This window comes from Denitrobacterium sp., from assembly GCF_056180635.1.
In genome coordinates, this window is sequence record NZ_JAZZJS010000030.1 from 1 (window position 1) to 95,198 (window position 95,198).

The 95,198-nt window shown below is 58.9% G+C and carries 37 protein-coding genes; 11 read left to right on the forward strand and 26 right to left on the reverse strand.

Annotation, left to right across the window (positions count from 1 at the left end; all coding sequences use genetic code 11):
• Window positions 1–821 precede the first annotated feature (821 nt).
• The 7 genes from rplW to rpsL are packed head-to-tail and all read right to left on the reverse strand — an operon-like array spanning window position 822 to window position 5,737.
• Entirely contained in the window at window positions 822–1,106 is a 285-nt protein-coding gene (rplW, locus tag AC04P6_RS02565; protein WP_475565026.1) for a 50S ribosomal protein L23, read from the reverse strand.
• A complete protein-coding gene (gene rplD, locus AC04P6_RS02570) occupies window positions 1,106–1,729 on the reverse strand; it encodes a 50S ribosomal protein L4 (protein WP_475565027.1) in 624 nt (207 codons plus the stop codon). The genes rplW and rplD overlap by 1 nt, the downstream gene beginning before the upstream one ends.
• A gap of 20 nt (window positions 1,730–1,749) precedes the next feature.
• Window positions 1,750–2,370, reverse strand: a complete 621-nt coding sequence (gene rplC, locus AC04P6_RS02575) for a 50S ribosomal protein L3 (protein ID WP_475565028.1) — start codon at window positions 2,368–2,370, stop codon at window positions 1,750–1,752.
• Window positions 2,371–2,384: 14 nt separating this feature from the next.
• Window positions 2,385–2,693 carry a 30S ribosomal protein S10 gene (gene rpsJ / locus AC04P6_RS02580; protein ID WP_066663296.1) on the reverse strand — a complete coding sequence of 103 codons (309 nt, stop codon included), beginning with the start codon at window positions 2,691–2,693 and terminating at the stop codon, window positions 2,385–2,387.
• A gap of 43 nt (window positions 2,694–2,736) precedes the next feature.
• Window positions 2,737–4,839 (reverse strand): elongation factor G, encoded by a 2,103-nt coding sequence (gene fusA / locus AC04P6_RS02585; RefSeq protein ID WP_475565029.1) that lies wholly within the window; start codon window positions 4,837–4,839, stop codon window positions 2,737–2,739.
• Window positions 4,840–4,850: 11 nt separating this feature from the next.
• Entirely contained in the window at window positions 4,851–5,321 is a 471-nt protein-coding gene (rpsG, locus tag AC04P6_RS02590; RefSeq protein ID WP_066663301.1) for a 30S ribosomal protein S7, read from the reverse strand.
• A 41-nt stretch (window positions 5,322–5,362) separates the two neighbouring features.
• The gene (gene rpsL, locus AC04P6_RS02595; RefSeq protein WP_066663304.1) at window positions 5,363–5,737 is read right to left on the reverse strand and encodes a 30S ribosomal protein S12; all 375 of its coding nucleotides are present in this window, start codon (window positions 5,735–5,737) and stop codon (window positions 5,363–5,365) included.
• A gap of 490 nt (window positions 5,738–6,227) precedes the next feature.
• Here rpsL and AC04P6_RS02600 point away from each other — a divergent pair, with 490 nt between their 5' ends.
• Window positions 6,228–6,665, forward strand: a complete 438-nt coding sequence (locus AC04P6_RS02600; protein WP_475565030.1) for a universal stress protein — start codon at window positions 6,228–6,230, stop codon at window positions 6,663–6,665.
• A gap of 94 nt (window positions 6,666–6,759) precedes the next feature.
• Here the strand turns inward: AC04P6_RS02600 and AC04P6_RS02605 are convergent, their stop codons facing one another.
• From AC04P6_RS02605 to AC04P6_RS02625, 5 genes are all read right to left on the reverse strand, one after another.
• Window positions 6,760–8,211, reverse strand: a complete 1,452-nt coding sequence (locus AC04P6_RS02605; RefSeq protein ID WP_475565031.1) for a DHA2 family efflux MFS transporter permease subunit — start codon at window positions 8,209–8,211, stop codon at window positions 6,760–6,762.
• Between the two features lie 198 nt (window positions 8,212–8,409).
• Window positions 8,410–10,083, reverse strand: a complete 1,674-nt coding sequence (locus AC04P6_RS02610) for an AMP-binding protein (RefSeq protein WP_475565032.1) — start codon at window positions 10,081–10,083, stop codon at window positions 8,410–8,412.
• Window positions 10,084–10,106: 23 nt separating this feature from the next.
• Window positions 10,107–10,658, reverse strand: coding sequence for a helix-turn-helix domain-containing protein (locus AC04P6_RS02615; RefSeq protein ID WP_475565033.1), 552 nt, complete (start codon window positions 10,656–10,658; stop codon window positions 10,107–10,109).
• A gap of 215 nt (window positions 10,659–10,873) precedes the next feature.
• Complete coding sequence (locus AC04P6_RS02620; protein WP_475565034.1) at window positions 10,874–11,809, reverse strand: manganese-dependent inorganic pyrophosphatase; 936 nt, start codon at window positions 11,807–11,809, stop codon at window positions 10,874–10,876.
• Between the two features lie 36 nt (window positions 11,810–11,845).
• Window positions 11,846–14,182: an ATP-dependent helicase gene (locus AC04P6_RS02625; RefSeq protein WP_475565035.1), complete on the reverse strand. Its 2,337-nt coding sequence runs from the start codon at window positions 14,180–14,182 to the stop codon at window positions 11,846–11,848.
• Window positions 14,183–14,373: 191 nt separating this feature from the next.
• Between AC04P6_RS02625 and AC04P6_RS02630 the strand changes: the two genes are divergently transcribed.
• Window positions 14,374–15,501 (forward strand): 5-methyltetrahydropteroyltriglutamate--homocysteine S-methyltransferase, encoded by a 1,128-nt coding sequence (locus tag AC04P6_RS02630; RefSeq protein ID WP_475565036.1) that lies wholly within the window; start codon window positions 14,374–14,376, stop codon window positions 15,499–15,501.
• Window positions 15,502–15,592: 91 nt separating this feature from the next.
• On the opposite strand, the gene AC04P6_RS02635 is transcribed toward AC04P6_RS02630, so the two are convergent.
• From AC04P6_RS02635 to AC04P6_RS02645, 3 genes are read right to left on the reverse strand one after another with little or no spacing between them, the layout of a single operon-like run.
• The gene (locus AC04P6_RS02635; RefSeq protein WP_475565037.1) at window positions 15,593–16,363 is read right to left on the reverse strand and encodes an energy-coupling factor transporter transmembrane component T family protein; all 771 of its coding nucleotides are present in this window, start codon (window positions 16,361–16,363) and stop codon (window positions 15,593–15,595) included.
• A complete protein-coding gene (locus AC04P6_RS02640) occupies window positions 16,360–18,123 on the reverse strand; it encodes an ABC transporter ATP-binding protein (protein WP_475565038.1) in 1,764 nt (587 codons plus the stop codon). The genes AC04P6_RS02635 and AC04P6_RS02640 overlap by 4 nt, the downstream gene beginning before the upstream one ends.
• 42 nt (window positions 18,124–18,165) lie before the next feature.
• Window positions 18,166–18,768 carry a tryptophan transporter gene (locus tag AC04P6_RS02645; RefSeq protein WP_475565039.1) on the reverse strand — a complete coding sequence of 201 codons (603 nt, stop codon included), beginning with the start codon at window positions 18,766–18,768 and terminating at the stop codon, window positions 18,166–18,168.
• Window positions 18,769–19,392: 624 nt separating this feature from the next.
• Between AC04P6_RS02645 and AC04P6_RS02650 the strand changes: the two genes are divergently transcribed.
• On the forward strand, window positions 19,393–20,343 hold the full coding sequence (locus AC04P6_RS02650) for a LysR family transcriptional regulator (protein ID WP_475565040.1): 951 nt from the start codon (window positions 19,393–19,395) through the stop codon (window positions 20,341–20,343).
• 20 nt (window positions 20,344–20,363) lie between these two features.
• Here the strand turns inward: AC04P6_RS02650 and AC04P6_RS02655 are convergent, their stop codons facing one another.
• From AC04P6_RS02655 to AC04P6_RS02665, 3 genes are all read right to left on the reverse strand, one after another.
• Complete coding sequence (locus AC04P6_RS02655; protein WP_475565041.1) at window positions 20,364–23,054, reverse strand: S8 family serine peptidase; 2,691 nt, start codon at window positions 23,052–23,054, stop codon at window positions 20,364–20,366.
• Between the two features lie 111 nt (window positions 23,055–23,165).
• A complete protein-coding gene (locus AC04P6_RS02660) occupies window positions 23,166–23,411 on the reverse strand; it encodes a hypothetical protein (RefSeq protein ID WP_475565042.1) in 246 nt (81 codons plus the stop codon).
• 37 nt (window positions 23,412–23,448) lie between these two features.
• Window positions 23,449–24,624, reverse strand: a complete 1,176-nt coding sequence (locus tag AC04P6_RS02665; protein WP_475565043.1) for a MalY/PatB family protein — start codon at window positions 24,622–24,624, stop codon at window positions 23,449–23,451.
• A gap of 152 nt (window positions 24,625–24,776) precedes the next feature.
• On the opposite strand from AC04P6_RS02665, the gene AC04P6_RS02670 reads away from it, so the two are divergent.
• From AC04P6_RS02670 to AC04P6_RS02680, 3 genes are all read left to right on the forward strand, one after another.
• The gene (locus tag AC04P6_RS02670) at window positions 24,777–25,682 is read left to right on the forward strand and encodes a LysR family transcriptional regulator (RefSeq protein WP_475565044.1); all 906 of its coding nucleotides are present in this window, start codon (window positions 24,777–24,779) and stop codon (window positions 25,680–25,682) included.
• Between the two features lie 117 nt (window positions 25,683–25,799).
• Entirely contained in the window at window positions 25,800–28,025 is a 2,226-nt protein-coding gene (locus tag AC04P6_RS02675) for an oxidoreductase (RefSeq protein WP_475565045.1), read from the forward strand.
• Between the two features lie 168 nt (window positions 28,026–28,193).
• Entirely contained in the window at window positions 28,194–29,975 is a 1,782-nt protein-coding gene (locus AC04P6_RS02680; RefSeq protein WP_475565046.1) for a sensor domain-containing diguanylate cyclase, read from the forward strand.
• Between the two features lie 17 nt (window positions 29,976–29,992).
• On the opposite strand, the gene AC04P6_RS02685 is transcribed toward AC04P6_RS02680, so the two are convergent.
• Genes AC04P6_RS02685 through AC04P6_RS02695 form a run of 3 tightly spaced genes read right to left on the reverse strand, consistent with a single transcriptional unit; the run spans window position 29,993 to window position 32,880 of the window.
• Window positions 29,993–30,205, reverse strand: coding sequence for a hypothetical protein (locus AC04P6_RS02685; RefSeq protein ID WP_475565047.1), 213 nt, complete (start codon window positions 30,203–30,205; stop codon window positions 29,993–29,995).
• A complete protein-coding gene (locus AC04P6_RS02690) occupies window positions 30,202–31,728 on the reverse strand; it encodes a Y-family DNA polymerase (protein ID WP_475565048.1) in 1,527 nt (508 codons plus the stop codon). The genes AC04P6_RS02685 and AC04P6_RS02690 overlap by 4 nt, the downstream gene beginning before the upstream one ends.
• A gap of 12 nt (window positions 31,729–31,740) precedes the next feature.
• The gene (locus AC04P6_RS02695) at window positions 31,741–32,880 is read right to left on the reverse strand and encodes a cation diffusion facilitator family transporter (protein ID WP_475565049.1); all 1,140 of its coding nucleotides are present in this window, start codon (window positions 32,878–32,880) and stop codon (window positions 31,741–31,743) included.
• 175 nt (window positions 32,881–33,055) lie between these two features.
• Between AC04P6_RS02695 and AC04P6_RS02700 the strand changes: the two genes are divergently transcribed.
• From AC04P6_RS02700 to AC04P6_RS02715, 4 genes are all read left to right on the forward strand, one after another.
• On the forward strand, window positions 33,056–34,285 hold the full coding sequence (locus AC04P6_RS02700) for a cation diffusion facilitator family transporter (protein WP_475565050.1): 1,230 nt from the start codon (window positions 33,056–33,058) through the stop codon (window positions 34,283–34,285).
• 130 nt (window positions 34,286–34,415) lie between these two features.
• On the forward strand, window positions 34,416–35,183 hold the full coding sequence (nadE, locus tag AC04P6_RS02705; RefSeq protein ID WP_475565051.1) for an NAD(+) synthase: 768 nt from the start codon (window positions 34,416–34,418) through the stop codon (window positions 35,181–35,183).
• 122 nt (window positions 35,184–35,305) lie between these two features.
• On the forward strand, window positions 35,306–37,018 hold the full coding sequence (locus AC04P6_RS02710; RefSeq protein ID WP_475565052.1) for an aminotransferase class I/II-fold pyridoxal phosphate-dependent enzyme: 1,713 nt from the start codon (window positions 35,306–35,308) through the stop codon (window positions 37,016–37,018).
• Window positions 37,019–37,108: 90 nt separating this feature from the next.
• On the forward strand, window positions 37,109–37,756 hold the full coding sequence (locus AC04P6_RS02715) for a class I SAM-dependent methyltransferase (RefSeq protein ID WP_475565053.1): 648 nt from the start codon (window positions 37,109–37,111) through the stop codon (window positions 37,754–37,756).
• A 104-nt stretch (window positions 37,757–37,860) separates the two neighbouring features.
• Here AC04P6_RS02715 and dtd read toward each other — a convergent pair whose 3' ends face one another.
• From dtd to AC04P6_RS02730, 3 genes are all read right to left on the reverse strand, one after another.
• The gene (gene dtd, locus AC04P6_RS02720; RefSeq protein WP_475565054.1) at window positions 37,861–38,343 is read right to left on the reverse strand and encodes a D-aminoacyl-tRNA deacylase; all 483 of its coding nucleotides are present in this window, start codon (window positions 38,341–38,343) and stop codon (window positions 37,861–37,863) included.
• A 3-nt stretch (window positions 38,344–38,346) separates the two neighbouring features.
• Window positions 38,347–39,555 (reverse strand): CDP-glycerol glycerophosphotransferase family protein, encoded by a 1,209-nt coding sequence (locus AC04P6_RS02725; RefSeq protein WP_475565055.1) that lies wholly within the window; start codon window positions 39,553–39,555, stop codon window positions 38,347–38,349.
• Window positions 39,556–39,678: 123 nt separating this feature from the next.
• Window positions 39,679–40,767, reverse strand: coding sequence for an acyltransferase family protein (locus AC04P6_RS02730; RefSeq protein WP_475565056.1), 1,089 nt, complete (start codon window positions 40,765–40,767; stop codon window positions 39,679–39,681).
• Window positions 40,768–41,762: 995 nt separating this feature from the next.
• Here AC04P6_RS02730 and AC04P6_RS02735 point away from each other — a divergent pair.
• Complete coding sequence (locus tag AC04P6_RS02735) at window positions 41,763–42,422, forward strand: hypothetical protein (RefSeq protein WP_475565057.1); 660 nt, start codon at window positions 41,763–41,765, stop codon at window positions 42,420–42,422.
• A gap of 334 nt (window positions 42,423–42,756) precedes the next feature.
• Here AC04P6_RS02735 and AC04P6_RS02740 read toward each other — a convergent pair whose 3' ends face one another.
• Both AC04P6_RS02740 and AC04P6_RS02745 read right to left on the reverse strand, forming a co-directional pair.
• The gene (locus AC04P6_RS02740; RefSeq protein ID WP_475565058.1) at window positions 42,757–75,360 is read right to left on the reverse strand and encodes a BspA family leucine-rich repeat surface protein; all 32,604 of its coding nucleotides are present in this window, start codon (window positions 75,358–75,360) and stop codon (window positions 42,757–42,759) included.
• A 902-nt stretch (window positions 75,361–76,262) separates the two neighbouring features.
• The gene (locus AC04P6_RS02745) at window positions 76,263–95,168 is read right to left on the reverse strand and encodes an LPXTG cell wall anchor domain-containing protein (protein ID WP_475565059.1); all 18,906 of its coding nucleotides are present in this window, start codon (window positions 95,166–95,168) and stop codon (window positions 76,263–76,265) included.
• Window positions 95,169–95,198 lie beyond the last annotated feature (30 nt).

A 95,198-nucleotide genomic window follows, 5' to 3' on the forward strand; every position in this document is an offset into this window, starting at 1 on the left:
GCTTCCCGCCCTCTACGCCGCACCCCCGAGCATAGCGCTTTATTTTTTTGCTTTCACAGTGTCCCTCCGGGGCCATGCGGCCGCCCGACCTACCGTTTCGAATTACTGCCGCTCGCGAGTTGACGTTACCCGACCACACGCTGCGCATGCGACAAAGGAAAACTAGAAGCCTCGTTTAAATCGTTTTAATCAATCCGATTGCACCCAACCGCAACGCGGCAACTATCCCACTCGATGTTGGCCTATGGCCTGCAGCATCGCTGGCATTGCAGGCCGAACCATACAGAGCGGTCACGCGCTGGAAACGGGAGCAAGCTAGGGAATGCATGACAGCAACAGCTTCAGTTTCTGAACGCTTTTAGGCGATTCCAGCCAGCGAGCTGTTCTCCGCCCGGGAACAGGCCATCCCCCAGCAAGAAGAGCGAGCGAAGCGATGCTCCCCGCTGGTGGCATCGATTGTCGTGCCGTTGCTTGAGCTTCCCTCAACCCGCAACACGGGACGTGTCCCGCAGCCTCTCGGGTGCACTGTGAAAGCCATATATATAGCGCTGTTTAGCGTATTGGATTCGCGAGGAGGCAGCAAGGCAAAGCCGAAGCTGCATCATCGTGAATCCAATACGCGGCAGCGCCAAGTAAACGCATGAACCAGCGAGCGCACGAGCGTAGGTTTCGGCCCGTGCGGGGCCGAAACCACGCGAGCAGCGGAGCGGGTGTGCCCGAGGGGTTGCGGGGCACGCCCCTCCCCCAGGTTGAACCCCATGCAACAAAAAGAGCACCCAGCATAAGCCAGGTGCTCTTCAATACTAGCGGATAAGCTAGATTTAGGCGGTGAACAGCTCGATGCTGTCGCCCTCGGCCAGGGTAACCATAGCCTTCTTCCAAGTGCGGGTGCGACCCATGGTGTAACGGACGCGCTTCGGCTTGGACTTCACGTTGAGCGTGTTGACCTTCTTCACCTTGACATCAAAGATTTCCTCGATAGCCTTGGCGATTTCGATCTTGTTAGCGCTCTTGGCAACTTCGAACGTGTAAACGTTGTTCTCCATCATGTCGTAGCTATGCTCAGAAATGACGGGACGGATGATCACTTCGCGGGGATCCTTCATTATGCAAGCACCTCCTCGATGCGATTCAGAGCCTCGGCGCTCATGACGAGAGCCTTGTTGTTCACCAGGTCGTAGGTGTTCATCTCGCACACGGGGATGACCTCGACGAGGGGAAGATTGCGGAAGCTGAGGTACGCGTTCACGTCTTCGTCGCCCACAACGATGGTGATACGACCGGAAACGTTCAGAGCGTCCAGGATAGCCTTTGCGTCCTTGGTCTTGGGAGCTTCGAAACCGAAGGAATCGATAACGAACAGCTCTTCGTCGGCCAGCTTAGCGGACAGAGCGGAACGCAGAGCAAGCTTGACTTCCTTGTTGTTCACGCGGAAAGCGTAGGAACGGGGATGCGGACCGAAGACCGTACCGCCGCCAGCCCACTGAGGAGCGCGGATCGTACCCTGACGAGCACGACCGGTGCCCTTCTGGCGCCAAGGCTTCTTGCCGCCGCCGCGAACCTGGCCGCGCGTCTTGGTGTCATGCGTACCCTGACGCCAGGAAGCACGCTGAGCACGCACAACCTGATGCATCACGGGGATGTTCGGCTCGATGCCGAACACCGCAGCGTTCAGGTCGCGTACTTCGACCTTCTTGCCGCTCGTGTTCTTAACTTCAATGTTTGCCATAATGTGTTAACTCCTTGGGTTTAGGCCAGGCGCACGCGGACCATGGCGTTCTTGCCGCCGGGCACCGCACCCTTGACCAGAATCAGGTTCTGCTCTTCGTTGATCGAAACGACCTCGAGGTTCTTCACCGTAACCGTGTCGCAGCCCATGTGACCAGGCAGACGCAGGCCCTTCAGAACGCGGGAGGGCGTGGCGCACATGCCCACAGAACCGGGAGCACGATGGAAGTGAGCACCATGTCCACCAGGACCACCGGCGAAGCCGTAGCGCTTCATAACGCCAGCGAAGCCCTTACCCTTGGACGTACCGGTAACGTCGACATGCTTAGCCTCGGAGAAGTTAGCAACCGTCACCGTGTCGCCCACCTTGTACTCGGACGCGTTCTCGACGCGAACCTCGCGAAGGTGACGAACGGGCTGGGCGCCCTGCTTGGCGAAATGGCCAGCCATGGGCTTGTTAACCTTCTTTTCCTTGATGGAGCCGAAGCCCAGCTGCACAGCATCGTAACCGTCGGTCTCGGCGGTCTTCACCTGGCAGATGGTGTTCGGATCGGCCTGGATGACCGTTACGGGAACAACCGTGTCATCCTCGGCGAAGATCTGGGTCATGCCCAGCTTAGTACCGTAGATAGCGTTAATCATTCTCTGCAAACCTCCTACAGCTTGATCTCGATGTCAACGCCAGCAGGAAGATCGAGGCGCATCAGGGAGTCGACCGTGTTGGCCGTGGGCTCCAGGATGTCGATCAGGCGCTTGTGCGTACGCATTTCGAACTGTTCGCGGGAGTCCTTGTTCACGTGCGGGCCCTTCACGACGCAATACATGTTGCGCTCGGTGGGCAGCGGAATAGGACCGGATACCTTGGCACCAGTCTTCTGGGCGGTGTCGACGATGAGCTTGGTGGACTGGTCCACAATCTCATGGTCATAGCCCTTCAGGCGGATGCGAATCTTTTGATTAGCCACTTTGTATAACCTCCGTTATGAAGCGAAACGCAAGCCTTCGGGCTTAAGCGTTACCGCCAGCCTTGCTGATGATTTCTTCTGCCACGTTCTTCGGCACCTGGTCGTAGCTATCGAACTGCATGGTGTACGAAGCGCGGCCCTGCGTACCACTGCGCAGGTCGGTTGCATAGCCGAACATCTCGCTCAGAGGCACCTTGGCGTTGATGACCTTGGCGTTTCCGCGGTCGCCCATGCCCTGAATCTGGCCACGACGGCTGGACAGGTTGCCCATAACGTCGCCCATGTACTCTTCCGGCGTTTCGACTTCGACGCTCATCATCGGCTCGAGGATGACCGGGTTGGCCTTCTTCAGAGCGTTCTTGATGGCCATGGAGCCTGCAACCTTGAAGGCAGCTTCGGAGGAGTCGACTTCGTGGTAAGAACCGTCGACCAGCTCGACCTTGACGTCGACAACCGGGTAACCGGCCAGAACGCCATTGTTGAGAGCTTCCTGGATGCCCTTGTCAACAGAGGGGATGTACTCTTTGGGAATAGCACCGCCCACGATGTTGTTGATAAACTCGTAGCCTGCACCCTGCTCCTGCGGGATGAGGTTGATGACAGCGTCGCCGTACTGGCCGCGACCACCGGACTGGCGGACGAACTTGCCCTGGACGTTGTCGGCACGCGTGGTAGCCGTTTCGCGGTAGGCAACCTGGGGCTTACCCACGTTAGCCTCGACCTTGAATTCGCGCAGAAGACGGTCGACGATGATTTCCAGATGCAGCTCGCCCATGCCGGCGATGATGGTCTGGCCGGTTTCCTCGTTGGTGGAAACGCGGAACGTCGGGTCTTCCTCGGCGAGCTTCTGAAGAGCAACGCTCATCTTATCCTGCTCGGCCTTCGTCTTCGGCTCGACGGCAACGTCGATAACCGGATCGGGGAATTCCATGGACTCGAGCACAACGGGAGCGCCCTCGTCGCACAGCGTGTCGCCCGTGGTGGTGTTCTTCAGACCAACAACGGCCACGATGTCGCCAGCGGCGCAGGTGTCGAGGTCGATACGCTGGTTGGAGTTCATCTGCAGCAGACGGCCGATGCGCTCTTTCTTGTCCTTCGTGGCGTTGACCACGTAGGAGCCAGCCTCGAGCTTACCGGAGTAAACACGCAGGTAGGTGAGCTTACCAACGAACGGGTCGGGCATGATCTTGAATGCCAGAGCGGAGAAGGGAGCCTTCATATCGCTGGGGCGCTCGTCTTCCTCGCCCGTTTCGGGGTTCGTACCCTTGATGGCGGGGACGTCAACGGGGCTGGGCAGGTAGTCGACAACGGCGTCGAGCAGTTCCTGAACACCCTTGTTCTTGTAGGCGGAGCCCACGAAGACGGGGTTGATCATGTTGCCGATAACGCCCTTGCGCAGAGCAGCCTTGAGTTCCTCGACCGTGATCTCTTCCTCCATGAGGACCTTCTCCATGAGGGAGTCGTCGCAGTCGGCGGCAGCCTCGAGCAGTTCCTGGTGGTAGAGCTCAGCCTGCTCCTTGAACTCGTCGGGGATGGCATCCATGGCCTCGGGGTAGGTCATGCCCTTTTCGTCGGCCTTGAAGTCCCAAGCGGTCATGGTAACCAGGTCGATGACGCCCCAGAAGTTGTCTTCGGCGCCCATGGGAACCTGAGCGGCAACTGCCTTGGCACCCAGACGATCACGCATGGTGTCGATGGCATGGAAGAAATCGGCGCCAACGCGGTCGTACTTGTTGATGAAGGCGATACGGGGTACACCGTAGCGCACAGCCTGACGCCAAACGGTCTCAGACTGGGGCTGAACGCCGGCAACGGCGTCGAACACGGCGACGGCACCGTCGAGGACGCGCAGGGAGCGCTCAACCTCGGCCGTGAAGTCTACGTGGCCCGGGGTGTCGATGATCTGGATGGGGTAGTCCTTGCCGTCCTTCTTGCAGAAGCACGTGGTAGCAGCGGACGTGATCGTTACGCCGCGCTCCTGCTCCTGAACGATCCAGTCCATCGTCGCGGCGCCATCGTGCACCTCGCCGATCTTGTGGGTCTTGCCCGTGTAGTACAGGATACGTTCCGTCGTGGTGGTCTTACCGGCATCGATGTGAGCCATGATACCGATATTACGAGTATCCTGAAGCGTATTCTTAGCCATGCTAGATCCCCCTAGAAGCGATAGTGCGAGAAGGCGCGGTTAGATTCAGCCATCTTGTAGAGGTCTTCGCGACGCTTAACGGAAGCGCCCTGGTTTTCGGCGGCATCCATGATTTCAGCGGCGAGGCGCTGCTTCATCGTGTGTTCCTTGCGCTTGCGGCTGAAATCGACGATCCAGCGGATGGCAAGCGTGGTGGCACGACGGGAGTTGACCTCCATGGGCACCTGGTAGGTAGCGCCACCAACACGCTTGGGCTTGACTTCCAGCGTGGGGCGGACGTTGTCCATAGCCTTCTTGAACACGGAGAGGGCGTCTTCGCCCGTCTTCTCGGCAACGATGTCGAATGCACCGTAGACGATACCCTCGGCGGTGGACTTCTTACCGTCGAGAAGAACCTTGTTGATCAGCTGAGTGACCAGCCGATTGTTATAAACTGCATCCGCCTTGACTTCGCGGCGGGATGCTGCTGCACGACGCGGCATAAAGCTTCCTTTCGTTACTTACTACTAGTATCTTGCTTCGCTTATTTCTTCGGCTTCTTGGCGCCGTAGCGGCTGCGAGCCTGCTTGCGATCGGAAACCGCAGCGCAGTCGAGAGCAGCGCGGATGATCTTGTAGCGAACACCGGGGAGGTCCTTAACACGACCGCCGCGGATGAGCACCATGGAGTGCTCCTGCAGGTTGTGACCCTCGCCGGGGATGTAAGCGGTAACTTCCATGCCGTTTACGAGGCGCACACGGGCGACCTTACGCAGTGCCGAGTTCGGCTTCTTCGGCGTGGTGGTGTACACGCGCGTGCACACGCCGCGCTTCTGGGGGTTGCCCTTCAGCGCAGGGGTCTTCTTCTTGACGACCTGGTCGTGGCGGCCCTTGCGGACCAGCTGGTTAATAGTAGGCAAAGCGATTACTCCTTCTGTATCCTGGTCGCTTGAGGTTTGCGCCTCAAGCACCTTGCCCTTCTTTCTCTACTTGCGGGTGCGTTCAGCTGTTACGCACACGAAAGTAAACGCCCCAATGGGACGCGATGTGGTACTTTACTATCCGATATAGGGCCTGTCAAACGCCACGCGCCCGGGCGTATCCATACCCCGATAATCACGTAAGCGCAGGTGAAAGACGGTGTCGAAAGACGCACTCCCCTATTTATGTGCCTGCGTTCGCATAATCTTCAAGATTTGTGTTGACAGCGCATCGCAAAGAGGGTTCAGCAGGATACAGCCCCTAGGCGAAGCACGCGCGAACCCACCTATATATATGTAGGGCACGTTTCCGGCCTGCGCGCGGAATATGGAAGATATTAACAATAGCGTATATTATCCGCCTCTTTATCCACCCCCAGCCAAAAGCGGTACAATAGAACTGTCAATTAGTCTTCGAGAAAGGATCACCATGCCAGCTGGATATCAGCGCATCTTCTGCGCACTCGACGGATCGTCCACGCAGGCTGCAGTAGCACGCAAGGCTGTTGCCATGGCATCCGACAATAAAGCCGCCCTCCGATTCGGCCACGTTGTCGACGCCGTCCCGAGCGAGGCGAGCGCCATTAACTTCCAAGACCTCTGCGAGCAGGCGAAAGCCGAAGCCGAGCGTCAAATCGCCGACATCCTGGAAGAAGCCAAGGCCGACGCGAACATCCCAAGCGTCGAAGTGGTGGTCGAAGCGGGTTCCATCAACGACACGCTCGATAACCTTCTCATCGCCCCATTCGAGCCCGATTTGGTAGTCTGCGGCGCACGCGGCCTTTCCAGCATCAAGTACGCGTTCGTGGGAAGCGTGAGCACGCACCTTATCCGCACTCAGGAATGCGACGTGCTCGTCGTGAAATAAGCCCGCGTTACACATACGCGAACAAAAAAGCGGCTCGGGGAATCCCGAGCCGCTTTCGTATGCCCGCATGCAGCGAACTATGAAGCGCATATGATTATGCAGCCTGCGCGGCTACGGAACCCTCCGCTTCACGCGCCTTGCGGCGATTGTCGCCGATGCGCAGCGACACGACGAGGCCAAACACCGCAAGGGCGAGCACGAACACGAACACCCAATGCGCACCATCGGAAAACGCGAAGGAGGCCTCGGCGGCAGCCGAAACGCCCTGCCCCGCTACGAGCAGGCTCGTGGCCACAGCCGTGCAGATGGCACCGCCAACCTGCTGCAGCGTATTCTGAACCGTAGTGCCGTCGGTGGAAAGGCGTCCGGGCAGCGCGGCCAGGCCATGCGTCTGAACCGGCGACATCGCCAGAGGCACGCCAATCATCATGACGATATGGGCCGCCACGACGAACGCGAGCGGCGTCGTGGGAGAAACGGATAGGAACATAACCGCGGAAACGATGGATAGCGCAAAGCCTACCAGGGCGGGAATGCGAGCACCCACACGGTCGAACAGGCGACCAGCCACCATGCTCACCAGGGCATTAACCACGCCACCAGGCAAGAGAAGCATGCCGGTAAGCGCAACGGGAACCATCATGGCGTTCTGGTAGAACTGAGGCAGGATGTACATCGCCGCAAGAGTAATGCCGAAGTTCACGATCATGAGCAGCGTGCCAATGCGGAAGCCTCGAACCTTGAACACGTCCATGTTGATGATGGGGCTCGACGAAGCCATCTGACGACGCGCGTACAGGGCCAGGCAGCACGCACCCACAATGAGCGAAACGAGCACGGGAGCGGAAAGCCATCCGAAGCCCGAAGCGATGCCTGCACCAAAAACGACCAGGCCAAAGCCAGCGCAAGAGAGAAGCGCGGAGAGCGCATCGATGCGCGGACGCGTGATTTCGAACGCGTTCACCTCGAAGATGAGGGCGAAGACGAAGCCGACAGCCAGGAACACCACAAAGCTGAAGAAGATCCAGCGCCATGAAAGCGCACCCATGATAATGCCCGAAAGCGTGGGGCCAATTGCAGGGGCGAACATGATCACCAGCGCGGTGATGCCCATGGCGGCACCAAGCTTATGGGGCGGAATAACCTGCATGACCATGCTGAACATAAGCGGCAGCACGATGCCGGTACCAATGCCCTGAATGCAGCGGCCTGCCAGGGCCATCGCAAAATCGCCCGCGAAGCCGCTGATGAGCGAGCCAACGATAAACGCGCCAAGCGCGAAGAGCGTGAGCTTGCGTGCGCTGAACCATTTCGTGAGCAAGCTGGAAAAGGGCATGCACAGCCCGATGACCAGCATATAGCCAACAACCATCCACTGCGTGAGCGAGCTGTCGACGCCAAATGCCTGGGAAAGCTGGGGCAGCGCGATGTTAAGCGCGGTCTCGCTGTACATGCCAGTGAAGCCACCCAGGTATAACCCCATAAGCGCAAGATACGGATGCGCGACCTGGACACGTGCCTTCGGCATTTCCTTGTTCTGATCCATGAAGAACCAGTTCCTCCTTTCCGATGCAGCGGAGCGCAAAACAAAAAGGCGGATACCGTAACCTAGCTCGTTACGGTATCCGCCTTCGCGAATTCATGCCCTCACTGCGCTATATGAAATAACAGGTGCTTACTCTAGCCATTTTGAAAAATCCTCGTAAGCGCCGCCACACAAGCTCCATCTTTGCGCTGATGGGGCCTAATCCACGATGCCGTCGTTCGTGCGAATGAGCTTGCGCTTGATCTTGCCGCCAACCGTTTTGGGAAGCTCGTCGACGTATTCCACGATACGCGGGTACTTATACGGTGCCGTGGTCTTCTTCACGTGATTCTGGAGCTCCTTGGTAAGCTCGGGCGTTCCATCGTATCCACGTGCAAGCACGATGGTGGCCTTCACGACCTTGCCGCGAATGGGGTCGGGAGCTGCGGTAACCGCGCACTCCACAACGGCAGGGTGCGCCACGAGCGCGCTTTCGACCTCGAACGGCCCAATGCGATAGCCCGAGCACTTGATGACGTCATCGTTGCGTCCCACGAAGGAAAGGTAGCCATCGGGGTCGCGCCACGCCATGTCGTGCAAGTTGTAAAACGAGCCTCCCAGCGCTTCCTTGGTGCGCTCGGGGTCGCCGAAATAGCCCACGAACAGGCCCGGGGGATACGCATCCTTCAAGTGCGTAACGCAAATGGCACCCTCTTCGCCATCGGGTACGAAGTTGCCATCGTCGTCGAGCAGGCGGATGTTCAGAAGCGGGCTGGGCTTCCCCATGGAACCGGGACGAGGCTCGACCCAGGGGAACGTCGCAACGAGCACGGGCCCTTCGGACTGGCCGAACCCCTCGCGGATCTTCTTTCCGGTGAAACGCTCCCACGCAACCGTAACCTCGGCGTTCAGCGGCTCGCCCGCCGTGGCGAAGTTCTGGATGGAGGAAAGGTCGTAGCTGGCCACGTCTTCCTGCAGCATGAAGCGGTACATGGTGGGAGGCGCGCAGAACGTGGTGAGCTTGTAATCCTGCATGACCTGAAGAAGCTTCGCGGGAACGAACTTCAGCATGTCATAGCAGAACACGCATGCACCGGCCATCCACTGGCCATACAGCTTGCCCCAGCCAAACTTAGCCCAGCCACTATCGGTTACGCTCATATGCAGCTTGTTCTCCTGAACCTGCTGCCAGTACTTCGCCGTGATGATATGGCCGAACGGATGCTTGAACGAATGCTCCACCGCCTTGGCGTTGCCCGTGGTGCCGCTCGTAAAGTACATGAGCATGATGTCGTCGAGCTTCGTGGCGTCTTCGCCCTGGGGGCGTTCCCACTCGGCGCTTGCGCCCTCGATGAGCTCGTCGAACGACATCCAACCGTCGCGCGTGCCGCCACAGACGATCTTCCCCTGAACGCTGGGGGCGTCCTGCATGGCAAGCTCGGTCTGCTCGCACACGTAGTCGTCGTTCACGCAAACCATCATCTTCACGCCGGCAAGGTTACAGCGATATGCGATATCCTTGCGCGTGAGCTGGATGGTTGCGGGAACCACGGTGGCGCCAATCTTGCAGAGCGCCATCGCGCACACCCAGTATTCCCAACGGCGACGCAGAATCATGAGCACGACATCGCCCTTGCCGATGCCCTGCTGGCTGAACACGTTCGCCATCTGGTTCGACATGCGAGAAATATCGGAAAACGTGAACTCGCGCGCATCGTCATTATCGTCAACCCACGCGAGTGCCTTCTTTTCGGGCTCGACGCGCGCCCATTCGTCGACGACGTCGTACGCGAAATTGAAGTTCTCGGGAATGTCGATGGTGAAGTTCTCGAAAAAGTCCTCGTAGGAATCGAATTCGATACGCGGACAATATTTGTTCAAAATGTAATCCACAATGACTCCTGGCTACGCGGCGGTTATTCGGCGATGAACGTGAGGAACTTGGCGGGGACGCTGCCTCCGCAACGCTGCCCATGCGGGCGCATCGGGTCGAAATAAACCGAATCGCCCTCTTCAAGCTGGTATTCGCGGCCATCATAGGAAAGAATCACGGAGCCCTGAACCACGTAATTGAACTCCTGGCCACCATGGGTGACGAGTTCCGCGGGATCGTCGGACGGATCGAGCGTAACCATGAGCGGCTGCATGATTTTATGCGAGAAACGCCAGGCCAGATCTTCGAAATGATACCCGGGAAGACGGTTCACCTCGCGGCCCGCGCCCGCCTTCACCACCTGGATGGTGGAAAGGCGCGTTTCGCCACCGGTGAGGATTTCGGTGAACTCGACACCGAACTTGTTGGCCATGTGGTAAATCGCGGAAATGGGTACGTCTGCGCCCGTCTCTTCCCATTCGGTATACGTGTCGACATCTACGCCAAGCTCGGCAGCCATGGAATGGCGGGATACTTCGCAGGCCTCTCGGAGACCCTTGATACGTTCGCCCAGCTCGCGGAAATCGTTTGACATAGCCTTACCCCCTTGGGAAATAACGGGAACAACGAGCATCAGTGTAGCGCACTTTAGCGCGCGAAAGTGAAAGGGCGCGTAAATCGACACATGAGCGACGCATTAGACAATGCGAACGACGGAATCGCATCGCCCAAGCCGAGACAGCAAAAAGCCCGCCCCGGCGAAACACCGAGACGGGCGAACACGCAACTGCAGCACGGAATTACATGCGCTTAGTTGGCAGCAAGGATGGGAGCGGCGACCTGCTTCTTGCGGGACAGAATGCCGTCGATCCAAACGGTCTTCGAGCTATCGATGCCGAACACGCTGTCGACAACGGCGTGATTACCCTCTACCAGGAAGTTGCTGCCCTCGGCGAGGATGTCGGTAACGAGCACGAGCACGAAGTCGTAGCCCTTTTCCTCCTGAAGCTTGCGCATATAGGCACGAGCCTCTTCCTCGCGCTCCATGGCGCCTTCCAGGTCGACCGTTTCGTGCTGGGCGATGAGCACCGTGGTGGAACCCACTTCGAATTCCTTGGCGTCGGCGCCCACGTACTTCTCGATGGGCAGGTCGGCCTCGCCGCCGCGGCACTTGAAGAGCTGCTGGCCAAACTCGACGTACTGCTTGCCCGTGATGCCCTCGAGGAACGAGATCTGCTCTTCGTCAACCTTGGTGGCCGTGGGGGACTTCAGGATAACGGTATCGGTGAGGATGGCGGAAAGGAGCACGTTGGCGATGGAGACGGGAATCTCGATGTCGTGCTGGCGGAACATGTCAGCGAGCACCGTGCAGGTGGAACCCCAGGGGCGCACCGTCATGTAGATGGGAGCGGCAGTGGCTACATCGCCAATGCGATGATGGTCGACGATGCCCACGACCTCGGCATCGGCCAGGCCATCGACGGCCTGCTTCAGCTCGTTATGGTCGACGAGCATAACCTGCTGGCCGGCTTCCACGTGATCGATCTGACGCGGAGCCTCGATGCCGTTCTGCTCGAGATTCCAAGCAGTCTCGGGAGGAAGGGGGCCGAGGCAGACGGCCTCGTACACGTCGTCGCGACCCTCGCGACGAGCCAGCTCGTTCTCGAAGTACGCCAGACCAATAGCCGACGAGATAGCGTCGTTGTCCGGGTTCTTGTGCCCCACGATAATGATGGGTTCTGCCATGGGTTTTCCTTCCTTTACGGCTTTCAGGCTTTTGGGTTACTTTCCGATTTTGACAATTGGAGCGTAGTCTTTCAACAGTTTTTTGGTGGAACCGCTCTTCGAGAAGCGAATCGAGAGCGTGTCGCCATCGACTTTCACAACGCGTCCACGGCCGAATACCTTGTGGTCGACGATGTCGCCCAGGGCAAACGTGGCACCTGCTGCGGCGCTCTTGCGCGGCGCAGTGGGCGCCGGCGCGCTGCGCCTCGACGTTCCACGGGCGCTCGAAGTACCGAACACGCGGCCCTGCCCCGCTTCCGAGCCACTGCCGGAAATGCCGCGGCGACTGCCGCGCTTTTCCCAGCCCGTGCCCGAAAAGCCCGAGGAGCCAAGGCCCGTGGTGGAAAGAAGCTCGGCAGGAATCTCGTTCAGGAAGCGAGAACGCGGGTTCGCCTGCGTCTGGCCGAACAGCTTGCGCTGCCCCGCGCACGTGAGGTAGAGCCTCTTGCGCGCACGCGTGATGGCAACGTAGGCCAGCCTTCGCTCCTCTTCCACGCCAGCACCATCGTTCATGCTGCTCATATGGGGGAAAATGGTTTCTTCCATGCCGGCGGTGAACACGTAATCGAACTCGAGGCCCTTGGCGGCATGCACCGTCATGAGCGTTACGGCGGTGCCATCTTCGGTCATGGTGTCGAGGTCGGTACGAAGCGTGACCCATTCGATGAAGTCGGAAAGGGAGTTTCCGGAAAGGACGCGCACGGGTTCCTCGCCAGGCTCGTCCTGCCCTGCCCCACCAGCAACGGGCGCAGCGAACTGGGCGTCGGATTCATCATGCGTAGCAGCGAATTCGTCGACTACGCCCAAGAATTCCTTGATGTTCTCGGCTCGTCCGCGCGATTCGTCGGTATTTTCCTCTTCCAGGGAACGAACCAGGCGGCTCTTGTCGATAACCATTTCCACAAGCTTGCGCAGCTCGCCTTCCCAGAACGACGTCTCGAGGATGAGCTGGGTGAACTCGCCCAGGGAACGGCGCGTGGCGGCGCGGATGGATTCGTCGGCACACGCCAGCTGGCACGCCTCGAGGAACGTGCAGCCGTTCTCGATGGCCAGGGCATCGATATGGTCGATGGTGGTTTTGCCAATGCCGCGGCGCGGAACGTTGATGATGCGCTTGGCCGCCATGTCGTCGGCGGGATTCACTGCAAGCGTGAGGTACGCCATGACATCGCGAATTTCGGCGCGGTCGAAGAATCGCGTGCCGCCCACGATGCGATAGGGCACGCCCGCGCGCAAGAGCATATCTTCAAGCGTACGGCTCTGCGCGTTCGTGCGGTAGAACAGCGCAAACTGGTTGTAGCTCACGCCCTTGCCGTGCTGACGCTCGATTTCGCCAGCGATCCAGCGTCCCTCGTCGCGTTCGTCGCTGGCTAGGTACACCTGCACCTTTTCGCCCTCGTCGCCCGTGGAGATGAGCTTCTTGCTCTTGCGATGCACGTTATTCGCGATAACCGCGTTTGCGGCGTTCAGGATGGTAGCCGTGGAGCGGTAGTTCTTTTCCAGCTTCACCGTGTGCGCGTTGGGGTAATCCTTCTCGAAGTCGAGGATGTTGCGGATGTCGGCACCACGCCAACTGTAAATGGACTGGTCGTCGTCGCCCACCACCATGATGTTGCGATGCTTCGCGGCCAGAAGCTGGCAGATGGCGTACTGGGCGTGGTTCGTATCCTGATACTCGTCGACCATGATGTAGCGGAAGCGGTCCTGATACGCCTCGAGCACCTCGGGGTGGTTCTTCAGAAGAAGCCACGTGAACACGAGCAGGTCGTCGAAGTCGAACGCGTTCGCCTGGCGCAGGCGCTTCTGCAGCTCTTCGTACACGCTCGCGGCAACTTTCGAAATAGGGTCGCTGGCCTGCGCCTCGAATGCGGCGGGCAGCATGAGCTCGTTCTTCGCCGAGGAAATGCGATTACGCAGTGCATTCACGGGATAGCGCTTCGGATCGATGTTCAGCTGCGACATGATGTCCTTCACCAGGCGCTTGCTGTCGTCGTCGGCATAGATGGTGAAGCTATTCGAGAAGCCCAGGGCCTCGGCATTAGCGCGCAAGATGCGCACGCACATACTGTGGAACGTGGAAACCCACATGCCACGGGCGGCAGGACCCACGATGCCATCCAAGCGCTCGCGCATCTCGTTGGCGGCCTTGTTGGTGAAGGTAATGGCCAGAATCTGCCACGGCGGCACGGAGAGGTCTTCCACCATATGCGCGATGCGATACGTAAGAACGCGCGTCTTGCCACTGCCGGCGCCCGCCAGAACGAGCAGCGGGCCTTCGGTGCACTCCACTGCTTCACGCTGTTCGGCGTTGAGCGATTCCAAGTCGATTGCCATGTACATCCCTATCCACTAATTGAATTCGGCCACTTACTTTACTTTATGGCCCCGCGCGCACGACGGGTTGGCACAAAGTAAGCAGAGGAATAACGAAGTCGCCGGCTATCGCAAACGATGATGACGCTTGGAGTACGCAGGCGGGTATACTGGCATGTAACGCACTGTGACGTTAAGGAAAGGATGCCGCCATGCCCATTGCCTACGATAAGAAAACGCCGCACCGATTCGACGTCGTCGGAAGCTTCCTGCGCCCGCCCGCGCTGCGCGAGGCACGTGCGAAATTCACCGCGGGAGCCATTTCCCAGGAAGAGCTCACGGCAGTGGAAGACGAAGCCATTCGCGACTTGGTGAAGAAGCAGCAGGCGGCCGGCCTCTCCACCATCACCGATGGCGAATTCCGCCGTTCCACCTGGCATCTCGATTTCATGTGGGGATTCGAAGGCATCGGGCATGCTCCCACCGAAACGGGCCTGCCATTTCACGATGAGGCGGCCATGCTCGACGACACGTTCGTGACGGGCAAGATTCGCCTCGAGGGCGAGCACCCGTTCATCGCGCATTACCGCTTCGTACGCGACCTGGAAGACGAAAACACCGTCGCGAAACTCACCATCCCCGCACCTGCGCAGTTCCTGGAACAGCTCATCATGCCCTTCAACCTGGAACGCACGCGCGCGTTCTACGAAACCGATGACGAAGTGGCCGACGACCTGGTTGCCGCCTACGGCGCCTTCATCGAGCAGCTCTACGATGCGGGCTGCAGGAACCTGCAGTTCGACGACTGCTCATGGGGCATGCTCTGCGACAAGCGCGCTCCCCTCTTCTTCGGGACCGACGACGCGGGCGTGGAAGCCGTGAAGGAGCAGCTGCTGAACCTGAACAACCGCGTGATCGACGCGCGCCCCGAAGGACTCACCATCAACACGCATGTCTGCCGCGGCAACTTCCATTCCACCTACGCGAACGAAGGCGGCTACGAAGCCGTCGCGTCGACGCTCTTCGCGCGCGAGCACGTCGACGCGTTCTTCCTGGAATTCGACGACGAGCGTTCGGGCGGATTCGAGCCACTGGCGAACGTCGCCGAAGGCAAGCAGGTGGTATTGGGTCTCATCACTTCGAAGCGCCCCGAATTGGAAGACAAAGAGCAGATCATCGCTCGCATCCACGAAGCTGCGAAGTACGTTCCGCTCGATCGGCTCTGCCTCTCTCCCCAATGCGGATTCGCAAGCTGCGAAATCGGCAACAAGCTCACCGAAGACGAGCAGTGGGCCAAGATCGCCCTCGTGCGCGACATCGCCGAGGAGGTTTGGGGGTAGAAGAAAATCGTCCCCGCACCATACGCACATCGTACGGGGACGTTCTCCTCGCAAGGCGAAGGCCCCTTTCCCACCGGAGAGGGGCCTTCGCTTACAGAAGGACAGCCAAGATGATGGAGGCCGCCAGCAGCGCCAGCACGAGCGCGAAGGCGGCGATATCCGCCCCGGTCATGGGATACTGGCGATATCCCGAAGCGCGCGTGCGCAAATTGAACCCTCGTACCTCGGCGGCGATAGCCGCGCTATTGGTCTTGCGCACGGAACTCACCAGCAGCGGCACGCACAGGGGCACCATGAGGCGAACCTTGTTCACGATTCCGCCCGCGTCGAACTCAACGCCACGCGCGGTCTGCGCCTCCATGATGTCGCGCATATCGTTCAAGAACACGGGAATGAAATGCACCGTGGAAGAGAAGGTGAACGCATAGCGATACGGCACGTGCAGCACCTTCACCGCAGCATTGGTGAGGTCGGTGATCTTCGTCACGTAGAAGGTCAGGAACAAGGGGATCGCTGCAGCTTCCAAGCGCAGGACGGTCGTAGCCGCCGCGCGAGCACCCTCCGAGCCAACGCTGCCCCACGGTAGCGGCAGCAGATCGATGCCACCAGGCACGGTAAGCAACTGAATGACGGCCAGAATGGCGGAAAAGACGAGCACCGCCTTCATGAGCCCCGTCGTGGGCTTCAGCATGCCGCAACTTGCAGCCATCGCCAAGCCGGCCGCTAGCATAGCCACGAGGAAGGGCAGGTTCGACGTGCAGAAGCAAGCTACGGCGAAGACGATCGCTCCCAGGAACTTGGTTACGGGATTGAGCCTGTGCAGCAGCGAATCGCCGGGCACGTATTCCAGAAATCCCCTCATCGTGCGCTCCTTTCGCCATCGAGCGTACATGCGGGCACGCTCCTAGCGCCCTCCCGCAGCATGCCCGCAAGCACGCCGGTCATGTCATCGAGCGTATTGGCATGGGCAATGCGCGTTTGCGCCAGGTCGTCGCGCCTGGAGGAAAGCTCCAGCGAAAGCTCGACGATTTGCGGCGGTACCATGCTCGCCTGGTGCATAACGTCCGTTGCACGCAGCATCGAAAACGTCGGCCCCTCGCCCACCACGCGTCCTTCGTGCATGACGATTACGCGGTCGGCGAAATCGGCCACCACTTCCATGTCGTGACACACCATGATGACGGTGGTTCCCGCCTGATGCAGGCGTCGGATGATGCCCATGACCTTTTCGCATTCGCGCCAATCGAGACCGGTTGTAGGCTCATCCAGGATAATCACGGGCACCTCGAGCACCACGATGGAAGCAAGCGCGAGCAGCTGCCTTGTCCCGCGATTCAGGAGGAACGGGTCGTCGTTGGGGTTGAAGCCGAATTCCTCGATGATGGCATCCACGCGAGCAGCCGCGTCCGCCGCGTCCATCTTCAGAGCGCGAAACCCGAACAGCAGCTCCTCGCGCACCGTGGGGCAGCAGATTTGCCGGTCGGGGTTCTGGAAGAGGAAACCCACGCGACGCGCGAGCTCGCTCGTTCGCAATTGCGTCGTGGAAACGCCTTCGATGAGCACCTCGCCCCTATCAGGCTTCAGCAGGCCATTCGCCAAGCGCATCGTGGTCGACTTGCCCGCCCCGTTCGTGCCGGCAAACGCCACGAACTCGCCCTCGTGCACGGCGAAATCGACACCGCGCAGGATGGGGACGCCCGCATCATACGACGCGTGAACGTCCCTGAATTCCAGAATCGCACGACCAGGCTCCTTCGCCTCGTGCACTTCCTCCAGCACAACCGCCGATTCCGGCCCCTGCTGCGGCACCGCCCCGACAAGTGCGTCGCACGCCTCGGGCACGTTGCGGCACACCGGGAACCCCAAGCGCCCCATGAGCGTAGTGGCACGCGGACAATTAACGCCCAGTTCCAGCAGCTCTTCGGCATGCTCGAGCACACGTTCGGGAGCATCAGCGCAAACCACGTGCCCCGATTCCATGATCACCAGCAAGTCGGCAAACTGCGAAAGGAGCGCAATCTTCTGCTCTACCACGATAACGGTTGTGCCATGCTCGCGCGCATAGCGCTCCAGCAACTCGAAGACCTGCAGCGAGCTGGCGGGGTCGAGCTCGGCAGTGGGCTCGTCGAGCACGAGCACGCGCGGCTTGAGCGCGAGAATCGAGGCAATGGCCACCTTCTGCTTCTGGCCACCCGAAAGGCTCGCGATGCTACGGTCGCGCAAGTCGGAAATACCCATATCGGCAAGCGCTTCCGTTACGCGCTCCTCGATCTCGTCGTGCGAAACGCCAAAGTTCTCGAGGCCATAGAGAATCTCGTCCTCGACGATGGAAGACACCATCTGCGAATCGATGTCCTGGCACACGCTTCCCACCACGCGGGAAATGTCGGTAAGAGAGGCTTCGCACGTATCCAAGCCCTCCACCTGCACCGACCCATAGAAATCACCGGGATAGCAGTGCGGAATGATGCCGTTGAGCGCATACGTGAGCGTGCTTTTGCCGCAGCCCGCCGGGCCGGTGATGCCCACGAAAGCGCCGGTGGGAATGCGCAGGTTCACGCCGCTAACCGTAGGCTCACTGCCCTCGCGATACACGAACGAGAAATCGCTGATCTGAATCATGGGGTAATCCTCTCGTGGGGCTAGATGCAACCCATCGGCTGGCTATTTCTTCAGCACCTTGCGCATGATGGGAACGAGCACCTGGTTCAGAATCGCGTTGAACGTTGCCGTGCCCAGCACGATGACCGCATACGCCCCAACGGCAGCGGCAAACGTGGTCGTGCTGCTGGGATTGTTCACCACGTTGATGTAGATGGCCATAAGGGCGAAGGCGCCACCCGATACGACCGTGGAGAGGAACGTGTTCACGATGGGGTTAACGTCGAGCTTGCCACCGATGCGCATGGGAACCTTGATGAGCAGGCCGCATACCAACGCGCCCAGCACCTCGGAAACGATGTTCAGGCCCGGGGTGGCGTTGAGCATGGGCAGCTGGCAGATCAGGCCCGCGATAAGGCCGATTACCACAGCCTGCCCCACCTTGGGGCGCGTAAGAATGATTGCCAGGCAATACATGGCGATGATGAAATTCGGCTTCATGCCGAACGAGGCAAGCATCGAGCCAACGGTGAGCTTGAGCACGGCGCCAGCCGCCAGCAACACGGCGATGAGGATAAGGTCCTGCGTGCCCAGCCCCCTCTTCGCCTGGGCTTCAACGGCTACGGTGCGCTTCTGGCCTGCGGGAGTTGCGTTTACTTCGGACATGATCGTTCCTTTCTTCTATGGCCATGCGTACCATGGCCGGTAACCGGTTCGAACGTCTCGAAGTCGTTTTCGCGCAAATTAAAATGGCCTGCCCTTCAAAGCTCCGGCTGGAGCCTCAAAGGGCAGGCCATTCAACCTGCGGTGCCACCTTTGTTTGGTTTCCCAGGGAAACCCACTCGTGAACATGCCATCACATGCTCTGCCTCTAACGCGGGCTCACGGTCCAGATACTCGGCCCATGCAGGCCTTTCCCCTTTCCCTCGGCGATCCATTTACCAGCTGGCGTACTGCGGGGATTCCAGCATCCCCCGCTCTCTGTGAGTGCCCGGTTGGCTTGATCTTCGCCTCAACGGTTTCGAGCTATTCGATTGAAACGAAGTGTATCCGCGCCCCATAGAAGATGTCAAGACGTTTTTTAGGGTAATCCGCTTAACGGATTTTGAGAGACATTTGCGAGCCATTCCACCCGTATTTCGGGCAATACGTAGCTTTCGAATGGGCATAGCGCTATGATGCCACGCAGTGGTGATTCCATTGCGGAATGAAACATCGAGGCACAAGAGGGAGATGCCGCTGATGCGCCACGCATATTCGGGCAAGGGAGGCCCGAATGGGAGGGAAAGTATGAGAATTGAATATCTGAGGGAATACGTCGAGTTATGCAATCGACTCAACTTCAATAGCACGGCCGATGCGCTGCATATAAGCCAATCGGCGCTCAGCAAACACATAAAGGCACTCGAAAGCGACGTGGGAGCATCGTTATTCGAGCGCGACAAGCACCACGTCTGGCTTACCGCGGAAGGGGAAATCTTCCTCGCGCCTGCGAAGAACATCGTCGACCTGTACGGAAACGCGCAGCAATTTTTCGCGAGCGAACGCCAGAACAGCAAACGGCTCCTCATTGGGGGCACCATCGATTCTGCCGGCCTATACACCTGGATTGCCGGCATCTGCAGCGAACTGCATCGCGGACACCCCGACTTCAAACCCCACTTCATCCCCACCGAGGCAACCTCGCCCGTCATGCAGGTCGCAAACGGCGAGGTAGATTGTGCGGTCATGCATTACGACCCGCGCCACTACAACGAGGAAGTCGCCGACACCCTCGCGTCGCGCCACCTGTTCAACACGCCCATAATGGCCGTCGTCGACGAGAGCAACCCTCTCGCGCGAAAAGAGGCGCTCACGGCAAACGATTTGCAGAACAGCTCGATCATCCACATGGTGGGCGCACGCACGAACTCTGGCTGGAACGGAATACGCAAGATGCTTGGCGTAAACGGCGTGAAATACACCACACGCGACGTGCAGGTCTATTCGTCGTTCGACATCGGTGGCATTCGCATCGATTCGAGCGTGCTCCTTCTGCCCGAGCACGAAATCGACCGCCACATGATGGCGAACCCGCATGTTGCCGTCGTACCGCTGCAACTCGAGCACGCCGTGATGTCAACCGACCTAGTCTATCGCGCCGACAATCCCAGCAAGATGCTCACCCTGCTCATTGAGCATATGCTGCAAACGCCCTTCCGGTACATCAGCACGGAAAGACGCAGCCTAGCCTTCGCGTAACGCGTACAGCGCACGCGATGCTAGCCAGCCGCAAGCGCGTACCAGGCAATGCCCTCGGCGCTCCAGCCCACGCGTACGAGCGCATTGTTCTCGCTGAGGCTCGTAGTGAAATTATGCGCGCCCGCAAGGGCATTGGGATTGTATTGCCTGTACACGGGCACGTCGCCCTCATCGGCGCCATACCAGCCAATGCCCTCGTAGTTCCATCCCTCGCGCACGAGCATATCGCGCTCGCTAGCGGTTGTCGTGTAATGATGGTCGCCGGCGTTCGGGTTGTACAAACGATACACCGGCGTGGGAGACAGCGCGGGGGCTACCCACCCCACGCCTTCATAGGTCCAGCCCGCCTTCACCACATCGTTGCGCTCGGAGATGCTCTCCGTATAGAAGTGCTCGCCCGAATTGGGATTGTACAGGCGATACATCGCCGCCTGGGCATATGCCACGGTTAGCGTTCCGTACGTGGTGGTTATGCGATACCCCGACTCGGGCGTGCCATCGTTCAGCTCATAGGTGAACGCGTTTTCACATGAGCCAACCTCGGTCTGCGAGGCGCTGAACGAATACGATGCGCCGTCGCCGTCGGCCCACCCATCGCCCGACACCGTTATCGTCTGGGAGGAAAGGGGCGCGCCATCATACGTTTTGCGCGCGCTCGCGCTGGTGAGCGCAAGGATACGCGGAGCCACCGCAAAGGAAATGGTAACGGGAGACGCTTCGTAATCGGAATCATCGGCATAGGACACAACGACATCGACCGTGCCGCCACCCGTAGGCACAACCATGCCATCATCCCCCACCGTGGCAACCGATTCATCCGAGCTCGCATACGCCACCGAAGCATCATCGGGCATGTTCGAAAGCACGAGCGAGGCGCCGCCCTCACCATACTTGAGCTGCGTCGTGCTCGCTTCCACCGTGATGGGATACGCAGCCTTCGTAATCTGGAATTCAAGGGACTGCGTTCCGCCATACGCTCCCTTGCCCGACACGACAACCGTCGCCGTACCAGCATGCACATTGGAGGCATACGAAAGCTCGTAGTCGACGCCTTGCTGCAGCACGGTACCGTCGACCGCCGTAACCACAACAGACGGCTCGCACGCGCTTCCAGAATAGGCAACGCTCGCATACTCAAGGGTGGCTTCGCAGTACGCCACGTCCTTTTCCAGCAAGGCCAACGCCGCAACCGCATCCACCATGCCGTACCCGTATTCGCGATCCCAGCCATCATCGCCCAAGTCGTACGCCGACGCCTCTAGCAGGTATTCCACATCGTCGGGCGTAAGCGAAGGGTCCTTAGCGAAAAGCAGGGCGGCGATACCCGCCACCAAGGGCGAAGCTTGCGACGTACCCGAAAGGTTTCCGTACGTACCATTCTTTTTCGTGCTGTAGATATTCGACCCAGGCGCAGCAAGGTCCTTCGTGCGATTCGAAGACTCCTGCGTGACGCCCTCCTCGTTATAGTTGGACGATGCGCTCCGGGGAAACGCGGTCTCCTCCGTATTCGTTGCCGCAACGCCCGGATACAGCGCCGCGTTCGTAACGTTGATAACGCTCAGGCAATCATCGTAATCACCTGGGTATTCGGCGCAGGGAACATGCAGCCCGTTCCCCTCGTTTCCTGCCGCGCATACCGTGAGGATGCCCTCGTCGCGTGCAGCCGACACAGCCTGGCAAAATGCATCGTTCGACCAATCGTAATCCGCGCTAACCGCCATGCCGACGCTGAAATTCATGACGCGTATATCGAATTCCACGCGATGGTCCATGATGTAGTCCATGGCGCGCGTAAGCGATTCGGCGGTCGCTTTATTGGCGGAGTCGAAAATCCGTATAGCCACGATTCCCACATTGTACGAAGCGCCCGCGATGCCAGTCGCGTTGTTCGCAACGCCCGACACGATGCCCGCCACGTGCGTTCCGTGACTGACCGAGCTCACATCGCTCGCCGCGCCCTCGGTATCGCTGGAAGCATCGTATACAGCGACGATGTTTGCAGCAAGGTCCTCGTGATCCGCCTCGATGCCCGTATCCAGAATCGCAACGCTCACATGCTCATCGGCAACGCTGTCGTTGCTATTGTCGCAACGCGCAATATCCCACGCTTCGGGGAGATTGACGGCGTCGAGAGCCCACTGCCTGCCCACCTCCGAATCGTTAACTTGGGTAGACTGCGCTTCCAACGACCCACCGGGTTGCGCAAAAAGGCCAGCGCTATCTGAATCAACGACGCCTTCGTCATCGGGCATCTGAAACACCCAGTTGGGCTGCGCCGAAACGACGCGCTCATCGTTTTCCAGCTCGGCGATAGCCTGGGCAACCGTTATGCCATCCTCCACGCGCAGCGTAACCACCGGGTCGACGCTATGCTCGCACGAAAGCGTGGCATCGTCGAGCGACCCCATCACGACATCGTCGCTGGCAAGCGCAGCGTCTTTCAACGTCGAAGCCGCATCGACAACAGCTTCGACGTCTGCTTGGGAAATACCATTCTTGAATTGGACGAGTACTTCGCCCGCCTCGTATGCATCGCCTTCGTCTCCGGCGCTCAGCCCCGTAGCGTCCTCGGCGGCCTGCACCGAAAGGACGTTCCCCAACACCGTATCGCCATCGGGTGCAGCGGATACGGTTACAACCCCAAACGCGGAAGCGGGAATGCATGCCAGGGATAAAACAGCGGCGAAAAACGCCGACGCACAAGCCCTCATGACAGCTCCTGCATCCTAATTTGTATACAACCTGGGATTATTGTAGCAAATGGGAGTGAAGAAGATTTCCGCTTGGTTCGTCGGGAGACAAAATAACCGGCTCGCCCCACGCTAGCAGGAAGCGCTCGCGGGCAACTTCGACCAGCGAAGGACGCACGACGGCGAGCGCATGCGCGCCCCCTCGGGCAGCAGCACGTTGTCGATCCCCTGCTTATCAAAGCCATCAGGCGTGCGGACCCAGATGCCAGGGGCGATGACGCCCGCCGCGGGTACGCCATTTTCACGCAAGTACGCAAGCTCCGACTCGAGCCAACGAGTCTTTCCCGACTGGAAATCCGCCGTGAGAATAAACAGCATTACAGCTCCTAACGAATCATTCGGGGTGGGGCCCCACCTACGACTTAGCAACCGCATCGGTAAGCTGCGAAAGCGCACGTTGCACCGTTGCGCGTTGCGTAGCCAGATTCAGGCGAATGAATCCGTCGCCCTCGGGACCGAACATATCACCCAAATCAAGCCAGAGGCCGGCATCCTCCTCGACGAACTTGCGCAGCCCTTCGCCACGCAACCCCAACGCATTGCAATCGACCCACGCGAGATACGTGCTTTCGGCGGGAACAAGATGCAGGTTAGGGGCATGAGCATGCAGATGCTCTTCCACGAGCGTCCAATTGCCCTCGAGGTAGGCCTTCAATTGACCGAGCCAGACCGCCTCATGGCGATAACATGCCTCGGCGGCAACGAGGCCGAGCACATTGGGTCGATACGTTCCCGCGGCATGCATGGCACGGACGAAGCGAAGTCGCAGGTCGGGGTTAGGGATGATGATATTGGACGCTTCCAGCCCCGCGAGGTTGAAGGTCTTGCTGGGCGCGGTGCAAACCACGCAGCGCTCCGCAACCTCTTCGCCAAGCGTGGCGAAAACGGTATGCACATACCCGGGACGGAAGAAATCCATGTGGATCTCGTCAGACACGACAATCATGTCGTGACGCAGCGCAATTTCTGCAATGCGTTCCAACTCGGCACGCGTCCACAAGCGCCCTGCAGGGTTATGGGGATTGCACAGCAGAAAAAGCTTCGCGCCGCTTTCTTGCACGACCTCCTCGAAGGCGTCGAAGTCGATGCGGTACGCACCTTGCTCGTACAGGAGAGGCGCATTCGCCACGCGACGCCCGTTCTTCTCGACAACCGACGTGAAGGGATAGTACACGGGACGCTGGATGAGCACGGCATCACCAGGCTGCGTAAACGCGCATACAGCTGTGGCCAGGGAATACACAACACCGGGCACAGTAACGACCCACTTGGGCAACACGCGCCAATCGTAGCGGGCCATCCACTGCGTCACCGCTTCGAAATAGCCATCCCATGGGTCGGTATACCCGAACACGCCATGCTCCACGCGCTCATGCAGCGCCTGCACCGCAGCAGGCGGCGCCTTGAAGTCCATATCGGCCACCCACATGGGCAGAAGGCCCTCGCGCTTGCCGAACCGCTTCGCCGCATCATACTTCAGCGAATGCGTTCCCACGCGATTAACCGGCGCATCGAAGTCATACCGTTCCATGGCTACCTCCAAAGCAAGCATTTCTTGCTTTTGTACAGCATAAACGGGTTACGTGCATGCGAGTGTGCCCATCACCTCCGAAACGGCACGAATGCCGCAGCCAGAGGAAGCGGGGCCCATGGTACAATCCCCCGCGTGAGAGAGGGAGTCTTATGAACAGCAACCAGCTTCAATGGTTTTGCAAGGCATACGAAACGAAGTCCTTCGCCAAGGCGGCCGAGGCCACCTTCGTATCGCGCCAAGCATTCGGAAAAGCCATCAAGAGCATGGAAGAGGAACTGGGATGCGCGCTTTTTCAGCGCAACGAGCATGGCGTAGTGCCCACGGAAGCGGCAAAGCGCATCTACCCTATCGCCCTAAGCTGCATCGGGGACATCGAGAGCATTCGCACCATCTGCGATGAGCACGCGCTCTGCACCCGCACCCCCATCCGCATCGCCATCGCCGACGGCGTCGTGGAATCGATGGACGATGGCTTCTTCGACGAGCTGGAACGCAAGAATCCCGCCTGCGAGATTTCCATCGAGAAGCACTTCTACACCCGTTGCATCGAGTACCTGCGCGACGGGAAGGCCGACTTCGCCATCGCGCCCGGCCCGCTGCAATCGGAGCAGTTCGACTCCATCCCGCTCGCCCGCGAGCAGGTGTACGTGGCCGCCACGCCAGAAACCGTCCGCTTCCCCATCAGCGAGGCCACGCTCGAGAACCTGGCAACGCTCCCCTACTTCTCGGTGGGCAACGGAGAACGCGCGATGCTGGGTCTCGACAGGGTATTCGAGGAACACGGGCTTGCCATCAAGCGCGTCGACCAATACACGGAATTCGGCATCGTGATGCAAAAGGCGCACACGGGAGCCGCCGCAGCGCTCGTGCCCGAAAGCATGCTGGCGCGCCTGGGAAACGGCATGACGCTCATACCCATCCCCACATCGATCACTGCCTGGGAGCTGCACTGCTTCTGGCCGCAGCACGCTTCGTCAAGCGCGCGCAAGGGCATCGTAAGCTTCATGCAAGCCTACTCAGCTTTGCACGTTTCCCCAGATGCTAAGGCAGTGTAAACCATCGGTTTCACCCCTGCATAGAACCTGTTCTTCTCCATCTGCGCACTCCTTTGGTTGAATGATGCGCAACGGGACCCCAATGGGAGGTGGGTCCGCTTTCGCAAGGAGGAGCATATGGGAACTCAGGGTATCTCTCGCCGCGGATTCTTCAAGGGCGCCATGGTGAGCGCCATTGGAGCGGGCGTCGCAGGCGCAAGCCTGGCAGGCTGCAGCAGCCCCAAGCAGGCATCGACGGCCCCCTCCGCCGGCACCGCTGGCGCAGGCGCCGCGAGCGACGTTATCGCCGCAGCCCAGCTGAACCCGCAGGATTACAACTATCGCGATAACACCACCGACTTCAAGACACTGTTCAGCAGCTGGAAGCTCGGTTCCGTCGAAATCGGCAACCGCATGTGCAAGTCGGCCGCCGGTTCGGCAACCTACCTGGCTGGCTACACCGAGGAGCTGTACCAGTACTACGTCAATTTCGCCAAGGGCGGCGTGGAGATGATCTGGGTCGAAGGCGAAGCCATCACCCTCCCCAAAGATGGCAGCCCCATTTCGGCGGAAGTGACCGACTTTTTCAAGAAACTCTCGGCGGAATGCGCTAACTACGGCGCTCATCTGGGATTCCAGTGGGCTCCCATGGGCATGGACATCACCGATATGCCCGTCGAGACCATTCAGGCCATCGAGGATAGCGGCGCAGCGCTGGCCAAGCAGCTGAAGGACATGGGCTTCGTGGCCATCGAGATCAACACCGCTGGCTTCAACCAGGGCCATCGCTTCCTCTCGCGCTTCTACAACAAGCGCACCGACCAGTATGGCGCCAGCAGCATCGAGAACCGTGCACGCTTTGACGCGGAGTGCATCCAGAAGATCCATGCCGCCGCGGGCGACGACTTCGCCGTGCAGATCCTGATGGAATGCGTAGAGGAAAACGACAACCTCACGAACGACTGCACGCTCATGACGCTGGACAACGCCGTCACCGAGCCGCACAACTCCGCAACCACCATCGAAGAGGGCATTGCGCTGGCCAAGGCCCTGGAAGCGGCAGGCGCCGACTCGTTCCACCTGCGCCTGGGCCCGCTGGGCAACCATCCCTGCCAGTTCGGCAGCGACCTGTACTTCCTGTTGAACGGCGTAGAAGGCGCCACGGGCTACGGCACGCAGTGGGATTTCAGCAAGCACTGGGGCGGAAAGCTCATCGGCAACCACAGTGGCGCGGGCATGCTGATTGACATCGCCGCCATGTACAAGAAGGAGCTGAAGGCTCCCGTGGGCTGCGTAACCTACATGGACCCCGCCCATGCGCCCAACTTCTTCGAAGAGGCGCTGGCCGACGGCAAGCTCGACTTCTACATGATGAACCGACCCCTCACGGTGGACACCGAATACGTGAACAAGCTGCGCGAAGGCCGCGTTGACGAAATCGCCCCCTGCACGCGCTGCCTGCACTGCCATTCCGGCAGCAACGAAATGAACGCCATGATGAGCTACTGCCGCGTGAACGCCCTCACCCAGCGCGTCATGCGCGCAGGCGGCCCCTCCACCTACGAGCTGCCCGAAGCCGGCAGCAAGAAGAAGGTCATGGTCGTGGGCGCCGGCCCTGCCGGCATGGAAGCCGCTCGCGTCGCAGCGCTGCGCGGTCACGATGTAACGTTGTTCGAAAAGAAGAGCGCCATGGGCGGCTCCCTCCAGTTCGCCCACAACGTCAAGGGCGAACACGAGAACCTGGAAGACCTCATCGCCTACCTGAAGCGCCAGTGCGAAATCGCGGGCGTGACGGTGAAGACCGGCGTAGAAGTCACCTCCGACACCATCGGCCAGGAAAGCCCCGACGCCCTTATCATCGCCACGGGCGGCGTACGCCCCTCGCTCGACGTGGCTGGCGCCACCGTCATCGAGCTGGAAGACTTCCTTTCCGCCGACATGGGCGATAACGTGGTGGTGTACGGTTCCAGCGCGCAGGCGTTCGACACGGCGCTGTGGCTCACCGTTCACAAGAAGAAGGTCAACATCGTTACGCCGAACGGCAACGACGCGCTCGACATGCAGCAGAGCCAGCATGCCCATCGCTTCATGACCACGGCGCTGTACAGCCTGGGCGTGAAAGCCTGGCCCGAAAGCACCATCAAGGGCGCTGCCGACGGCAAGCTCACCATTTCCTCCGCCATCGCCGGCGTTGACGTAGAGCTCGACTGCGACGCGATCATCAACGTGAGCGACATGGCCCCCAACGAGGACATTTCCGCGGGGACGGGCGTTTCCGAGGTGTACACCGTGGGCGATGCAGCCGCCCCGTTCAACATCGCGAAAGCCATTCAGGCCGGTAACGACGCAGGACGCGCCATCTAGCCTCCCCTCCCCTTTGCGCGACGGGTGGTCCACCCCTCGCCACTCGTCGCATCTAATCGCCGCTATGCTATTTTGCCCTCGCACTATTGGCATAGCGGCGATTATAATTACCATGATGCGCTACGACGGCGCAGACGCACCAGTGGTTTTGAAAGGATGCGTTGCGCATTGAAGCTTTACCAATTCATCTACCAAGACGATGAAACGCTTCGAAACGACCTCGAGGCTCTCCGAGCAGACAAGGACGCCATTCCCGGCTCCACTGTGTTCTTCAACATCTGCTCGTGCGCGACCGATTTCTCGCATCTCACGCATGTGGCGGAAGCGATCAAAAGCGAATTCCCCGACGCTCCCTACGTGGGCGCCTCCACCAATAGCAACATCGTGGACGGCGAAAACGTTCCCAACAGCACCACCATCGGCTGCTACTTGTTCGAAGACGAGCGCTCGTACGTGAGCGTGGGCCAGCTTTCCTTCGACGATTCGAACGGAAGCGAAGTGGGCGAAGCCATCGTGAAAGCCGTTTCAGACTTCACATACGTGCGCACCATAGAGCTTTTCACCACGCTCGAGCTAAGCTCGCTTACGAAGCTCTGCGATAAGCTGAGCGAGCTGAGCCCCTCGATTCACCTAGTGGGCGGCGGCGCGTTCTTCCCCATGATCAACAAGGCCGATGCGCGGGTCATCTCTTCCGAAGGGCCCTGCTCCGACGGGGCAATCGCCTACGCCATCATCGGCGGGCCACGCGTGCACGTAACGTCGCTCTTCATTTCCGGCTGGAAGCCGCTGGGGCGCGAACTGCAGGTTACCAAGTCGCACGAGAACGTCTTGCACGAACTCGATGGCAAGCCCGCAGTCGAGGCATACCATCATTACCTGCACGCCGAAAACGACGAGCACTTCCTCACCAACATCCGGGCGTTCCCGTTGGCGTTCCAACGCGACGGCGTGTACATCACGCGCGAGCCCGTGTTCACCACGCCCGATGGCTCGCTCATTCTCACCTGCGACATCAGCCATGCGCGTACCATGCGCATCGCCTACGGCGACCCCGAGGCCATCCTGCGCGACGCACGCGAGGCGGCCACGGTTATCAGGAAATTCAAACCCGAGGCCATCCTGGCCGTATCATGCGCATCGCGCCACGTCTTCTGGGGCGACGAAATCGCCTTGGAAACGCGCCCCTTCCAGGAAGTGGCGCCTACGTTCGGCATGTATTCCGCTTCGGAATTCATCCGTACGGGCACGACGGTCAACCAGAACAACGTATCGCTCGTCATCCTGGCCATACGCGAGGGCAAGGCAACCGACCATGTTCCCTACGCCAACCAGGTAGGCGATTCGCAGATTCGCATGGGCAACACGCCCACGTTGCGCCTGGCCACGTTTATCCAGGCGGTTACCGACGAACTGGAAGAGGCAAATCGCAAGCTCGACATCATGGCGCGCATCGACTCGCTCACGGGCCTCTACAATCGCGGCGAGATCGAACGACGCATCGAGGTGGCCGTTCAGGGCCTGCCCGCCGTGGGCGGATTCTCCAGAGCCGATACGTTCGACACCTCGCTCATCATGCTCGACATCGACGATTTCAAGATCGCAAACGACACATATGGACACAAGGCGGGCGATAGCATCCTGAAGGAACTGGGAAACACCCTGCGCAGGCTTTCGCGCGCCTACCCACTCGAAGGCGTTGCCGGACGCTGGGGCGGCGAGGAGTTCATGCTCCTGCTGGGCGATTGCAACGCCGACGCAGCCGCACGCGTAGCCGAGGTCATCCGCCAGAAGTTCAGCGAAATCGATGTCGAAGGCGTTTCGTCGCAGAGCATCAGCCTGGGCGTGACGCAGGTACGTCGCGGCGAAAGCACCGACGACGTGCTACGCCGCGTGGATAACGCCCTCTACGCCGCAAAGGCGCAGGGTAAGAATCGCATAGTGGTGTTCTAGGGGGGCATTGCGTAACGCTAATGCGCCTGAGACGTTTCCTCGATTATCTCGGTGAAGCCGGAAAGGGCCGCAAACGGCGCGAACTGCGCACCCCTCTCTTCGCGCGGCATGGGCTTGCGCGCGCGCGAAACGGGGCGAGGCGCATTGATGATATCGCCATAGAGCGCCATGGCGGACATTTCGTCCATGACGGCTTGCACCTGCTCGTTGCTTAGGTTGCGATCGCTCATGCGCGGTGACCCCCAATCTGCTGATTGCGCTGGATGGTAGTGGCGCCCTCTTTCAGATCCATGCCCTTGAGCACGGCATTCTTCCCAAAACGACGACGGGCGGCCAGAATGGCCTTCTGCATGCGATGCTCCTGCGCGAGCTTCGCGCTTTCGCGTTCCGCGCGCTCGCGCTGCACCGCCGGGTCCTCCAAGAGCGACAGCTGCTCCCCCGCTTCGTTTTCCCGCTCGCGGAGCGCATGCAGCTCGCGAGGAAGCACGTTGCAAGCCGTTACGTTTAGACGGCGCACGAGCAGGCTGCGGTCGACGATTTCCTCGAAGAGGCGCATGACGGCCCCCACGATAAGGCGCGACGAAGACGTGCTGCGCGGAAGCGCCGCCGTGCCATGCGCATGACGCGGCACGCTGCGACCATACCAATCGACGGACGCATCGAGGTGCGCGGCACTCCCTTCGGGCGACGTGATATTCGAAACGTCGTAGCCGACGGTAATGGTGAGCTGGCTGCACACCAGGCCCGAATCAACGAGGTCAAGCGAGAGCTGATCGGCCATTTCGCGCATGACCAAACGCGCTTCGGCCCATTCATAGGGCCTGTTCAGCACCTGACCAGAACCAAGGCTGTTCGCCTTTGGACGATACGACTTGATGTCGGCCATCGTGCAGGGCTCGTAACCCCATGCGTGGTCGATAAGCAATTCCGCGTTCTTGCCGAAAAGCTTGTAGAGCAAATCCTCATTGCGTCGCTGCTGCGGCGAGCCCAGGGAACAGCGGGCGATATCGCCCATGGTATGCATGCCATTCGCGGCGAGCTTGCTCGCATAGCCACGCCCCACGCGCCAGAAATCGGTGATGGGCTTATGCGCCCACAACCTGCGACGATAGCTATCCTCGTCGAGTTGGGCAATGCGCGCGCCATGCTCGTTGGGCTGCGCATGCTTGGCCACGATATCCATGGCCACCTTGGCAAGGTACAAGTTCGACCCAATGCCGCACGTTGCCGTGATGCCCGTTTCCTCGAGCACTTCGGCAAGGAGCGTCTCGGCAAACGCGCGCGGCGTAGCATGGCGCGTTCGCAAATAGCCCGTGATATCGATGAACACCTCGTCGATGGAGTACACGTGCACGTCTTCGGGGGAAACATGGCGCAGGTAGATATCGTAGATTTCCGCAGATCGCTTCAAGTAGAGCGCCATCTGCGGCGTTGCAGCCACGAAATCGACCTCGAGCGCAGGATTATTTCGAAGTTCGGACGCATAAATGGACGAGCCTTCCAGCATACCGCCCGCCGCATGACGACGCATCGCGTTCACCTGGCGCAAGCGCTCCTTCACTTCGAACAGACGCGCACGGCCCGAAATGCCCAGCGCTTTCAGGGAAGGCGAAACGGCCAGGCAGATGGTTTTGTCGGTGCGCTCCACATCGGCCACCACCAAGTTCGCGTTGAGCGGGTCGAGCCCGCGTTGCGCGCATTCCACGCTGGCGTAGAACGACTTGAGGTCGATGGCTAAATAGGTGCGCTCCATAGGCAAAGCCCGTTAATCGCTGATATCGGAATCGAGCGTGGCGTTGAATTCGTATTCGGGGAACTGGCGGTGAAGCTCGCGGCATACGCCATCGACGACTGCGGCGCGGTCGGGGGCATCGAAGCCCACCACGACATCGAACTGAACGGTTTTGCGTTCTTCGTTCACGTAGAAGCCGTGCGTTTGCAGAATATTGCGGTCGTTGTTGGCCAGGCGCATAAGCGCGAGGAAGATATCGGCCTGCTCGCCCGAACGCTGGGTATTCGTAGAGTAAATGCCCACGGTATGGAGCATGACATCGCACTGCTCCATAACGGCATCTTGGATCTTGCGCGTCATGGCGTCGATCTGCACGGCGGTGAGCGTGTCATCGACTTCGACATGCACGCTGCCGAAGTAGCGGTTGGGGCCGTAATCGTTCAAGACAAGGTCGTACGCACCATGCACGCCGGGCACCGTCATGACGGCAGCACGAACGTTCTGGGCGAGGCTGGCGTCGATGCGGCCACCCAGGATTTTGGCGATGGCCTCGCGGAGGATATCGACACCCGCTTTGATGATGAAACCGGCGATGATAAGGCCGAGCCACGCTTCAAGTGCGATGCCGAAGAAGATGTAGATGACCGCCGCCACGAGCGTGGAGGCGGAAATGATGGCGTCCATAAGGGCGTCGGTGCCGCTTGCGCGCAAGGAACCCGAGTTCAGGGCCTTGCCGCGGGCAATTACGTACCTGCCAAGCACGAGCTTGGCCACCACGGCCACGGAAACCACGATGAGCGTGATGGCCTCGTAAGTGGCTTCTTCGGGGTTGATGATGCGCCAGAGCGATTCGCGCGCGGCTTCCACGCCGGCAAACGCCACAACGATGCCGATGGCGATGGTGGTGAGGTATTCGCCACGCCCATGCCCGAACGGATGCGAGGCATCGGCGGGGCGCGATGCGAGCTTGGTGCCCACGATGGTGACCACGGAGGAAAAGGCATCGGAGAGGTTGTTCACGGCGTCGAGCGTGATGGCGATGGAGTTAGAGAGCGCACCCACGGCGGCCTTGAAGGCGGCGAGCAGGATGTTCGCAACGATTCCTACGATGCTGACGCGAACGATGCCCGCATCGCGCTCCTGCATGCTGAGCGCCTGATTTTCTTCGGGCATACCCCCTCCTTTCCGTGCACACGGCGAAGTATACACGAACATTTGTACTATGTGAAGCGCCAAGCGCTGCGTATCGGTTTTCAAAAGATAAACGATATGAGCAGGCTTTCGCACGCAAATCGGCACCTGCGCATTCATCTGCTATTCTAGAGCAAACATCGAGATGGAGATACGCATGAACGCAAAGCAACCTTCGGAAGGCGATCGAATACACACGGCCAGCGCGCTGGGAAACACGCCCGAACACTGGGTGAGCACCGCCGCGGCCGAAACCGCCCACACCTCCGCAAGGGAGGAACCCGAAGAGGAAGAGCAAGTTTACATTCACGGCGACCTCGACGAGGAAGACGACAGCATCGACGACAACGTTGCCGACACCGACTCCATCGCCATGCGCCGCCATCGCGCGCGCAAGAGGGCGAAGCCCCTCTCCCCCGCCGAACAGCTAAAACGCAATCGCACCGTTATCTCCGCCGTGGCCGCGGGCGTAATCGTGTCCATCATCAAGTTCGTTACCGCAGCCTTCACTGGCTCGGTGGCCATGTTTTCCGAAGGCGTGCATTCTCTCGTAGACGCCGCGAACGACTCGCTCATGCTCGTGGGCGCGCGCGGCTCGAAACGCGAACCCGACCTGGAGCATCCGTTCGGATACGGGCGTGTCCTGTACTTCTACACGTTCATCGTGTCGGTGGTCATTCTGCTCTTCGGCGGCGGCTTCACCATCATGCAGGGCATCGCCGCGCTGCAGTCGCCCGAAACGGGCGTGGAAAACCCCATCGTGGCCATCGTCGTGCTCCTGGTGGGCACCGCCATCGAAAGCGTGTCGCTCTCCATCGCATTTCGCGAGGTGAACCAAGCACGTGGTGACGACACCCTGCTGGAGTACATCCGCGCGTCGAAGGCGCCCACCAGCTTCACCGTGCTGCTGGAAGACACTGCCGCCGTGCTGGGCATGCTGTTCGCGCTCGCTGGCATCGTGGCAACCATGCTCACGGGCAACGGCGCATACGACGCCATCGCGTCCATCATGATTGGCGCCCTTATGGCCATCTTCGCCGTCGTGCTCGTGCGCGAAACGTCAAGCCTGCTCATCGGCGAAGGCCTCGACCGCGACGAGATCGAGGACATCGTGTTCATCGTCGAGGAAGACCCCGCCGTCATCAAATGCGGCCGCGTGCTTTCCATGTACATGGGCCCGAAGGACATGGTGCTGAACCTGGACGTGACGTTCGACGACGAGCTCGACGAAGGCGACATCCTACAGGCCATCGACCGCGTGGAAGCCGAAATCGTAGACGACTACCCGCAGTGCTCCGCCATCTTCATCGAAGTGGAATCGCTGAACCAGGTGTACCGCCAACGCGCCGACCGCGCCCTCGCCTTCCAGGAAGCCGAAGAAGACTAGCCCCGCCGGCGGTCTCAGCGCGCATCCCTTCGGGGCACCGCCCCATCTGGGGATAATTACGAACGCGTAAACAATCGCGACGCGCCTTGCGCGAGCCCTATACTGGTACGAGGCGACAGAAAGGACCCGCATGCTGAACGACCCCAACGCAACGCTCGAAGCCCTCACCAGCTGGATTAGCGATTACTTCGCCGAAAACGGCCCCTCCGCGCACGCCGTGGTGGGCATCTCCGGCGGAAAGGATTCGAGCGTCGTGGCAGCACTGTGCGCACGCGCCCTGGGCCCCGAACGCGTTGTGGGCGTGCTCATGCCCAATGGCGAGCAAGCCGATATCGACGACGCGCGCGAACTCGTTCAGCATCTGGGCATCCGCCACATCTGCGTGGACATCTCGGGCGCCACCGCCGCACTCTCGAGCGCGCTCATCGCGGCCGAGGGCTTCGCGGAGGCAACGCACGAAAACGCCGGCCTTTCGCGCGACACACGCATCAACCTACCCGCGCGCATACGCATGACGACGCTCTACGCCGTGGCGCAAAGTCTGCCAGAGGGCGGGCGCGTGGCGAACACCTGCAACCGCAGCGAAGACTTCGTGGGCTACTCCACGAAGTACGGCGACGCCGCCGGCGACTTCAGCCCACTCGCCAACATCCTCGTGGAAGAGGTTCGACAGCTAGGCCACAAGCTCAAGCTCCCCGATCATCTCATTCAGAAAGCTCCAAGCGATGGGCTTTCCGGTCAAACCGACGAGGACAAGCTTGGCTTCACGTATGCCACGCTCGACCGCTACATCACCACGGGCACATGCGACAGCCCGGAAACGAAGGCGCGCATCGACCAGCTGCACGCCATGAACTTGCACAAGCTGCGGCCCATGCCCGCCTTCCCGCTGCAATAGGTTCCACGCAAGGCCCCGTAACCGCACGGGGCCTTTATTGAACTATTTTGAACTCGTTGCTTTCATGCAGGCCAGGGCGGTGGTAAGCTTTGGATATTGAACTTCCGGAGCTAGGAGGCACCATGGGAAAGCAAACGTTCGCGGATCGGTTGGTGCTGGCGATGGACCAGCGCGGCCTCAAGCAGATCGATTTGGTTCATATCGCGGGAAAACGCGGAGTTAAACTCGGAAAAAGCCAGGTGAGCCAGTACATTAGCGGCAAAACGATACCGCGCGTCGGCGTTATGGAGTTCCTTGCCGACACATTGGGCGTCTCGAAGGAATGGCTCGCTGATGGAACGCCCATCCCCGTAGCCAAAACCGTTGAACCCGCAGCTCCAAGCGCCGCTCCGAAAGTTGAACCAGTAGCGCAGAACACCCATTTCTCCAGCTCCACCGCCCAAGCGTCGGCAGCGCCCTCGGTTGCAGCCGAAAATGCACCGGTTGCACGACCCGCCGCAGCGCCCGCCGCGCCTGCGCAGCCTGGGTTCTCCGCCGCCGCAACGGCAGCAGCCGCCCGCGCCGCAGCACCCCACACCGCACCCCAGCCCGCAATCGCCACTCCCCTGGAGGCCCGACCCATGCGCACCTTCGCCAAATCTTCCAAGCTCGACCACGTTCTGTATGACGTGCGTGGCCCCGTAGTCGACGAGGCTAACCGCATGGAAGACGCGGGCACGCAGGTTCTGAAGCTCAACATCGGCAACCCGGCTACCTTCGGCTTCCGCACCCCCGACGAAGTCATCTACGACATGCGTCGCCAACTTACCGACTGCGAAGGCTACTCCGCCAGCCGCGGCCTCTTCAGCGCGCGCAAGGCCATCATGCAGTACTCGCAAATCAAAGGCCTGCCTAACGTGACGATGGACGACATCTACACGGGCAACGGCGTAAGCGAGCTCATCAACATCTGCATGTCGGCGCTGCTCGATTCCGGCGACGAGATTCTCATCCCCTCGCCCGACTACCCGCTGTGGACGGCCTGCGCCACGCTGGCCGGCGGCACGCCCGTGCACTACGTGTGCGACGAGCAGGCCGAGTGGTACCCCGACATGGACGACATCCGCTCGAAGATCACGAGCCGCACGAAGGCCATCGTCATCATCAACCCGAACAACCCCACCGGCGCGCTCTACCCGCGCGAGGTGCTGCAGGAAATCGTCGACATCGCGCGCGAGCATCAGCTCATCATCTTCAGCGACGAGATCTACGACCGCCTGGTCATGGATGGCGAAGAGCACATCTCCATCGCCAGCATGGCGCCCGACCTCTTCTGCGTCACCTTCAGCGGCCTTTCCAAATCGCACATGATTGCGGGCTTCCGCATCGGCTGGATGGTGCTTTCCGGCAACAAGCGCATCGCACGCGACTACATCCTGGGCCTGAACATGCTCTCGAACATGCGCCTATGCAGCAACGTGCCCGCGCAGTCCATCGTGCAGACGGCACTCTGGGGCCACCAAAGCGTGCAGGATTACATCGTTCCCGGCGGCCGCATCTGGGAGCAGCGCGAATTCGTGTACAACGCCCTGAAGGACATCCCCGGTATTTCCGTAGTAAAGCCCAAGGCGGCCTTCTACATCTTCCCGAAGATCGACACCGCGCGCTTCAACATCACCGACGACGTGCAGTTCGCGCTCGACCTGCTGCGCGAGAAGAAGATCCTCATCGTGCAGGGCACTGGCTTCAATTGGGAACAGCCCGACCACTTCCGCATCGTGTATTTGCCGCGCGTGGAAGTTTTGGGCGACGCCATGGAGAAACTCGCCGACTTCCTGATGTACTATCGCCAGTAGGAAATTACGCGAGCGTCGCGAAGGGCGCACCCGCGCATCGAACGCGAAGGCCGGACTGCACGGCACGTCCGGCACGGAAAGGATGTTGCCATGAAGAAGAGCGCATCGAATGTACCCGCCGATGCGAAAGCAGGAAACCCCGGCCACCCCGAAGGCGAAGCCGGCCGCGCCATGCTACAGCGCATGAACGAAAGCCATGGCGAACTCACGAACTGGGCTCTCGGGTTCCTGGAATTCCAGAATGGATACGAAGTGCTCGACGTGGGCTGCGGAGGCGGCGCCACGATGCAGCGCCTGGCGCGCCGTTTCGCGGGCGGTCACGTGCATGGCATCGACCATTCCCGGGAAGCCGTTGCCCTGGCGCGCGAAACGAACGCTAAGACCATCGAGGCGGGGCGCATGAGCGTGCAGCGTGCGTCGGTCGAGCGCCTGCCGTTCGACGGCAACTCCATCGACGTCGCGGTAAGCGTGGAAAGCCTGTACTTCTGGCCCAGGCCCGATGAGGGGCTAGGAGAAATCTGCCGCGTGCTGCGCCACGGCGGACAGCTACTCATCGCGCTCGAAGCGTACGAGAACGGCGACCTTCCGGAATCGGTGCAGCGCAATGCCGAGGCATTCAACCTGTTCCTGCCCACGCTTGGCGAGCTGCGCTGCCTCCTACGCGAAGCCGGGTTCGACAGTGTCGACATCTGCACGCTTCCCGACACGCTCTGGCTCGCGGCGATCGCCACGAAATAGCACCGCGCACAACGCACCATGAAGCCCACCCCGCATCGCCGCGAGGTGGGCTTTTCGACAGTCGTAGACGTACGGTGCCGCAGCGCCGCACACCAGCTAAGACGCTAGAGTTCGTCGGTATCGAGCCAGATGGTGAACGGGCCGCTGTTCTCGATGGACACGTGCATATCGGCGCCGAATTCACCCACCGCGATGGAGCCCAGGTCGTTCAACGCAAGCTGGCAGAACCGGCGGTAGAGCTCGCGCGCTTCCTGCGGCTTGCCGGCGTCGGTGAAGCTGGGGCGGTTGCCGCGCTTGCAATTCGCGTACAGCGTGAACTGCGAGACGACGAGCACTTCCCCACTCACGTCGGCCAACGAGAGGTTGGTCTTGCCTGCTTCGTCGTCGAAGATGCGCAGGCGGGAAATCTTGCGCCACAGACGCTCGGCCTCTTCGATGCCATCGTTCGCCCCAACGCCCAGAAACACCACCAGGCCACGGGATATCGTGCGATTGGGACTTCCCTCTATAATGCCCTCAAACGTGCCCTCAGAGCCGTCCTGAATGGCCACAGAGGCGCTCGTAACGCGTTGAATAAGCGCTCGCATACGCTATTCCTCCTTCTCGACGTTTCCGCTGCCGAACACGGCTCGCACGATGCGTTCGGTAGCATGGCCATCGCAGGCCGACATGAATTTCTGGCGAAACGCGTCGATGCGCGCGGGATCGAATGACCGCTCGCTTTCCACAAGCCATTGCACGATCTCGTCGGTCGTCGTGCATACCGGGCCAGGCGTGAGCTCATCGTAGTCGTAGTAGAAGCCGCGCCAATCGTCGTAGTCGGCCTTATCGTATGCGAAGAAGGCAAGTGGGCGGCGCAGAAGCGAATACTCGAACACGAGCGACGAGTAATCGGACACGCAGGCTGCCGAGGCAACCATGAGCTCGTCGATGGCCAGGTTGCCATGCGTTACGTCGAACGCGAAGTCGCGGCAGTCATCGGGAATCGCAGGCGGTTCCTTCACGAAGGGGTGATGCTTGATCACGAGCGCCCACCGGTCGCCGAACGCGCGCTTCAGCGCGGGAATGTCCAGCTGATCGGGGCCTTCCGCACTTGCCACGCGTCCGCGGAACGTGGGCGCGTACAACAGGATCTTGCGCCCCGCGATGCCCGGCAGCGCCTCTTCCACGCGAGCACGCGAACGCTCGAGGAAATCGCGCTGGAAGAAGATGTCGGTGCGGCTCACGCCCAGGGCGCGCACGATTTCCGGAGTGCGCTCCAGGTGCATAGCCTCGATATATGCCCAGTTCACTTCAGGGCTGCTGGTGGTAACGAGCGAGAGGTTCTCGTAGAACGGATGCTTGAGCTTCTGCTTGCGCGAGCCGCCGAACTTCAGGTCGGCAGTGCTCATGCCCCATTTCTTGAACGCGCCGCAGCCATGCCAGAGCTGCACCACCTGCGAGCCCTCGCGCAGGGGCACGCAGCTCACAACGTTCGAGGCGTCGTTCAGAAAGACATAGGGCGCGGTGGCGATTTCGCGCAGCATGGCCAGGCAATTGCGATGATACAACGCATAGCGCACGCGCGATTCGCCTAGGAACATAACGCTCACCTGCAAGGACGCATCCTCTTCCAGACGCGCGTGCACGAACTTGAAGCTGTCGGACAGCTTGGGCTCGCGCACCTCCACAAACACGACCTTGCCCGGCCGCAAAGGCCGGCGCGCAGCCTTGCGATAGACGTGCGGATACCATACGGATAGGCAGAAACCGCGCATCAGGCGCTTCGCGAATCGAAGCGGAATCGTATAGAAAGCCATCGTTCTCCTGTTCGGATGCATGCTTGTCGCAAGAAAGGATACACCAGTCGGCATGCATGGCGGCACCGGCGACGCCAGCAAGCACCAACGCGCCTAACCAGCAGCAGCAATCACGCAGGTGGGCTATTGGGGCTGGGCGGGACTCGATGGCTTCGTCGCATGCGCGTGCAACTTGCCTCCCAGCCAATCGAAGGGCCGGCTGAACGGCGGCAACGACAAAACCACGGTGATGACCAGGCCCAACCCGATGCACACAATGGGCCAGGAAACCCCATGCGCCATAAGGAAGGCGTAGGCGTCGCAGCCGCTCAGAATATACAGCACCGCAAAATGCAACATGTAGACAGCCAGCGTACGCGCGCCGAACTCCGAGATGAACGGGGTTGCTCGCCGGGGCATAACGGCAAGCACGCTCGCGCACATGGCAAAGGAGATGAGATACGCTACGCCGCGGTGCATCCACGAGCAGCCCACCAAGCCAGCCTTGATGGCGTTCTCGAAGGAATTGCGCCCCGTGAACAGCGGACGGAAGGCATAGACCTCGCCAATGCAAGCGATGCACAACGCAGCAAACGCCACAATGACAACAGCTCCCGCCACGCGTAGCCACGGACGCGCCAACGCTCGCTCAACCCGAGTAGCATCCAGCATATGACCCAGCCAGAAGAACGGCAGGAACACCACGATACGCGACAGGTACAAAAAGTCGCCCACGTTCGAGTCGTAGCCCACAAGCAGGCCCAACGCCAGCGAGCCCGCAAGAACGACCCAGGCACTTGCACGGCGCAGCAACCAGGCGAGCGTATAAAACGCGGCAAGCGCGAACATGAACCACGCAATTCCGCCATCGCCGAGCAGCGTGAACTTCACGGAACCCGTATCGCCTCCCGAAATAGCGGCAATCGCGTATAACGTCGCGAAATTGACGATCTTCAGCAGGAAGCCCAACGCGCAGAACTGCACCACCCTATCGAGCGTCTTCCCCGCCGTGAGCTTGTCGCGCTTCACGAACAGACCCGACACGAACAGGAAGAGCGGCATGTGGAACGAATAGATAAACAGGAAGAGACTCTTCGCACCGGGGTGCTTGATAGCGCCCATGTCGATAATGTGGCCAATGACCACCAATGCGATCAGCGCGAACTTCACGTTGTCGTAATACGCAATGCGCTTACGCGATTGCGCGGCCACATCCTCCATGGGCGCTCCCATTCCTCTGCACTTCTCACCGCTTTCCAGCAACCAAGCATCATGGTTGCGCAGTTGCCCATTGTAGCTGCATGCGCAGGGAAACGGGCGAGCTCCCGGCCGGGCGCAGCGCAAAAACGGGGCGCGGACGGAGAAACACGCAGGGTGCCTTTTCTGAAAAAGGCAGGCATTCGAGGAGCATTCGCGCAAAGTCCCCGCCTTCGAGAGGACGCGACCTGGGCTTTCGAAATGAGAGCTCGCATAATCCATTACCTTTTTCAGAAAAGGCAATCGCATGACCCGCAGAATGCCTTCATAGAATGATGCGCCATAGTCGCGAAATCGTCGCAAAACGGTCGCACGGAAATCACCTATCGATAGCACGCCAGATGATAAAAACCATCAGGTAACCTGGTGAAACAAAGCCGCCACTAACGTTCGTTCATGACGTAAACTTGCAGGGCGTTCGCATGGCCAAGCACCACGCAAATCATCGGCAGAGCGACCGCGCGGCAAAACGCTTGCCCGCAGCAGCGCCAGATTCGGCATTCGCCTACCCCATAACATGCACCCGCCCGACAGGTGCCGCGCCATGCAGACCAAACCAACAAGCGCATGCAACAAACAATCACGCCCTATCACCTTCCACTCGGGGAGAAGACATGACCACATTCATACTTGGATACCGTTCTGCATTGGCTTACTGGAGTTCGCCCATTACGAATAAGGGAGCGATACCCTTATCGCCATTGGAAGAGCGGGGCATCCTAGCCCAAGCGACGACGCCAACTCAACATCAAGCTGGGAAGATTATCGAGGTGGGCATGCAAGCGGGGATTCAAGCTCCCATTGACGTAATCACCCCCAAACCAGGCACATCCAGAACGACAGCACGCATGCGAGCGCACGTGCAAACCACCGCCCTTCCACCTGGTTCACTCGCCTGTCTCACGACGATTTCCCACGACGGAGAGCCTTTAACGCTATGCATCGCGTCGCCTGAGCTATGTCTCGTGCAAATGGGATGCCTCACGAACAGACTTGAGCTCACGGAACTGGCGTTCGAGCTCTGTGGCGATTACGCCATACGCCCCAACAGCGGCAACGAAACGGAAGCAGTCCAGCGAGCTCACGTTACGACGGCACAGCAAGTACGCGCATTCGTCGAGCAAGCGGATGGCATACGCGGCATACGCCGCGCCCGGTATGCGGCCGAATTCGTTTTCGACGGTTCCCGGTCGCCACGCGAATCTCAAATCGCGATCGAAATGACCCTTTCGCACAGGCTGGGAGGATACGGAATGCCACGTCCCAAGCTTAACGAATCCCTCACTCCAGCGGGCCCGGCGCGCCGCGCCGCGGGAAGCAAAACGATTATCCCCGACTTCTACTGGCCCGATGCCAAAGTAGTGCTCGAGTACGACAGCAACGCCTTTCACTCCGAACAGCGCGAACGGGAACACGACCTAGGCAAGCGCAATGCATATGAGATGATGGGGCTGCACGTGCCATCCCTGTCGCACCGCCAATTCGTCGACCAACTGCAATTTACCTGCATCATGGACGAGCTGGGCAAAAAGCTCGGATTCGAAACGCGTCGCCTGACCAACGTCCAACAACGGAAGCGTAACCAACTTCACGGCTTCCTAACCCATGGCGACCGCCTCCCGCGTCGATAGGGACAGGCCAAGCACCCCACACGCCCCCTCCACCAAGTTCCTTTTTCAGAAAAGGCACGCCCTCGCAGCCCATCAACACGAAAGAAAGCAGCGTGAATCAACGCGACCAGGCATTTCTCAATGTGATTGCCGCTGCATCATTGCCTTTTTCAGAAAAGGCAATCGCCGCTGGAAAATGATGTCGCCCTAAAAATGCCTGCGCTGGCGGGCGGAGGTATCGCCTGCCAGCGCAGATAGCTGTAACGGAGGAGCCCGACCTGGGCCTTGATCGCGCTCCCCCGCTCTATCCATGACCCGCGCCCCACATGAGGAACGCGCGCCTTAGATAACGAGGTTACGCAACCAGGCCCTGGGCGGCGCCAGTTGAGTACGCCGCCTGGAGAGCATCCTGGTTGATGACAGCTGCGAGAGAGCTTGCGCCCGTCTCGAGCTGACAAATCGCTGCCGCAAGCCCATCAGAGCCTACCGCAGATAATACGGCATCATCCTCCAACGCTTGGGGTGGGTACCCCCCAGCGGAATCCGGATCGCTACTCAAGGCAACGAGGCCAAAGCCAGAGGCATCGCCGATTCCGTTTTCGACCAAAACGGAATCGCCCGCATTGGCATCCGAAAGAGCCATCTCGTTGGTGCCATCAGCCGCGCTGATAACAGCGGCGGCATCAGAAGCCACACCCAGCAACGCGATAGAAGCATCATCGCTTGCGGTGGCCATCTGACCAATCGCAGATGCGGAAGCACCTGCAGCGGCATCGGCACCCATCGAAGAATCAGTCGTGGCTTCGCTGAGCAACGCAAGCATAGTAGCCGTTTCGTCCTGAGCCGGCTCGGACGCGAGGGTTAGGGGCTCAACCGCAACCGCCGCAACATCCTGATCGGACAACGCAGCGAGCGCGGTGCCCCCTCCCCCGCTATCGTCGGATAGAGCCGCCAGGGCAGTAGCGCCCGAACCCGTACTCAACGCCGCAAGCGGAGTTGCAGAGCCGGAGGAATACGTGTACAGGGCACCAGTCGAGTTATCCGTCCAGCACGAATAAATGGAAAGGACATAGGTGCGATCGTCAGTCTTACCGAGGGCGGTGAGCAGATCCGCATAGGAAACAGTAGAGGTGATCTGCAAACCCGTTCCGTTGGGTCCAGTAAACCAACCAACAAACGTATGCCCCGCAAACGAAGGAACGCGATTCTTGTAAATTGTCGAGCCCTTTGCAGTCCACGCACAAGTACTGTTGGCGTAGCTCGTCGCCCCCGTAGGGGTGACATACTTAATGGTGTAAGCCGATGTAGACCAATTTGTATAAACGGTCGCCGTAAGCTGTTCGCGTTCGTACGTCACAGGATTACGCGTTTGGGTGTCATTGTATTTAAGCAGCTCGCCCGCAGTCATGGCATTAGTAACTGTCGTAGCGCCCAAAATAGCAGATTTATCAAGCCAAGGCTTTGTGGCGTTGAGATAATAGCCCTGCTTTGAAGGATTCTTACCTGTGAGGATATTCGCAACATTCCACGCAACGGTCTTCGTCGGATACGCCGTACCGCCCTTAGTATCATACGTAATGACGACCTTAAGCCAAGCCCAATTCGCATATACGATTCCGTGACCAGTAAGCGGATCAATGGTCGTCAGATTGGCAAACGTATGAGTAGGCTGAAGCGTAGCACCAAGCGTGGCGTTGGTAAGCTTCCATTTACTCAGCTCGTGACCAAGGAACGTAATGGGATTACCATCGGCGGTTTCAGACGCAGGCAAATCACGCGGATCATTAACCACAAACCCCGGCATCGAACTGCTAGCGGGATACGTATACAACTGATCCAAATTCGTATCGGTAACGAGTACCGTGCGCTCGAACAACTTACGCGGAATGCATTTTGTAATGGCCAAATTCTCAATCTGGTCCGTCGTATATGTACCACCAATAATGCCATTCTTTTGCGCATTGGTAAGACCCAATCTAGGGTCGCTGGGATTGCTATACAGCAACGCCAGAGTATCAGCAACAGCCTTATCGTCCGCGCCCCAATACTCGACAACCCTCTTGGAAGGCTCCCAAATGGCGTACAGATAATTCGCCGCCGGGTTTGTATCCGTCTCCTTCAGCTTCCACTTTTCCCACGGAATGTTATCCGGATCGTCGGCGGAACGATACGGGAACATTACGTCGGCAGGGTCGCACAAGGGATTGGGGTCCCAACCCTTGAAATCGTAATTCTCCCTCGTGAACTTGTTATCGCTCACGGCAACTTCCTCGTCGGTCACGCCCCAGGTATCGGGGGTCGTGCCGTAGTTGGTCATGTCGCCATTGCCACCCGGGAACACGAAGTTCGGGTTGATGGTCGGGTAGATATTCGCAAAGTACGTAATCTTCTGCGGCAGAGGCTGCCAGATCGCGTACAAACGCAGGCTGGAAGGCGGCATGATGAACGTCGCGAATGTGTACTCGGGGCTCGTGTAACTGCTCTTCGCGGGGTTATTCAGGTCGGTAGACCAACCCATGAGCTGATAGCCATAGCGAATGATATCGGCCGTGTTGTACGGCGTCACCGTGTCGTCTACGCGAATCGCACCGGGGTTACCCTGGGTCGGCGTGATGATCGGGTCGACAAACGTAGGCGCCGCTTCCGCAATGCTGCTATCCCAGGTGCCCTTCACGGGCTCCCAGATGATCTGCACATAATTCGCGGAGTAGTACAGGTACAGCACCAGCGTGCTGGCGAAGGTATCGTTATCCACGGCATCCAGCTTGCCTTCAGATACGTGGCCATTTGCCGCATTCTCGGTTGCCGTAAGCGTGGGATTATACGTATAACCGCTGTCGATAATATCCTGACGCAGGTAATCCACGCCATCGTAGTACACGCCAGCCTCGCCCGTCTCGATGGTCACGACATACTCGAAGCCATTCGGATTGGCCGTATTCTCCTTCCAGTGGTGCACCTCGAACTCGATGCCGGTACGTGCCTGGGCGAACAGGAACAGCTCCAGGCCGCCATCGGCGGTGATCACGCCGCTACGCACTTCCTTGTACTTCGGCGTGGTCTCGCCCTCCTCGGTGTACGTGTAGCTGGGATAGTAGAAGTACCCCGGCAGGTTGATGTACGTGGTGCCGTCGATCGTAACCGTATCGTCCACGTCGCCCGTGAGCACATCGGTGCGCAGGATCATCGGATCGCCGCCCGTGGGCGTGCCATCGGCACCCGGGCCACCGTTGTGCACCAGGCCATCGGCGCCCACGCGGTACGTGTACACCGTGTAATTCACCACGTTAGCCTGATAGTACAGGTACAGCACCGTGGAGCCATCGGGCTCAATATTAGCCTGCCAATTAGTGCCAAACTTCGCATTGAAGACGTACGCGGAATCGAACGTGTAGCCATTGAACGTCTTGGCAACGGCCGTGGCCAAGGTGTCGCTCGTGCCCTGCAGATTCTCGGTGGCCATGATGCGCTTCGGAGAATCCAGCTCGCCATTGCTCTTCACGCGCACGTGGTACACCACGTACTTCGTGTCGTCGCGCGGAATCCACACGGCATAGACCACGTTGTCGTTGTTATCCAGCAGCAACGTCCAATTACTGCCCACGGCCACGTCGCTCGTGCCCGCATCGGCCAGGGCCTTGGTCGTTGCCCAGCCGCCGAAGTTGTAGCCCACGCGCGAAAGCAAGCCCGTGGGGTCGGCAACCTTCACGGTGCCGCCATACACGCCGTAGGTATCGGGCACGCTACCCTGGGCCTTCTTGGAATTGTTGTCGTATGCCAGGCGACGCACCGAAGGCGTCCAATGCGCGTACAGGACGGTATTGCCCGCCGGCATATTCCACGTGGTAATCGTGGGAAGCAGCTCGATGGCGCCCGTCGGGTCGTTTACCGACCAACCCAGGAAGTCGTAGCCAATCTGCGTGGGGATGGGAATGGTCACCACATCACCCGTGGCGTACGAAGTGGGCCCGATTACCGAGGTGCCATCGGCGAACTGACCGGTGGTGCCGTCGATGGTCAGGTTATACGCAAGCACCATGTAGTAGATCTTCAGCACCATGGAACCATCGGCTGCAATAACAGCGTCGGTAGCGCCATAACGCGCCAGCGTATCGGACGGGCTGTATACGAAGCCGTCGAAGGTAACCAGCTCGTTGGCAGCGTACACCGTGGTGTTCGTTTCGCCGTAGCGTTCCACGGTAAGCGCCTTGTACGGCGAGGAGCCATCGGTATGCAGCTGCCAATGCTCCACCTTGTACGGCGTGGTGCTCTTGGCCACGTAGTAGATGTAGTAAATGTCGTTCGGGTCGCCCAGGCCCGTAATGGCCTGCGACGACAGGTACGCGTTGTAGGTGACGCCACCCACCGTGGTACCCGCGAAGCTCGGGTCGAGCTCGTAGCCCAGCAGACGCGAATCGGTAGGCCTATGCAGGCCCGCCGCCACCACGTCGAGGGTCATGCCCACCTGGCCATCATGATACGTGGTCTCATCGATAAGCTCGATGTTCGTGTACGTAGAATCGGTGCGGTAGATCCTGACCTTGTAATCGATACCCATGAGGGCCTTGTAGTACAGCAGCATAACCGACGTGCCATCGCCGGCGACCTCGATGCGGATGACGCTGTCGCCATAGCCAGCCTCGGCCGTGGAGTAGCTCCACGTGCTGTCCCAAATGTAGCCCGTGAGCGTCTGGGCCACGTCGACGCCGTGAATGACCTTGCCCGCCTCGGCCGTACGCGTCTCGTCGGTCTCGCTGATGAACATGGTACCCACGTTGTTCAGGAAGACATGACGCACCGTGTAGGAAACGGTATCGGGCTTGTAGTAGATATGCAGGATAGTGGTTCCGTCGCCATTCAGGTTCGCGGTAGTCACGTTGCCCGCGTTAGTGCTGTCGAACGTCCAGCCCACCGGCGGGTTGATCAGGCCAAGTGCGGTAGCATCGAGCGTGGTGTCGGTGGTGCCGTATCGCTTCACTTTGCTCACCGTCTCGCCGTCGGAATTCACGTAATGGTACGCCACCGTGTACATGGTGTCGCTGCGTGCGCGCCACGTGGCCGTCATGGTACCCACCTGCGAGGTCATGCCTGGCATGGGCATAGTCGTACCGGGCGCGTACGTTACGCCGTTCTGGTCGAACGTCCAACTTACCAGCACGTAGCCGGGGCGATACACCTGGCCTTCCTCATCGCCCTGCGTGGGAAGCGTAATGGAGACGCCAGCCTCGTACTGGTCGACGCGCGTCACGCCGGAGTAGGACCAACCGGCATCGGTTGCCACCAGATCGTAGATGATGGTCTGAGGCTGAGCCACGTAGTACATGACGAGCGCCGTGGTGCCCTTGCGGTTCACAATGGCCGAAGGCGCGGCATCGGAAGCGTAGCCGGGCGTGTAGACGTAGCCGACGTACTCGGAAGACAGGTCGGTGGCATACACGCGCACGCCCGTGGTGGCGGTATGCTCTTCCTTCACCTCGAAGAGCAGCTTGCCCTTGGAAGTTACGCGACGCTGATACACCACGTACTTCGTGTTCGTATTGGGCTGCCAAATGGCGTACAACGTGGTATCGCTATATGGCATGGTGTACGCAGAACCCGGGGCATATACCCACGTAAGGTCGCCCTCGGGGGGTTGCACGTCGCTCCAGCCAATGAGCGTGTAGCCAGCGTACGTTACCTCGGCTGCCGAAGGCAGCGTGGTAGTCTTGCCCGAAGTAACGGAACGCGGGTTCGCGCCACCGAACGACGGCATCTCGGCCGCGGTCATGGCCGGGGGCAGGTTGCCCGCCAGATCGAACGTAAGCTGCGTGTCGTATTCCATATAGTACAGACGCAGCACCGTGGTGCCCATGGGGCTAACCTCATCTTCAATCTTCACGAGTTCGATGCCCGCAGGCTGATACGTGGTAAGCATGTAGTAGCCGTTGAACGAACGCGTCCAACGCTTGGTTACGGCATTCACCGTGGCGCCCGTGGTCTGGTACGGATGCGTATCGGTGGCAGCCAGCGTAATAGTGCCATCCGAAGCAACCAGATAGTGTTCCACCATGACGCTGATGTTATCGCTCGGCTGGAACACGTAGTAGTACGTGGCAGACTTATAGGCCCCGTTCACGCGCTCGGGCACCAGCGACATGCCGGCCAGCTGGCGATAGCTGACGCCACCCATCGTATACGTCATGGTGACCTTGTTGCCATCCTCGTCCACCCAATAGCCGTACGTATAGCCGGTGGCAGGCGTAACGGTAGCGCCCAGAGGCGTACCGGAAATGGGATACAAGCTCTCGGCCGACATGGTACCGGGCGAGCCGCCGCCATTCAGTTGCACGGTACCGCGCGCCGGGTCGGCCACGATATACGTAATGGTAATCTGCGGTGCTTCCTGGAAGACCGCATAATAGATAGACGGATTGGGCCACGCATTAGGAGCCGCAGGCGTAGGAGGCACGAACTTGTAGCCCTGGTACGTATACGTAACGCCGCTCACCGTACGCGTGAACGTAGTGGGGGTCGAATCGCTGGCCATGGTAGCGCCCGTAGAATCAACCCACTTCACGAACTCATAGCCATTGTAGGGAACAGCGTATGAACCCTTGGCCGCGCCACCCACGCCGGCAACAACTTCGCTTTCGCGATAGACGAAGCCGCCAGGATTGGACATACCGGACATATCAACCGCGTACTCAATCGTAGACGGATACGCGGGGACCCAGTGAATGTAGATAACCTTATCCAGGCCACCCACCGTATAGGGCGAACCGGGAATGTACACCACGTCGCCATTGGGCGTATCGGAATAGCCATCCATGACCCAACCGTCGCTACGCGTTGCGTAGTCGAACATCGGCAGGCGCGAGCAGTAGCCCGGCGCATAGCTACCCGTCTGATCGAAGTAATTCGTCGGAGAACTCATCGAACTATACTTCGTCGTATCCAACGTGATCGTAATGCTCGCCGGATCGGGGTTGTTCTCGTTGATGGTGAACACATGACGAATGGGCGTCCACAGCGCCACAAACTCGTAGTTCGCGTCCACCGTCGTGGGGAATGCCTCGTTCAGAATCAAATCGGTGCCCAGGGCAAACATGGTGGCATTCACGCCGGCATCAAACAGCATCGTGTTCGCATACACGCCGGAAGTGTAGTCAAATGCCAAAATGAGCTGATTCCACGTCGCCAGGTTCACGTTCGTATGCATAATCGGATCGGGCGTAACCGTGGCATAGCCACCACTCACCGTCACCAGGTGCTTACGCCAGGCCCAGCCAGCGAACACGTAGCCTTCCTTGCCCTGCGGCGCAAACGTGGAAATGGGTGCAAAGCCAGCAACACTGCTATCAACGGCGCCGTTATAGTAGCCACGCGTAGTAATGGGCGTGTTCAGGGGAATGTCCTGAATGAGCGTCTGATCGTCCACACCCTGCGTGAAGGTGCCACCCGAGCCCGTCATGTAAGCCATGACGCGCGGTTCCACGAAGACGGCGGTGAACGTGGTATCGCCCATGATCTGGATGGTGGAAGGCGACATGGTGTAACCAGTCTCGATGGAACCGTCATCCTTCGTCATCGTGTAGTTCCAGCCCATGTTGATCCAGTTGTTGTGATCGAGCAGGCGAATCTGGATATCCTTCACGCGCGGCGTGTACGTACCCATCTCAACGCCATTACGATACGCATAGCTTCCCGAAGGCACCAACGTGGGATACGTGGTGGCATCATCGTACAGGTCGCCCTTCGCGGCATCCGCGGTGTCGATGTTGAAACGCACCGTATAGCCCTTGGCCTCCCAGAAGCCAATGATGATCACGTTGTCGTCGGGCATCCAGAAGTCGTACGGATACGCCACCGTGGTGTTGAAAGCGCCCAATTCTAGGTTGTTAGCCCAAATGGGAATCGGGTTGCCTGCGCCGTTGTACACCAGGTAGCCACCCGCGCCATCGGTATTCAGGAATTCCAAACCCGTCATGATGTTAGTGGGCTGACCGCGGTCAACCTTCGTCGTGGTGCTGAAGTTGTAATTCTTCCACAGCTCGGCGTAATCCACGCCAATCAGGTCGGTTGCCTTGTACGCCACCCAACCGCTGAACTGATAGCCATTCACGCCAACGGTATCCGCGGTATCGTCGAAGATGACCGAGCTATTACGATACAGGCCGCGCGGCTGGTTGGTGGGTGCGATGGGCGAATCGGTGGGCACGATGCCCTGACCGTTCAGCACATAGCGATACGTGAGCGTAAAGCAGCCGATATCGTAGTACAGCTTGATCTTCGCCAGGCCATCCGCCGTAACCGTGATGGTGGTGGTGGAAATATCGGGCCTGTACAGGTGATGCGAGACCTCGGCCAGGTCGATGCGCGTCACGCCATCGGTGTCGAACGGCTTGATCAGGTCGCTGTCGTCGGCCACGGTAATCACGTCGCCCGTAAGCGCATCGTAACTAGCCGTGTAGGCCTCGTTGATGAAGTACTCGCCCGAGCCATCCTGCAGCCAGTATTCCACCACGTAATGCGTGGCAGATTCGCTGAACCTGGCAATGTAGACGATGTCGTGGTAGATGCCGTCGGAGGCGCGCCCGGGCACGAACTCGTAGTAGCCGTACTCGGTATTGAGCGTGCCCATGCCGTAGTAGTTACCCTCGCCATCGTAGAAGCCCAGGAAGTCGTACCCATCGCGGATGTACAAATACGTACCCATGGCCGTACCCGTGGCGGGAGCGACCTTCTCGTACGTACGGGTGAGCCAACCGGCATCGGCCACGTCAACCGAATACGTAATGGTAATGTCGTCATCTTCCGTGAACACGGCGATGTACGTAGCGTCATGATACGCGCCATCGGTGCCACGGTCGGGAATGAACGTACGATTGGTGCACACGATATTGCCCGACTCGTCGGCCCAATGCAGGAAGTGATAGCCAATCTGAGAGTACGCGGTAATGGCGCGTGGGCCAGGCTCACTTACCGGCGTAAGCGGGTTGCCCTCGTCGTCGTACAGGACGTTGCCATCCTTGTCGATCAGGTAGCCGTCGTCGTTCACGCGCTGCTTCAGCGGGTCGACCATGTAGCCCGTACCAGCCCATACCGTCTGGTAGGCATAACCGTCGCCCCAGTTCAAGCCCTGATCATCTTCGTCATCGGCCAGCGAGCCATCGGAGTTGTTCCAATTGACCCACCAATTCGAAGTGGTGTACTTGATGGTGGCCTGCTGCTGTTCCCACATGGCATACAACGTGGTAATGGCCGCCGGAATGGGGTATACGGTATTCGGCTCGTACGTGGTACCCAGGCCATCGGGGTCGGTGTTCCACGACTTCAGCACGTAACCAGGACGCAGCACGTCGGTCTTGGAGGGCGTCACGAACGGCGAGTACGCCACGCCCTTCACGGGAGCAAGCTTCTCCTCGCGCGTGCCATCGCTGTTGTGGATAATCACGCCCGCACCCTCATTCGGGTCGAAGTACACCGTGTAGCTGCCGCGAATCCACAGCGCCGTAACGGTAATGTCGTACTGGGGAATAAGGCCATCGGTAATGGGCTTGGTGGTATACGTGCCACCGAAGAATTCTTCCAGCTTCTTACCGTCGATCTTGGACACATACGGATAGTAGGGATAGATGGTGGCGCCATAGCCGCCGTCAACCTTCCAACCGGCGAACACATAGCCCTCGTCGCCAATGGGCAGGTAGCGGTTCAGGTTGCTCGTACCATCCGAGAGGAACTCGTTCCAATCGTACAGGTTCGGGTAGCTCAGCAGATAGCGCGCACGATTCTCACCCGTTATCGTGGGCTCATCGTTGTCGGGATCCAGGTCGCGCTCGCAGATGATGTCGTAATCAGGCATGCCATAACCCATTTCGGGAATGTGTGTGCCCGCGCGCAGGTTGTCAAAGTACGTGCCCGCCATGCCCTCGAATAGGCCATGCTCGCCGTTCTTGAACGTTACGGAGTACAGGCGCTCCCACTTCGGACGCACGAAGCCGTTACCCAGCACGCGGACCTCGGTAAGGTCGCACGGCGTGCCCTTATACACGGGACCAGAAAGCTCATGACCCTCCAGGTCGTAGAACTTGCCACCTATGACGTTCACTGCACCGGTGCCAGTAACCTCGGTACCGTCATCCAGCGTGAACACCCACTCCCAGTTATACAGGCCGTAGTTGTCCTTGGCGTAGCCATAGCCTGGGGTCGTGGTGATCTTGCCATCGCGGTACGACAGCTTGTCGTAGTAGGAAAGCGTGCCATTCCAGGTAAGGTAGCTGGGGTCGTCGGCATTCACCGTACCGCCCGTATACGGGTTGTCAACGGTAACGGTGTAGGTGCGCGGCACCCAGTGCACGTACAGATTCAACGTCCACTCGTCGTCGCCATTATCATCCTGCGAAAGCACCAATGCACCATTCGCGCGCAGCTTGGCGATTTCAGCACCGGAAAGCTGGAACACTTCCTCATCGGCCCACAGACGATCGCTCTGCTGCGTACCCGCAATGTACGACCACGCGTCGAAGCGATATCCGTTCAGCGTGAACAGGTTCGAATCGAGCTTCGTGGGCGACTCAAAGCTGGTTACCTGCGTATAGGTACCGCTGGGGTACCAGCTGGCCGACGTATCGGTGCTGTTGTATACCGTGCCTTCCACCGGGTTCCAATGGAACACGATAGTGGCGTTGGCGGGCGCCCACGTGGCAATGAGCGTGATCACACCGTCACCATCGGCGTCGGGCAGGTCGGCCACGGAAATGCCCGAAAGGTCCCAACCGTAAATCTTATGCTGCGTACCATTCAAGGTCTCTTCCGCAGTGACCACAATCTGGCCGTTCTCGTCCTTCCAGCCGGCGAACACCTGGCCCTTCTTGCCCTTCGGAGCGCCGCTGCCGGAAGACTGGCCCGCAAACTTCGGGGTCTTCGTGCCAGTTGCCATGGACACATGCGGGAAGTACGTCGTGCCATTCTGGGCGGCCTTCTTCTGCGCGTCGGTGGTGCCGGGCGCCGTGGCGGTATCCACGAAGTAGTTCGTGCCATCTTCGTAGCCCTGCTCGTTTGCCAGATAGTTCACGACGTACGCCTGCGCCCACACGGCAGTGAAGAACACAGGACCCGTAATGGTGAAGCTGTAGATGCCATTCGGGGTAAGCGTGCCCGTCTCGTAGTCCAGGCCCAACTTCAGAGCGTCGTCGGTGACCATGCGGTATTCCCAATGATCCAGGCAATAGCCATCGATAGGATTGACGTTCACGTCTCCCCTGGCCAGAGAACGGCCATGATAGATGTAGCTCTTGCCAGAAACGGTGCCCAAGCCCGTGTTGCTGCTCTCGTACACAATAGGAACGTTACTACCAAGCCAGTGCAGGTACACATCAACGGTATGCGGCGAGCCATCGGCCTCCATGGTGGACCACAGGTTGCTGAACGTGGCGCCATTATCGATGAGGCACCACTTATCAACCCAGCTACCAAGTCCGCCACGCTCGGGATCGCTGTGATGAGTCCAATACACATCGGTAAGCGCATGCCAATCGCCAAAGTCGTAGCCCGTATGGATGTATTCGTTCCAGGGCATGGTATACAGCTGGTCGTAGCGCAGACCGGTAAGCTGCGGCATATCGCGCAGGATGCCCGTAGTGGTATCGCGAATGAAGCCCGCGTTGTCCTCGTCCTGGTAACCATAGCCATGGAAGCGAATGTTATACGTGATGGGGCTCCAATGCGCGTAGAACACCACGTCATCATTGCCCATGGTAAACGTGCTCTCGAAGGCGTAATCGGGGTCATCACCCTGCTTGCCCGGCGTGGCATCCCAGCCTACCAGGAGGTAGCCCTTGCGATAGAAGCCCGTGGACTGGTCGTCGCGAGCGCGTGTGACCGTAGCGCCATTGGCGTAATACGCAACGCCAGGCGTGACGAGTTCATTGCCCTCGTCGTCACGCGAACGCACCGTGCCGCCATTCGTGTTGTAGCTCACAGTATGGCCCACGTACTTCCATACAACGTAGAGAATGTACGTCTCGCCCTCGCCCACCAGGTCGGTAACCTTCACGCGGTCGGTAAGCGCAACGCCATTAACCACCTGCACCACACCAGCTTCGGCTTGCGTGGAATCGTGGTTCCAGCCCGCGAACTCGTAGCCATCACGCGTATAACGACCGTAGGCCGTCTTCAGCGGCGTAGCCACGCCCACCTCAATCTTCTGGTCGGTTAGGCCGATGGAACTAGGATCGGAAAGCGTGCCTCGATCGAAGCGCACCGTCCAGTAGCGCTCGGGCACCACTTCGCGCCAGACCGCGTACAGCGTGATGGTGTCGCCATCCAACAGCGACAGGTTGCGCACGCGCTGGTTGTCCTGGAACTGCACGTTGCCGGCCTTGGCCAGCTCGTAGTCGGTGTTCCAGCCAATGAACACGTAGCCCTCGCGGCGGAAATTGATACCCACCGGGGTGATGCGCTGGTATGCGCCAATGGTGAAGATCTGATCCTGGATGCCCGCGGAATCCAGGTCGTAATCGTAACCGCCATGGAACTGCACGGTATAGTGACCGGAATCCCCGTCGTCGTCGCCACCTTCGGGCTCATCGGGAAGCTCGATTTCCTCCCACACGGCGTACAGCGTAATGGCGTCGTCGCCCGCAGCACCGGTAAGAATGTTCTTCACCAGCTGATAGTCATCGTATTCAACTAGGCCATCAGCAGCGCGGTTCACATCGGAATTCCAACCCAGGAAGCGATAGCCATAGGCGGTGAAGCGACCACCATTAGCCGCAAGGTTCTGTGCCACGTCGTAGGTAAATTCCTGCGTAACGGTATGCGTAGCGCCGTAGCAGTCAAAGTCGACGAGCGTGCCACCATTGAAGGTGACGGTATACGTGTTGGGCGCGAAACGCGCGTACCACGTCTGGCCGTCTTCCCAGTATTCGGTAGCAGCCTTGGTGGGCGCCCACGTAGAATCAGTAGACAGGCAGCCACCCTGCTCAGAAACGTTGCCATTGCGATCGAGCACGTTCGGCTGATACCAACCCAAGAAGTGATAGCCCTCGTTGGCCACGGCCACGGAACCCTTGGGGACGCCCGTGCTGTAGTTGAGCACCTCGTTCGTGGTTTCCACGGTACCGCCCACAGTGGTCACGTTGCCATTGGCGTCGGCCACCTTGTAGTACACGTTCACGTAGTTATCAAGCCAATGCGCGATGAGCGTAATGACGCGCGGCGTGTCGTCGCCGCCAGCCGCCGTGGCAATGTCGGTCGTGGCATCGACGAGCGTGCCGTCGCTCGTGTACCAACCATCAAAGCGATAACCATCGCGCTTGGGGTCAACCGCCGGCACGAAGTTCGTGCTATCCCAGTACAAGCCACCGCGGGGCGCCACATAGGCACCACCCTCGGTGTCGAACTGCACGGCATACACGTACTGCAGGTAGATAGCATACAGCGTAGTGTGCGCAGCGGGCATGATGTACGTAGCACCCGGGCCGTAGAGCGCGTAACCCGTAGGCGACGTACCCCAACCCGTGAAGCGGTAACCAGGACGCGAAACCGTCTTGTATCCAGGTAGCGTAATCTTCGTATCACCCGTCTGATTGGTCATTACGTAGTCATTCGTGCCGGAAGCGCCACTAGGTGCCGCAGACGTCCAACTAGCGGAGCCGTCGGTCGTATTCAAATCGAAGGTGAGGTTCTTGACCGACGTCCATTCGGCCACGTAAATGGTGGTTCCATCCTCCACGAACGGAAGCACGGTACCCCAGGCGTAGAACGTGCCCGAATTGGTGCCGCTCGCGCAACGCCAACCCGCGAACACGAAGCCGTCGTTGGCCGCGGGCCTGTACGACGACGACCCATCGTCTTCCTTCACCATATCGGTGATGCCGTTGTATTCGGGCGTGGCCTGGCCAACGCTCAAGGCCTCGAACTGGGTGCCCCACTTCCTGCCCGTGTTGAAGGCGCCATGCTCACCTGCCGTATATATCACAGCAGGCTCGTACGACCACAGCGCGTAGAACTCGGTAGGACCGAGGATGTTCACACCCTTGTAGGTAATGCCGTTGATCGTGGTATCCACCGGCGAAAGCACCGTGCCGGTAATGGTATTGCCCCATTCGGTGGTGGTCACATAGCGCCAACCCACGAACGTGAAGCCATCGCGCGCTTTCCAATCGACCACGCTGATGTCGGGCTGCTGACCCGTGTAGACCGTCATAGCCGGGTTGGGGCCAACAACGCTACCACGCGTGTAGTCGTCGGAATACCAGGTTACTTCGTTCGCCTTGGGCGTCCATAGCGCATACAAGCGAATGACCGTACCCGCAATGCTCGTAAGGTCGCGCACGACCTCCATATCTTCAAAGACGTAGCCACCGGGGTAACCGTTCACGGTAATGGACGTATTGGCGTTATCCACCGAAAGCGCCCAACCCGCGAAGTCATAACCCTCGCGCTCGAACTGATTCGGGTTCAGCGACTGGTCGTAGCTGAAGGTCATAGGCTGGCGATCCATGTTGCCGCGGAACTCGGGCGTGCCAGGCTCGTATTCGATGACGTACGTACTGGCTGTCCAATGTGCATACAACGGGAACACACGGATGGTGGAACCGGTAAGCAGAGGCACCGTGGGAACCACGTAGGTGGCACCAGGATAATACTTGTTGCCCTGGCCGTATTCGTCGTCGGTCCAGTAATCGAGCACCCAGCCGGGGCGCGTGAACACGTTGGCCGCAGCCACATACGCCGAATCGCCCATGCTATGGTATTCCACGTACGTGCCGGCAATGCCCGAGCTGGTAAGCACGGCGTCACTCGCGTTACCTTCGTAGGTTACGTACACCTCGCCGGCCTTCCACATGGCGTACAGCGTAACCACCGCACCATCGTCGAGCGACAGGTTCTTCAGCACGTCGCCATTATGGTACGTGGTACCCAAGCCATCAGAACGCGTGTTCCAACCCATAAACTCGTAGGCAACGCGCGTGGGCTCGATCACGTCCAGGGTAATGGACTTGCCCACCTTCATGGCAATGGGATCGATGCTGCCGCCGCCACCATTCATGTTGAACTTGATGGTGTAGCTATGAGGCGAAACCACCACGTACCACGTGCTGTTCGATTCGTCCCAAATGTCGTAGACGCCCAGATACGGGTTGTACGTACGCTTGCGCGGCGTAATGGTTTCCTCGAACTTCTTCTGTACCGTGCCACCCGTCTCGTACACCGGGTCGTTGTCCTCGGAAACCGTGGTGATACGGCCCGCGGAATCGGTGTACTGGTACACGATCTGGTAGTCGGTGTCGTACCAGTACAGGAAGTCATAACCCGGGTTCACCGTAAACGACGTACCCGCGGGAATGCCATGTACGGAACGCACCGTTTCGGAATCGAGCGTAAGCGTACCGCCCTCGGGGGCGTCCAGCAAGTCGGGCGTAATGATGTAGTAGTTGATCTGCGTGTACGATTCCACCCACTTGGCGTAGAGCGTCACCACCGTGCCGTCGGCATCGATGGGCTCGCCCGTAAGCAGGTCGATGGGAGCAATGGCCTCGAACAACATGGAGTTGGAAATCTTGGCCGAGGTAGAGCCACCATCCAGATTGGTGTACCAACCCGCAAAGGTATATCCCGTCTTGGCCGGGTCGGGCACGCCATCCAGCAGCTCATTGCTATTCCAATGTAGGCCATCCTTACGGCCGTTGAAGGTGTAGGAGCCATTCGCCGGCCACGCGCCACCCATGTTGTCGAACACCACGGAGTACGTACGCGGCACCCAATGCGCATAGAGCGTGGCGTTGTAGCCGAACATCTTGATGGTGGAACCAGGAGCATACAGCACCTCGACGTCGGGATCTTCCATCCAGCCATCCAAATCGTAGCCATACTTGCGCACGTCGGAAGCCGTGGGCAACGTCACGTCGTCATCGCTGGCGTACGCGCGGGTAATGAGCGCCGTGCTGTTAGTAGCCCAACCACCCATGGCATCGTAGGAAAGCGTCTGCATGCGCGCGCGATACACGGCATAGAACGTCAGATTCTCGGTGATGGTGCCAATGGTCGACCAGATCTCGCCCATATTGCGCAGCTGATAGGTACCGCCACCGGAAAGCGTGACCTCCCAATACTGGAACTCCCAGCCATTCTTCGCACGCGGGTTGCCGTAATTCTTGATGTTGGTTTCGGTAGTATCGAAACCATCGGTGTCCGTCTTGTCGTTATCGTAGAAGTAGTACAACGTAGTCGAAGAACCACCAGGCACGCTCAACCAATACGTCTTGCCCTCGGCCACCACAAACTGGCCGTGATCGCCCGGGTCGAAGATAACCGTATAGGAATCGTACGCCCAGTGCACGTAGAACTTCGTGTCACCTAGAATGGTGAGCGTGGTGGGGTCGGCCAAATAGCCGGTATACACCGTGCCGTCGGCCAACGTCATCTCGTAGGTATAGTACGCAAACGACATGGTCACGATGTTGCCATTCGTATCGGTCATTACCGTAGGCGTAGCCGTAACGGGCTGCGACATCTTGGTGTTATACGTCCAACTACTCTCGATGATGGCCGCATACACCGGGTCGTTGTTGTAGTCGCGCACGGGCAGGCCACCATACATGACCTGCACCTTGTCAGCCGAGGCAACCGCGCCCGTCTGAGAGAGCGAGCCAGCCAGCTTGCCCCAATCGGCATGGTTCAGCGAACCATTGCGCACGGGGTACAGGTAGTGCATCTCGTCGCTAATGAGCTGCACCTTATACGTGGCAACGGTCCATTGCGCGTACAGATGAATCTCGTGGCCCGGGACGTTTGTAAGGTTGTACGTGATAGTGTCGGCATCGGCAAACGAGATAGTGCCCGATCCGTCGGGCTTATCGTTCCAACCGGCGAAGTCGTAACCCACGCGCTTGAACGTATTCGGCGTAAGCGTCTGCGTGAAGTCGTCGTAGGCGATGGGCTGATTCTCCATCACGCCGGCGTAAATGCCCTCCGGAGCGGAATTGTCATGGTAGACGATGTAGTACACCGCCGGGCTCCAACGCGCTTCCAGATACACGGTATCGCCCTCGTCGGTGGCCAGGTTCCACACGTACTGCGCGTTTACCAGCAAGCCATCGCGATACACGGGAACGCCGGCCACCATACGGTAGGCCTTCCAGCCCAGGAAGATGTAGCCGCTCTTCTTGGTACCCTCGGAAACGGCAGGCGTCGAGCTATCGTCGTCGATGGTGGTCAGGCGCTCCTGAATGCCGTATTTGAACGTCTGGTTGGTCATGTTGAAGTAGTCTTCGGTCATGGCACCACCGGTGCTTTCGCCCTCGTACATGTAATGCACTGTGTAGGTATTCGGGGCGAAGCGCGCCACATACACACGACCGTATTCCCACATCTTGTCGCTATCCTTGGTAAGGGTGAGCGTGGGATTAGTGGTCATGATATCGCCGGTCTGCTCGTCAATCCAGCTCACGAAATGGTAGCCGGGGTTCGCCACGGCGGTAACCGGGTCGAATACGCCCGTCACGACGCCCACGGTGAAATCATGTTCGGCAGCTTCATGCGTGCCGGAGCCATCGGTCCAGGTAATGTAGCCGTTGCTATTCTCCGACTTGTATTTATAGGTAACCACGCTCTGTTCCCACTGAGCGTACAGCGTGACCACGCCACCATCCACGGTGGTCAGGTTGCGGAACCAGTCACCCTCGCCGATGCGCACCTCGCTGGGAGCACCCGTGGGGTTAAGCGCCGTATTCCATTCCTTGAACACGTAACCGGGCTTGCTCATGCTGCCCGCGGCAACGGGGGCAAGCGTCCATACGTCATACACGCACAGCAGGTCGTCCATAATGCCCGTACCGCCATTGCCATGGTGGAACTGCACGCGGTAGATGTTCGGCGCGAACACGGCCGTAAACGTGGTGGACTGGTACAACCCATCGGGGCCAATGGCGATGGACATAATATCCGCCGCGGTAAGCGTCGTGTTGTAGAAGCGCGTAGTATTACGCGAATTGATCCAGTACACCAGGTGATAGCCCGTGGAAACGGCACCGGAAACGGAAGACACCGAACCGCTCACGCACGGAACGAGCGTACGAATGAGCTGCTGATTGATCTGATCGGGATCGGTGGACCCATCTACCGAAATAAGGCCCTTGCCTGCGGCTACAAAGTTGATAGACGCATCGCGTTCAATCCAGTTGATCCACAGAACGATGGTATCGGCAACATTATCGCTGCCATTGAAGCGCGCAAGGTCGCCCAGGCGCGTAGTAGTGGTAACCACATGGTCCATGCCCGAATTGTCGGTGAACATGACCTTATAGTCGTTACGATAGCCGTGCTTGGTGGGCCAAATACCATCCCAGCCAAACAGGTTGGTGTCGTTCCAGGCAACGTTGGTGCGGCTGGCCTTCGCAGGCGTTCCGCCCTTCACATCGTACGTAACCGTATAACCCGTCTTCTGCTTCCACGTGGCCACGAGCTTGTAGTAGCGTCCGGTTACGCTCGGGAAGCCATACGAGGTTAGGTCTATGAGCTGACGGCCCGCCTGGTCTGCCATGCGGAACAGGCCGCCGTCGGGCGAGATGACGCCCACCAGGTTACCGTCGGCGTCCTCCAGCTGCCAACCCACGAAGGTGTAGCCCAAACGCGTCCAGGGAATGGCAGGAACGGTAACGTCGGCACCCGACATGTAATCGGGATAGGTAATGTAGTAGCTTGCCACATCACCACCATTCATTACGGCCGTAGTTCCAATAGGCGACGCAACGATGGGGTCAACGGGATCAAGCGTGGAATCGCCGGGGAAGAACTCCACGACGCTCTGCTTTGCCTCAATCCAGATGCCGTAGAGCGTTTCCATGCCGGGCTGGCTCTTCAGCACCTTCGGGTAGCTCTGCCCCACCGTGTATTCGCCCGTGGGCTGCTTGTTCGGGTCTTGAGCATCGGGGATGTACGTGGGGTCGGTCACCCACCAACGCAGCACGTAGCCGTTGCGGTAGAAGTAATTCGAAGCACCCGTGCGTGTATCATAGTCGGTAAGCGGCGATGTGAGGGAGCCATACGTGCCATCGCCGGGAAGAATGAGCGATTCGCCCGCCGGCAGGTACACGTCGTCCATGGTGCCCGTCACGCCCGGGGTGCCTGCCAACGTCTCGAAGTGCACGACCCACACGCCCACGCGCTCCCACTGGCCCGACATATTGGCGCCCACGGAAACGGCCGCGGAGCCATCGTACGTACGCATGAGGCTATCCACGCCACGCACGTACGCCTGGTCGCTCTTGCGGCGCCACATATACAGGCCGGCTTCAGCCAAGGCAGCGCTTGCCACGGGGCTCATACCCACCTTGTAGCTCACGAACACCTGGAAGCCATTGCCGATGCTCGCGTCTTCGTTGCTGTACAGACGCAGCGTGACCTGCGTGGCACCTGCAAACTCCAGCGACAGAATGGAGTTGTCATCCAGGCCGGAAAGCGGCTGGTTGCGATACGTGGTCACGGGACCGCTAATGCCATCGTCGTAGATATAGCGATCGCTATAGAAGGTATACGTCTCGCCGTTGTTGCCCGCTACCACCAGGTAATCGCCCGTACCAAGCGTGCTTCCGCCCGTAAACGTGCCGCTCGTCATCTGTTCGATCTGCTTGTTAAAGTCGAGGACGATAGCCGAAGACCCCGCGGGAGCATTGATTTCCCAGTAGCTCTTGTCGGCAACCGTACCATCCAGGGCACGCGCATAGCCGCCATTCTTCCTACCCCAGAACTGAGTGTGGATGGAATTGGGGGTTACCGCGTTGTTCTGCGGATTAAAGCGCACATCGGGACCAAGGTCCATAAGCTCCAGGCTATCGGTGTAGCGCAGCATGTTGTTCGTGGAAGGCGTGCTGGTAAGCATATCCCACGTACTCATATTCAAGCGCGTCAGGCTACGACAGCCATCGAACATGCTGTCCATGTTGGTTATTCTGCTGGTATCCCAGCCCGCGCAGCCCACGACACTCGAAGACGACACGTAATCGGGATCCAGGTACTTGTCCACCGCCTCGTCGTCGTAATCGGGGTCATAGCCCGTGCCCAGCAGCGTAACCATGCTCTTGTCGTTGCGGAACATGTTCGCAGCACTCGTTGCCTTGCTCGTGTCGATATTCGCCACGTCGGCAATAACCAAGGAGCCCATATCATCGAACCAGCCGTCCAGGTTCAGCGGCTGGATCTTGTTACCCGCCGAGTCGGTCTGCACCTTGATGGCAGTCACATGACCGGCAATGTTGTTGCTCAGGGTACGCCAAGGCACCGTCCAAGTAAGCTTGTCGGCATCACTATCGCCCGTGTTGTGCTCGGTTACCTGGAACGTGGAAGCTCCGTCGTTCAGCCAAATCGTCAGCAAGCCCTCGGCATCCAGCTGCCACCACGCGTAGCTATTGCTGGGGAACGAACCGCTCGTGATGCCCGGCGTCCACACCCACTGGCCGGAATCGATGGCGCTCTTGCCCGCATAGCGTGCAAAGTCGCCCGCGGAATACGCGCGGCCGGTGTTCTGGTTAACCCACTGGCCCGTATCATGCAGGTACGTGTCGTGATTGGGAATCCAGGCCCAGTCGTATTCGGCATTATCGAACGTAACGTAGCCCATGAAGCCATGCGGAGTACCATGATCCCACGTGGTATACAGGCTCAGGTAGATTTCATCGGTTGCATAGGCGCGCGTAGCGCCCGTGATATCGCCACCCCAAATGACGTCCAGAATGGTCTGACGCGTCTTGTCCCACACCACAATGGCGTCGCTGCCATGCAAGAGGCTCTGGATATCGAACTTCAGGGTAACGCGCTGCGCATTCTGCTTGCGGAAATGCCACCAGGAAATGCCACGCATGCTCGTGGTCCACGTAGGCGCGTAATACGTCTTTGCCATGAGAGTACCCGGGTACTGGTTGTACTTGTTCCTGTCGGAATTCATGTACAAGTCATAGCCGCCCGCATTGCCGTTCTTGTTGATCATCGACCCAGATTCCCAATAGCGGGAAATGATGTTCATGTCGCTGTTGGACCAGTCGTCCACGGTGCCCTTGTCGAACACGGTGTGCTCGCCAATCCACATGGTCTTCAGGCTGGTATCGCCACCGAACATCTGGCCCATCTTCAGCACGGAACGCGTATCCCACGTGCTCATATCCAGGTTGTTCAGCTTCTCGTCGTAGAAGAACATCTGCGTGGTGTCTTCCAGGTTGGCGGTGTTCCAACCCACCTTGCTATCGCTTTCCCAGTCGGTGCTCGTCGTACCCATGGTGGTATCAAGCGTATAGGCAGTGCTGTTGGTAGCCGTGCTGCTGGAAATCACCGTAGCCGGCGTGTTGTTCTCGCCCGTGCCGGTAATGCTCGTAAGATGAACGTCGCCGGCAAATGCACGACGCATGCTCTGCGTGTCGGACGTATCGAAACCTGTGGCATCCACCCACAGCAAGCCGCGCGTATGCCAAATGGTATTGAAGTCATAACGACCGTAGTACTGGACGTTCTCCTGGCGGCACTCCGAGAACCAATCCTCCATGCGCAGCGCCTTCAAGCCGTTATACGCCGTAACGGTGATGACTTTGCTACGCAGCGAGTTATTGGCGCTGGTGGCAGAATCGTTCGGGCGGCCCTTCGGCCAGTAGCCAGCCCGGAAGCGGCCATCCCAACCCGAGCCGTCGGAGGCGTAATGGTTGGCGGTGCTCACGTTGTACGAGCCATTCCAGGGAACGTCGGTACCGTATTCGGTAACCACCTTGTTCGTAGCCCACGGCGTGGCGCCCACGGTGAAGTTGCCACCGTGGATGGTAGCGGAATGGTTGTCGTTCCAGAACTGGTTCTCGGCGTACTGGAAGGTATACGTACGGTTGTCGTCGATGGCCCACCAGGCCTCGTCGTTGGAAACGAAGCGGAAGCCCACGCGATCCGTCCACACGTACTTGCCCACCATGGCGCTGTTCGCGGGGTTGTAGTAGTACGCCAGCTGCTCGCCGGTGTACGGCACATGATTGTCTTCCACCCAGGTATTGGTGGTGGGATCGAGCACGTAATGCACCCAGCTGCCATAGCCAAAACCGCGCAGCTTCGCCCAGTCAGGCGTCATGTAGGCGCTCGTGCTATTGTCGAACACGGTCAGCTTGAAGCCAGAGCCGTAACGCGAATCATCCGTGCATAGGCGCACGTAAATGGTGTCACCCGAAACGATAAGCGGAGCAGTAGAGGTGTAGGCACGCATCGACGTACCACTCAGGGCCGCCTGCAGCACCCAATTCTTGTCGTAAATGTAGACCGTGTCGTTTTCCAAGCTGCTGTTCTGGTCGAACACGATGGCCAGCTGCGTGGCGCCCGTAATGCCCGTGTACCAGTAGCTCTTGCCCGGCAGCCAGCCGTCCAGATACGTGCCATACGTACCCTTGTCAGTGTTGCCGTCGTTCCACTCGGCCGTCTGAATAACGCGCTGCGTAGCGTAGCCGCTATCGCCTACGAACTTGAAGCCATCGCCCAAGATGATGGTGGTCAGGTTCCATGCGCGATGCAGCATGTCCGACATGGTCGTGCAACCAGTGGTGTTCCACCACGTGAAGTCCAGGTAGGAAAGGGCGGAAGCGTTCTCGAACATGCTCGCCATGTTCGTCACCTGGCTGGAGCCGGAACCCAGCACGGGCCAGCACACGAAGGTGGCAAGGGAGCTATGGTTCTGGAACATGCCGCTTACATCGGTGCAGCCGGTCACGGTCATGGCCGGCGAGGAAACCGTAATGGTCTGATTCACGTAATCTAGGTCGGTGGTAGGCGGCGTGGTCGCGGTACCACCCTTGGTATTGGTGCCGTACGTACCGTTGGCGTAGACGCCATAGAACTGATTCAGATGGGGCGTGTACTTGAACAGCTGCGCGAAATCGGTGGCATTGGTAACCGTCATGCCCGCACCCACGAACTTCACCAGGCCATACGTGAGCTTGTCCGCGGCCGTGCCGAACATGCCCTCGATGCTGCTATACGGCACGTTCATGGTATTGCCCCAGAACGTGAGCGAGCCCTTCTGCGTAGTGGAGCCATTGCTCGTGTAGTTGCCACAATTGTTGAACATGCCCGCCAACCTGGCGCCGGAATCAATGATGATACCCGTGGCGTCAAAGTCCAGGTTGGAGTAGCAGTTGGTGAACATCTCGGACATATCGGCATCGGAGCAAATGCGCATGCCCTCGGCGCGATACACGAAGCTGCCCGCGCAACCGCCAAACATGTTCTGCACGGTATCCCAGCCCGTTGCGCTCGTTTCGCTTACCGTGAAGCCCTTCGCGTTGAAGGTCTCCATGCCGTAGCAGCCCTCGAACATGTAACCCAAGTCGATGGTATGCGATGCCAGGAAGCCATCCCAGTTGAAGATAAACTGACCGCCACAGTTGCGGAACCAGTCTTTCAGGCTGGCACGCGCATTGATGTAGAAGCCCCTGGCATTGAACACCGTAAGGCCCGTGCAATGCTGGCCATTGGTGGCGGGGTCCCAGAACATATCGGCCAGGTGCGTAGAATTATGAATCTTCATACCGTCGCCGTTGAAAACGAAACCGCCCTTGGTCAGGTTGATACCGCAGAACATACCGATAACCGTAGCCGCAGGCGCCACGATCTCGAAGCCGGCACCATTGAATTCCTCAAGCCCATGGCAGCGCGCGAACATGTAATTCAGATTCGTGGCCACCGGCAGGTACCAATTCGTGAAGTCGGGCAAGTGCAGCTTCGGGCAGTCGGCGAACATGTACGCCAGCGTGGTTGCGCTGTCGAATTCCCAGCTTGAACCCGTTACGCTACCCGGGTTGGCCGCACCAGCCGTAAGACCATCCACGTACACCAGCTCGGGGCAATTCTGGAACATGTAGGAAAGGTCAACGACCTTATCCGTCTGCCAACCGTGCAGGTCCACGCTGGGCAGCACCAGGCAATTCTGGAACATGAACGACACGTCGGTGAGTTTGGAAACGTCCCAATTGTAGATGTTAGTAATCGTGGTAAGCGTGTAGCAGTTCTGGAACATCTCATGCATGGACGTCACGTTGCCCGTGTCCATGTTCACGCCGTCCATTGCCTTCAGGCCGCGTGCGTTCTGGAACATACCGTCCATGCTCGTCACGTCGGCAATGTCGAAGTTGATGCCATGGAACGTCTGCAAGCCCTGACTGTAGTTCAAGCCATCCATGTCATAGGCGTTCTGGAACATCTCAATCAACGTGCAGCCATTGTCGATCACCATGTCCTCGCCCTCGAACACCCAACCAGTGCCCGCATAGGCGATGTCGCCGCCGCCGTTATAGAGGCCCGAGCAATTCTGGAACATGTTCGACACGGTTACGCCCGTACCATCGATGAGCATATCCTTGCCCACGAAGTAATCCAGGCCCGTGGCATCGTTGAACATGTTCTCCAAGCGCGTAGAGCCCTTGATGATCATGTCCTTACCCACAAACGTACGCATGGCATCGGTGGCGTTGAACATGTAGGCCACCGTAGCCACGGCCGAGGTATCGCCATTCTGACCGTTGATGGTAACGCCCTGCCCCAGGAAGCGCGGCAGCGCACGAGCGCCGCTGAACATGTAATTCATATTCTGGATCTTGTCGAAGTTGAGCACCGTAACTACCGCGGGGTCGGTGAAGGCGTCGATGTAGGAAAGCACCGTGGTATCGCGGAACATGTTTTCCGCATTCAGCAGCTCGGTCACATTCCAGTTGTAGATTTGATCGACCGTAGTGAGCTTATGCGCGCGGTAGAACAGATTGTTCATGTATTTGATAGCGGTGTCGTAGTCCACCAAACCACGACCATTGAAGGAAACGATGCCCTGCGTGCAGTAATACTTGCCGCTGGCAAACTCGATTTCCGCATCGGACCCCATGAACATGCCGATCATGCTGTCGACGCCCTCGGTGATGTCCATGGTGTTTTCCGCATCGAACGTCCAAGCACCCATCACGTCACGGAACATGTAGTCGAGTGGCGTGTTCTTCACCGTGAAGCCCGCGCCATGGAACGTGAAGGCCGCCGTATTCTTGCGGAACCAATTGGCGGTAACCACGTTCTCAGCGGGAACGGTTACCGTAGCCATGGGCGAAAGCCCCATACTGGTGACCACGGTCTTCGTGCCGCCGTCGATAAGCATGCCGTTGCCGTACACGTCCACCAGGTTATAGGCGTCGTTGAACATATCGGCCAACGTAATGTAGCCCTGAATGGTGAAGCCATCACCATAGAACGTCTGAATGCCGCTATGGTTGAACATGTAACGCGTCATGGCGCGCGTGGTGGTGTCGTAGTAGTTACCCGTGATGGTAACGCCCCAGCCCTTCCACTCGGGAAGCGCCCAGGTATCCTGGAACATCGAGCGCATGTCCTTCACGGATTCCAAATCCCACGTAGTGGTGGGAGTGGTAGCGGTGAAGGCGTCGATATACGTCAAAGTACGCGCGTCGTTGAACATGCCATACAGGTACTGCACGGCTTTCATATCCCACAGGCTAATGCCCTCCACACGCAGCAGATCGCGCGCATGGTTGAACATGAAGGTCATGTTGGTAACCTGCGAGGTATCCATACCCAGGCCATTGAAGTAGACCAAACCTTGCGTGGCGCCAATGCTGTCCAGGATTTGGGTGCCATAGTAGCCGCCCATATGCCACGAACGCGTAACACCATCTTCGCGACCGGTGTAATAGTAGCCACCCACATTATGGCCGGTGCCACCACCCTCGATGCTGTAGATGCCATTGAACATGCCATAGAAGCTCGTAACGCCGTTCAAAATCATGGTGCCCTCGGCGTCGAAGCTATAGGCGCCCTTACAGCCCTGGAACATGAATTCCAGCGTGTTATTGCGCACTTCCATGCCGCCACCATGGAAGTAGAACGGCGCGGTGTTGTTGAAGAACATGTCGTACAGCAGCACGCTATTGCCCGGCGTGGTGGCGCCCGTATCGGGGTCGGTGTACAGGCCGCCGTCAATGAGCATGTCTTCGCCCCAGAAATTCTGCAGGCTTGGCGTATCGGTGAACATGTAGATCAGGTCGATGTCGCCATCGATGATCATTTCCTTGCCATAGAAATCGGTCATGCCACTGTTGTTGAACATGTACTTCACGCTGGCGCGGCGCCCATTGCGCGCGGTACCCGTAATGTGCATGCCCTTGCCACGGAAGGTCGTCATAGCCGTAGTGCCCTGGAACATGTAGTCCATATTATTGATGACGGGCAGGGTCCAATTGCTGAAGTCCTGCGTGAGCAAGCTGGAGCAGCCATTGAACATCGATTCGGTGGTGTACAGCTTATCCAGCTGCCAGGTGCCAATGCCCGTCACGTATTCCAGCAGCGTGCAGCCATTGAACATGGCATGCATGTTCTCGATGTTGCTCGTACCACCCGTATACGTGTAGGGATTGCCAGCAGCATCGAAGCCACTGCCAATGCCCCAGTCGGTAAGGTCGAAGTTCACCAAGCTCGAGCAATTCTGGAACATGTACTCGGTGGTCTCCAGGCTGGAAAGGTCCCACTGCTTCATGTCGTACACGTTCACAAGGGAAGTACAACCATTGAACATGCCTTCCATGCTGGTGACCAACGAAGTATTCAAATTAGTGCCATAGAAATGCGTTAGGCGAACACAGCGATTGAACATGTAGCGCATGTTCACCACGCCGGGGCTGGTGATGCTCGCCGTGCTATAGAAAACCAGACCGTCGCAATCCTGGAACCAGTAGCTGAAATCGGTAGGGCCGTTCAGGCGCACGATCATACCCACGCCATCGAAACGGGCAAGCTTGTGGCAATTCGCGAACATGTTCGCCACCGTCGTGCCGCTGGGGCTGTCGATGGTAATACCATCGCCCTCGAAGCGCTCGAGCTCGTAGCAATTCATGAACATCTCGTCCATGACGGTAATGGAATTCAGGTTCCAAATGGTCGTCTGGTAGCCAGCGCCCGCACGAAGCGAAGGCAGAACCGTAAACGCATCGATGGTCTTCAGCTTGTAGTCGTTCTTGAACATGCGGTACGTAGTGGTGACCTTCTCCACATTCCAGCGAGCCAGGCCATCCGCCAACGTCATAACGGGGCAGTTATAGAACATGCCCTCGAAGGTAAGCACGTTCTCGGTATCGAACGCTTCACCATGGAATTCGGTAAGACCCGAGCAATTGTTGAACATGTAGCTCATGTCGTACACGCCCGTGGTAACGATGTTGTCAGCATTGAAAATCGTAAGGCCAGGGCAACCATTAAACATGTATGCCGCGGAGATCTGCGGCACGTCGGTGGCCATGCCCGTCGTGGGCGTGCCAACGGGAAGGCTCGTACCCACCGAACCAGTCAGGCGCAAATCGCCCGCGTTGAAGGTGAAGGGGCCATCGCATCCGCGGAACATATTGGCCAGGTTCGCCTTGCCGGAAATGACCATGCCCTCGCCCTCGAAGCTCACCAGGCTGCTGCAGCCGCTGAACATATCGGCCACATTGTTCAGGCTGCCAGAACCATCGACCACGCCCGTGGTGATGGTAAGGCCCTTGCCATAGAAGTTCGTGATGCTCGAGCAGCCGTAGAACATGCCCTCCATGGTGGTGATGTATTCGAGCGTCATGTTCGCGGAAAGCGTGGGATCGGTGAACGCATCAATGTACGTGAGCAGCGAGCAGTTGCGGAACATGAAGCTCATGTCGCGGCAGCTATCGGCGCTCCAATCGACAATGCCCTGCACCGAAACCAGCTTCGGGCACAGGTCGAACATGCGACTCATGCTGAGTACCCGGTTCACGATGAGGTTGCCGCCATTGAACGTCCTGAATTCGGGGCAGTTGTAGAACATGCCCTCCATGTTGGTACAGCCCGCGCTGTTCACGCCCGCGCTATTGAATGTTTGCAGTCCCAGCGCGCCGCTGAACATGTAGGACAAGTCGCTCGTGGTAAGTGTAAAGCCGGCACCCGAGGCAAAGAAGCCAATGTAGTTGGTGGTGTTCTTGAACATGTACTGCATGCGGGAACCCGTTACCGTGAAGCCATTGCAGCTGAAGTTGTAGAAGGTCGTTTTACCCGATGCCGTAGCGGCAATCATGTAGTCCATGTTGCTGTCGTTGATGGTGATTCCATTGCCGTCGAACTGCCAGCCAGCCGCCGCCGTACAACCATTAAACATGTACTTCATGCTCGTGGCACCGTCGATCTGCATGCCATAGCCCCTAAACATAATCATGGACGTGCAGTCGCTGAACATGTAATCCATGGCGGCATCGTAGAAATGCGTTCCCGCCATATCGAACGTGGTAATGCCCGTGCAGTGGCTGAACATGTAGCGCGCATCGGCATTGGCCTTCATGTCCCATGTGCTAAAGCTGGGGAACGAGGTGAGGCCCGTGCAGCCATAGAACATGCGGTACGTGCTAATCACGTAGTTCACGTTCCATGCCAGGTTGGTAAGGCTCGTAAGGCCCGTGCATGCCTCGAACATGCGCGTCATGCTGGTAACGCTGCTAGTATTCCAGGTGCTACCGTCGAAGGAAGGCAGGTTCGGGCAGTTGAAGAACATATAATCCATGGTGTCCTGCACGCCCGACACATCCCATGCGTTGCTCGTAAACGAGGTGAGGAAATAATCGTTCGCGAACATGTAGCGCGTATCACTTACGCCATTCCAGTCGGTAAGCGCATCGGCGTCCACCTTGAAGGTAGTAATGCCGCAGTGGCCGCTCCAATGTACGTGATCGTAGCTCGAGCGATTCCAGAACGTGTAGTACAGGCAGTGATACAGCGAGTTGCTCCACGCCGTGGACCCATGTGAGATATTCACGGTGTTGTTCTCGTACCACGTACCCGAACCGGTCGCCTGGCTATACGAATAGAACATGTAAGCGGCCGGGCCCTCGAAATGCATGCCCGTGCCATCGAAAGTGAAGCTACCCGTAGTGCCATCGTTCGTACCGCAGAACATCTCGGCCACGTTATTGCCAATCATGGTGAGGCCCTTGCCATTGAAGAGCCAATTCACACTCGTGGTGCGCCAGAACATATGCGCCAGGGAGCGGTTCTTGATGGTCATGCCATTGCCAATGAATTCCTGGAAGTTAGTCAGCACGCCGAACATGCCATCTACACCATAGTTGCCGCTGGGACGCGTGGTGGAACGCGATGCACTGCCATCGATGACCATGCCATCGCCGTAGAACTTCTGCAGGCCACTGCTGCGGAAGAACCACGCCAGCGTGGCGTCGCCGTACAGCTTCAGGCCATAGCCATGGAATTCGGTGAGCGCATACGTGAGGGCAAACATCTCGTCGAGCGTGTGGCAAGATTTCAGATCCCAGTTATCGAATGCCAGGCCCGTGGTGTAGGTAAGGCTCTGGCAGTTGTAGAACATGCGCTCCAGACTCTGCACCTTACTCATGTCCCACGTCTTAATGCCCGTTACCGTGGCAAGCGCCGTGCAGTTCATGAACATCATCTTGGCGTCGCGCACCTGATAGTAATGTGGGTAGTTCCAGTACCAACCGCCGTCGGGCACGTCGTATTCACGCGCATCGTTAATGGCAAAGGTGCCGTTCTTGCCCATCTGAAAGCCCAGGCCATTAAACGATGCGAGAGCCGTGCAGTCCTTGAACATGCAATACGTGGTGGAAGCCCACAGCTCCATGCCGTAGGAATTAAAGCCGCCCAGACTCGTACAGCCGCGGAACATGGAGGCCATGGAAGCAGGAGCCGCCTGAGTGCCGATTTTCAAGCCGGGAGCCACGAAGTTGCTCAGGCTGGAATTCGACACGAACATCTGGGACACGTCGGTTACCTTGCTGGCGTTCCAGTTACTCATGTTCACGTTCACCAAACGCGAGCAATCGCGGAACATACGCGTCATGTTCGTAACGGAAACGGCTTGCATGCCGCTGCCGTCGAAATCCGTCATGTTGTACGCGTTGCGGAACATCTCGAACATGTTGGTAACGCCCGCGGTGTCGCTAGAGGTAAGGATAAACTTGCGCAGGCCCGTAGAGTTGCCGAACATGCGGATCAGGCTACCGGAAAGCGTAACACCCGAACCCTGGAAGATCAGGCTGCCGCCGTCGTTGTTGAACATACCGTAGCGGTTGTAATTGATGTGCTCGTACGTTTCGCCCGTGGTGCAGTTGGAAATGGTCATGCCCGTTGCGTTGAACGTCCAGTTGGCGTTAATACCCGTGAACATATTGCGCAGGTCCACGCCGGAAAGCACCATACCGTATGCCGTGAACAAGTTCATGGACGGGCAGTTCTGGAATGCGTACTGCATGCTGCCGCCTGTTACCTTTAGGTCGGTACCATCAAAATTGGCAAGCGCGGTGCAACCCGTGAACATGTAATTCATATTGCAGTTGTAGAAGCGCATGCCAGTGACCACGATGGTAGCCAAACTCGTGCAGCCAGCGAACATGCGCTGGGCATTGGTGAGCTTGCGCAGATCCCAACTGGTGAGCGCACCCATGCTCGTAAGGCTCGTGCAGCCCTCGAACATAGAGTACGCGCTCGTCACGTTACTCACGTCCCACGCGGAAATGCCCGAAACCGTGGTGAGGTTCGTGGCATCCTTAAACATGTTATCCATGTTGGTAAGCGCCGCCGTGGAAATACCGGAACCCTCGAACGTGGTGATTCCCGTAGCGCCATTGAACATACCGTTCATATTGTTCGGATACCACTTGAAGGTAGATGTGTTCAGGGAAACAAGCGTGCTGTTCTCGAACATGCGCGACATGTTCACCGTGCAGTCGGGAGCACCCAACGTAAAGTTCACGCCCGTGAGCGCAAACGGCGTGGCGGGCGCGCTTTCCGCGAACATGTAGCGCGCGTCGGAAACGCTGCTACCGTCGAAGTTGTCCATGCACACGCTGGAAAGCGCATCGCAATCGTAGAACATGGCATACGTAGTGGTTACGCCCGTAGCGTCGAACGCGCTGAAATCGGCGGAAACCAGGCCGCTGCTGCGGAACATGCCCTGCAGCGAGGTCACCCCGCTCGTGTTCATGGCGCCATTCGCGATGAAGGTGGTAAGGCCATTGGCATTGTAGAACATGCGGTAGAGCGAACCCGCGGCGGTAATGCCATTGAAATTAGCCGTTACCGAGCCGCCGCAGTTGGCAAACATGCTGTCGGTATTGTTGTTCTTGAACGTAAGGCCATCGCCTAGCCAGATGAAGGTGGCATTGGTGCCGTTGAACATATTCGACAGGTTGGCATCGGTAATGGTCATGCCGTCGCCGTTCCACACCAGCAGGCGTGGGCAGTTGGTGAACATGTACGCAGCCGTGCCGCCCTGGAACACGCCGCCATCGCACGCATAGTTCTTCAACTCGGTGCAGTTAGCGTACATGTAGTTCTTATTGCAGTTGTACAGCTTCAAGTCGGGCATGGATACCGATTCGAGCGCATAGCAGTCGGCGAACATGTAACTCGCATTGGTGATCTTCGTGGTATCCCACTGCGAAAACGCCGTAGTAAGCGCGCTGGCGGTAAGCATCTCGCAATGTTCGAACATGTGCGAAACATTGGTGACGTTGCTCGTATTCCAACCCGGATACGTGCCGCCGTCAATGTAGCCCGAACCATTCATGAGCACCAGAGCCGAGCAGAAGTAGAACATGTAGCTCATATCCTGCACCAACGACGTGTCGATGCCGCTCATACCCACATTGGAAAGCGCCATATCCATGTCGAACATATGCGTCATGTTGTTGGCAACCCACGAGCACTTCGCCGAGGCGAAGGTGATCAGGTTGCTCTTGTAGAACATGTACGACAGATTGGCACCACCCGTAGACGTGCTGCCCAGCTTCATACCGCCGGCAAACTCGTCCAATGAGCTATTCCAGTACGTGAGCGCAGTTGTTTCCGCAAACATGTAGCTGGCATCGATGACGTTCGAGGCATCCCAGTTCTTGAAGTTATCAACCTTCAGCAACGTGGTGTAACGGAACATCTCCTTCATGGTGGTAACCTGGGAGACATTCCAATACTGAATGCCCTCAACGGTATCCAAGCGCGTGGAGTTCTTGAAGAAGCCCTCCAAGCTCGTGGCCGCCGACATGTCGAAACCCACGCCATCGAAGTACGAAAGTTCCTCGTAATTGGCAAACCAGAAGGCACACGCATTGCCCAAAGGCTTGATAGCGCCCGTAACGTATACCTTCGCAATGCCAACCCAATCCTCAGCGGCATTGGCATTGCGATACGCGTACCACGGCAGCGCCGAATACGTAGTGCTCACCGTGTCAACGCCATCAATGGAAAGCGTGCCAAACACGCCATCAGTTTGCAGCGTCCAGGTAAGCGCGTTGTTGTCGCCAAACGTACCACTCTTGTAAATGGTGTCGGTCATCGGCTTCAGGCTCGTGGCCTGCGCCGCATTGGCCGCGCTCGCGGCAGTCTGCGCCGCCTCAAGCGCATCAAGAGCAGCATCTTCGCTGCTAGCGTACGTGTCACCTGCAGATTTATCTCCTTGCAAAGGCGTGGCAGATGCAGCGCCTTCGCCAGCCGACTTCGCGGAATACACCGCATAGTACGTTACGTCGGCATTAACCGTAATGGTGTCGCCCGGCTTTACGGACGCCTTCGTGGCGCCCTTTTCCATAGCCCAGCCTTCGAAGGTCTGGCCTTCGAGCGTGGCTACGGGAGCCGTGATCGTTGCGCCCGCAGCAACCTGCTGCGTGGCGCTTCCGGAGAGCGCGCCCGCGCCGGCGTCGAACGTCACCGTAAAGGCGGAGGCGTCGGCAGCGGATGCGCTTTCCCGGGCCGTGCTTTCAGACGCGCCCGCAGCGGAGGTATCGCCCGCGGTCGCGCTGGAAGTCGAGGAGGAAGATGCCGCGGCTTGGGCGCCGGCGGCAGAATCGCTGGAGGAATTCTTGGAGGAAGTCGCGCTCGCGGCGGAGGTATCGCTCGCGGCGGAAGACGTGCCGGAAGACGCAGAAACCTCAGCCACCGCTACCGTGGTGGTTGAGGGAGAAGTTTCGCCTTTGTCTTCCGCGTTGTCGGCATAGGCTGAAACCGGCAACGCCAATGCAATCGCGGCAAGAGCCCCGGCTGCAACCGCCGCCCACCGCACACTACGCGGCGGAGCTGCATGCGCTTGCGCGCACAGCTCCCCCTGCAAATCTTTCGTGCTCATAATCGATACCTCCGATTTACGCACGCGACCCCATAACGGTCCCCAATATGTTTCCGCACGCGCAGGCGCCCAAACCCGCACATGCAGTCGCAGATGCGACCTCGGCATCGCCGCCCTTAGCGACACCGCGGATATTCCGTGTTGCGTTTTAATTGGTAGTGGAATGGGTCCATTCTATATAAAATGGCACTCACAGGCTACCCTTTTAGCGCTAATGATACATCAGCGTTACTATTTCCCACCCAACGCACATCGGAGCCCAAACGCACAAGGCTCCAAGCATTGCGCAGGCTAGACACGCCGAGGAAAGCCGGCGGGTCTGGCCTGGGCAATATCTGCGGGAAAACGGCCCCACTATCCGAAAGCGCGCACGCGCTTCTCCGCAGCCCCCTATCGGGCACCCCAAAGCCCGATTGCCCGCGCACAACGCGCAGGCTGGGCAGACAGGCGGGGAAAAGGGGGCTGCACGTCTCCCCGCCTGTCGAACGCCCTATGCTCAAGACCGGCAAAAACCGCAAAGCCGGTCTTTGGCACCCTGTGATGTACGGGGCCGATACGCAGAGCGCGCATGCACTCGTGCGGGTCCCGCCCCGCCGGGCGAATGAGCCCGGCGGGAGGTTTCGGCCCCGGTTATCAACCATCACCGTCCCAAGGCGCATCCGCCTCAGGCATCGTCATGCGCAGGGGCGCCGCATGCAGCGCTCCGCACCCAGCTGCTACCTCAGGCTCTTCATGCCGTAGTGGTGCACGCTCGGCTGCGCGATAGCCGCTGCACCCATCGAGGCGCTGGTCGCGTAGTCGGCGAACGAATCCTCCTCGGCAACCACCGACTGCGGGGCAACGGGAGCCGTGGCCTCGTATCCGGCGCTAAGCATGGCGCGGAAGCGATCGGTCTCGTCGGCAGCGCGCTTGCCGCCGGCAGCCGCAGCGCTCATGCGATCAGCAATGCGTTCCGCAGCCGCGCTGACGCGATCGGCCAAGCCCGCAGCGGGATTTGCTACGCCAACGGGACGCGCCATGGAATCGGCCGTCATCCGCTTCGCCTGAGCCTTACGCTCGGCCGCGCGCTCGCGCGCATCGCGCAGGACATCCCTACGCTCGCGCACGGCTTCCGCCATGCGGGCAGCGCGCTCCTTCGCGCCCTGGACGACTTCGCCCATGGCCTCCGACGCGCCATCCAGCGGATTGGGCATCGTCTGAGGCTTGGCTACCGCTGCGCCCGCTGCGGCCATGGGGGTAGGGGTACCCCCACCCACGGCGAACATGGCTCCCGGCCCCTTCGGGCTGGCCCCGTTGCCAGAGCCGCCCGGAGTGGTGGGGTCATCGTCATCCTCGCGACGACGCTTGGCTGCTGCCAGTGCCATGAGGCCCATGGCCGCCAGCATAGCGATGATGAACGGATAGGTGGTTTCCTCGTCGCCCGTCTTCGGCAGGCTGCCTCCGCGGCCGTAAGTGGTGGTCACGACGGTCGTGGTGGTAGTGGTCTCCTCGCCACCCTTCTTGCCGGTGTACTTGAAGATCGGGGTCAGGGTAGTCTCGCCCCAAATCGGGATCTTCGTGTAATCCGGATCGTAGGTGGTGTAGGTGTGCTTCTCGCCCGTTTCGGGATCGATCCATTCCACAACCCAGCCGGTGGGCTCGTAGCCGTCTTCCGGCGTAACCGTGATCCAGCCTTCAGGGATGTACGTGCCGTACGGCAGCGGATCCGTGCCGCCAATCACCGTGCCACCCGTGGGCGGATTCTCGGTGCTTACTGGGTACTTCTTGGGAGCCCAATGCGCGTACAGGGTGGTTTCGCCCTGCGGCATCGTGACGCCCTCTTCCAGCCAGTAATCCGGCGTGGACGGGTAATCGGCATCGCTCGGGTCATGAGGCTCCTTATCCCAGCCGATGATCTCGAAGCCAGCGGTGGTCAGGACGGAGCCCTTCTCGCCCGTGCCATCCGACAGGTTCACGCTGGAACCCCACGGGGCTACGGTATCAGGCACCGGGCCGTTGTAGACCTTCTGCTTCTCGGTGGTACCCGGCTTCAGCGGCGGGTTCTCATCGTAGTGGATGATGCCGTCTTCGTTCTTCTCGAAGTTCGCCGTGTACACAGCCGTGATATACAGGCTGGAATTCGTGCCAACGCCAGGCAGGATAGCCGCCTCGGTGGAGTACTCCGCGCCATTGGCAATGGTGGTTGCCTGGGTGGTCATGCCGGTGCTCTGGGTAATCATGCCGTCGGGCACCGTACCGCCGTTACTCTCCATGGTCGGGCTCAGCTCCAGCTGCTCGTTGCCCACCGGACGCTGCGGCTGCACGAACTGAACGTCATCGGCAGCATCGTCGGCAAGCGCGTCGGAAATCTCGTAGTTTACGGTCCAGTTCACGAAGTGCCAGCCAGGCAGAGCCACGGCCTGCGCGCCCTCCATGCTATTGCCGGTATACGTGAGCGCGCTCTGCGTGTTGTCGTACTCTTCGCCATCCACCGAGGTGATGAACTCCTCGCGCTGCGTTACGCTCAGGTCGCTGGCGGTCTCGCTCTTGTTGAAGCGAATCATGCCGCCGTAGGAACCGGCACCCGTGCCATCGCTATCGCCATTCACGCGGTAGATGATGTGCGAGCGCTTCTGAGCCCACTGAGCGTACAGGGCGGTGTAACCGCGGTACTCGCCGTTGTTGTCCAGCTTCACCGTAGTCGAGCTGGAAAGCGGGTCTACCTTCACCCAGTTGCCGTCGGCGTCCTTCGCATAGGTTAGATCGCCATACTGGTTGGTGTCGTCGGCGTTGCCCTCGGTGATGCCGTCAACGGTACCGGAACCGTCGGCTGCGGTATTCCAGCCGATGAAGTCGAAGCCGGTACGCTCAGGCGTGACGTAGGTGCCCACCCAACTATCCACGTGATCGATGCTCGTCCAGCTCTGGACCGTCTGGTCGGGAACGGTGGTGGCGCCATTGGTGCCAGGCGTGTAACCGGGGTTCACGCTCGAGGGTACCACTGCGGAGCCCTTGGCCAGGTTCACCGGGTCGTCGGCATTGCCGTTGTATTCGACGATGTAGTTCGTGTTCTCCTTCCAGTAGCGCACGAAGTGCGGCTCGGCGGCAGTGCCGGAGAGCGTTACGCCATCATTGATTCCCAGCGTGCCGTAGCTGCTCGTGGGCGTAATGCCCGTCTTGTAGCCGCTCTCGTCGAACGTATCGCCTGCGTAGGTGTAGCCCGCGAAGCTCGGCAGCGTGGTGGCATATGCCGTGGTGCCTTCCACCATGCGGCGGGTCACCAGGTAGCCGTCGGCTTCAGCCGTAGCGGCATTGTAGCTGTCCACATACGTGGTGCCGTTGTAGTTGAGCAGATGATACTCGTCATAAACGGGAATCAGCTTCAGCCACTTGGCGTATACGTGCACTTCGTTGTTCGCGTCGTCAACCGCCAGGTCACCATAGGTTGCGGTGGTGGCCACGTTGGTGGTCATGGTTCCCGCATTGGTATCCATCAGATTGGACGGGTTGAAGTCGTAGCGATCGAACTGACGCGTGGTTCCGTCGGTCGGCGTATAGGTAGCGTACACCGGCGTATCCCAGGTGACCGTTTCCGTATGGGTGGCCACAGGCGTGGGAGTGTCGGCATCCACGTCGTAGTACACCAGCGTGTAGGTCTTAGGCGTCCAGTGCGCAACCAGGGTGATGCTGCTCGGGTCGGCGTTCGGGTTGTCCGGGTAGGCAATGCCAACCAGGTCCTCATAGGTCATGCCAATGGTGGCATAGACCGGGTCGCCGTTCGCATCAACCGAAAGCGTGCCATCGCCCAGCTTCACCTGCCAGCCATCAAACGTATAGCCAGCCTTGGTGGGAACATCCACCGCGCAGGCATTCTTGCCATCGGCGAACTTGTCGTTCGTCCAGGCCACATTGCTGATGGTCTGGCTGGGCTGGTCATACGTCCAGCCGTAGTTCATCACATACGCGGGCAGGTCGGTACCGTCGGTATCGCCGTCATCGTAAATGACCTGGTAGTCGCTACGCTCCTGCCAACGCGCGTGCAGCGTGAGGACGTTGGGCGTGCTATCCGGCAGGTTCATCTTCTGGAACGTGTAGGTGTTCAGCGCCTCTTCCCAGAACGACGGGTCGTCGTACACCTGATCGTCGGTCATGGTGCTCGGCGTAAGCTGCGTCTGGTAATCCCAGCGCACGAACGTGTAGCCGGGACGCACCGTGCTGGCGCCAGGCAGCAGGTTCGTGTCCGTCAGGGCCAGGACAGCCTTGCGGTTCAGCGGCGTACCGCCATGCGTGTTGTATTCCACGAAGTACGTGCCATAGGCATCCCACTGCGCCGTGAAGGTGGTGGGGCCAAGAATGGCCAGGTCGTCGACCTCGTATACCCAGCCAGTAACCGGCGTGGTGGCAATGGAGCCATCAGCCTGAACCGGCCACATCTCGTAACTCCACGGATACGGAGACTTGGGAACGATTTCCGCCGGGTTGTTGGAAACGGCGTTCACGATGGTCTTGTCGGCCGTGTCGTTGTACTTCACGGTCTGCACGTTCACGTACGGGTTGCTCGTATCGATGTAGCCGCCCGTGGCACTCACGAAGTTGACCTGATACTCGTTGGGCTCGAAGTTGGCCACGTAGGTCACGCCATCCACGAACACGCCGTCAGCGTTATGCGTGGGCGTAATCTTGTTGGTGGTTGCATCCACGGTACCCAGCAGCGTGCTGCCGTCCTTCATGGTCCAGTTCACGAAGTGGTAGCCCGTATTGGCCGTGGGGGTAGACCCCAGCACGTTCGTGGACGTGGAGATGACGGTCTCGCTCGTGGGCAGCACCGAACCGAACAGCGGGTCGTTGGGCTCGTACTTGATAGTTACGGGTACGGGCTCCCACACTGCGATCAGCTTGGCGTTGTGGCCGGGCATCGTAAACGTGCCGCCCGACGGGTAGATATAGCCGCTCTCGTCGCCGTCCAGCTTCCAGCCAGCCAGCTGGTAGCCGTCCTTCTCGGCGGTGGCAGTGGAATTGTTCGGAATGCCCACATGCGTACCCGTTGCGTACTCGCCCGACGGGTCGGTGGAGCCAGTGGCCCAGTTGCCGCCATTGGTATCGAAGATAAGCGTCTGCTTGGTGGGCGTCCACTGCGCCGTGAACGTGACGCTGCTGTTGGTGAACGGCGTGCTCACGTTCGTCTTAGCCGTGCCGGTAATGGTGCCGGTTTCGCCCGTATCCAGGTTCTCCCATACCCATCCGGTGAACAGGTAGCCCTCGATGTGCGCAGGCACGTACATGCCGATGTCGCTCTGCCATACCGTCTCAGCGCCGTACTGGTAGTCGGTGCCGTTTACGCTGAAGGGCGAAGGCACGGCCACGTAACGCGTCGCACCGGAAAGCGTGGAGCTATCGGTGGAGCTGTAGGCCTTCGAAACGTCGGTCCAGTCGCCAACCGTCTCGCCATTCACACCCGTACCGCGCAGGTAGGAAATAATCTGCTTCTGCACCAGCACCGCGGTGAAGGTGAGCGGGCCGGTTACCTGGATGGACTCAGGATCCATGGTGGTACCCGTGACACCCTTATCGGGGCCGTCGGTGTACTCGTACTCCCACATGACCACATAGCGCGTGGGATCGGGGTTCACCACGGAAATCGGGTCGTTGGCGGTGCCGTCGTAGTTGGCGTCGCTCAGACTCGGGTACAGGTCGGTGGGCACGTACTGGATGTAGCTCGTGCCGCTCATGGAGGTACCGTTTACCTGCACTTCGGGCGTGGGGCTAATGGGAGCAGCCACCGAAGGATCGATCTTCACGTCCTTCATGTAGGTGACGGGCTGCTTCTGGCGCGTCCACTTGCCCGTTACCACCACATTGCCCTTGGGCATGGTGAACGAAGTGTGAGCGACGTTCCACGCATCATTGGGCAGGGTGAGCGCCGTGCTCGTGCCAGCCGGGGTGTAATCCACGGTCACGTGGGTGTAATCCCAGCCGTCAAACGTCCAGCCATACACCGTTGCCGGGGTATCGGTGCGCAGGGTATGGGTGCCGCCCGGAGCCACCGACTGAATCGGGTTCGTGATGGTGGGCGCGGGGCTCGGGCATTCGTCCGGATCACTGCTGAACTGGTAGGTTACGGTGAACGGGCTGGTCTCGTAGTAGAGTTTCAACACCGTAGTGCCGTCGCCTGCCACGGTTGCGCTGGCAATGGTGCCGGTAACGCCCGTGTTCAGCATGTAGCCGTCGGCAATGTAGCGATTCACGTCATCGGGGCTGCTGGTGGAATAGGTCACCGTGCTGCCCGTGGTGGCAGTACGCGTTTCGGTCTCGTCGGGCACGCGCGCATAGGTGCCGTCGGGCAGCTGCTTGTAGAACTGCACCGTGTAGTCCACGTCGGCCGCTTCAGTAAGTGCCGTGTAGGTGGCGGTCACCCACCCACCGTTCAGATTGCCAACGCTGGCCATCTGCGACAGGTCGAGCGTCCAGCTGCCGTCAGAATTCTCAGTGAGCACACCATAGGGATTGTTGTCACTGCTGGTGCCAACCGTGTAGGTTTCCTCACTAGCGGCACCCACGACCGTAGCCTTCCAGCCAACGATCTTGTAGCCGGTAAGCGGCATTGCGGTTACGGGGGACAGACCCGCGCCGGTGGCCCCGCCAACCAGCTGGGTAATGCCGCTTACGGCCGTGCCGCTCGCCGCAGCTCCGTCATAGAGCTGGGCGTGCGAGGTGTCATCCACCGCGTAGTTGATGGGCGTGGTGACTTCCTTCCACTTCGCGTAGATGGTCACCGTGCCGCCATCATCGATGGCAGCCTTACCCGCCGTGGCGTCCACGGCCTTCAGAGCCTCGGCCAAATCGCCGTAGCTCAGGGTGGCGCCACTGGTAAGCTTGCTACCCGTCTGGTAGTCGCTCGTGAGCCACCAGCCATCGAAGGTGTAGCCGCTGCGGTCGACGTCGTAGTCGCCCGGAACCAGCGTATAGCCTGCCGCGGTGGCGTTGTCGGTCCACTTCAGAGGCGTTTCGTCGGTACCCAGGAACTGGTTGCCAGCCACCGAGGCGATGGAGCCACCCTTCAGGTCGTACTTCACCGTGTAGTTGCTGTTCTCAATCCACTTGGCGTACAGGTCGTAGCTGGTGGTGGTGTACTTGCCCGTGCCGGAGCCCTTCAGTGCAGCCTGCAGATCGGCCAGCTGCTTCACCGTCCACGTGCTCTTGTTGGCGCTGTAGCCGTAGATGGCAGGATAGTTGAAGGCAACGGTGCCATTGCCCGCGAACCAGCCGTCGAAGGTGTAGCCGTCACGCGTGGGATCCTTGTCGTAGCTGGCGCCGATGTACGTATCGGTGTTCCAATCCAGGCCGGTCTTCTGAATCACATCGCCCAGGGGCGTACTCACGGTGTTCTGCGGGTAGGTATAGCGGCCCGCAGGATCGCTACCGGTGTTCAGGTTGTAGTTGACGGTGTATTCCATCTCCTTGTACACCACGCGCGCTTCCAGCGTACGCGTGCCACTGTACAGGGCACTTGCCAGCGCGCTCTGCACCCTTGCGTCGCTGTACGAAACCACGCCGCTACTAGGCACATAAAGATCGTTGCCGGTATAGGTGCCGGCGCTATCGAACCTGTAGTCGAAGCTGCCATCGGCATTGGTGTCGATGACCCAGCCATCAGGCGTGAAGCCCTCGTACGTGATGAAGCTGGTGCTCGGCGAAGTGATGTCAGTACCTTCAGAAGCCGAAATCTTCTTATCGGCGCGGTTCGCATCGCCCACGGGCTTCGGGTCGGTACCCGGAGCCACCTGGTAGTTCACGCTCCAGCCAGTCTTCGTCCACTTCGCGTACAGATAGACGTAACTCTTTTCCGATTCGGGTTGCGCGTTATATGCAGCATAGTTGTCGTCACTCTCAGCGATCTGCTGGACGGTCTTGTCCCACTTGCCGCTCGTATCGGCGTCTTCAATCTTCACGCCGTTACCGCCCTTGGCGGTGTACCAACCCTCGAAGGTATAGGTACTCGTATCGGTACCTACCGACTTGCTCGGGATGGTGGTGATGGCCGTGGGATTCTCGGTCCATTTGAACCACTGATCGGTGGCATGCACCACATCATTCGTGTCGATGGTAAGGTTCTCATCGTAATCGCCAATGTAACGAACCTTGAACTGGTTTTCGCTCCATACCGCATACAGCGTGACCACAGCAGGACCATTGTAATTCGTCAGCTCACCGTTCGTTCCAGTGTTGTAGCTAACCACGCCAGACGAAGCCGCAAGGTTCGCATCGGGAGCACTCGCATACTCGCTCTTCGACCAACCAAGGAACGTGTAGCCATTAACGGTGTAAACGTTCTTGTTTAGATCTTGGGGGGTACCCCACGTGAAGTCCTGGTCGGGGCAGCTGCCCGAGTAGATGGTGCTACCCGTAGGCAAGTTCGGGTCGAACTTCACCGTGTAGTCGGCCAGCTCGTAGACCTCAATCAGGCGCAGGGGGCGCGCGGGAATGGTATAGCTATTGCCATCATCGCCCGTAGCGCTAGTCAAACCGCTCGTAACATCATAGTTCAACTTCTGTCCCGCAGCGGAAACGGCCGAGGCCAACGTAGTGTTACCCGAAGCAACTATGATTGGATTGCCCTTGGAATCACATACGGGCTTCTTCGTGCTGGGGTCGTATTCCGCCCAACCCTTGAAGGTGTACGTATGTCCGGAAAGCGTCTTGTCTGCGCGGCTACGATAGATATTTTGATCACTCGCATAGGCACCATAGTTAGTAGGCGTGGCATATACCTCGGCACCCATACCCGTGGAATCCAGCAGATTCTCACCATCCTCGTTGTAGAACACAACGTAATAACCTTCGCCTGGAGTGCTGTTGTAGCCCCAGTTCACATACAAAGTTACATCTTCCTTTGCCACCGATTCATCTACCGAAGGCGTGGCTGCGGAATCTTGGACGCTCTTAAACACCGGGTCGGAACCAACGGTCACGGTAATGCCGTTGTTCCACAGGCCCTTGTACGAACCCGTAGCCCCCGAGCCACTGGCGGAGTCGCTCCACTGCAGGAAATCGTAATTTCCACTAGGAGCAGACCAGAAGTCATATAGGTGCTTCCCGTCCGTGTCGTACTGTTCCTCGCCGATACTGTTGTATTTCAAAATATACGGCAAAGTAAGCGTATCGCCGTACTCATACGTGGGCAACGGAGTCTCGTACTGCCACACACCCGCAGCGCTGCTATACGTTGCCGTCTGAGTCGTACACGAACCATCAATTCCGATGTCGCGATCGAGCGTCAAAGTATATTGGCGGTTCTTGTAGATAGCGTACAACGTGATGTTGTCGTTGCTATCAATCAAGGAAGTGAGAGGGGTAAAGGAGCTATTTCCAGCAACCTGAATGTCTCCGGTACCATTATCGTTACTCGCCCACTTGGAGAACTTACGTGCGTAAGGAGGCACCACGATAGACCCGTTCATGCCGGGACTCGGCGTAAACGTATCGTCTTCCATAGATGTTGCGTCACCACTGCCAAACGTGTACGTCTGCACATACGACGTCAAGCCAGCAGGCGACTCTCCATTGCCGGGATTGCCCGAACCGCCATTACACACATACGTGATGGTGATGGTCTTGCCCACCCACTTGGCCTTCAGCGTGGCATCGCTACCAGGCATAGTGAACGTATCATTCGTGGTATCGGTATCGTTGCGGCTATAGATAGTGGTCGCATTAGTAACGGGGTCGGTGTACTCCCAACCACCAAACGTATAGCCATCGGGGATATCACTGGCCTGGACGATAGGCACAGAATCTACCGTGCCCGTAGCCACGTTATTCTTCACCACATCGGGCGTAGTGGAGATGTCGTAATCATACGTCAGCGTATGCACGCTGGCCTTAACTACGGGCCGGAACGTGGTATTACCGCGAACTGCAATAGTACTCGGATCGTTGGTTTCACCCGTAATGGTCTTGGTATCAGCATGCCACGTCTCGCTCGCGGTAGCCAGGCCGCTCATGTTTGCGTCGCCCACCTGGATGACGTAGCTCCACACGCCCTTGCCGCTCTCGGTCTTCTGCTCGTAGCCCGTGACAACGCTCGTAACCTCATAATTGGCAAGAGTGCCCGTCTTTTCAACAGGGTAGCTATTGTAGGCAACGGTCTGCGTAGTAAGGGCACCACCCACCGTGGCATAGCCAGCCACGTCGGGCAGGAACTCAACGGTATAGTTCTTCGGCACAAAGTGCGCACTCAGGGTATCGGTCTTATACGCCTGGACGGTCGTGCTCGTTGCCGGGTCGGTGGTAACCGTAACCTTCTGCGGGATGACGCTCTGGGCGCCCGCTACCAAACCAGAAGCAGTAGACCAGCCATCAGTTTCCAGATTCTTGGAAGGCTCATTCGCACTCGTCCACTTCTCGAACTCGTAGCCATAGTTCGGCAGCGCGTAGGCCCCCGTGGGACTCGTGGGGGCAGTAACCCCATCGTTATGCACCGTTTCAGGATTGCTCACGCTGGCCAGATTCATAGCCACCGTGCCGCGGCCGGAACTCGCAGAATCCACGACATACGTGTACGTAGCATCGTCGGGCTCCCACACGGCCTTCAGCTTCATACCGCCATTCTGCATGGCGATAACTTCAGTGGTAGTGTAGGTCTTCGGAGAAGAGGGCGCACTGCCATTCACCTCAACCAACTCCCAACCAAGCAACTTAAAGCCATCACGTTCGGCAACAGGCTGAGCGCTCAGAGTGTTACCCACGCCATCATGCCAGATAACCTTCGTATCACCCGTTCCACGCGCAAGCGTAGATTTTGTATCCGTCGAAACCATCGTTCCGTCATTAGTAATCTTTCCCCCATTGGCATCGAATTCGGCATCAAAGAACGTGGGAGTGTAGACGGAGTCAAGCGTGAAGTTGCCCAGCACATACATGTCGTACAAATCAGACATGGTGATAATCTCGTACTTCTTTGTACCCGCAGCAACTTCGGCCGCCGTGCCACCTTCGGGGTCAGCAGCCCACGTGGTGTAATAGTACGGATCAGGGGTAACCGAAACATAATTAGAATCCACTCGGTCTGTATTAGTCACATGCCAACCCTCAAACTCGTATCCACCCTTATGCAATGGAGTGGTATCACTAGCAGGGGAAGGACCTGTAACGGCAATGCCGGGTTTCGGAATCTTCTCAGAAACCTTCTTGTTCGAATACGTCACCGCCGACGGGAAATCATCGCCAGGGTTATCGTTGTTATATGTAACGGTAAAAATCTCGTTAAAGTGAGCCGTGAACAGGGTATCCTGCACAATCACAGCTTCAGCGGTACTGGTCGGGTTGGTAGCATAGTGAGTAACAGTGTCATATCCCGTCCACGTCCAGTTAGTAAACGCAAAGTCGTTCGCCGAACCCGTCGCGACGGTATCCGCCGTAGCAGACACTGTCTGGCCGCTCACGTCCACGCCGCCAATGGTGGAACCAGCATCCAATACCAACGTGGGCTTATCAAACGCACGCACCGTTTCCTGATACACCACAGTACCAGCCGAAGCCTTCTGGCTACCTGCGGTAAGAGAGCCATTCGTATCGGCAACATACGTCACCGTAAACGGATGACGCACCAGATCAAGACGCAGGGTAACGTCGCGGTCGGGCATCGTAAAGGTGCTTAGCGCCGAATGGCTATCACCCGTAGACGTATCCACCCACACCAGATCCGCACCCGTGGGCAGGTCGTAGACATCCAGGGCGTTGCCCGAATAAGACGCGAGGATATCGGATTCGCTCCGCATGGCGAGCGCCGTAACCGTCTGGCCCACACGATACGAATTAGTACTAGAGATACCACCCGTGTCAACGGGAGCCGTGGGATTGGTAAGGCCCGCGAGCGTGCCCAAGTTACCATACTCATACGTGACCGTATGAGTATTGCGCTTGTAGTACACCTTGAACGTGGTACCCGAGCCAGCCAACGTCTTCGTCCAGTCGGCGCTCTGCGCCGTGTCAAGCGTATAACCTGAGCTCGGATTAGCGACGTCATACTGCACGTACGCGGTGGTATTACTAGCCGAAGGAGCAACCGTATAACTCGTAGCCGTCTTCAGAGCCGTAACGCCATCGCTCTCCTCCGTAATGGTAACCGTGCTATCGGGAGAGCCATCAGCCGGATACGTGCCATCGACCAGCATGAAATATTCCTCGACCACGACGTTAGTGGCGTCCGCAGGCTCCCAAATGGCATACAGGTTTACATTATCCGTAATAACCTTGCCCGTGTAGACATACGCCGTATCGGCAACGCCCGAAGCATTGTAGTCGGAGTCGGGGGTAGAGGCACCCGCAGTGGTTGACCAGCCCTTGAAGATGTAACCAGGCCGCGTCATGGTCACGCCGTCAGTTCCGTCGTACAGACCATACGTGGTGTTATTGCTGCCGTTGTGAACGTTCATAAGGTACGTTCCGTCGCTCTCGGCAGGAATCTGCTCGCTGAACACCACATCGCTACCAATGTCAGAAACCTTTTGGGCAGGATTAGACCCAACCTGGATCTCGGCATCGGTCGCGTTGGCATGGTACGTAACCGTCTTATTATCGCTCCAAATAGCGGTAAGAGTAAACGTATGGGGACTGCCATCCGGATTGGGGTCATTAATACGCCACGAGGGGCTTGCCGCCCGAATCAACGCCTCAAGAGTGCCGCCCGTAATCGTCTGAGTAGCACCACCCAACTGGATATGCGCAGTAGTGCCCGCAGTTCCATTCACCGACACATTCCAGCCGGCAAACGTCTTGTTTACCGCAGCGCCAGCGTCAACAAAGGGCTGCGGGATGGCACCCAAGCCGATACCCTGTGTGTAGGAGAGATTTGTAATGGTGTCAATGCCGTATACCCACGGATCAGTATCCGTTGAAGCCGGCGTGTTGGTGTAACTATAAATTTCATTGCCAACAGCAGGCGTGTAGGATACTTCGCCAGGCTCAAACTTGATTTGGTACTTAACAGGCTTCCACACCGCATAGAAGGTGTTGCCCGAGCTATTGGGGTCATCAGTGACGCTAGGCTGGATGGTATACACGTCATTCACGGCATAGTCCATCACTTCGCCATTAGAGTTCACGTGGCTAGGATCCCCAAAGGCAGCGACATACGTATCGTTCAAATCGCCGATGTCCGTCTTGGTCCAACCCACAAACTCACGACCAGCGTGGGTGCTATCGGTCTCCCATGTATCCACGCCAGTGGCGGTCTTACTCAATACGTAGTAGTTGGCACCCGTCACGATAGCCGAATCAGTATCGGTGTACGTATTCGCAGTGTTCAGCGAATCAATGTACGTAACGCTTTGCGGCTTGGCATTGTACTTGGCATACAGCCTAATGGTATTTCCACCCGTAGAGCCCAGGGCAAGAATGTCCTTCACCTCTGTCGTGCTCCAGGAGAAACCAGCATCCGTAACCTTAGTCGCGGGATTGTAATCGGTAGTCGTGTACCAACCATCGAAGGCATATCCAAGCATGGGCACGCCATTCGTATACGTAGCGTTGGTGATAGTGGCAGGAGGATTACCGGCATTTCCCGAGAAGATATGATCCGTGTACGAGAGCGTAGCGTACGTAACACCATCGGCAGCACCGAGTTGCCTCCAGCCACTTGCATCAGAGCTGTCTGGCACGCGGTACTCAACGGTGTAGGAAAGCTGCTTGGTTATCGCGGTAAAGGTGACATCGGCCGCCTGTTCCCCCGTGCCACGCCCAAACTTAATCTTGGCCAAAACATCGGCCCACTGCGAAGTAGCAGAAGGACTCGACGGATCAAACGCCGCCTTGGAGGTTGATGTGCCCATCAAGGTGATAAATGCCTGTTCAGCCGCGCTGGTAGTGGTATCGTCGCCATCACTGGTGGCATACGTCGTCGTGTTTCCGGCAGAATCGGTGGACGTCCACGTCCAGCCAACAAACTGATAGCCAGTACTGGCTTTAGGGACACCATTGGAATTCCAAGCGCCCGTGTGAGTAACGCTCCAATCGGGGGTATATGCGCTGCCCAGCGGCGTGCCGCTTTGAACGCCACTGTATTCCGCGGTGGTCGCATTCACAAACGGAGCTGTAAAGCTCAGCCCGCCCGAACCAGAATCAGCCCACGAGTATACAGAGCTGTCGGGAGTGGTGTACGTGACCTTGTATTCCTTCGGCTTCCACGTAGCGTAGAACGTGGTGTCGGCGTTAATGGTCACATCGGTGGGGCTCTTGCCACTCATGGAGGTTTCCGAGGTCACCGTAGTCGGAGAGCTGTCGCCGGGGAACGTTACCGAACCCACGAACGTCCAACTGTCGATCTCGTAGTCATTCGTGCCATCCTGGCTCGTGTCGCCATACGAAGACTTGGTGGGGGTACCACCCTGGGAAACCAACTCAGTTGCACTATAGGGGCTCGTGGTCTTCACGGAAACGCCCGTGGTATCGCTCGGGGAAGCCGCATACGTAACGGTGAACTGCTGGTAGGCCCATTCGCCCGTCAGGGTCACCGCGCGTGCGGGCATAACCTGAATGTAGTTGGCGCTCGTAATGGTCACCTTGTCGGTAGTAGCTGCATCGCTCCAACCGCTGAAGTAGTACGAACCGGCGTTGTAGCCCGACTTCAGAGGCAAGCCACCTTCGCCAACGGGCGTAGAGGAAGAGCTGTAGTTCACGTTGCCGCCATTAGCAGTGCCCGCGGCATACGTAGCGCCCCAACGCGCCTTATCAGTGTAGAACGACGTCGTAGAGCCGTTATCAATCGGAATGGTCGGATACGGGTTCGCAGACACGCCCGTGGCCAACGTAGGTTTAAACGTGATGTCGAACGTGGGACGCGTATACGGCACACAGATGACAGAGGCGCCATCACCCGTGATGCCGCTTACCGTAGCGCCGCCATCCACCACGGAAGGCGTGCCCATGGTCCAAAGGCTCGTAGGAGCCACGCTGCCAGCCGCCGTCTTATCGTCGGCCGTAATGTTCGCAGCCTTCGTCCAGGAGGACGCCGCAGAAGCCGTGGCAGCCGACGCGTCGGAAGAATCCTTGGCCTGGGCCTTCGCGCCCGTCAGGCTCACCGGCTGGAAGGCATAGCCATCGGCGTAGTACGTGCTCGCGCCATTGGTAGCATACGCGCTTGCGCCATCGGTGGTATCTACGACACCCGCATCGGCTGTGCCGTCATTGGCGCCGGGGTTAGCAACATCCATGGGAGCCACCGTGCCGTCGGCGCTCTGGTAGTAACGCACGATCTGATACTGCACGGGCACCAGGTCGAACCAGATTTCCACGACGTTCTTGGAAGTATCGGCATCGATAACCGGAGTAACAAACGCAGTGGGGTGCGCCACCGTAGCAGTACCGCTCGAATAATCTGTGTATTCAATCTTGCTGTTGGTACGCGGGTCGGCATAGCCGTCGGGCATAGAAGCCGGCGCATTCGTATCGCTCAACGTATCGTCAAAATACGAGCTGACATTCCACCCACTCGTACCAAACTCGGTGTTCTGGATGGCGCGCGCTTGTTTGAAAGCTTCATCGCCAACATTCATCTGCGAGCCAGTTACGCCATCGCTATACGTCTGGGTGCTGTCCTTGTAAGTAAGATTGCCAGCAGCATCTGCCACCTGAACATGAACCTTCACGGTATAGTCGATGGCATTGGAGGGTGAATAGTACACCTTGAACTTCGTAGGCGCCGTAATTGTTTCAGCCGTCGGGCTGCCCGAAATGGTCGTCTCGGCCGACCATGAAGTGCCATCAAAGGTGCTCATCGTCCAGTGGTCAAGCACGTAACCAGAGGTGGCTGCGCCAACGGTCACGCCCGTCATCGTCGGGCTGCCGTTATGATCAACCTGCTCGCTCGTGGTGCCGGTAATCGTTGCCGTGCTGTCAGCCTCATAATCAACCTGGTACTCGGTAATCTTCCAAGTACCGGTGATCACCAGGTTCTTCGCAGGAACCGTGTACGTGTTCACCGGCGAAGCAGCCGTACCATCGGTAACCGTGGTGGGCGTAGTAGAGTCGTCGGTGCTCCAGCCCACGAACGTGTAGCTGTAAGAGGTGCCACCCACAGTACCCGTGGCCACGTCGCCCACGATGGGCACGCCCACGTAACTGCCAGTACCATTGCTATCGGCAATGTTCATGGTGTCACCGAAGGCCAGGCCCGTGGCATCCAGCGTATCCACATCCATGGTGGTGCCGGCATTGGCGTTGCTGCCGCCAATGGTAAAGGAACCAAAGTTGCTGGTGAGGGCAGAAATGCTGTCGCCGCTATCGCCTGCGTACGTGAAGTCCACGTCGTAGGAGTCATGCGACCAGATGGGCACGATGGTGCAGCTCGTGGGGCTGCCCACGTACACCTTCCAGGGGTCGGAACTGGTGCCCGAACCCTCGATGCGCGTGTTCAGCGGCGTGGTGCCGTCGGCGGCCACGCGAGCGCTATCGCCCAGCTGCGTTGCATTCTCCACGAACTCAAAGCCCACGAGCGTATAGCCCGTACGCGTGAGCTCGGAAGGCGTGGGCAGGTTGTACCACGTATCAGGCTGCACCGTGGTAGGCAAGGGCGAGTTCGAAAGCGTGGCGGTAAGAGCCGTGTAGGTCGAGGCAACCGCGATGGTGCTCTCGTTGGCTACCAGCGGGTCACCCTGCTGGTCATCGCCCGTCTTGGAAAGCCACGGTGCAAGCGTGACGCTCTGGTCAACAGGCTTCCACAGGGCCGTCAGGTCGCGGTTGGCGCTACCGTCGGGAAGCGCTGCCGACCAGGTATACCCCGTGGGGGTACCCCCGGGTACGTAACCTGCGCTATTGGTGATGTAGTTCGTGGTGCCCTGCGTCCACGTCCACCCCAGGAACGTATAGCCCGTCAGGTAGTCACCGGCGTCAGGAGTATTGTCGGTATCGTACAAAGGCATATCGGCCGCCGCCGTAGTGGGGGGAACCGAATGCGTATGGTTCGTCTCGTTCCACAAGCCAACGGTCACCGTGGTGCCCGTCTTGCCATTGGAAGTGTCAGACGGGTTGGTATAATCGCCGCGCAAATACTTCACCTGGTTACCCGTACCAAACGCCGAATACAGGTTCACGGTAGCTACGCTGCCGGAAACCGTACCGCCACTCGTGAACGTGAAGTTCGTAGCGTTCAACGCCTTGGGCAAGGAAATGGTGGTCACCGTACCCGCGGCCGTCTGATCGGCATTGATCCAGCCCTGGAAGAAGTATGGGCTACCAGCGTTCACGGTAATGGCATCGTCAACGTCGTTGGTGCCATCCGTCTTGATGACGTTCTCGCCGTACTTGATGGTCTGCGTTGTCAGGCCCGAAATGGCACTAAACGTGGCGTTCGAAGCGCCGAGCGTAGAGTTCTGGAATACGACGTCGATCTTATCGCGGTACCAGTAACCCTTGATGGTGGTATCGGCCGTGATGGTCACCTGATGGTTCGAAGCAACGTTGCTTGCCAGAATCACCGTGTCGGTGCCATTCTGCGTGACCTTCCAACCCAGGAAGTGCACGTAGTTGGTGCCCCCCACGCCACCGGGCAGGCCAGCGGGAATGGTTTCGGTGCCCGTGCTCAGCGTAGTGCCCGTGCTGTTGTAGTACGGAAGGTCGATGGTGGTACCCACCGTTACCGTACCCGACTGGTTCGCAGGCAACGGGCGATCAGTCGTGGTCACAAACGTAGTGTTCGTAGCCAGGTCGGCCAGCGAGGTATTCGTGCTGTCGGTATCGATCCAGTTGTACGTAATGCTCAGATTGCTCGGGCGATCGTAGTACAGGTTGATGACGTTGTTGCTGGGATTGCCCGAAACAACGTCAGTGATGGTCAAGCCGGGGTTGCTGCTTTCAAAGCCCGCAAAGGCATCAAGACTCGTACCCGCGGCAACGCCATCGCTCTGCGCGCCATAGCTGGCATATGCGGGAGCGGTTACGGAGCTAAACGCCGACGTATCGGCAGCAGGCTCGCCCGAAGGACGTGCCGTGGAAAGTCCAGCGGTCACCATGTCGTTGTAGGTAACCGTATCACCCACCGTAGCCGTGGAGATAGCCACTAGGCCGCCTTCTGCCGTATACGTAGGCGTAGCGCCAATGCTCGTGGGAGCATCCTGATAGTAGCGCTGCACGTAATACGTCACGGCACCCGCAGTGTAGTTCTCGCGGAACCAGGTGTCCTGCGTAATGGTCTGGCTACCCGGAGCCACGAATGCAACGCCCGACTTGCCCATATTCGACCAGGTCGTACCATCGGTCGACATATCCCAACCGTTCTGGTCGAGCGTCTGGCCCGCCGTGGGCGTGTACGCAACAGCGGTGTCGCTATACGCGCTGCCATCAGCCGTGCTGGTGAACGTGGTCAACGGCTGACCATAGTAGCCTTCGTACGTAAGTGCCGCGGGAAGCGTGCAGTTCACGCCCGCCGTGGGGAACGTGACCGTGTACTTCTTCAGCTCGGGCACGAACACGAAGTCCTTCTTGGTGTCGGTAACGGTGGCCTGAATGCCCGGCGTCGAGGTATCCTCGTCAGTTACGGCAACCCACGTACCGCCATCGTTCACATACCACGTACCCGTGGGAGTCGCAGTCGTGGAAGGCTTGTAAATATCATCGTTATTGCTGGTGCTGTTGGGGGTATACCCCGGCAGGGTCACCTGCGTACCGGCTTCGGCAGAACCAGAGGTGGAGCTCAACGTGCCCGTACCAGTGAAGTCGTTGGTACCGCGTGCGTCAGAGCCACCAGAGCCATCAGCACCCGTGGTGGAGCCCGACAGGCCATACGACGTGGTTACGGGAATCTTCTCGAACACGGCAATAAACTTGGCGTACGCCGTAATGGTTTCACCCGTAGGATCGCCAGAAATGGAGGTAGGCGTGCTCCAGGAGCCCGTAGGAGTCGTACGCGTGCTCTTGTACCAGCCCTTGAACTGCCAGTTCGAGGCAGGCGTCGTTGTATAGGAAATCGTGCCGCTGGTGTAGTGGCTCGTGTCGTGCAGACCGCTATCGTGCTTCTCGTTATAGTATTCCTCGCTCGTGAAGGTACCCGCCTGGTCGGTAATCGTCGAGGTAGTCAACGAGGTATCCGTAGTGTCAATACGGTCGGTAATCGTCACGCTGTTGCCCGGGTTGGAGCTAGTGGTCTCGGTAATCGTCGTGCTACCGCCCGACATCGTGCCGACCGCATAGGTAATCGCACGCGTTACGGGGATCCACGTATAGGTCGCCGTCACGTCCTGCGCGGGCATGGTGAAGCCCGTAGCGAAATACGTAGTGGTGTCGGCGCCCTTCACCGTAGGCGCATTGCCCGTGGCGGTGTTGGCACCCTCCCACTCGGGGTCGGCGGCGGAGGTATTCGAAGGATTGCTCTTGTTGATAGGCGTGGGGAATGTGCCGATGGTCTGGCCTACACGCTTGATGCTGTATCCATGTGCGGGAGAATAATCACCAATAGCGGAATACAGTGTAGTGGGAGCCGTTCCGACCTCTTTGACGATCGAGGGGGCTTCAGTTGAAGCATACTCAATCGTGAGCTTGTACGTGTTCAGCGTGTAGTAAACATGGACTACGTTGCTGGTAGTCGTAGCGCTGGCGAGCGTCACGGTTACGTCGGTCGCCAGCGCAGCAAGGCCCATCATCGTGGTCTGCAAGTTTGCATTGCCCGTATTGTTGGTAATGCC

Bases quoted from the DNA above. Each gene is read 5' to 3' on its own strand.
- AC04P6_RS02620 (WP_475565034.1), bottom strand. From the start codon at position 11,809: ATGGCAGAACCCATCATTATCGTGGGGCACAAGAACCCGGACAACGAC.
- rpsG (WP_066663301.1), bottom strand. From the start codon at position 5,321: ATGCCGCGTCGTGCAGCAGCATCCCGCCGCGAAGTCAAGGCGGATGCA.
- fusA (WP_475565029.1), bottom strand. From the start codon at position 4,839: ATGGCTAAGAATACGCTTCAGGATACTCGTAATATCGGTATCATGGCT.
- AC04P6_RS02670 (WP_475565044.1), top strand. From the start codon at position 24,777: ATGAACAGCAACCAGCTTCAATGGTTTTGCAAGGCATACGAAACGAAG.
- rplW (WP_475565026.1), bottom strand. From the start codon at position 1,106: ATGAAGGATCCCCGCGAAGTGATCATCCGTCCCGTCATTTCTGAGCAT.
- AC04P6_RS02735 (WP_475565057.1), top strand. From the start codon at position 41,763: ATGGGATGCCTCACGAACAGACTTGAGCTCACGGAACTGGCGTTCGAG.
- AC04P6_RS02700 (WP_475565050.1), top strand. From the start codon at position 33,056: ATGAACGCAAAGCAACCTTCGGAAGGCGATCGAATACACACGGCCAGC.
- AC04P6_RS02725 (WP_475565055.1), bottom strand. From the start codon at position 39,555: ATGGCTTTCTATACGATTCCGCTTCGATTCGCGAAGCGCCTGATGCGC.
- AC04P6_RS02600 (WP_475565030.1), top strand. From the start codon at position 6,228: ATGCCAGCTGGATATCAGCGCATCTTCTGCGCACTCGACGGATCGTCC.
- AC04P6_RS02615 (WP_475565033.1), bottom strand. From the start codon at position 10,658: ATGTCAAACGATTTCCGCGAGCTGGGCGAACGTATCAAGGGTCTCCGA.
- AC04P6_RS02630 (WP_475565036.1), top strand. From the start codon at position 14,374: ATGCCCATTGCCTACGATAAGAAAACGCCGCACCGATTCGACGTCGTC.
- AC04P6_RS02730 (WP_475565056.1), bottom strand. From the start codon at position 40,767: ATGGGAGCGCCCATGGAGGATGTGGCCGCGCAATCGCGTAAGCGCATT.
- nadE (WP_475565051.1), top strand. From the start codon at position 34,416: ATGCTGAACGACCCCAACGCAACGCTCGAAGCCCTCACCAGCTGGATT.
- AC04P6_RS02675 (WP_475565045.1), top strand. From the start codon at position 25,800: ATGGGAACTCAGGGTATCTCTCGCCGCGGATTCTTCAAGGGCGCCATG.
- AC04P6_RS02710 (WP_475565052.1), top strand. From the start codon at position 35,306: ATGGGAAAGCAAACGTTCGCGGATCGGTTGGTGCTGGCGATGGACCAG.
- AC04P6_RS02645 (WP_475565039.1), bottom strand. From the start codon at position 18,768: ATGTCCGAAGTAAACGCAACTCCCGCAGGCCAGAAGCGCACCGTAGCC.
- AC04P6_RS02635 (WP_475565037.1), bottom strand. From the start codon at position 16,363: ATGAGGGGATTTCTGGAATACGTGCCCGGCGATTCGCTGCTGCACAGG.
- AC04P6_RS02665 (WP_475565043.1), bottom strand. From the start codon at position 24,624: ATGGAACGGTATGACTTCGATGCGCCGGTTAATCGCGTGGGAACGCAT.
- AC04P6_RS02640 (WP_475565038.1), bottom strand. From the start codon at position 18,123: ATGATTCAGATCAGCGATTTCTCGTTCGTGTATCGCGAGGGCAGTGAG.
- AC04P6_RS02690 (WP_475565048.1), bottom strand. From the start codon at position 31,728: ATGGAGCGCACCTATTTAGCCATCGACCTCAAGTCGTTCTACGCCAGC.
- AC04P6_RS02625 (WP_475565035.1), bottom strand. From the start codon at position 14,182: ATGGCAATCGACTTGGAATCGCTCAACGCCGAACAGCGTGAAGCAGTG.
- AC04P6_RS02605 (WP_475565031.1), bottom strand. From the start codon at position 8,211: ATGGATCAGAACAAGGAAATGCCGAAGGCACGTGTCCAGGTCGCGCAT.
- rplC (WP_475565028.1), bottom strand. From the start codon at position 2,370: ATGATTAACGCTATCTACGGTACTAAGCTGGGCATGACCCAGATCTTC.
- dtd (WP_475565054.1), bottom strand. From the start codon at position 38,343: ATGCGAGCGCTTATTCAACGCGTTACGAGCGCCTCTGTGGCCATTCAG.
- AC04P6_RS02695 (WP_475565049.1), bottom strand. From the start codon at position 32,880: ATGCCCGAAGAAAATCAGGCGCTCAGCATGCAGGAGCGCGATGCGGGC.
- rplD (WP_475565027.1), bottom strand. From the start codon at position 1,729: ATGGCAAACATTGAAGTTAAGAACACGAGCGGCAAGAAGGTCGAAGTA.
- AC04P6_RS02650 (WP_475565040.1), top strand. From the start codon at position 19,393: ATGAGAATTGAATATCTGAGGGAATACGTCGAGTTATGCAATCGACTC.
- AC04P6_RS02655 (WP_475565041.1), bottom strand. From the start codon at position 23,054: ATGAGGGCTTGTGCGTCGGCGTTTTTCGCCGCTGTTTTATCCCTGGCA.
- AC04P6_RS02685 (WP_475565047.1), bottom strand. From the start codon at position 30,205: ATGAGCGATCGCAACCTAAGCAACGAGCAGGTGCAAGCCGTCATGGAC.
- AC04P6_RS02660 (WP_475565042.1), bottom strand. From the start codon at position 23,411: ATGCTGTTTATTCTCACGGCGGATTTCCAGTCGGGAAAGACTCGTTGG.
- AC04P6_RS02715 (WP_475565053.1), top strand. From the start codon at position 37,109: ATGAAGAAGAGCGCATCGAATGTACCCGCCGATGCGAAAGCAGGAAAC.